Below are 115,343 nucleotides of genomic sequence, written 5' to 3'. Positions count from 1 at the left end.
GTAAATTCTTTTGTCTTAAGCTTACCCCACGGGAATTGCATTTCAAGCTGAACTTTATCGCCATTAGAGAACGGGATATAATAGTTGTCAATTACTTTTTCATAACTTGAGACCGCCTTTTTTGTATCCTCGCCGTTTATATAAACTTCTGCGTCTTTAAATTTTTCCCCAACACCAATTTGCAATTTGTCAAAAATGAAATTGGATGATTTTTCTCCTGAGGTGTTGACAGTTTGGCTTAATGACTGAATCAAATTACCGCGATAATACTCTGCCACAAGCCTATGCTTTCCCGGGGTTATAGTTATCGTTCCCTCTTCTTCGATGAGATAGTCTACTAAACTGGTACCTTCATAAATGGATATTGGGCAAAGATTGGTTTTAATCCTGCACTTATATGTTTTTACGCTGATTTTATAGATGTTTAGCCACAGAAAATTCTTTTTTGTCAGTTTAAAATTATCGCCATTATAGTTGCCTAATTTCAGTTCATCAAGTTCATCTAAAATAGAATCGTCGCAGCTGTTTACAAACTCGGACGCCATCTCTTTATCAAGCCCAGTAACTCTTGCGACCATATTCACATTCTTTGATTTTAATGCGCTCTCAAGGCGTTCCGCAGTACCCTTTATACTATACGTGTGATTGATTGCAGCAGAAGCAGCAATGACCACAATAAGAGCTTGCAACGCCGAGGCTACGATGGCTATCTTCTTTCGCTTAGAGTAAACTTTCTTAGATTGGTCCGCCGTTTGAGTTCGATTAAGGTACGAAGCTTTTATTCGCTTTTTTTGTTTTTTACGCCAACTGCGTGGAAGATTGCTCACAGGCTCACCGCAATGCGGACATATAGTACTTCCTTCTCTTATTTCCGCACCGCAATTATTACAATACACTTCAACGCCTCCAACCTTATCTTGGGTCGTAACCAAAACGATAAATAGCATAACCTGTAATATATTATATAAATTATATTATATTAGCATTAATTTAACAACTCATCATAAAGTACATGTATCGTAGTAAAAAGCGAGTAGAATTGTTGCCGGAAAGAAAGTAATCGCAAAAATAATACTCATTTTGTACTCTTAAAATTGTCACATTGAGGCATAAAGTTAATTTTTCAGCGCAATTCGAAAAAATGATAAACCCGCATAAATACTACATTCGTAGTACTTATGCGGGTTTCATTATGGCACGAGTAAGTCTATAAGCCGAGTTCTGTATTTGACAGCCATCTATCTCGACTACACGTTGCCGTGCAGCTCAAGCCACCTTCCCGGAACACGCCGGGCCAGCGTATACGTTCCTCTATGCGGTGTTGCTTCGGATAGGGTTTGCAGGGCCGCACAGTCTCCTGTGCGCCGGTGAGCTCTTACCTCGCCTTTCCACCCTTACCGCTTACGCGGCGGTATATTTCTGTTGCACTTTCCCTGGAGTCGCCTCCGGCGGGCGTTACCCGCTATCCTGCCCTGTGAAGCTCGGACTTTCCTCAGATGCGGCCTTTCGGCACTGCACCCGCGGCTGTCTGACTTGCTCGCGTGTGATATTATATCTTATTAGCGGCCTTAAGTCAATAATTTATCCGCAGCATATTCAGTAATTTTAGTAATTATATGGCATGTGTTGCTGTGAGATTTTTTCGCCGCAGCGCGATATAAGTGACATTTCAGATAAGACATCGATTGCCCTGCGCGCGAATTTCTCAATTTGCGTTTGCCTATGTTGCAAACTCAGCCGCGCAGATATATACTTTTTATAGTACAACATAGAAAAGGGGCTTTCTTATGGACAAATTCGCAAGGGAAAATCTCATGTTGCGTATTCGTAAAACAATAGAAAATCTGAAAAAGAACAAGATGGACGCATATTATGTTGAAACAAAAGAGGACGCACTGAAAAAGGCCGCCGAGTTTATCAAAGACGGTGACACAGTTTCCGTCGGCGGCTCTATGACATTGTTTGAGACCGGCATAATAGATTATCTGCGCTGCGGCCGTTTCAATTTCCTTGACAGGTATAAGGAAGGGCTGACAAAAGAAGAAATTGAAAAAATCTACCGTGACTCGTTTTTTGCGGACGCTTATTTTGTCAGTACCAACGCTATTACTGAGGAAGGCGAGCTATACAACGTCGATGGGCGCGGGAACCGCGTTTCAGCGATGATATTCGGGCCGAAAAGCGTCATCGTTATAGCGGGCTACAACAAGATTGTTTCCAACAGGGAAGCCGCAATAGAACGCGTCAGGAAAATCGCGGCTCCGGCAAATGCGGCACGCCTTAGCTGCGCCACTCCTTGTGCCAAAGTCGGCGAATGTATGGACTGCAGAAGCGACGCCAGAATTTGCTGCAGCTATGTATTCCTCGGACAGCAAAGGGAAAAGGGACGCATAAAGGTAATTATCGTCGGCGAACCGCTGGGGTATTGATTAAACACAGTACATAAGGCAATATCTCGTTTGAAATTAAGAAATGGCCGGTTTTGACCGGCCATTTCTTATTGCCTTATTTACCCTTCTTAAGAGGAAAAACTATTACAACTTAAAATTCTCGCAAAGCCACCGCGCCACACCGTCCTCTGTGTTCGATAAAATCACAGCGTCGGCCACTTCTTTCAGTTCCGGAACGGCGTTTTCGACCGCGTAACATTCATCCGACACTTCAAACATCGGTATATCGTTTGCAGAGTCGCCGAATGTAATAATTTTATCGCAGTTTAACATCTCTTTAAGGCGCTGCAGTGCGGTCGCTTTTGACGCGCCGGCAGGCATGATCTCACACCAATATTCAGGCCGGTATATTTCCTGTTGAAAGACGCACCTGAACCTTTTGTCTTTGGCAAAGTGTTCAAAAACAGGCGCGAGTTCTTCCTTTTCGCCTATACAAGTATAGTAATACACCTCGCCCCGAAACAGCTCATCTGTATTTTCGGCTTGCCTGAACCGCTTGTCCCCTTTTCGCGATGAAAGGTAATGGCGTTTGCCCTCGTTTTCACTGCCTTTAAGGTATGTCACGCGCTCGGCGCCGCCGTCAAAGGCATAGACAATCGGGAATATGCCATGCTTTTTGAACCACTCTTTGGCAAAGGCTCTTTCTTCCTCTGAAAAGGTAACCGCAGACAAGTTTTCACCTGTAATAGGGTCTCTTATAAATACCCCGTTGTTAATAATTACAGGCAAGCGGATATCCAGACGCCCAGTGACCTTGGACGCCGACGAAAGCGACCGGGCTGTCGCGTATGAAAACATCATGCCTTTTTCAATGAGGCGGTTAATCGTTTTAACTGTAAAATCGGAAAGTTGCTCATCTCTCTGCAACAATGTCCCATCCAAATCGGATAAATACAGTGTTTTCACATAAGCACCCTCATGCAATATAATTTAGGAAACAAAAACCGCCATGATGCGGAACGTATCATGGCGGTGATTTTATACTCTTACAGGCTGAGCACCGATTGTAACCTTTTTAGCCGATAAAAGTTTTTCAATCCCGGCAATCTTTACGCACAAGCAAAACAGCTTTGCTGCTACTTTCAGTTCATCAAGCGGCGGGTAGGTCGGCGCAATGCGGATATTGCGGTCGCGCGGGTCAATTCCATAAGGATAAGTTGCGCCCGCGGGGGTCAGTTTTACGCCCGCCTCTTTGCAAAGTTCAACCGTTCTCTTAGCACAGCCGTCAAGCGTATTGACGCTGATGAAATAGCCACCTCTGGGATTCGTCCACTCTGCAAGCCCTGTCCCGCCGAGTTCGCTCTCAAGGGCGTTGATAACTGCGTCGAATTTGGGTTTAATGATCGCCGCATGCTTCTTCATATGCTCTTCAATGCCTTTTAAATTCTTAAAGAAACGCACATGGCGGAGCTGATTCAGTTTATCCGGCCCAATAGTCTGGAAAGCAAGCTGCTTTTTGATTGAAGCGATGTTTTCTTCAGAAGCAGCCATCATTGCGACACCTGAACCCGGGAATGTAATCTTTGACGTCGAGCCGAAAATATACACCATGTTTTCTTTCCCGTTAGCACGCAGCGCTTCAAGTATATTTTTAAGCTTGTCATGTTTGTCGGTGAGATGATGTACGCAGTATGCATTGTCCCAGAAAATGCGGAAATCCTTCGCCGCAGGATTCAGCGCCGCAAACCTGTCAACAACCTCATCGGAATATGTAATTCCTTCGGGGTTGGAATATTTAGGAACGCACCAGATACCCTTTACAGACTCGTCGTTTTCAACATAGAACTGAACTGCGTCCATATCCGGTCCATCCGATTTCATCTCAATCGGTATAAGTTCTATTCCGAAATGCTCAGTGATAGCGAAATGGCGGTCATATCCGGGACACGGGCACAGGAATTTAACCTTGTCGAGCTTGCACCACGGTGTTTCGCCGAGGATACCGTGTGTCATCGCGCGCGCCACCGTATCATACATCATATTTAAACTCGAATTGCCGCCGATAATGATTTCCGAAGGTTTTACCTCCAGCATCTCAGCAAAAAGCCTTTTCGCTTCTGGGATACCGTCAAGAAGCCCGTAGTTGCGACAGTCCACTCCGCCTTCAGCCTTGCAAGACTCGCTGCTGTTTATGCAATCGAGGACTTCAAGCGACAGATTGAGCTGTTCCGCCCCCGGCTTTCCGCGAGACATGTCGAGTTTTAGGTTTTTTGATTTAACGTCTTCATATTCTTTCAGAAGGCTGTCTCTTATTTCACAAAGCTCCTTCCTGCTTAAAGAAGCATACTCAGCCATTTAATTACCCCCGATATATCATGATGGTCAATAAAATCAACCTGCATTTATTTGAATTCATACCTATATATTTTAATATATGCAAATGAAATTTGCAAGTTTAATTTTTCATAAATTCATAAAATAAAAAAGAGCAGAAATTATCTGCTCTTTTTTCACAGATAGATAAGTTTAATTTTTTCAACCTGCTTTATTATTTCGGCATAAATCTTATCCGGCGAAACACCGTATTTCTTAGCGGATTTTTGGACATTTTCTGCTTCTGCCTTATATTTTTTAACACCGCCGAATGACGAAAATTTCACTGGAATTTCGCCATATTTTGTTTTTATATGCTTTATCTCTCTCTGCATGATTATGCGCCTTGACGTCCGGACTCTCAGCCCAATGGAGCCCGTCAGCTCAAAAATTATCTCTGCGGCGCGCTTTGTAAAGCTTTTGTCGCACAGCACCGTCAGCATGTAGGCAGGCCTCTGCTTTTTCATATATATCGGCGTAAAATATGCGTCAGCAGCCCCCTCTTCCATTAGCACTTCAAGGCAGCGGCCGAGCGCTTCTCCTGTTGTGTCATCGACATTGGTTTCAATGACGTCGACAGTATCCCCCGGGGAGTCCTCACGCAGGCTTCCCAAAAAGGCCCGCAGGACGTTCGGCTGGGACAACTCTCTTTCACCCGCGCCGAGCCCTATCTTTTCAACCGTCATCTCCGGCATCTCGCCGAACCCAGAGCAAACGACGGCAAGTATCGCCGCTCCCGTCGGGGTAACAAGCTCGCCGTTGTCAGGAGACGTTATTTTAAACGGTATACCGGCGCTTCTCAAGATTTCGGCTGTTGCCGGCGCCGGAACGGGCAGTGTGCCGTGCATGCATTTAACAGTGCCGCCGCCGACGTTGAGCGGTGAGCAGATTATCCGTTCGGCTCCCAGACTGTCGATGCAAAAAGCGGCGGACACTATGTCCGCAATGGAATCCGCCGCACCCACCTCGTGAAAGTGGACTTCCTCCGGCGGTATGCCATGGACTTTGCCCTCAGCCTGCGCCATCGTCATAAAAATCTTTTTTGCACGGGCTTTGACTGAATCTTTAAGGGTGCTTTTATCAATTATCTCCTCAATATCGGAAAGGTGCCTGTGAATATGCACATCTTTACGGACAGCTACGTTGAATTTTGTAGCAGTAAAACCGTTCTTTAATGTTTTCCCAGCCGATATTTCAAAGTCGCTGAGTCCAAGCGAATTCAGGGCGTCTTTAAGTTCTTGCAAGCCAACCCCGAGGTCAAGCATAGCGCCTGTAAACATATCGCCGCTGACCCCTGAAGAACAGTCTAAGTAAATTGTCTTGCCGTCTATGTCAGACACCCCTTTCCGTCATCTTGTCGTGTAAAAGCCTATTTATCTGTCCGGCGAGATAGCCCGCACCGAAGCCGTTATCGATGTTGACGACGCCGACCCCCGCCGAACAGGAGTTGAGCATGGTCAGCAGTGCCGAGAGCCCGCCGAAATTCGCGCCGTACCCTATACTGGTTGGGACGGCAATAACCGGACGCTCGACAAGGCCTCCGATGACGCTCGCGAGAGCCCCCTCCATGCCGGCTACCGCTATAACGACGTTTGCTTTTCTTATGGTGTCGAGCTTGTCAAAAAGCCGGTGGATACCGGCGACGCCGACGTCAAAAATCCGGGTAACATCGCACCCGAAAGCCTCCGCTGTCACCGCCGCCTCTTCCGCTACTGGAATATCGGACGTGCCGGCCGTACAAACAGCGACTGTGCCTATCTTTTCCGGCGGTGTTTGCTCTATATAAACGGTTCGCGCTGCCTCATTATACACTGCTCCGCTGAGTACGCCCTTTATGGCGTCATAATGCTCCGGCTCGGCCCTCGTCGCCAGCACATTTCCGCCGCCGCGGGCCAAGTTCTTGGCAATCGCTGCCGCCTGAGCGGGGGTTTTGCCTTGGCAGAAAATCACCTCGGCAAAACCGGTCCGCAGTTTTCTGTGATTATCCACCATGGCAAAACCCATATCGTCATACGGCAGCCCTTTGAGCATTTCCTCCGCCTGTGCGACGGAGATTTGACCGTTTTTGACCGCCTCTAAAAGAGCTTTTACGTCCATATTTCCTCCGGGATTAAAATTCCGCACTTCCCGCTGTTCTCGGGAACGGAATAACGTCACGAATATTTGATATGCCCGTAATATACATGATAAGCCGTTCAAATCCAAGCCCGAATCCGCAGTGGCGTGTGCCGCCAAAACGGCGCAGGTCAAGATACCAAGCGTAATCTTCCTTACGCATGCCAAGCTCGTCTATGCGTTTTGACAGTATATCGAGCCGTTCCTCACGCTGTGAACCGCCGATTATCTCGCCTACCCCCGGAACCAGCAAGTCCATCGCCGCGACAGTCTTGCCGTCGTCGTTGAGGCGCATATAGAACGCCTTTATCTCTTTCGGGTAATCGGTGACAAATACCGGCTTTTTGCAAACCTGCTCCGTCAGGAAGCGTTCGTGCTCGGTCTGAAGGTCACAGCCCCAGAATACCGGATATTCAAACTTATCCTTATGCTTTTCGAGTATCTTAATGGCTTCCGTATAGGTGAGATGGTCAAATTCAGAGTTGACAACGCCGTTCAATCGCTCGAGAAGTCCCTTGTCAATGAATTTATTGAAAAACTCCAGCTCGTCCGGGCAGTTATCCATAACATATTTAAGGACATATTTAATCATGTCCCGGGCAAGCTCCATATCGTCGTTTAAATCCGCAAAGGCGATTTCAGGCTCTATCATCCAGAATTCAGCCGCATGGCGCGGTGTATTTGAATTTTCCGCGCGGAAAGTCGGGCCGAATGTATAGATTTGACCGAAGGCCATCGCCATCGCTTCGCCCTCAAGCTGCCCTGAAACAGTGAGGTTCACGCTCTTGCCGAAAAAGTCCTTTGAGAAATCTATTGAGCCGTCCTCAAGGCGGGGCGGATTTTGAAGGTCAAGCGTTGTGAGCCTGAACATCTCACCGGCGCCCTCTGCGTCGCTGCCTGTGATTATCGGCGTGTGAACATACACAAATCCGCGCTCTTGGAAAAACTTGTGTATTGCATATGCCGCAACAGAGCGCACGCGCAGGGCCGCTCCTATAGTATTTGTCCTCGGCCTTAAGTGAGCGATAGTACGCAGATATTCCAACGTATGCCGTTTCTTCTGCAAAGGATAGGTCGGGAGTGATGCACCCTCAACTCTGATTGTTTGCGCATGAACCTCGAGAGGCTGGCGCGCTTCGGGAGTCAGCACGACCTTTCCTGTTACGGAAATGGATGAGCCGACGCCCAGCTTTGCTATCTCAGTGAAATTCTCAAGTTCTGTGTCGAAAACAATCTGAAGGTTTTTGAAAGAGCTTCCGTCGTTTAACTCAATAAAACCAATGCTTTTTGAATCGCGTACAGTCCTGACCCAGCCACAAACGGTAATTTCTTGTCCGCCGGTCCCAGGATTATTAAATAGATCTTTTATAAGTGTTCTTTCCATTTTATTACCCCTTTACGGAAATATTATAACCCTTTGTTTTTGCCGTTACAATACTGCTGGTTTCTTTAATATATAAAGGTTTCAATTATGCTTGCCAAATACTACAGAAAATGTTACATTAATATAAAAGCATACATTTTTGCTTTCAATATTACAAATTTCCGCATGATTTTTATTGGAGATGGCCTTTGTTGGACACAAAAAAGTTCACTCTGATAGTAAGTCTGCTTACGGCTGCAGTATGCGTTATGACGATTGTATATAACTTTGCCTCTATGCCCGCCTACGGCGACGGGAACGCTATAGCTCAGCCCCTATATGCTGTAAACTCTCAGCCGAGCTCAGAACCTGCGTCTTCATCAGTAACTTCGTCAGAACCGGGCCTTAACAGTTCAAGCACTCCGTCCGGTTCCTCAAAAAGTACATCCCGCGCCGCGTCAGAATCAAAAGGAAAAACTGCGGGAGTCATCAATATAAATACTGCGACGCTCAGCGAACTCGACTCGCTGCCGGGTATCGGGCCGACAAAGGCACAGGCGATAATCGATTACAGGAACGCCCACGGTAGCTTTAAAAGCGTCGACGAGCTTATAAATGTCAAGGGAATCGGAGAAGCGACGCTCAATAAGATAAAACCGTATGTTACAACATAATTGCTTGAAAGCGGATGAGCCATAGCCAAAGGGCCGCTGCAATAGCGGCGGCTTTTAATCCGGCGGAGAGGGCATTTAAGCCTTCCCCGCCGGGCGCTTTTTTGCCCTTATGTTTTTAAACCGCTCCCGGGCTGTCATTAAGCCTTTTAAATAGCAAAACACAATTCACTTTTCGGTTTAAGTATAACCTTAGCTGTTCCTATGTCAACCCCAAATTATGTTGCACTGCGGCGGTCATTGCCGATTTTATCGAGCAAGGTTTATTATTCTGAGTTGTTTGAATATTATATAAACGTATCCAATAAAAGCAGACCACTGTTTTTGAATAACGCTACTGAATGATCTCTTTATATTTTCCATCACAGTGCCGGCCGCCTTTTTGCTTTACTTATTGTTGATTTTGATATAAAATATAAACTGTATTACTCTATTCGATAAAGCTGTATTATTTAAGATTACTTCGGAATTTTAAAGGAGTTTAAACTATGCTCTCGCGAATAAAAGCGGCTGCCATTTGCCTTTTGGCATCTGCGGTAGCTGCGCTGACGTCCGGCTGCACGGTTATTCCCGCCGATATATCGGAACTGGAAACTCCCCCGAAGCTTTCGGCAGACCAGCAGGCCATAGTAAAAGCCCTTGAGGCCCATATCGGCGACAAGCCGAATTTTAAATTCCCGCTGGAAGGGGATTACCGCAGCGCTTTTATAATGAAGGACCTTGACCATGACGGCACAACTAACGTGATAGCTTTTTACAGTGCATCCGGCAGCAGCGCATCTTCACCTCATATTGCGGTGCTCGACAAAGTTGGAGACAGTTGGCAAGCTACCTGTGATATCAGCAGTGAAGGCAATGAAATCGACAGTATTGAATTCGGGGATTTTAACGGCGACGGGCACGACGATATGGCAGTCGGATGGCGGACTTTCAACAGTACAGATTTGACACTGATAGTCTATACAAGAACCGGAAAAGCATTTACAAAAACAAAACTCGGAACCTTTACCAAGATGAAGACCCTCGACATGGACGGCAACGGCAAGACTGATATCCTCCTTCTCAAGCTGGACAGCGATATAAAACAGGCAGCAGCACGCCTTATCAGCTTTAGAAACGGGAAACTCACGGCTGTGTCAAGTTCGCCCCTTGACAGCACCGTTACAAGCTATAGCGGCGTTTATATTACAAAGCTCAAGGGCGGAGACAACGCCGTATTGATTGACGGCGTAAAAAGCGAAAACAAATTTATAACTGAAATTATAGGCTATAAAAACGGACAGCTTATTTCACCTCTTTATGACAATGACAAGCACACAGTTAATTCGACAATGCGGTTTGTCGATTACAGATGTACTGATATTGACAAAGACGGTTACGTCGAAGTGCCTATGCCTGTCGAGCTGCCTTATGTGCGCAACAAAGATGATACAAATAAAGTTTGGCTCGTCAGGTGGAACATATTTGACAGCGCAAGCAATACCTGGACGCCAAAGCTGTCCTGCTTAATGAATTACAACGAGGGCTATTATTTTAAGTATCCGAAAAAATGGGACAGCAATGTAACGGTATCGCGGCAGGACGGCGACAGTACTTGGGTTTTTTGTGAATGGGACGCTAAAAACAATAAGTATGGCAAGACCTTATTCTCCATTAATGTTTACTCTGAAAGCATTTGGAATACAATTTCAGTCAATGAACCGATTTATAAAATTGCCGAAAAAAACGGAACGGTTTATGCCGTAAAGTTTGACCAGCATAAATCAGATAGCGAATATGCTCTTACTTTGGACGAAATAAGCAGTAATTTCAGGCTGCTTTATTAAACCGAATTATACGTTAGGTGTCCTACTGCAGAACGGGGGGCTATGATGAAAAGTATATTGGTAGTTGAAGATGAAGAAGCAATCCGCGAATTTATAATAATCAATCTCAAAAGATCGGGCTATGATGTGTTTGAAGCTGGAACCGGCGAGGACGCGCTCCGCATTTATGATGAAAATGCGTCAAAAATCAGCATCGTCCTTCTCGACATAATGTTGCCCGGCATAGACGGTTTTGCCGTCTGCAGAAAGCTCAGAGAAAAGAGCCGGACCGTCGGTATCATTATGCTTACTGCACGCACGCAGGAGCTTGACAAGGTCGGAGGACTTATGATCGGCGCCGACGACTATGTCACGAAGCCGTTCAGCCCGTCTGAGCTTGTCGCGCGCATTGACGCGCTCTACAGAAGGCTCGAAATAGACCGCGAAAGCCGTCAGCCTGAAGAAATTGTCTCCGGCATATTCACCCTGAATTTAAAAAGCCGTACACTTAAAAAAGGTGACAAACCAGTTGAACTGACTCAGGTTGAATATCAAATTATGAAATACTTCATGGAAAACCCCGACACGGCGCTTTCGCGCAGCGATATTCTCAATCACGTCTGGGGTGAAGATTATTTCGGAGAACTCAAGATTGTTGACGTTAATGTGCGGCGCTTGAGAATGAAAATTGAGGATGAGCCGTCGAATCCGACGCACATTCTCACTGTATGGGGATATGGGTACAAGTGGAACGCAAAATAAACTCTTTTTTTAGACTGCGCGACAAGCAGAACCGCAAGCTGTTAAAAGGTATTACGCGGCGCTGGCTCCTCAATATCATGTGCGTAATCTTTGCAATTCTCGTTGTGATCTGGTTGTTTTTTGCTTTTTCTATTCACAGCTATTTTTACAATACTCTCAGCCAGACACTGCAAAACACCGCTCACAACAACAGTGTCAGCTTCTCAAACCTTATGGGCACTGTGTCGACGGATTTCTACTCAGTAGCGAGACGGAGCGTTGAGGGATTTGTCGACAAAGATAAGATGGAGCTTATATTTCTTGACCGCAACGGTTATCCCATCTTAACTTCAAGCGGTTTTATGCCGTCCAATACGGTTCCCCGCGATTTTATTATTGCCCGCAGCTCCTCCTCCGGCATTGGCGAATGGGACGGTGTCGACCCTTCAACCGGCGAAAAGATAATGGCTGTCACTGCCCTCCTCAGGGGCAAAGATAACAATGTTGTCGGAGCCGCGCGTTATGTTGTTTCGCTTTCAAGAATTGATATGCAGATAGCCATATACATCCTTATCAGCGGTATCATCTGCATTGCAATAATCTTTTTTGTTATAATGTCCGGTATCTATTTCATAAATTCGATTGTAATCCCGGTGCGTGAAGTCAGCTCGACAGCGCGCCGCATTGCGTCCGGCGATTTCGACGCGCGCATAGACAAGCAATATGACGATGAAATCGGTGAGCTTTGCGATACAATCAACTACATGGCCAGCGAACTCGGCGCAGCCGAACGGATGAAGAACGATTTCATCTCTTCCGTTTCCCACGAACTCCGGACACCTCTTACCGCTATAAAAGGTTGGGGCGAAACTATACTTTCCGCCGGGTCTACTGAAAAAGACACCTTTAATAAAGGCATGAATGTTATAATCAAAGAAACTGAGCGCCTTTCCAGCATGGTTGAAGAGCTTTTGGACTTTTCGCGCATGCAAAACGGCAAATTCAAGCTCAAGGTCGACAAAGTCGATATCCTGGCGGAGCTTGGCGAAGCGGTCCTTATGTTCTCAGACCGTGCGCACCGCGAAGGGCTTACACTTATCTATAACGAGCCTGAAAGCTTGCCCACAGTTATGGGAGACCGCAACAGGCTAAGGCAGGTTTTTGTCAACATTCTCGACAACGCATTCAAGTATTCTGATCCAGGCGGTATTGTCACAATATCGACATCAAGCGGCCAGGGATTTGTAAAGATAGCTATTTCAGATACAGGCTGCGGCATTCCCGCTTCCGACCTGCCCCGCGTCAAGGAAAAGTTCTTCAAGGGTAATTCCACAAGGCGCGGTTCCGGAATAGGCCTTGCTGTCGCCGATGAAATCGTATGTCTTCACGGCGGAACTCTTGAAATTGAAAGCGAAGATTCCAAAGGAACTACCGTAACAATTACCCTGCCCTCAATCTGAGCATAAAGGTCGTGAAGCTATGAAAAATAATGATAATAAAAAAATCCACCGCACTATGATCGGCGGTCAAGCCGTCATAGAAGGCGTTATGATGCGCGGAGTAGATAAAACGGCCCTCGCAGTCAGAAAACCTGACGGGGATATCAGCCTTGAAGTCTGGAACACGTCGCGTCACGACCGAAATTCTATTCTCCGGCTTCCTATCATACGCGGTGTCATCAACTTCGTCGAAATGCTCGTCTTTGGGTATAAAACTATCTCTAAATCCGCCGAGATAGCCGAGCTTGCTCCTGCGGAGGGCAATCCGGGGAAGTTGAGCGATACATCAAGTTCTGTGCCCGAAGCCGCTTCTGCGGAGAGCAAATCAGTAGTAGAGGGTACTACTGCGGAGGGCAATCCGGGAAAGCCGAGTGAGACGGCAAGTTCTGTGCCCGAAGCCGCTCCTGCGGAGGGCAAATCAGTAGTAGAGGGTACTACTGCGGAGGGCAATCCGGGAAAGCCGAGTGAGACGGCAAGTTCTGTGTCCGAAGCCGCTCCTGCGGAGGGCAAGGCAGATGGTACTACTGCGGAGGGCAAGCCAGCAGAGGGTACTAATACGGAAGAAAATCCGGAAAAATCGAGTGATACAGACAAGAATGAGTCCGGCGGCGATAAAGGGATGAGCGTTGCGACCGCCTTATCTATGATAGCTGGACTTGTTATTGCAATACTGCTCTTTGCCGTACTCCCGACCCTTATTATCGGGAAAACGGACAGATTTGTTCACTGGGGTTCTATGAGCACTATCGCCGAAGGTGTAATAAAAATCGCCATCTTTATCGGATATCTTGCGCTCATTGCCCGTATGAAGGACATCCAAAGGGTTTACCAGTACCACGGCGCCGAGCACAAGACCATTTACTGCTATGAACACGGCGACGAACTCACCCCTGAGAACGCCAGAAAATATACGCGCTTCCACCCTCGCTGCGGTACAAGTTTCCTGCTCATCGTCCTTATTATCAGCATTATTGTTTTCTCTTTTGTCACATGGAAAACGCTTTGGCTCAGAATACTGCTCAAACTGCTGCTGCTCCCGCTTGTCGTCGGCATTTCTTATGAGATAATAAAATTCGCGGGCCGTCACGACAACTCCGTTATGCGTTTTCTGCTCGCCCCCGGTCTTTGGCTACAGCGCCTTACAACCCGCGAGCCTGATGATTCCCAGCTTGAGGTCGCCATTAAAGCGCTTAAAGCTGTAATTCCGGACAACCCAGAGGACGACCTTTGGTAATAAACCGGCGGTTCTAAAAAGGTTTTAAGTACGTGAAGCCGGATACAATTATGAAGTTCAACAGCCTTTATCAGAGTGGCACTGACCACAGATTTATAAAGGCTGTTTTTTGTTAAATAACTAAATCATTGAGGTTGTTGATGTATACAATACATGAAGCATTTTTGAAAGCGAAAAAGAGGCTTGCTGACGCAGGTATCGCTGACGCTGGTTTTGACGCTGCGAAAATAATAGAAAAACATACGGGCTACAAGCGCCATGAAATTCTGCTGTACGGCGAAAAGCCTTTGTGCTGCCCCGACGATGAATTCTGGTCAGACGTGGAGCGCAGGGCGAAACACGAACCATTGCAGTACATCTTCGGGAAATGGCCCTTCTTTGGACTGGACTTCTTTGTCGGAAAAGGGGTTCTTATCCCCCGTCCCGATACAGAGGTTTTATGCGAAGTCGCCATATCCTATCTTTCCGAAAAACCTTCTCCTAAAATTCTCGATTTATGCGCCGGCAGCGGGTGTATATCAACAGCTATATTAAAAAATGTTGAAAATAGCACCGCTGTCTGCGTTGAGCTATCCGATGACGCGCTGTATTATTTGAAGAAAAATATTGACTTTCACGGGCTGAAAGAACGCGCTGAGATTGTCAAAGGCGATGTGCTGGCAAACGAAACCTTAGATTCACTTGCTTTTGACTTTGACGCTATTGTCTGCAATCCCCCATATATAAACAGCGGTGATATTCCCGCCCTCGAGCCAGAGGTGGCGGAATATGAACCCATTACAGCGCTTGACGGCGGAGAGGACGGCCTTTTGTTCTACAGGTCCGCAGGCCGATTCCTGCCTCATTTAAAAAGCGGCGGCTTTGCTGCCTTTGAAGTTGGCGCCGAACAGTCAGATGACGTATCGCGAATTTTAGAAAACTCAGGATACCGTGACATATTTATAAAGAAAGACTACGCCGGGATTGAGCGTGTGGTCGGAGGCTTTTCAAAATAAGCTTCCTTAATCAACACTTGCATTTTGTAATCAAATTTATCGGGTTATATTAACATCCGCGCACTATTTCCATTTATAAATAAATATTTAAATCAGGAGAAAATGCTATGGTAGAAAAGTACAAACCGATTTCGCCAAAATACCCTCATATTCTACACGGTGGCGACTACAATCCTGACCAATGGCTTGAAACACCTGAAATCATTGACGAGGATATACGCTTAATGAAAAAAGCGCACGTTAATGTTGTTTCTTTAGGTATCTTTGCCTGGTCAAAGTTGGAACCCGAAGAAGGGAAATTTGATTTCTCATGGCTCGACAATATTATGGACAAACTCGCCAAAAACGGTATCTACGTCATACTGGCCACTCCGAGTGGTGCTCGCCCGATTTGGCTTGCTAAAAAATACCCTGAAGTCCTGCGCGTTGACGATGAAAGGCAGAGACAGCTTTACGGCGGACGTCACAACCACTGCTTGACATCACCCATTTACCGCGAAAAGGTAAGGATAATAAATACTAAGCTGGCTGAGAGATACAAAGATCATCCAGCTCTTATCGCATGGCACATCTCCAACGAATACTCCGGCGAATGCCATTGTCCGCTGTGTCAGGAAGCTTTCAGACAATTTTTAAAGAACAAATATGGAACTCTCGAAAAACTCAATCACGAATGGTGGACTTCTTTCTGGAGTCACAGCATTACCGACTGGTCACAGATTGAATCACCGAGCAAAAAAGGCGAATTTAATCTCCATGGGCTAAAGCTCGACTGGAAGCGTTTTATCACCCATCAAACAGTAGATTTCTTTAAGAATGAAATTGGGCCTATCCGCAGGATTACACCAAATATACCCGTCACCACCAACTTCATGGGCCTATGCCCAGAATACGACCAATGGGAAATGGCAAAGGTGGAGGATATAGTTTCTTGGGACAATTATCCTGAGTGGCACAACGACTATCAGAAAACCTGGGAAACCGCGGCGGCAACGGCATTTTCCCATGACCTCAACCGCTCACTCAAGGGCGGGCGCCCATTCATGATGATGGAAAGTGCCCCAGGGAATATCAACTGGAGAAATATCAATAAGCTACAGCGCCCTGGTATAATCGAACTTCAATCAATGCAGGCTGTTGCACATGGTTCAGACACAGTCCAGTATTTCCAATGGCGCAAAGGCCGCGGCGGTTTCGAAAAATTCCATGGGGCGGTTGTCGGTCATTCCGGCAGTGAAAATACCCGTATTTTCTCGGAAGTATCGAAGGTCGGTGAAGACCTTGAAAAACTTGACGCGGTCGTCGGCACTACGGTTAAACCCGAGGTTGCAGTTGTTTTTGACTACCAGAATTTGTGGGCTATTGAAGATGCACGAATCAGCAATTGTGAATCAATGAATTACACGAAAACTTGCATAGAGCATTACACCCCGTTCTGGAAAAAAGGCGTCCCTGTCGATGTAATCAATGAAATGGCGGATCTTTCGGGATATAAGCTTGTCATTGCACCTATGGCTTATATGCTGCGTGAAGGCTTTGCCGAAAGGATAGATAAGTTTGTTAAAGGCGGCGGAACGTTTGTTACAACATACCTTAGCGGCTTTGTCAACGACAACGACCTATGCTGGCTCGGCGGCTTCCCTGGCCCGCTGCGCAAAATCCTGGGAATCTGGGATGAAGAGCAGGATGCGCTATATCCCAGCGACAAAAACAGCATTGTTCTGAATGAAGGCAACGAGCTTGGATTTAAAGGCAGTTTTGATATAAAAGACATGTGCGATATAATACACGCAGAGAAGGCTCAGGTGCTGGCAATATATAAATCTGATTTTTACAAAGGCAAACCCGCTTTGACTGTCAATAACTATGGAAAAGGCCACGCTTATTATATTGCTGCGCGGACTGGCACAGACTTCCTCGACAAATTTTATTCGAGCATCATCGAAAAATTCGGCATAAAGAAAACAATTGACTCAGAGCTTCCCGAAGGCGTTTCCGCCGAGTACCGCACTGACGGAGAAAATGATTTCGTATTTATTATGAATTTTACAGAAGAAACCAAAACCGTCAAAATCACCGATCAGTACAAAAATATGCTTGACGGAAATCCCGAAAGCGAGACTATACAGATTCCTGCATACGGTTTTAAACTGCTTCAACGCAACGCAAAATAAAAAACGTGACCCAAAGCCCCATGCTATAGAATTTAGGCAGCATGGGGCTTTATCTATGTTTTTTTGCTTTGTTCAACTTTAACTTATATTTAACGCATATACGCTATATTTTCTATTAAAATTTGACAACTTAACATTAAGTGCTATAATATTTTGTAAATAAATATCAATATAAATATTATCCTGAAGCCTTCTGTATATAAAACGGTTATTATGCACTAACATTTATATATACTTAAATTTTTAAAATTCGGCTTTCCGGTTCAAAAAGGAGGGGGAATTAAAAACCGGAACCACATAAAAACCAGATGAAAATTAAATTTTAAGTGAAAGAAGTTTTCTGCAATGAGTCATCAAAAGAAAAATGGGGCCGCGCTGCGAATAAAAACATTTTTTTTGCTTTTTGGCACCGCTTTATTGATTTGTATACTCGGTGCAATAGGTAAAGCACTGAATTTAAGTACGGAGGCCACATATATTTATTTTGGCGCAATACTTATTGCCTTTTTAGTGTTATCACTTGTGGTTTCCTACTGGTTCACAATACCCTTTTCCAAGATTCAAGAAGTTATTTCTGAACTCAGAAAAGGGCATATCCATGCCCGCTGCAATATTAAAAACAGTCAAATTGCGAAGGAAATTGACGATTTTGCCGATTATTATGCACGAAATGTTGTAGGGGCCCTTCAGGATATTGCAAACGGCAAGGTTCCCTCAAATGAGGCTTACGACAGCAACGATATTACGGCAAATGCAGTTAACAACGCCGCTTCGGTAGTATATTCGCTGTTCAGCGACGTGCAGACAATGCTCAACGGTATTTCCCATGGCCGCTTTGACATACGCTGCAACATAGGCAAATACAGCGGCAAATGGCGCGAGCTTGCCGAAAATATCAACAGCAGTTGTGATGCGGCCGCAAAGCCAATCGAAGAATTAAACGGCATCTTACAGAACTTCACAGTCAATGATTTCTCACACGGCATGGAAGGCGAATATGAGGGCCAGTATAGGATAATGGCCGAGTCATTAAACGACCATGTAAGGCTTGTTAACCAGTTCCAGGATATCATAACCCAAATATCAAACGGCGACCTGCAGACCCTTGACCAGCTTGAAATCGCGGGCAAGCTCAGTGAAAATGACTGCTTAACTCCCGCTCTCATAAAGCTGATGAAATCATTCGACGACCTTGTAAGCGAGGTCGAAAAGATATCGAATGAGGCGACAAATGGCAATATTAACGCCCGTCCAGACAGTTCTAAGTTTGAAGGCGGATTCAAATTCATATTGGACGGCTTCAGTGACACACTGGACTCTATGTCTGCTCCTATATCTGAAACAATAACAGTCTTAAATAATATGGCTGTCTGTGATTTTTCTGCAAGATGCGAAGGCAATTACAACGGCGATTTTAAGAAACTTACCGAGTCCGTAAATGCAGTGCTTGACGCGTTTAATAAAATCCTAACAATCGTTAATGAGCTGTCCGAAGGCAACATCAGTTCTCTCGACAATCTTAAAGCAACTGGCAAGTTAAGCGAAAACGACCAACTGATCCCTTCATTTATCAAATTGATGGAGACAATCAAGGCAACAATTGATGAATCAATTAAGATTTCTAATGCTGCCGCAGAAGGCAAACTTGATATCCGCGGTGATTCGTCCAAGTTTAACGGCGAGTTCATGCACATCATCGAATCCTTTAACAATGCACTTGATTCAATTCAAGAACCTACTGTGCAGATTAATAACTTGATGAAGGAAATCGCTAACGGCAGCGTTGGCGGCACTATTGAAGGTGAATTCAAAGGCGAATACAAAGAGCTTGTTGACTCTGTGAATATGACTTCGCTCGAATTCCAGCGTGTAATTCAGGAAATTTCCAGCAGGCTGCTTCAGATGTCACAGGGCAACTTCAATATTGAAGAGACAATAAGTTTTGACGGCGACCTTAAAGCTATATCCGACGCTATGAACGCAATCACTGCCAAATTCAACGAGTTTTTGAGCAGCGTAAGTGAAGCCGCGGCACAGGTTGCCTCAGACTCTGCACAGGTGTCGCACGGAAGCCAGCTTCTCTCCCAGGGCGCAACGGAACAAGCCAGCGTCGTTGAAGAGCTCACAGCTTCAATTACGGAAATCAAGGAAAGGACAAACAAAAACGCGATTAACGCCAACAAAGCCAATGAACTTGTAGAACAAGTCAAAATAGACGCCGAAAGCGGAAATGTCCAAATGGCGGAAATGTTAAAATCAATGAACGATATAAATGAATCGTCGATTAATATTTCAAAGATAATCAAAGTGATCGACGATATCGCTTTCCAGACAAACATCTTGTCCCTTAATGCGGCTGTTGAAGCGGCACGCGCGGGCCAATACGGAAAGGGCTTTGCCGTCGTCGCGGAAGAGGTGAGAAACCTCGCTGCTAAAAGCGCCGAAGCAGCCAAGAATACTGCGTCGCTTATCGAATCTTCTCTGCAAAAAGTAAATATCGGCACAAAAATCGCAAAGGATACAGCAGAAGCATTCAAAGGCATTGCTAACGGGGTTGAAAAAGCGCTGTCCCTGGTTTCTGAAATTGCCGATTCCTCAGCCGAACAGGCAACAGGTATTTCGCAAATCGACAAAGGCCTCAGTCAGGTTTCACAGGTTATCCAAACCAATTCTGCAATAGCCGAGGAAAGCGCAGCTTCAAGTGAGGAATTGTCTAACCAATCTGCTGCCCTAAACGACATGTTGGCCCAATTCAAGCTGCGCAGCAATACCGATTGGAATGTTTCCAACGAAAACGCTGAGGACGCTGTTACTGAAGCCGCTTCTGAAGAACAGGAAAATGAAGTAGAAACAGAAACAGTTGGCAACGATGATTTCGGCAAGTACTGATTAAATTGTATATTTTTATCCCCCGGTCTTGAAAACCGGGGGATTTTCAGTCTTGCCGACATTTTTATATAATTATTTAGTAAAATTATATAAATTTTTTAAACTTACTGGTATTTGATTGCATTATTTAATGAATTATGTCATAATATAATCTATCAAGCATCATATGGTGTTTTATCATATTTTAGTCATATGTTGTATATTTCAGTAGCCAGTTCATAATTTTGATAATTGCCATATTAAGTTTTTCGGGCAATTTAAAGCCTCACAGATTTTAACAGAAGAGGAGGTGCAAAGATGAAATCAACCGGCATAGTCAGGAAAATCGACCTGCTTGGAAGGATTGTCATACCCAGAGAAACCCGGCAAAATCTGAATATTGAGTCAGGCGATCCCATCGAATTCTTCTGTGATGAAAACAGCATTTACTTAAAGAAATACATACGCGGATGTTTATTCTGCAATTCTATGGAAAACCTCATCAATTACAAAGGTCAATATATCTGTGAAAGCTGCAAAAATGAAATTGTTGAGAAATGCAAATCAGTTTGATGAGATTGTTTTGCCTCTCCCATACGGCTGCTAAAAATACTTCTTTATTAAACTACAAAACGACATAAACGTTAAATTACATCTTTAAAAAAACAATATCTTAAAAGGCGCAGCAAAAATAAAAATACTGAAGGCCGCCGGTAAAAGCCGGCGGCCCTTTTTTGCGCTTGTAAAAATTATTTGCACAGCGTCTTTCCGACAGAATTGAGGTCCTGGCAGGCTTCAATAACACGCTGTGCCATGCCCTTTTCAGCAGCCTTGAGATATGAGCGCGGATCATAAACCTTCTTGTTGCCGACCTCGCCCTCAACCTTAAGCACGCCGTCATAATTCTTAAACATATGGTCGACAATAGGCCTTGTAAACGCATACTGCGTGTCTGTATCTATGTTCATCTTGACGCAGCCGTAATTCAGAGTTTCGGCGATATCTTCCTTCGGAGAACCCGAACCGCCGTGGAACACGAACAGGAAATGTGCGTCGTCGCCGTATTTCGCTTTCAGCGCTTCCTGGCCTTCTTTTAATACTTTCGGACGAAGCTTTACATTGCCCGGCTTGTAAACGCCATGGACGTTTCCGAATGTTGCAGCGAGCATATATGTCGCATCCGGAATCTTGCCGAGAGCTTCATAGAAACGCAGCATATCTTCGGGTGTGGAATAAAGCTTATCGTTTGGTACTCCGGAATTGTCCATACCGTCTTCCTCACCGCCGACTACACCGGCCTCGACTTCGAGGATAATCTTGTTCTTTGCGCAGCGCTTGAACAAATCCGTTGCGATCTCGATATTTTTGTCAAGGGGGATGTCGCTGCCATCGAACATGTGGCTGTTGAACAGATTGCTTTCGCCTCTTGCGCGACGTTTTTCAGTCTCTTCAATAAGAGGCAAAACAAATGACGGCAGTTTTGAAGCTTTGCAATGGTCCGTATGAAGAGCAACAAAAATATTATATTTCTTTGCTACAAGGTGCACGTGCTGTGCAAGGGTCATTGCACCGATTGCACTGTCCTTGATATAATTTCCGGAAGCGAATTCTCCGCCACCAATTGAAATTTGAATAATACCGTCTGACTCGGCTTCTGCAAGACCTTCAAGAACAGCGTTGGCAGTCTCTATAGAAGAAACATTGAATGCTGGATAAGCATATTTGTTCTTATAAGCGGTCTCGAGCATTGTCTTATACTGATCATAATCTACTACCGGCATTTTAACACCTCATCATATTGTTAATAATTATTTAATAATTTTATTATAACATATAGACAGCCCTTTTGCCAGTGTTGGCACATATCTGTGTTAAAATTTAAACGAAAAATATTTTTTACTTTTTATTAACGTTTAGTTAATAATTACAAACTATATTATAGGTGTAATCTTTATTACCCTCCTTTCTCCCCAAATTTCTTTTGCCGCGAAGCTGCGGTCCAAGTCCCTTTTTACGCCCCTTCCGGCGATAAAGCCGAGGGGTTTTTTGCTGCATAATAAGGCACCACTTAAGTTCTGCCGGGTACATATCCTACGCGAATCTGTTTACAGCCGCGCGAAAAGCGCGGCTGTTTTTATTTGAATTTTACCGGCTGAACCTTTCCGGCATAGTAGTCTGCCTTTTTAATATAGGCATAGGTGCCGTTTTGAGCCTGACCCCCATTTCCTGTTCCCCAGCATATTATAATGAACAGGTCGTTCGACTCGCCGACTATATAGAAATTCTGATTAGAGCCATATTTTACCGGCACAGATTTTGTCACCTTTTTCTTTAGGTCGTAATAGTAACCCTCAGACGTGTTCGTTTTCCCGACACGGTAAAACACCTTGCCATCAAAACACTGTATGCTGTTGATAATATTTTTACCGGAGGCTATTTTTTCATCCGCACCAGTATCGAGATGATGCCGGCAGAGCGTAACTTGCTCAGTATCTGGGTCCGTCAGCATATAGTATGCGCTGTCGCCATAGAATTTAAGGGCTGTCATCGTTCCAAGCTGGCCCAGTATTGCCTTTTCGGCGCCTGTCTTGAGGTTAAGTTCATATATCGCGTGCTTGTTCTTTACTGTTTCTTCGCCCGAAACTTCGCTTTGTGAGCTGTATATGTAATAGAGATTGTCTTTATAACACCCAAGAAGGGATATGCTTGCGTTTTTGCCGGTATGCCGCGGGGACACCGTTGAAAGCTTTTTGGTCTTTAAATCGACACTATTTATCGAAACCGTTGTTTCATCCGTTGCCGTCAGGTTTTCAACCTTGTGCACCGTATTCTCGAAATACAGTTTGCCGCTCATTATTATCATTCTTCCGCCTGCGTCGGAGTCGGCCTCAATTAAAGTCTCTTTTTGTTTGCCCTCTCTATCGGCTTTATATATAAATGATTTGTTCGCCCCGTAGGGTGCAATCGCGTAGATATTGCCGCCGTACTTAGCGATGACCGTCGGGTATTTGTCGAACGAGGACGCCGCTGCGCCGCCCCACAGATACCCGTTTTCTTTTTTCTTGTAATCAAAAAACATAAAAGCGCTGTTCTGCCCCGGCTGCTGATGGATAAACCCGTCCGGTCCGGAAAAATTGCAGCCGTCTGAATAGACTGCATCGTGGGATAGGCTCCTCATCCCCCTGACGATAAAAAAGGTAGCTGCGCCGGCTACCAGTACAAAAGCGCAGGCGGCGGCGACAACAATTTTCATATGTTTCTTTAACATTTCTGCCTCCCCTTCCGTTTTTATATATTTTCGCCTGTATAAATGCAAATTTTCTGTGAGTCTACCGCTTTGGTCAATATGTATCACCTATTATTTTGCACTATTTTATAAATTATTACAAGTAAAATTACAGCATTGAACAAGAATTTACACAATATTGCTATTGACGTACTGTTGTTACCTGTTGCGACAACTACAAGGTTATTCTATTGCAGGAAGCTATGTCTCTTTGTTCTATTATTTAGCTTTTATCCTTGAAGTTTTTTTAACAATACCTTATAATATTAGGCGGGTTATTTACCCGTTACATAGATATACAAAATACGGTGTAAAAACTACCGTATATAGTATAAAAATTTAACCGGGCGCAAGGGCCTCCCTTACAGCGCCGCGGTAAAATGTTGCTGTGAAAGGAGTTACCGCTATGACTTATTCCCAGGAAGTAGAGAAAATGTGTCCCGTAAAAAAAGGTCCGAATCACGGTCCGGCCCCCATTCCTGAAGAAGGCAAATGGGTCAAAGCCTATGAGATAAAAGATATTTCTGGGCTGACGCACGGCATTGGCTGGTGCGCTCCGCAGCAGGGCTGCTGCAAACTGACGCTCAATGTTAAAAACGGTATTATCGAGGAGGCTCTTGTCGAGACTATCGGCTGCTCTGGCATGACCCATTCGGCTGCTATGGCTGCTGAGATCCTTCAGGGCAAGACCATTCTCGAAGCTCTGAATACTGACCTCGTCTGCGATGCTATCAACGTCGCAATGCGCGAGCTCTTCAAGCAGATTGTTTACGGCCGTTCACAGACTGCGTTCTCCGAAGGCGGTCTGCCAATCGGTGCTTCACTTGAGGACTTGGGCAAAGGCCTGTATTCTCAGGTTGGCACGATGTTCGGCACAAACGCGAAGGGCGTCCGCTATCTGTCAATAGCAGAAGGCTATGTTCTCAGCCTCGGCCTTGACGAGAACAACGAGGTCATCGGCTATAAGTTTGTCAACATCGGCAAAATGATGCAGGCTATCCGCCATGGCACTGACCCGAAGGAAGCCTTTGAGAAAAACGTGGGTACATACGGCCGCTATGCTGAGGCTGTAAAGTACATCGATCCGCGTGAAGAGTAAGGGAGGGGCAAAACAATGGTACAGTTTGAAGGTTATGAGAGAAGAATTGGCAAGATCAATAAATGCCTTGCCGAATATGGCATGAAATCACTCGAAGAGGCCCGCGACCTTTGCCTTTCAAAGGGCGTGGACGTTGAAAAGATAGTTAAAGGCGTACAGCCTATCGCTTTTGAGAACGCTGTCTGGGCCTATACACTCGGTGCAGCTATTGCATTAAAGAAAGGCGTAAAGGACGCTGCATCCGCTGCCGAGGCAATCGGTATCGGTCTTCAGGCTTTCACTGTTCCGGGTTCAGTCGCAGAACAGCGTAAGGTTGGCTTAGGCCACGGCAATCTCGGCGCTATGCTGCTCCGCGAGGAAACAAAATGCTTCTGCTTCCTTGCCGGACACGAATCATTCGCTGCTGCTGAAGGTGCTATCGGTATCGCACGCACAGCTAACAAGGTTAGAAAAGAGCCGCTCCGCGTCATACTCAACGGCCTTGGCAAAGACGCTGCTTACATCATCAGCCGTATCAATGGCTTTACATATGTAAAGACTCAGTTCGATTATTTCACCTCCGAACTGAAGGTTATTGAGGAGCACGCTTATTCCAAGGGCGAGCGCGCAGCAATCAAATGCTATGGCGCTGACGACGTCAGAGAAGGCGTTGCAATCATGCAGAAAGAGAGCGTTGACGTTTCCATCACCGGTAACTCAACCAACCCCGTCAGGTTCCAGCACCTTGTCGCCGGCACATACAAGAAATGGTGCCAGGAAAACGGCAAGAAGTACTTCTCAGTTGCTTCCGGCGGCGGCACAGGCCGTACGCTCCATCCGGACAACATGGGGGCCGGCCCTGCTTCCTATGGCCTGACCGACAGCCTCGGCCGTCTGCACGGTGATGCCCAGTTCGCTGGTTCATCGTCTGTTCCGGCTCATGTTGAAATGATGGGCCTTATCGGTATGGGCAACAACCCGATGGTCGGTGCGACCGTTGCTTGCGCTGTTGCTGTTTCACAGGCAAAGTAATTTAATTGTTGCATATAAAATCCCCTTGCCTCGCGGCAAGGGGATTTTTCTACGTATTATTAACTATGCAAAAACGGCCTGAAGTTAGTTTCCTTCAGACCGTTTTCATGTTTTATTTTATATCCTTATAATGCAGCCGATATCCTTCGCATGTTCTAACACATACTGCATTCCGCCCATAGTCATCGCGAAAATCCCAAGTGTAATAGTAAGGGCAATGGCGCCGGCGTCATACCGCAGCTTATTTTCATCGTTGATGACGTAAGAAATTATGATTTCAAATCCAAGAAGTATCAGAATAACAGGCCAGAGCGAAAAGATGAAATTGTAATCAAAAAATGGGAAGAACGTATGGAGCAAAAACATGACGCCGAAAACAACCAATACAATGCCGGCAGTAAACGTGCCAACCCTTCTCCCTTTAAACATCTTTGTCGACACTCCTTTTCTTTCCGACTATGAGATAAATGCCGGCAATGATGATTATTAAACTGACGGCTATCTTAGGTATAAAGTCGGCCACTCTTATTATTGTATTCAAAACCTCAGCCGAAATATAATAACTGAGACTATCCACCCCAGTCTTATAAAGCATATACAGACCGAGCAAAAGTATAAGTATGCCTATAAATAGTCTTCCCTTTCCCTTTAAGTATCTGCTTTCTAAAATCCTGTCAGCCGAAAGCAAATAATGGTCTTCAAACTGGCTGAATATTTCATCGCTTGAAAAGCACTTATTGATCGCATCAAAAAACGAGTAGAAGCAGAGTATCGGTATAATATACATCAACGGCCCTAAATCAAGCCATGAGGATAAAAATATTATCAAAAAAAACGGAATCATCAGTGAAAGGCCCATTTTCATAAAGCCCATGAACATATGCCCCGCACCAGGCAGGCATGAAAAGACAACCGTCAGAAACTTATTTCTTTTTTGCGGCATTTATCCATACCTCCATATTTAAAATATTCTGTGAGAAATCTTTAAGCTGCTGATTTATCGTATTTACAAAACTCAAATCCGGCGCTTTTATTTTACTTCCGATTTTAGGCTTACCGGACAATTGATTTAACGTACCCGAAAATGTGATTGCAATTGCGGCGCAGGCAGCTATCGCTACACGCAACACATACAAAGTAAAACCACGCTTTTTGTCTGTCTCAATCTGCTTAATTTTGTCCTGTAGTTCTGTTTCAAAATCGTGCGGCACTTCCAATAATTCCTCTTCAGTGAAGTCGGAGGCAAAAGCCTCGGCACATGCTTCACAGCTTCCGATATGGGAAAGTGCCATCGCCATCTCCTCATCGCTGAGCCTGCCCTCTTTTAACAAGGCGAGCGCTTTGGGTGTCAGGTGGCCATCTTTGCCAAATAAGCCGAAATCAACAACTTTACTTCCATTCATATTTCTTCCTCCCTCCACATGGCACGAAGCAGCTTTTTTGCCCTGTAAAGCTGCGTTTCAAGTGTTTTTTGATTTCGGCCGCTCTCGCGTGACATTTCCGATAGCTTTTTCCCCTTGCAAAAATAATCTGTCGCGATGGTTCTGTAAGGCTCTTTTAGTCGGATGCATAGCCTATGTAATCGTTCGTTTGTGTCTCTTTGGATAAGTTCCTCCTCCGGCGAGGGGCTACAGTCTTCTATTAAGCTGAGTTCCTCATCTGTCAGACTGTCGGTTTTTCGCGATGGACTTTTGAGAAAGTCCCGGCACTTGTTCGCCGCGATTGCCGTCAAATAGGCTTTGGGATTATCGTTACTTAAGGACGCAAGGTGTTTGTAGGCAGATAAGAAGGTTTCTTGAGCAAGATCTTCGGCGTCAAAATAATTTTTAGTAAAGGAATAGCAGATTGTGTAGATTAGTTTTTCATATTTTGAAACTAATTCTCTAAACTCTTCTTCTCTGATCTTTCTCACTCCCTTGTGTCCCTACACTTATATAACGAGCCAAAAGAAAAAAACACTTCAAAAATTATAACATTTTATAAAATAAATTTATACATACCCTCAGGCGTACGGAAACGTGCGCTATTTTTTGTAAGCAACCCAAAAAATTACCCTTGTTCACCGAGTCTTCAGTGAACAAGGGCTAAGTACTCTATCCGTGATAAAAACTTGTTCTCTTCATCTCAATATCAGGTGGATAATTGCTAAACTCTTTATTCTCGGATTCAGGTGCTTCAACTGATACATCATCATCTTCTGGCTTGTTGCTGTAATAATGCTGTTCGCGGAATTTAATCATTCTAAGCTGGTCTTCGAGCGCTTCCCTATATGTCATCGGAATTCTCACCTCCTTTTATCAGCTTATGCTAAAATCAGGACAACTGCGACAAGCCGTCTTACATTGACAAAGAATACACAAACGGGTTAAAATATTAAGGTATCTTCTTTTAACCTTAACCCATTTTCGGAGGACATAATGTTCAAAGACAAGTTTAAAATATACTTAACTCCGCTGCTGATAGTGCTTACATTATCCGTAGTGCTCTTTGGCTGCAAGGCAAACGGCAGTTCAGCCGTTTCTTCAAGCAGCTCAAAGGTTCAAGCCACGTCATCCGCAGTTGTCTCATCCCCAAGCAGCAGCAATTCTACTTCTTCTGCTCCCAGCTCATCGTCTTCAAACGGCGGTTCTGTCTCTTCCGCTCCCGCCAGCTCAACGCCTTCAAAAGACACATCCGGCGGCAAAGACAGCTCCGACAAAAAATTCGTCTATTTGACAATCGACGCGACAAAAGGTGACGAGGGTATTGTTGCCAATAAAGTAAAAGTCGAATTCAAATCAGGCGACACTGCATACACTATTCTCAAAAGATACTGCGACAAAAAGCATATAGACTATAAAGCCAAAAACTCTTCCGGCTCTGTATATATATCGATGATAGACAATCTTGCAGAATTTAATCGCGGGGCGAGCAGCGGCTGGATATACAGTATCAACGGCAAATTTGATTCCCAGCCCTGCAACAAAGCGACGGTCAAACCCGGTGACACCGTCAGATGGGTTTATACGATTGATCTCGGAAAATCAGAAGGAGCGACGCGATGAAGTCAAGGGCGGCTGATTATTTTCACCCGGCGGTATTGTTCGTTTATACAATATCTCTTGCCGTAATGTCCATGCTGTTCTTCAACCCGATTTTCATAGCGATTGGTCTTGTTTTTGCCGCTGTTCAAAATATAATGCTACTCGGGGCAAGACATCTGCTGCGCCAGCTTGCATGGTCGCTGCCGCTGTGCATAGCTGTCGCCCTGTTTAACCCGCTCGTTAACTCGGGCGGCAAAACCGTTCTTTTCTATCTTTTCGGCAATCCGGTGACCATGGAAGCCACATTCTACGGCGCGTGTTCCGGCGGCATGCTGCTGCTTATCTTTCTCTGGTTTTCGGTTTACAACGTACTTGTCACGCCGGACAAGTTCATGTACCTGTTTTCCGGGATTGCACCGGCTGCGTCAATGGTATTGGTTATGACACAGCGCATGATACCGATGTTTGCCCGCAGGCTCAAAGCCATTTCAGCCGCGCAGAAAACGCTTTTCCCCGCCTCTGACGGCAATAGAAAATCCCGATTCAAGAGGGCGCTCCGGGAGATATCAATCCTGCTGAGCTGGTCAATGGAGGATGGGCTTGATACGGCCGATTCGATGAAAGCAAGGGGTTACGGCGGGCAAAAGCGTACCTCTTTTTCAATCTACAGCTTTACAGCTACAGACGCGGCAGCAATTATCGCTGAAATAGTGCTCGCAATTATCAGCGTTGTTTGCTATTATAAATATACTTCCATCAGATTTTTCCCGCGAATCCGTTTGAATTTCGGCGCGGGAGCATATATCGGGGCGTCCGCATTTGCCATTCTCGGCGCGGCGCTGCCTATAATCGAAACGCAGTTTATTTTAATGTGGAAAAAGATATATAAGATAGAGGGCGGCAGTCAAACTTAAAGCCGCTTCGCAAAGGGGTGAATTAATATGGCGAAAAATTTTGAAGGCATTAGCTCAATGAGCCGGCAGGAATTATGCGAGCTCATTGATTATTATAAAAATAACGACCCAACAGAGCTTTTTGCCGCGGCTGACGCAGTAAGGCAGCAATATTACGGCAAAAAGGTTTACTTCCGCGGGCTTATTGAATTCAGCAACTACTGCAAAAACGGCTGCTACTACTGCGGTATCAGGAACGGCAACAAAAACGCCGTAAGATACAGATTATCGCCGCAGGAAATCTTGGAGTGCTGTGAAAAAGGGCATAAACTGGGCTTCAGAACCTTTGTTCTGCAAAGCGGCGAGGATTTATATTACACAGACGACATCATGTGCAAAATCATCACTGAAATAAAAAGCCGTTTTCCAGACAGCGCCGTGACATTATCGATAGGCGAAAAATCAAAGGAAACTTATGAACGCTATTTCGAGGCCGGCGCAGACAGGTATCTTTTAAGGCATGAAACCGCTCTCGACGACCATTACGCAAAGCTGCACCCGGAAAATTTGAGCCTTGAAAACCGCAAGCAGTGCCTTTTTAACCTCAAGGAAATAGGATTTCAAGTGGGCGCGGGTTTCATGGTGGGTTCGCCCTATCAGACAACGGAAAACCTTGCCGCAGACCTTGAGTTCCTCCGCGAGCTTCAGCCCCATATGGTAGGCATCGGGCCTTTTATTCCTCACAAAGACACTATTTTTGCCCATGAAAAAGCGGGAAGCGTAAAGCTCACGCTTATAATGCTTGCACTTGTGCGCCTTATGCTCCCTCAGGCTCTGATTCCTGCCACGACGGCACTTGGAACGGCCGACCCTCTCGGCCGCGAAAAGGGGCTTAAAGCCGGAGCAAACGTCGTCATGCCGAACCTTTCGCCTGTAGAGCACCGCAGTGATTATGCCCTTTATGACAACAAAATTTGCACCGGCGAGGAAGCGGCAGAATGTCTTGCCTGCCTTTCGAGGCGCATCGCCTCCGCAGGATATGAGCCTGACTTCTCCCGCGGCGACCACTGTTCGATTAAGTTTGAATACTGCTTCAGTCGAACCGGTACCAATTAATAATCTGTATTATTTCAAAGTGGTGCTGCAAATCGCAGCACCACTTTTTATGTCTTTAAGGCATATAAAAATAAGCTTCCTTCCGGTTGATTTCAGAAGGAAGCTTTAGTTTTATAGTACTGAAAGCTCATTGAGATTCTCGCAAAGGCTTTCAAACCCTTTGGACAGGTATGCGTCAATACCAAGCTTTTTAGCCGCTTCGATATTTTCTTCCTTGTCGTCAAAAAATGCTATGGCAGAAGGCTCAACCTTAAGCTGCTTTATTACATATGTAAATGCATCTGCGTTCGGCTTTATTTTATGTATCAGATGGGAAGGATAACATCTCTTGAAATATTTTTGAACAGAGTCAACATCACATAGTTTGTTCCAGTGAACTTCGTTTGTATTCGACAGAGCAACTGTCATGTACTTTTTTGAAAGCTGCTTTAATACGACCTTTGCGCCTTTATAGAACCCTTTCGGCAGTAAACGAAATTCCTTAATGAAGCGCGCCGCGCTGACATTTAAGGCAAATTCGGAGACAATTTGGTCGTAGAATTCCTTAGTACCGATACTGCCGAGCTCATAGAGTTTGACAGTTTCAGTCTCCCGCCATTTCTTCTCAAGCTCTTCCGCATCATCGGTCCAGTTTTGCCATTCAAGTAGTTTTTTAAATTTGTCGCAGTCAATGAGCACTCCGCCCAAATCGAATAATAGAACGCTGTATTTCCTGTTAATAGTAAAACGCCTCCTGAAATTAAAACGCAAGTTTATGTAGTGCAAGCAAGCATGGCGGTTAAAAAAGGCAGGTACGGCAATGCCTCAGCATAGCCAATACCGCCGTCATTAAAACCGTTCCTGAATATAATATATGATAAAAAAGCAGGCCGCAAGACTTTTGCAGCCTGCCGTTTTTACTTTAATTCAGTCGTCCCTGCCACAACACTTTTTATACTTTTTGCCGCTTCCACATGGGCATGGGTCGTTTCGGCCAGGCTTTTTACCTACCCTTACAGGTTTCTTTTTCTCTTCGCTGCCGTCTCCGTGGCTTGCCATCATAGGTCTCGCCACCTGCTCTCTGCGCGGTTCTTCCTCGCGGCGGATCTGCACGGTCAGAATAAGGCGCACCGTATCCTCTCGGATAGCCTCGACCATCTCTTCAAACATATCGTAACCTTCACGGCGATACTCGACAACAGGGTCCTGCTGTCCATAAGCGCGCAGATATATACCCTGACGGAGTTCATCCATAGCGTCGATGTGATCCATCCATTTCTGGTCAACGACGCGCAGAAGTATTACACGCTCAAGTTCGCGCATAATTTCTTCTCCGAACATCTTCTCACGCTGTTCATACAGCTTATGAGCACGCTCGAGAAGCACTTCCTTTATATCTTCAACTGGATTCAATTCCTGAAGCTCTTCGCGGCTAAAGTTGAAATCATCCTCGGTGGTCAGCCACCCAAGATAATAGTTGCGGAGTCCAGCAATATTCCAGTTGTCAGGCGTCGGGTCATTGCCGATAAACTGCTCATAAGAGCGGTTTATACTGTCGTCTATCATCTTAAGGATGTATTCCTTCATGCTCTCGCCGTTAAGCACCTGCTGGCGCTGACTGTAAATGACCTCACGCTGGCGGTTCATTACGTCATCGAACTGAAGGACATTTTTACGGATGGCAAAGTTGCGTCCCTCTACCTTGCGCTGTGCGTTCTCAATAGAGTTCGTAAGCCATTTGTTCTCAATCGGCTCGTTTTCATCAATACCCAGCGTCTCCATAAGGCTCTGGATACGCTCGCCGCCGAACAAACGCATCAAATCGTCTTCAAGAGAAATGAAAAACCTTGATTCGCCGGGGTCACCCTGACGCCCTGCACGTCCGCGGAGCTGGTTGTCGATACGGCGTGCTTCATGGCGTTCTGTGCCAACTATGAACAGTCCGCCCACCGCTTTGACTTCTTCAGCCTCTTTGTCGACAATGACTTTGTGCTTTTCGTAAAGCTCGCGGAACTTCTTTCGGGCCTCAAGGACTTCTGGGTCATCTGTCTCGGCGTAGCTTGTAGCCTCATTTATAAGCTCTTCAGACATGCCGGCTTTGCGCATATCCGCCTTTGCAAGCCACTCCGCGTTGCCGCCCAGCATAATATCGGTGCCTCGTCCGGCCATATTTGTCGCAATAGTTACAGCGCCTTTTTTGCCTGCCTGTGCGATTATTTCGGCTTCTTTCTCATGATATTTAGCGTTCAGCACTTCATGCTTTATGCCATGCTTTTTAAGCATTTTGCTCAGAAGCTCTGATTTTTCAATAGAAATAGTACCCACCAGCACAGGCTGTCCTTTTTTATGGCACTCGATAATCTGATTGATTACGGCATTAAATTTAGCCTTTTCTGTCTTATAAATCACATCAGGATGGTCAATCCTGATCATCGGCTTGTTGGTGGGAATCTCGATAACGTCAAGCTTATAGATCTGACGGAACTCTTCTTCTTCGGTCAGAGCCGTACCAGTCATACCTGAAAGCTTCTTATACATGCGGAAGAAGTTCTGGAAGGTTATTGTCGCAAGGGTTTTTGACTCGCGCTCGACCTTTACATGCTCCTTGGCCTCTATTGCCTGATGAAGCCCCTCGTTATACCGGCGGCCGTACATGAGCCTTCCGGTAAACTCATCGACAATAATAACCTGGCCGTCTTTGACAACATAGTCGATATCCTTCCTCATAACACCGTGGGCGCGAAGCGCCTGGTTGATATGGTGAAGAAGCGTTAAGTTCTCAGGATCAGACAGGTTTTCGACATTGAAGTATTTTTCGGCCTTTTTTATACCGGAGGGATTGAGTGTCGCGGTCTTGGCCTTTTCGTCGACAACATAGTCCCCTTCGATATCTTCGTTCAGTTCCTTGTCGTCAAGCTCTCTTACCTTAGTCATCGACAAGGTTCTTACAAATTTGTCCACTGCCTCATACAGATCCGTCGATTTTTCGCCCTCGCCGGAAATTATGAGCGGCGTACGCGCTTCATCAATAAGTATCGAGTCGACCTCGTCAACTATTGCAAAATTGAATCCGCGCTGGACCATTTGCTCTTTGTAAATCACCATGTTGTCGCGCAGGTAGTCGAAACCAAACTCGTTGTTCGTGCCGTACGTTATGTCGGCATTGTATGCCTCACGCCTTGCGTCAGTATCCATATCATGGACAATAAGGCCGACCTTCAGCCCAAGATAACGGTAAACCTTGCCCATCCATTCACTGCCGTAACGCGCAAGGTAATCGTTGACGGTTACAATGTGCACGCCTTTGCCCGTCAAAGCGTTGAGGTATGCAGGCATTGTAGCGACCAGCGTTTTACCTTCACCGGTCTTCATTTCAGCGATACGCCCCTGATGAAGAACAATACCGCCTGTTACCTGAACTGGAAACGGCCTCATTCCGAGAACCCTGTCGGCAGCCTCCCTGACCGCTGCAAAAGCATCCGGAAGAATATCATCAAGGCTTGCTCCGTTATGCAGCTTTTCTTTAAGCGCCGGTGTAACCGCTTTCAGTTCAGCCTCCGACATAGCTTTGTATTTATCTTCAAGCTCCAGCACTCTGTTGGTAATCGGATATATGCGCTTCAGTTCGCGCTTGCTGTGAGAACCTATTATTTTCTCAATCAGTCCCATATTTGCACCTCTCGATGTTACAACTTAAATAATATTATAACATCAATTTGGATGAAAAGGAACAAGAAATAATTTTAGAATGTAATTCTATCGAAAAATTTGCTTTATTTGCGGTAATACCGGCAGATTATAGATTACAGTGTAAAGGCGTGCAGGCCTTAACTTATTCTTTCAGCCAGTTTCAGTGCCTCAGCGACAGCCGCATCCATGTTGAAATATCTGTATTGCGCAAGTCTGCCGCAGAGGTAGAGGTTCCCTATCTTTCCGGCGAGTTCTGCGTATTTGTCATAAAGCGCCTGATTCTCCTGCCCGACTATCGGATAATAAGGTATATTGCCCTTTTCAGCGTTCGGGTCGTACTGCATAGGGTATTCTTTCATAATTGTCGTCTTGCCTTCTATTCTCTGGCCGGTCAGATATTTGAATTCGGTAATTCTCGTGAAATCTTCCTCATTCGGGTAATTGACGACGGCCGCCGGCTGGAACCAGGTTTTGTTGATATGTTCTATCTTAAGATAAAGCGAGCGGTAAGGCAGCCTTCCGAAAACGCAGCCGAACAGTTCATCGGCCGGAGCTGTCCAGATTATCGGCTTTTCATAGACTTCATCGCCTATGGTGACTTTACCGCTCTGCGCATCAGCATGGATAAGGCTTAATGCGTCAACATTGGTTTTAACGGTTATATTTTCATGCCTGAGCATGTTTTCAAACAGCTTTGTATAGCCGTCTTTCGGCATATACTGATATGTGTCTTGGAAATACCTGTCGTCATAGCCCAAAACGACCGGCACGCGGCTCAGGACAGACTTGTCTACTTTTTCCGGGGGCATTCCCCACTGTTTTGCGGTATAATGGAGAAAGACTTTTTCAAATACAAATTCGCCAATTTTGCGTATTTCCCCTTGCCCTTCAAGAAGCTCGTTTACAGTGACCTTTTCCCTGTCACCATATTCTTTTTTCAGCGCTTCCTTAATCTTTGCTGATTTTTCCTTCCCAAACAGGCGGTCCGCGGATTCAAAATTGAACGGAATGGGTACATACTGGCCGTCGATTCTTCCGATAACGCGGTGTTCGTACGGCATAAAATCAGTAAAGCGTTTCAAAAACTCAAATACGGTTTTATTGTTCGTATGGAAGATATGCGGGCCGTATTTATGCGTCAAAATGCCGTTTTCATCTATGAAGTCATACATATTGCCGGCGATATGATCTCGTTTCTCAAGAATAAGGACTTTCTTTCCTTTTTCAGCGAGGCATCTTGCAGCAGTAGCCCCTGAAAAACCACAACCAATTACTATGGCGTCAAAATTTTCGTACATAATTTTCCTCCATTAAGATAAATAATAATTTACTTTTTGTCGGATTAAATTTTTTGAGCAAATAAAATAAAAAAAGCACAAAGATTGTTCCTGTTTGACTATTATAAAACAAAAAATATAATAAAAGCAAATAAATGTGTTGTTAATAAATTAATTCTGGATTATAATAAAAAAAGCAATCACAAAAATCAAGGATATATGCTTCGTTTTGCCGAAGCATAACGTGCAAAGAATGGAAAAACTAAGCAGTATGTTGAAAGGGGCAGTTTAAATTATGTTTTCCCGTGATATCGGAATAGATTTAGGAACTGCAAATACACTAATTTATATGAAAGGCAAAGGTATTGTCCTGCGTGAGCCTTCAGTTGTTGCAGTTGACGTCAAAAACGACTGCGTTCTGGCTGTCGGCAACGAAGCAAAACAGATGATAGGACGCACACCGGGTTCAATTAAGGCGATCCGTCCTCTTAAAGACGGTGTTATCGCCGATTTTGATATAACATCTAATATGCTCAAACAGTTCATCCGCAAGGTGGTTAGCGGCGGCGTATTTTCAAAACCGCGTATCATTATCTGCATACCTTCAGGCGTAACTGAGGTCGAAAAGCGTGCGGTTGATGAGGCAGCTTTTCAGGCAGGTTCAAAGGATACTTATCTTATAGAAGAGCCGATGGCTGCAGCTATCGGTGCCGGACTTCCTGTCGAGGAAGCTACAGGTTCAATGGTTGTCGATATCGGCGGCGGCACTGCTGAAGTTGCCGTTATTTCGCTTGGCGGTATCGTCACCTCTCGTTCTGTCCGCGTGGCTGGCGATGAATTTGATGATGCTATCATTAACTATATAAAGAAAAAGTACAACCTTCTTATCGGTGAGCGCACAGCCGAAGAAATCAAAATCAGTATCGGCTCTGCTTACCCCTATCCCGATGAAGGTGAAATGGAAATTAAAGGCCGCAATCTGCTTGACGGCCTGCCCAGCAATATAAAAATTACTTCTGAAGAAATTCGTGAAGCTCTGTCAGACCCAGTTGCTGCAATAGTAGACGCAATCCGCAGCACATTGGAATTAACACCCCCCGAACTTTCTGCCGATATAATTGACCGGGGCATTATGCTTACCGGCGGCGGGGCGCTGCTTCGCGGTCTTGACCAGCTTATAGCCAATGAAACCGGTATCCCTGTCAATGTAGCAGAAAGCCCGCTCGACTGCGTCGTTGAAGGTACCGGTAAACTGCTCGACGATATGACCGGTAAACTGGCAAGTGTGCTTTTCAACACAAGACGCAAATAATTTAAAAAGGGAATAAAAGGGGGGAATGGCATGCTTACTTTTGTAGGCATGCTTTCCGCCCTATTTTTATTTTGAGGCATGTTCCTACTTTTTTAGAACATAACGGATTTTATTACATATAGTTTGTATGTTTTGTAATTTTAAGCGCAATTAATGATTGGAGGTTAACCCGTGCGTGAATTTTTCAAAAGCCTAAAATTTAAAATCTTCGCAGCAGTCGCCTGCCTGCTGATCGGACTTATGCTACGCACGGCGGCTACAGGCGGTTTGCCTACTATTACACAAAATATAATCAGTACCATAATCAGCCCGTTTCAAACCGCCTCATCATATATTTCCAGTGGATTTTCCGGATTTATCAACGATTTATTAAATATCCACTCCCTTAAATCAGAAAATGCCAAACTGAAGAAGGAAATCAGCGAACTGCAAAGCAAAATGGTTGACTATAATAAACTGAAAAGCGAAAACGAGCGGTTAACTACTATGATAAACATAACAACTGAAAAAGACGACCGCGTTTACACACCCGCAATGGTGATATCACGTGACCCGGGTCAATGGTTCTCTTCATTCACGATAAATAAGGGAACGCTTGCAGGCATTGAGAAAGACGATCCGGTAATTACATCCGAGGGGCTTGTCGGGATAGTCGTTTCCCCGTCCCTGACCTCTTCCGTTGTCAGCACAATACTCGACCCGTCGGTTCATGTCGGGTCTATTATCAGCCAGACCGGCGATACTGGCATAACTCATGGAAAAAGAGACCTCGCAGCAAAAGGCGAATTTCAACTAAATTATCTGCCAAAAAACAGCAGCGCCGCTGTCGGAGACATTGTAATTACGACCGGTATCGGCGGTATTTTCCCAAAAGATTTGAAGGTCGGCATAATTCAGAAATTGGAGCAGGACGAATCTGGCAATTCGCTGAATGCGATTTTAAAACCCATGACCGACATGACATCCGTTAAAAATGTTTTTGTCATCACCGATTTTTCAGGCAAAGCGGATTCCAGTTCCGGTTCCTCAAGCAGCACATCAAGCAATAGCTCGTCCGCTGCCAAGTCAACAGGGACATCGTCCAAGGGAGGCAAATAATGCGCCGATTCAACATATTGAAATGGTGCGTCTATGCGCTTGCAATACTTATTTTGACCGTTATACAGATGCAGGCCGCATTCTATCCACGTATTATGGATTGCACGCCTCTTTTCGCCATTCCCGCCGTCCTTGCCATCGCCATGTTTGAGAATGAAACAGCCGCCGGCATCTACGGCATATTCGCAGGACTGATTTGGGACTCGGGTACCGGCAGGGTATTCGGTTTCAATGCGCTGTTTTTGATGTGTTTCGCTATAGCTGCGTCGCTGTTGTTTGAATATCTTCTCAATAACACGCCTCTTTCAGCCATGCTGCTTACAGCAATAATTACGATTATCCATGAAATCATTACATGGTTCTTTTTTTACTTTATGACTGGAGACAGGGACTTTTTATTTGCTTTTCTCCATATAATACTGCCAACTACCGCCCTGACTCTTATTTTTACACTGCCTATATATTACGGAGTGCGCTTTATAAACCAGAAAATTTCCGATTCCGACAATGATTCGTCTGTCTGACACTTGTCTTCACATATCCTTAAACCCTGAGATTTTAAGAAGGAGTACTTAGATGTTAAAACGGTCAAGAATTGCCATCATTGTTGTATTTGTTTTTGCTGTTTTTGGCTTCTATGTTTTTGAACTGATGCAATATCAGGTTACAAACGGAGAAACTTACAGACAGCAAAATTCAAAATCTGTTGTCAACACCGTGGACGTAATCGCTCCGCGCGGTGATATCCTTGACCGCTATGGAAGGGTGCTGGCCACAAGCAAAGTCGGTTACAACATCATTCTTGAGAGCGCTTTCTTCCCTTCCTCAAAAGAGCGCGACAAACAAGACGCCGAATTGCTGGCACTTGTGGATATACTAAAGCAGGCCGGTGAAACATGGGAAGATTCCCTGCCCATCAGCACCACCGCTCCTTATACATTTACGGGAACGGATAAAGACAAAAGGAAGCTTATTACGTTTATCAACCAAAAGGACAAGAAAAAGACGCTTTTAAGAGATGACGCCACTGCAGATGAAGTAATGGAAGTGCTGAACAAGCTCTATAAAACCGAGGGGCATGGCGAAAACGAGAAAAGGATATTGTGCGGCATCAGGTATGAAATGGACAAGAAATCCTTCAGCTATACAAATGTCTATACGTTTGCCCAGAATGTCAGCATAGAGACGGTTACAAAGATAGAAGAACGCTCCTCCGTTCTCCCCGGAGCAGTTGTGCAGCAGGTTCCTCAGCGTTATTACCCAGATGGCACGATAGCTCCCCATATTATCGGGCTGACCGGCCCCATATATGCTGAAGAATACGAGGAATACAAGCAAAAAGGCTATTCAGCAGACGATATGATTGGCAAATTCGGCATTGAGCAGTCAATGGAAAGCGAACTGCATGGCACCAACGGCCAATCACAGGTAGAACTCAGCAACAACGGCAATATTGCAAACACGCTGGTTCTGAAAAAGGCCCAGCCCGGAAACAATGTGATCCTGACCATTGACAAAGATTTGCAGGTAACTTTGCAGAACGCACTGCCGGCTGTATTGCAGCAGATAAAAATTGATTCTAAGGGCAATCCGAAATACGGCGCTGATGTAAGGGGCGCTGCGGCAGTCGTTATGAATGTAAAAACCGGCGAAGTGCTCGCCATGGCAACCTACCCTTCATATGACCTCAACACTTATAAGAAGAATTATTCCTCCCTTTCAAAAGACAAGCTTACCCCACTTTTGAACAGATGTATATCCGGTGCATACCGCCCCGGTTCAACATTCAAGCCGCTGACCGCCGCGGCCCTGATGATGAACGGCGTCTTGACGCCCCAGACAAAATGGTATACGCCGGCTAAATTTTCTAAATATGAAAACCGTGGTTATGTCGGTAGCGACGACGAAGGAATAGCAAGAGGCCTGATTAATGTCGAGGAAGCTCTTGAGGTTTCATCAAACGTATTTTTCAACTATTTTGGTGATATCCTCGGCATGCAAAAACTCGAAAAAACCGCTATAAATGTATTCGGCATAGGAAAGAAAACCGGGATTGAACTTAACGAAGAGGTATCCGGCTCAATGTCAGGATATCAATACGACAATGAACACGGATTCAACCACAACCCCGCTGACGCTGCTCAGGCAGCGATCGGGCAGCTTTACACAGCGCTCACCCCGCTGCAGATGACCAACTACCTCTCAACACTACTAAACGGCGGCAAGATGTACCAGGCCCATATAGTAAAGCAGGTCAACAGCTATGACAACTCAAAGGTAATCATCGATAAAAACACGCCGACGGTAAAATCAAACACCAAGATTGACCAGACGATTGTTGACACGATAAAGAAAGGGATGCTCGCCGTTACAGAGGGAAACAAAGGTACAGCCGCCCAGAAATTCAAAGATTTCAATATGAAGATCGGCGGCAAAACGGGTACAGCCCAGCTTAAATCCCTTAAAGCCTCCGACCTGCGGTTTAACGGCGTTTTCATCTGTTTCGCCCCCTATGACGATCCGGAAATTGCGGTCTCCGTGGTTGTCGAGCATGGACACTGGGGAAACCAGACAACGCCTGTCGCAAGAGAAGCAATTGCTAAATATTTCAATCTCGATTCAAACGGCAACCCGTTGCCTTCAAGTGCTTCCACCAATTCTGTAGGTACATTGCTGAAATAAATTTACACAGTTTTTAAAGCAATTTTTTGTATAAGATACATCTGACATTTTAAATAAAACCGGGCTTTTTTCTTTGACATAATTTTATGCTTATGATAAAATAAAAATATAAATGTGATTTTGGCTATCGGGTAAAATTCGAGTATATTTGGTTTTAGCAAGGGTGCATGCAAATGGGGCAGTTGGGCCGTATCCTGCTCGTGGCGTCCGGCAAGGGCGGCGCAGGCAAATCAACTTTTTCGGTTAACTGCGGCACTGAACTTTCAAGAAGAGGACGCAAGGTACTTCTCATTGACGGCGACGCCGGACTGAGATCGCTTGATTTGATGCTTGCAGTCTCCGATAAGGCACTTTTTGATATCGGGGACATTTTTGCGTCCCGGTGTGAAACGGAAAAAGCCATAATACAAACAAATCGCCCCAACTTATTTCTTCTGCCCGCTCCGCAGAGCAATTGTGAATATTTGGCCGACAGCGAAGCTGTCGGGAGGCTCTGCAGCGAGCTTGCACGAACCTTTGATTATATTATTATTGATTCTCCTGCCGGAGTCGGCGATTACGTAACGGCACCAGCGCCGGTCGCTGACTGCGTCATTGTTGTTGCCAATACGGAGCCTGTCTCCATAAGAAGCGCTGAGCGGCTGGCTCAGATTATGAGAATGAAGGGTGCAAAAAATCTGCGCCTTGTTTTGAACCGCGTTGACGCTAAACTTATCAGAAAGAACAACCTGCCTGATCTCGACGCGGCCATTGACGGAACGACGGTTCAACTTATTGGCATTGTACCGGAAGATAAACGCGTTACAGCAGCAACGGCTACCGGTGAACCTCTGACGAAGGGCCGTGCTGCCACTGCATTTAAGAACATTGCAGCCAGATTAGAAGGTGAATATGTCCCTCTGATGAAACTTTGACGATTACACTACGCATGGAGGTTTATATATATGAATATTGCACTTATAGCACATGATTCAAAAAAAGAACTGCTTGTGCAGTTTTGCATAGCATATTGTGGCATTCTAAGCCGACACTCCCTGTGTGCAACAGGCACTACAGGCAAGCTCATCGCCGAGGCAACAGGCCTCGAAATACAAAGGTTCCTGAGCGGGCGTCAGGGCGGCGACCAGCAAATTGCCGCAAGAATTGCCTGCAACGAAATAGATTTGCTGTTATTCTTCAGAGACCCGCTGTCGCGCAAGCCTCATGAACCGAACGAGACCAATATGTTCAAGCTCTGTGACGTTCACAACATTCCGTTTGCTACAAATGTCGCAACGGGCGAGGTTTTGGTACGCGCACTTGACAGAGGAGACTTTGATTGGCGCAACATTGTCAATCCAAAATCCAGATAAGTAAAGGGCGTTGACCGGAAGGAGTAACTGCAGCACAACGGACAGAAAAGCGCGTCACGGCTGAGAGCGCGCAACGTAAATCGGCTACAGTGAAGACATCCGTAAGCCTTTTTGTCTTTCCCCACATTACGGGGGCTTGAGTGAAGCGCTTTTAGCGCTTAACAAGGGTGGCACCGCGAGGATTACCTCGTCCCTTGATGAGGGACGAGGTAAATTTGTGTTTTATTAAATTTTTATCTATTTTGTAATATAACCCATTACCAAGCAAAACAATTTTAAGGAAAAGGTGAAACTATGGCGAACATTCTTAAGGCACCGCGCGGCACAATGGATGTGCTCCCGGATAAAATTGATAAATGGACCTACATTGAATATACGGCGCGCGAAACCGCTAATCTTTTTGGCTTTAAAGAAATAAGATTCCCAACGTTTGAAAGCATTGACCTCTTCCGTCGCGGAGTAGGTGAAACCACTGATGTGGTTCAAAAAGAGATGTTCACCTTTACGCATGGCAACAGCAATTTCGCACTAAGGCCCGAAGGCACTGCTTCAACAGTGCGGCTGGTGCTCTCTAACGGGCTTTATAACGACCCAATGCCTCTTAAGCTCTTTTATATAACCTCCTGCTTCCGCGGAGAACGTCCCCAGGCCGGAAGGCTTAGGGAATTTCATCAGTTCGGCGTTGAGCTTTTCGGGACTGCAGAGCCGTCTGCTGACGCCGAGATAATCCTGCTTGCAAAAACAATGTTTAATAATCTGGGAATCAAGGGGCTTCGCCTTGAAATCAACTCCATCGGCTGCCCCAACTGCCGCAAGGATTATCAAAACGCCTTAAGGGAGTATTTCACTTCAAAACAGGACGGGCTTTGCGATACCTGCAAGAGCCGTCTTGGGCGCAATCCCATGCGTATTCTCGACTGCAAAAGCCCCGAATGTCAAAAAATCGCTGAAGCAGCGCCGAAAGTAACCGACTATATCTGCGACGACTGCCGCACCCACTTTGAAGCGGTTCAAAACCAGCTTAAAAATCTGAATGTCGATTTTATTGTCAACACATCCATCGTGCGCGGGCTCGACTACTATACCAGAACAGTATTTGAATTCATCGACGAAAAACGCGGGCTGACACTCTGCGGCGGCGGACGCTACGACGGCCTGGTTAGCCAGCTCGGCGGGCCTGAATTGCCGGCGCTCGGCTTTGCGATGGGACTTGAGCGTCTTATCATGACAATGGATGAGCAGGGCTGTTCATATGAGACCGAGCAGAACAAAACCGTCTATTTCGCAACTATCGGCGATGCGGCGTCAAAAAAGGCGGCGGAACTTGCCCTCAAACTCAGAACCGAGGGCATCAGTGCCGAATACGACCTTGTAGGGCGCAGCATGAAAGCGCAGATGAAGTATGCAAACAGAAAAGGTTTCGCTTTTACCGTCGCAATCGGCGACAACGAGCTTAATTCAAATACCGCCGAACTCAAGAATATGCAAACCGGTGAAACTATACCTGTGACGCTTGATGACAAAATTATCGAAGCTATAGACAACGCCATTGTAAAAGAAACGATGAAAGAACTTGAAGAGACCATAGAAAAGGATAAAATCTTTAACTCTTAACGGTGTCTGAGTTTTTTCGCATTTACGCAACAGTTTAATCCCAGTAATACAATCGCTAAACGCGGCTGAGGGCAGCGGAAATTATTCGGACATGCTCAACTTTTAAGCTGCTGAAGCCGGTTGCCCTATTTGCCGCCAAAGTGAAATAATATAACTATAATATATGCAATTTCTGGAGGTAAAAATAGATGTCTGAATCATTGCGGGGCTTTACCCGTACATGCTACTGCGGAGAGCTTTCCTCAAAAAATATTGGGCAAGAGGTATCGGTCTGCGGATGGGTTCAGAGGCAGCGTGACCTCGGAAGCCTTATCTTTATTGACCTGCGCGACAGGACAGGTATTGTGCAGCTTGCATTTGACGATAACACCGAAAAGTCAGTTTTCGGCAAAGCCTTCTCTGTCCGTTCAGAGTTCGTCATTGCGGCAAAAGGCACTGTACGCCGCCGCGCAAGCATAAACGACAAGATTCCGACAGGTGAAATCGAAATCGCTGTAACTGAGCTTAGAATATTAGGCGAAGCCGAAACACCTCCATTTGAAATCATTGAAAATTCCCCTGTAAAAGAAGAACTGCGTCTTAAATACCGTTATCTCGACCTGCGCCGTCCGGAAATGCAGAGAAATATCATTGCGCGCCACCGAATCGTAAAATGTGCGCGTGACTTTTTCGACGAGAACGGCTTTATAGAAATCGAAACACCTATGCTCATTAAGAGCACCCCTGAGGGCGCGCGCGATTATCTCGTGCCAAGCCGCCTGCATGCCGGCAAATTCTATGCCCTGCCCCAGTCCCCCCAGCTTTACAAGCAATTGCTCATGCTTTCCGGTTTTGACCGGTATATGCAGATTGTCCGCTGTTTCCGCGACGAGGACCTGCGGGCCGACCGACAGCCGGAATTTACACAGATTGACCTTGAGATGTCCTTTGCTGACGAGGATACTGTCATAAGTGTCAACGAAGGTTTCATTAAAAAGGTATTTAAAGACGTGCTTGGCGTTGAAGTAGAAACGCCGTTCACCCGCCTGCCGTATGCAAAGGCGATGGAGCTTTACGGCAGCGACAAGCCGGACACCCGTTTTGACATGACGCTTTGCGATTTGACTGACCTTGCGCGCGGCTGCGGGTTTAAGGTATTTACAGGTGCTATAGAGGCTGGCGGCAGCGTACGCGCGATATGCGCCAAAGATGCCTTTGACAAGCTTACCCGCAAAGAACTCGACAAACTCGCCGCTTTCGTCAAGGATTACGGGGCAAAGGGACTGGCGTGGACCAGACTTAACGGTGAAAACACCTCGTCGTCTTTTGCAAAATTCGTCCCTGAGGAAACACTGAAGGCTATGTACTCAAGGCTCGGCGCCAAAGACGGCGACGTCGTGATGATTATTGCTGACGCAGATAATCAGGTTGTTTTCGACGCGCTGGGCGCTCTGCGTTTAGAGGTCGCCAACAGGCTCGGAATAATTCCTAAAGACAAGTTCAATTTCCTGTGGGTGACAGAATTCCCGCTGTTTGAATACAGCAAAGAGGAAGGCCGCTATGTGGCAAAGCACCATCCGTTCACAATGCCCGCCGAAGAGGATCTGGACAAGATTGAAAGCGATCCCGGCGCCTGCCGAGCAAGGGCTTACGATATAGTCCTCAACGGTGTCGAACTCGGCGGAGGAAGCGTCCGCATAAACGACCCAAAACTTCAAAACCGCATGTTTGCCGCTCTCGGATTCACTCAAGAGCGGGCACAGGAGCAGTTCGGGTTCCTGATGGACGCCTATAAGTATGGAGCTCCTCCCCACGCCGGCATGGCCTACGGGCTCGATAGGCTCTGCATGCTGATGCTTGGCTGCGACTCAATACGGGATGTTATCGCTTTCCCGAAAGTTCAGAACGCCTCAGAGTTGATGTCGTCAGCTCCCAGCACAGTTGATGAAAAACAGCTCAAGGAACTGCATATTTCCGTTTCTGACTAAATTTGTGCTTAAATTGTTTAGAATTTAAAAAAATATTAACAAATACATTGTTCATCAATGTTAAGATATATTGTAAATTAACTATGTAGATTCATAATGCAATGAAAATGCAGGAGGGAACAATAAATGATAGAGGTAAGCCACCTCACCAAACGGTATGGGGACAAGTATGCCGTCAACGACATCAGTTTTACCGTAAATGACGGCGAAATCCTGGGCTTCCTCGGGCCTAACGGCGCGGGAAAATCCACTACCATGAATATGTTGACAGGCTATCTGTCATCAAATGAAGGCAGCATTAAAATAGCAGGCATCGATATTCTTGAAGATCCTAACGCCGCCAAGAAACATATAGGTTACCTGCCAGAACTTCCGCCACTCTATCTTGACATGACCGTCAAGGAGTACCTGAATTTTATCTATGATCTCAAGGGCTGCAAACTCAACAGGAAAGCCCACATCATGGAAATCTGCAATCTCGTTAAAATCACCAACGTCTACAAGAGGGTCATCAAAAACCTGTCAAAAGGATATCGGCAGCGTGTCGGTTTAGCTCAGGCTTTGATCGGAAACCCTGACGTGCTCATCCTTGACGAGCCGACTGTCGGCCTTGACCCGAAACAGATTATTGAAATCCGCTCGCTTATAAAGCATCTCGGCAAAAAGCACACCGTTATCCTGAGTTCACACATTCTGTCTGAAGTTCAGAGCGTCTGTGAACGCGTTATAATTATCAACAACGGCAAGATAGTTGCAGACGATACAGAAGTCAACCTTTCTCACAATATCCAAAAACAGCACCGTATTATCGTGCGCGTTGCCGGCCCTGAGGAGCCGGTCATGAATGCGCTGTCCGGACTCACAGGCGTCAAAAAGATTACTCCACTCGGCCAGAAAGAGCCCAACAGCTATGATTTCCAGATTGAATGTGAACAAGGCAAAGATATCCGCCGTGGCATGTTTACAGTTTTGAGCGACCGCAAATGGCCTATTCTCTCCCTCGACAGCGGCGAAATGACCCTTGAAGATATCTTCCTTAAACTCACAAGCGAAGATTCCGTACAGTTCCAGAAAAAAAAGAAAAAAACTGTGACGGCCGCAAACGCCGATGAGGAGGGTGAAAAATAATGTGGGCCATCTATAAACGTGAAATAAGAAGCTATTTTAATTCGGCGATAGGATATGTGTTTATCGCTGCATTCGTATTTTTTGCCTCATGGTTTTTCTGCGCCTACAGCATTTCGTATGACAATTCAAATATGTCAGGTACATTCGGAAGCATGCTCCTGATTTATGTTTTCATAATCCCCATCTTAACGATGCGTACTTTCAGTGACGAAAAGCGTCAAAAGACCGATCAGGCACTGCTGACCGCGCCGGTAAGCCTTTTGGGCATCGTCATGGGGAAATTCCTCGCAGCATTGACCATCTATGCGATTGGACTTTCATCCTTTGTTGTTTTTGCTTTGATTATAGCCGGTTCCGGAACCCTCGATACCTGGTCCGTTGTCGGCAACATTGTGGCAATGCTTCTCGTAGGATCGGCGTTTATCGCCATCGGAGAATTTATTTCAAACCTGACTGAGAGCCAGGTTATTGCAGCCGTCGCAGGCATTTTCGTCCTGCTAATCCTCTTCTTGCTCGATAACATTGGAAGCGTTGTTAACGTACCATTCATTCAAAACATTATTTCTGCTATTTCAATCAGCAACCGCTATCAGAATTTCTCAGCAGGTATTTTCAGTTTGCCGGATGCAGTCTTCTATCTCAGCATTGCCGTCTCGTTTATTTTCCTGACGGTTCGTATGCTTGAGAAGAGAAGATGGAGCTAAGGAGGGAAGAAAAATGATTAATAACAATAACAATAATCCTGAAAAGGATAAAAATATCAGTGCGGAAAACAGCAACTCATCCAGTGCTAATGCAGAAAATCAGGCCGATATCATTCAAAAATCCGAGACTGAAAAAGTAAAGGCCAGCACTGAAAACAATAATACTAAAAAAACAAAGGAGAAAAATAAGATTGCGTTCTATAAAAGGCGCAGTTTTAAATATGGCAGTATGGCTACTGCCTTTACGGCAATTTTCATAGCGATTATAATTCTCATCAACGTCGGGCTTACGGTTGCTTCGGAGAGGGTCCAACTGAGCGTCGACCTTACAAACTCCAAAAGTTATGAACTTTCTTCTGAAACTCTGAACTTCCTTAAAAAGCTCAAACAGCCAATAACTATCAAGTTTTTTGCAACAAGGTCCCAGATGGAAAATGCTGACGATCAGTATTTCTCCGGTGCCGTTAAACTGATTCAGCAATATCCAAAATACAGCTCGAATATTTCAATCGAATATATCGACTATGAAAAAAACCCAACTGCCGTTGCGGCTTATCAGAATGAAAACGTCAACCAATACGACATCGTTGTTTCTGCCAAAGACAACAGCGGCAAAGAAATCTATAAAGTGATTAATTATTCAGATTTGGTGGTCACTCAGACCAATTCCACAACATATTCGCAGTCTATTATCGGAAACCAGGCCGAACAGCAAATCGACTCTGCTATCGATTACGTTACAAGTGACTACCATCCGACAGTAATATTTACTCAAGGACATGACGAAGACGACGCCTCAGCCTACCAAAGCCTCCTCAAAAGCGCCAACTATGAAGTATCACAATCGAACATAGCGTCCAAAGATATAGACAAAAAAGCATCTGCCATCGCTATCGTCAATCCTAAGACTGACTTTTCAGAAGCTGAAATTGACAGAATTGATGCTTTCCTCAAAAACGACGGCAATTACGGCAAGAGCGTATTCATTTATCTTGACCCGAGAATCCAAAGCCTTCCGAAACTTGAAGAGTATATCGCCGAATGGGGCGTAAAGGTTGAAAAAGGCGCTATCTACGACAGCACAAACAGCTTCAACAACGCCTTTGACCCCATTGCTTCGGATGTGGACAGCGAAATAACTGGTATCCCCTCAACAACAAATATCGGAACAGACGTGCGTATTTCAAAACCGCTTACCATACTTTATGAGCAAAAGAACGAGCGTAAAGTTAAAAGTATCATCAAAACGGGCGATTCTTCTAAGCTTCTCGCCGATATTACTAAATCAGCAGCCGACTCTGACAAAGACGGCCCGTTCACAGCTATGGCCCTTTCAACTTGGACGAGTGGAAGCAACAAATCTAATATGGTCATATCCGGTTCGTTCCAGATATTAGATTCTGACGTCTTAAATTCGACAAACAAGAACAATAAAAATCTAATTTTAGGTATGACAAACAAATTGTTAGGCAAGCAGACCTCTATTTCCGTACCGTCAAAATACAACTCTTCATCTTCCCTTAGCCTTACAATCGGACAGCGCTACCTGACATGGATCCTTCTGGTCGTTATTATCCCTGTAGCTATACTTCTGATCGGATTTGTCAAGTGGTTACGGAGGCGGCATCTATGAAAAAACAGCTTCGGAACATCATTATATCTTTATGTGTAGTCGTCGTTCTTGTAGCCGGAGTTGTTTCAGTAAATTTGCTAATGCCTAAGAAAAACTCGTCAAGTTCAAGTGCTTCCTCAAGTACGCCTGAAATCTCCGTCTATAAAACTGACGTGAAAAATATAACTATGGTGCACATAAAGACCGAAAAAGACGATGTCATAGTACGTCAGTCAAATGGCAAGTATTCTGTAGACGGTCTCGATCAGAAATTGCTGAATGAGGATTCTGCATCCACTATATTCTCAACTGCTTCAAACATCACTGCAGAAAAGGTCATCGACGAAAATGCCTCAGACCTTTCTCAGTATGGGCTTGACAAACCCAGTGTAACCGTCGATATAGTCAGCAGTGATAAAACTGTAACTGTGGAAATCGGCAAAGAGACGCTGACCAAAGACGGCAATTACATGAAACTCAAAGACAGCAGCAAGGTTTACAAGATTACTGCGGCTGAGACAAACTCGCTCGACTATGTAAAAACCGACCTTGTCAAACTGTCCATTTGTGGCTTCGATTCCGCCAATGCGGCGAAGCTTACGGATATCACATTGGGAGGTTCGGCAAGACCTCAGCCAATAGTATTGAAGATTGACCCGAGCTCTGTCAGCTCGTCTTCTGGTTCATCTTCAGTCTCCTACCTGATGAAGTCTCCGGCGACATATCCCCTTAACGACGAGAATATTTCAACGATTACTTCCGCTTTGCAGTCGCTTTCAGCAAACGCAGTTGTATCCCTCGACGTTTCGGACGCAAACCTTGAAAAATACGGGCTCAAGAATCCGAAGTACACCCTTACCGCGGTATATAACGGCAATAAGATGGTGCTCCGCTTCGGAACTCCCTACAAGGAAGACAGTTCAACACTGATTCCGATTTACCTTGAGGGTACTCCTGCAATCTACAATATCGCTGATTCAACTGTGTCTTTCTATGACTGGCAGCTTGATGATGTTACCGACTCATTGCTTTACACCGAGTTTATCGACAATATAAAGTCAATTACAGTCTCCAAAGGCAGTGAGAACTACACCATCAATCTCTCCGGCACAGGTACCGATCTCAAAGGCACTTACAATTCAAAGGAGCTCAACACAGACAACCTGAGGAAATTCTATGAGAAATTCCTCGAGATTAAGAAATATGGAACTGCAACACGCCCAGCTAACGCCTCAACGTATGCAAAGGTCGTTGTAACCTACCGTGAGGCCTCACGCAAGGCGACTACAATAGAGTTTATCACCATTGATAATCGGAAATGCTTATACTCGCTGGACGGGCAGGCTCATTTCTACACCTATACTTCCGATGTGGATAAGATGCTCAACGCGATACGCGATCTTATCGCAGGAAAAACCATTTCCGATTAATGAAAATCACGCCTGAAAATAGCCGCAGCATTGCCTGCGGCTGTTTTTTTGCATTGAATCCGCCTGTAACTTCGCCCTTTTGTGTCTCATATAATTAAGTGTAGGTATTTAGGGCCGTCTTAACCTTTTTGCGCATGAAAAGTGGACGGCTCTCAATTCGTACAATAACAAAAAAGGTGGATCTCAATGAGCGTTTATAAGTCTGAATATTCAAACAGAGGATCTATATGGAACCCGCCCGCGGATTATTTCACTTATCCGCAACACCTTTCAGATCCGGAATGCTACCCGCCGAAGCCTCACTGTTTCAAATGCCCATATTACCCCTATCCTCCCCGCAAACCATGTCCACCGCGCATGCCACATTTCCCACAACCATACTGCTATCCTATTCCGTACCCCTATCCGGTGCCATATCCGGACAAACCTAAGCACTGCCCCGATCCGTATCCCAAAAAGCATCGTGACAAATTCAGGGCCTTTGGCTATTTTGCTTCTGTTACCACGGGCGGTGCTTTCGCAGGAGGAGTTATCCCGCTGACATTTGCCGACCCGCTTAACAGGAATATAAGGCTCATCGCCCCCGCTAACACTCAGGTTGAAATTCAGATTCCTGGGGTTTACAGGATAGTCTACTCGGTTACAACCACATCGGCGTCGTCGGGCGTATTCTTACAGCTTCTCAGAAACGGACAGGTTGTATCCGCAAGCCCAATCCCGATTCAGGAAGGTGTAAACCAAAACGAGATATTCCTGTTCCTGAACAGAGGCGATACGCTATCGCTCAATCTCACTGGTGCTGTTACACTTGCAAACGGCAAAAACGCTTCTATCCTGCTTCAGCTTATTTCAAGAAATTAAGCTTTACCGGGCGGGTTTTCCCCGCCCTTTTATTTTTTATTGATGTTCGATATTTAACTAAAATTCGACATTATTAATCTTGAATGAGCTAAGACACCTGACTATAATAAGATTAACATATTATCGATATTATTTGGTTTGAGGGGGGACAACTATGGATCTGAATGACACGATTAAAAATGTCTGTGATGAAATAGTTAAAAACTTTAATCCTGAGAAGGTTATCCTTTATAATGTAAAACGAAGTGTCGACGGCGAAATCAGAGGCTTCAAAATCTGTGTCATCGTCGATACTAAAAATAAATTTGATACCGAAAAACATATCTACCTTGATATCGACAGCGATATACCGTTCGACGTTCTGGTTTATACTCCCGCCGAGTGGGCAGAACTGATTTCAGAAAAAAGCAGCTTTGCCTGCCGCATTATCAAGGAGGGAACTTATATACATGGGGAGACGACGTGACCGAAGCGGTGACAGCCGCAGATATTACGACTGGCTCGCAAATGCAAAAGAAGACCTCGACGCCGCCGAAATACTTCTCGATTCCGACTCTACACTTAACGCGTGTGCTTTTCACTGCCAACAATGCGCCGAAAAAGCGCTTAAAGGATATGTTCTGTTTAAAACTCATCAGCACCTCGATGGGCATAACCTCGCATGGCTCTGCCGTCAAGCAATGAAAATCGATCGCCGTTTCAGCGAATGGCTTGATGAAAGCGTTATACTCAACCGGTACTACATAGAAACACGGTACCCGGCTGACATTCCGCTTAACCTGGATTATAAAACCGTAAACCGAGCCTACGATATGGCCCGTTCCATGTACCGCTTCATCTGTGATGAGGTTTATGAAAACTCAGATACAGAGGATTAAGCTTTCTTTAAAATATTTTCTGACGGTGTGAATGTAGGCTTCTTTTTTATACAGACTTTGTTTAAAATTTTAATAAAGTACCCATTTTAATATAGCCGAGCAAGGAGCAAAACAATATGAATATTAAAGAACTTAAAGAAAAAATTGCACGCGGGGCCTTTGACAGCAAATTCAAAGAACTATACGGCAATGATATCGCGGCACAGCGGCAGCGCTATCTTGAGGCAGCCGACGGTTTTATCCGCAATTTCGGTGAAGCCGGCGATGTTTTTCTTTTGAGCGTCCCGGGACGCAGTGAGGTCGGCGGCAACCACACTGACCATAACAACGGCAGAGTGCTTGCATGCGCTGTCAACCTCGATATAATAGCGGTCGTATCCCCCACCGGCACAAACACCATCCGCATTAAGTCCAAAGGCTTTGAACTGGACGTTGTTGATATCCGCGAAAAATCGCCGGTTAAATCTGAAAAAGGCAGTTCATCCGCCCTCATCAGGGGCGTCGCGGTACGCCTTGAAGAGCTTGGGTATAAAATCGGGGGCTTTGACGCATATACAATGTCGGACGTTTTAAAAGGGTCCGGCCTATCCTCGTCGGCGGCTTTTGAGGTTATGACCGCCAGTATAATAAGCCTGCTGTTTAACGGCGGTAATATCAACCCGCTCGTCATGGCGCAAGCCGGGCAATATGCCGAATGTAATTACTTCGGAAAGCCATGCGGGCTTATGGACCAGACCGCCTGCGCCGTCGGCGGATTCATCTCGATTGATTTTAAGGATACACAGAAACCGATTATTGAAAAACTTGATTTTAATTTCTCTGAAACGGGTTACGCCATGTGTATAGTGGATACCGGCGGCAATCATGCGGATTTAAGCGACGACTATGCGGCGATTCGCAGCGAGATGACTTCTGTGGCAAAGTTTTTGGGTCACAACAACCTGCGCGAATGTGACGAGGATAAATTTTATGCAAACCTTACGGATATCCGCACAAAACTGGGTGACCGCGCCGCACTGCGGGCCATTCACTTTTTCAATGACAACGCCCGGGTTCTTGACGAGGCTGCCGCGCTGAAATCCGGCAATTTCCGAGAATTTTTAAGGCTTGTCAATGAATCTGGCAGGTCGTCTTTTATGTACCTTCAGAATATCTATTCAATTAAAAACCCGCGCTCACAGGGCCTTTCCCTTGCTCTTTCACTCTCTGAAAAATTGCTCAAAGGCTGTGGCGCTTGGCGTGTTCATGGCGGCGGCTTTGCCGGAACAATTCAGGCCTTTGTCCCCCTTGAAAAATTGGACGAGTTTTCGGCAGCTATGGAAAATGTTTTCGGAAAAGGTGCTTGTCACAAGCTCATGATTAGACCAAAAGGAGCATATTTTTTCGAATAATACTGCGCACTTTACGATATTCTGCAGCCCGAAAAGAGTCCTTTTCGGGCTGTTTTATTATGCCCGAATTTCCGGCACTTTGGCAAGCAAATAATTCTGACGACATATTCTCAAAGTACCAATAAATAAAACCGCGGGCATCATTTTTAATCAGTGCCCGCGGTTTTTATGCTGTGCAACGTTTTTTCTATTCCAATGAAGAAAAAATTAGAGGGTTGCCGCAAATCAATTAGGCAACCCTCTTAATTGTTTTTTATACTAAAATAACTATATTAGCCGCATTTTGAGTATCCGCAGTTGCGGCATGTCACACATCCGCCCTCATGCTCCAGCTTTTGTCCGCACTCTGGGCAGTACTTCATACTCACGTCCACATGCTCAACATAATCAGATTTTTTTGTTTCAGGAACTATCGGTATCTTGCCGTTTGAATTGTCCTGATACTTCTTAACCTTTTCTATAACACGTGCTATCGCGTCCGGGCAAGAAGTAACCTTCATGCCTTGTTGCCTTATCGTAGACGGGCAGCGGATACCCTTGAGCTGCTCAATAATAACGTCTATATCAATGCCGGAACGCAGAGCAATCGATACAAGCCGTGCCGTAGCCTCACTCTGGGACGGACAGCCTCCCGCCCTGCCGGTATTCGTGAATACTTCGCAGATGCCGTTCTCATCGTAATTGACAGTGATGTAAAGGTTGCCGCAGCCGATTTTCACCTTTTCGGTAAATCCGGTTGTAATATCCGGCCTTGGGCGCGGCTGACTGGGCTTCTGCACGGTACCAGAATTCACCTTTCCGATGTTCAGTACCTGTGAATCGCGGCTGCCGTCGCGGTATATCGTCACACCTTTGCAGCCCAGTTCGTAAGCAAGCATGTAAACCTTCCTGACGTCGTCCCGCGTTGCAGAACTTGCAAAGTTGACTGTCTTTGAAACGGCGTTATCAGTGTAATTCTGGAACGCCGCCTGCATTCTGATATGGTATTCCGGCGAAATGTCGTGTGCGCAGACAAATACCCTGCGGATATCTTCCGGAATTTCAGGGATATGAGCAAGAGTGCCTTCTTTGGCAATCTTTTTCATAAGCTCATCAGAATAGAGCCCGCGCTCCTTAAGCTTACGCTTGAGAACCGGGTTGACCTCAATAAGTTCAGTGCCGTCCATGACGTTACGGATAAAGACATAGGCAAAAACCGGCTCAATGCCGCTTGAACAGCCCGCTATTATTGAAAGGGTTCCTGTCGGGGCGATCGTGGTTACGGTGGCATTGCGCATGGCTGGCCCGTCTTTAAGCGTGCTTTCCTCAAACAGCGGGAAGGCGCCGCGTGTCACAGCGAGTTCTGCACTCTCTTCCCTTGCCGACTCGGTGATAAATTTCATCAATTTTCCTGCCAATTCGACAGCCTCGTCGGAGTTATAAGGAATGCCGAGTTCAAGCAGCATATCTGCCCAACCCATAATGCCAAGTCCAACCTTGCGCGTCTTTTTTGTCATCGTGTCAATTTCGGGAAGAGGATATTTATTTGCATCAATAACATTATCAAGAAAGTGTATGGAGATTTTAACGGTCTTTTTGAGTTTGTCCCAGTCAATGCCGGTCTTGTCGGCCTTTAACATCTTGCACAAGTTGATTGAACCGAGATTGCATGATTCAAACGGAAGAAGCGGCTGCTCACCGCAGGGGTTGGTAGACTCGATCTCACCGCATGTGGGAACCACATTGTCGCGGTTGAGTCTGTCCAGGAAAATAATACCCGGTTCGCCGTTTCTCCACGCCGCGTCGACTATCTTATTAAATACGTCAAGAGCGCGAAGCCTTGAAACAGCCTTTTTTGTCGACGGGTCGATAAGGTCATATTCTTCGTTGTTGATAACCGCCTTCATAAAATTCTCGGTTATTCCAACTGATATATTAAAGTTTGTAATATCAGCATTATTCTTCTTGCAGTCAATAAAATCAAGTATATCCGGATGGTCGACACGAAGAATACCCATATTCGCGCCGCGCCTTGTTCCGCCCTGTTTAACCGCCTCAGTCGCCATGTTGAAAACGCGCATGAAGCTGATGGGGCCAGAAGCGACGCCGCCGGTAGTGTTGACTGTGCTGCCGTTTGGCCTCAAACGCGAAAACGAAAATCCTGTTCCGCCGCCGCTCTTGTGTATGAGTGCAGCCCTTTTTATTGCCTCAAAAATATCCTCCATGCTGTCCTCAACAGGCAGGACAAAACAAGCCGAAAGCTGACCCAATGGTCTGCCGGCATTCATTAATGTTGGAGAATTCGGTAGGAATTCGAGATTTTTCATTAAAGAGAGAAATTTCTCTTCGGACTCTTTCCGCTCTTCTTCCCCGCCGTATTTGAGATCAGGCTGAGCAACCGCTTTCGCTACGCGCTCAAACAGCTCATCGACCGTTTCAATAGGGTTTCCGTGCTCATCACGCCTTAAATAACGCTTTTCAAGAACCACCCGCGCATTGTTACTAAGCTCCATTTTTACACTTCCTTGTGCCATTTGTTGTGCTTTTGCGGACTTAATACACAATATATAGTATTTGTCGCTGGATATATAATATCAGCATGAAAGTACTATGTCAAGGCAAATTTTAAAGTTTCTGCACGGCAAAGGCAAAAATTTGATATTTTTACATTTTATTACAGTTAGAAATTATTTCTTCTCTTCGCAGTGAGGCTCTTTTTGAAAATAAAAACACCGGCCGTAACAGTAATTATGCCGGCCAAAACTGTTATGATAACAGATTGAACCTGCCCAAGCTTGAATACATCAACCAACGATTGCCATACACCGAAGAGACCGAAGAAAATAAACAATGCGGCAGAAATGATTTTGAGCGCGTTTTCAGGGAGTCTGCGGTTTGCAACGGCACCAAGAAAAATACCGATTCCGTCGGCAATCAACATTCCAAGCGAAGTGCCTATCAAAATCGCTACAGGGACTTTGGGATAACTTGCCGCTAATGAAATTGTGACCAACTGCGTCTTATCGCCCATCTCTGATAAAAAGAATGAGGCAAAAACAACCGCCACGTCGCCGTAAGAGCGTTTTTTCTTCACTACCTCATTATTAGACTCCTCATTTTCGCCCTTCAGCGTCCAAAGGCCGAAAACCAGAAACAGCAGCGACGCTAAGAACTGAACTGTACTCCGCCATCCCGGCACGCTTGCAAGCAAAGCACCTACAGCTACAGCGATAGCGTTTAAAGCAAATACCGCCAGCGTAATACCTATAAGCACTTTTGAAAGCTTCATCCTTGCTGCAAACGCCATAGCGAGAAACTGCGACTTGTCCCCCATCTCATTGAGCGCTATAAGACCAGTGCTCAGAATAAGCGGCCAAATAAATTCCCAAACAGACCCCATGTTATGTCCTCCTGATTTACAATACCTTATATTATCATAACAGCCTTTTCTTCTACATAAACCTTTATCCGTTTGCCAATATAAATCGACCTTGATTACATTGACGTTTTGTTCTATCGACCGGACATTAATTTAATATTGCACAAAAAAGACTCTTAACACAGCCAAAAACTAATTACCACAGCAACTCGGTTAATACGTTACTATGATTGCTTTTTTGGGCCGTGTTAAAAGTCTCGTTACTCAAAAAGAGCCGTGCCGCCAGGCGCTGTGCGCCGGTATGTTGGCGGAACGTAATTAACTACTCCCTTTTAACAATATTAGAAATTATATCACCGTTTATTTGAAGAGTCAACAAAACGCCAGCACATTCCAACCACCACCCTGCCCCGCGTTAAATATTGATACTTTTATCCTGCGCCCGCCGTCTCTATATTCTGAAATATGCCGCGGCAACGTCCACATAATTGTTGAATTTATTATTTTTTTGTATAAATTTATATATCATTTGTTACAGCTTGGGTTGTCCCGAGTGGATTTTGTTGTTTTTTTGTTACAATCTTCGAATAAGCTGTTCAGCTTGTTTATTGTGCATGTTGCACATATTTTTATAACCGAACAAGCTATAAATACACAAAAATTGCTGCGAATTTGCTTTTATTCATATATTAGCTTGCAATTTAACCAATTGTGTGTATAATTATATTGTAACTACTTTGTAATAATTAACGAAACTATTGAAAGGAGGTGGCGTCTTGGCTCAACGACGGAAACAAAAAAATTCGTTTTCAATTCATTCTGCCATGGCTAAACCTCCTTTAATAAGAATACTGCGGTTTTTGTACAAGACATCATATTTAACCGGAAAAGCAGCAATAAGGCTATTCAAAAGGATAGAAAGCGGCTTTAATGCTGTTTTTGAAATTGTTTTAGCTGAATTATTCAGCGGTATTAAGGATTTATTAAGAAATATTAGCGAGTTTAAACGTACTCGGGCTGTCCGCGGTGACATTTCAGTCACCAGAGGCATTATTAATTTCGGCAGAAATTTCCGTAGCTTATTCCGTATTTGCCGTGAAGCTATTATCCGCGGCGGACTAATAAATGGACTTGTTGTTGCCGGCAGATTTATTAAGCGCGGAATTTCAAAATCATTTGCAAGTAAAAAATCAGCGCTTAATTATATTGCTCCGGCCGCAGCAATATTTGTCCTTATCTTAACCATTAACTTCTGGTCTAACGCGACATTTGCGCTTTCCATTTCTTATAATGGCAAAGAACTCGGCGTTGTCGCTTCTGAACAGACTTTCCGTAACGCTGCCGATGAAGTTGAAAAGGATGTATCCGATGCTTCTGGAAGCAGCTTCGCGCTTGACGGCAAAGTTACGATGAAGCTTGTTTTGGCCAAGAAAAGCGATTTGCTCAATGAAGAGCAGATGTATAACAATATTATATTGAAGTCATGTGAAGGCGTTAAAAACGGCTATGGGCTGTATGTCGACAACAGGCTTGCAGGAGCGAACACAGAAAGCGGCGCGATTGAAGCCATGCTCAACGACATGACGAAAGAATACAAGAAGGATCCTGACGTACAGAGCGTGGAATTCAATCAGGATGTGCAAATCAAAAGCGGCCTGTTCCCTGACAGTGTATTCAAGTCCATAGACGAGATTAAAAAGACAGTAACAGGCGGCGATGATACGAGCAGTGTATCAGACAGTACTGCTCCCATCAAAGCTGATTCTGGCGTGTTTAGAATTTCTCTTGATCCGCTTTATGCTATGAACTTGTCTGATGGAAATGGTATTAGCGATTCAGATGCAATTGTTACTGGTAGCTCCTCTCCGATATTGACTATAAAAGTAGTCAAAACTGAGGTATATGAGCGTCAGATTCCGTATCAGACCGAACAAACTACATCAGACAAAGTAAAGAGCGGAAAAACTATCATAAAGACATACGGACAAAATGGCATTGAGCGGATTGTTGCCGCAGTTTCTTATGTTGACGGCGTAAAAGTAGGCGAAGAAATCATTTCAACAACCGTTACAAAACAGCCCGTTAACCAGAAAGTCGTTGTGGGAACAAAGAAGAAAAGCAGTAGCTCGTATTACGGCGGCTCATATTCATATGACGACGACGGTTCGGTTTCATCATCTGTGAGCAAGGTTTTAAAATATGCCCGCTCCGCGCTGGGAATTCCGTATGTATTCGGCGGAACAACACGTTCAGGATTTGACTGCTCCGGTTTTACTGCTTATGTTTATTCTAAAGTGGGGAAGAGATTACCTCACTCAGCAGCAGCCCAGTCGGCATATGGTTCATATGTAAGCCGTTCCAATCTGAGGGCTGGTGATTTGGTTTTCTTCGATACAAACGGAGGACACAACAATATTACACATGTCGGCATATATATGGGCGGCGGGAAGTTCATTGACGCATCATCATCGCGTCCCCGCGCTGTTACAATAGATAGCTTAAACAGTTCTTACTATTCCTCAAGATACATGACAGCACGAAGAATTTTAAAATAAGATGAAATGCGCTAAAGGCATTGCAAAACATCAGTTTTGCAATGCCTTTTATTTTTCCGCCCAACCGGGGTAGCCTCAAGTAATACAAATACACTTGTGCACGCGAAAACATCCCTTATCACAAATTATCACAAATTTAAAGCCCGCAGAAGATATCCTCCGCGGGCACATAGAAACTTATTTGTGCAAAGGTAAACTCGTGCCTTGCCTCCGGCGCAGCTGGTTAGTCGACGATGATTTCGCCCTCGGTAACACCGGAAATAGCGTTAACCTCATCGAAATCAATATGCATGAAGGTCGCATATTTAGGGCTTACACGCGCGACAACCTCATCGAAAATAAGGGCGCGTTCGCCGCCGACCTTAACTTTAACTATCTGTTTGTCCTTAATGCCCATCTTTTCGGCATCTTCGGGAGTCATATGGATGTGGCGCTTTGCAACAATAACGCCTTCACTGATATCGATTTCACCCTTTGGCCCGACAATGTGAATTGGTGCGCTGCCTTTAATATCGCCGGACTCTCTTACGGGTGGTGTAATGCCGAGTGTGCGTGCATCTGTAAAAGATATTTCAACTTGTGTAGCAGGTCTTACAGGCCCCAGGACGCTGACAGAAGGGAATGAACCCTTAGGTCCAACAATCTTAACACGTTCCTCAGACGCGAACTGTCCCGGCTGTGAGAGCCACTTTTTAGGGGTAAGCTGATAGCCTTTTCCAAAAAGAGTTTCAAGATCCTCTATGGAAAGATGTACATGACGCCCTGAGCCTTCAATTGTAATCTTAGGTAATTCCATTAGCAACACTCCTGAATAGTTATAATATAATAAAGTCTCTTATTCGCAGTTAACGAAAAAAAGACTTATTTACATATTTATACATGCCAATATACATATGTTTAAACGAGTTTCAGCAGCATCACAGACGGGTTCCCTCTGTAATGCTGCTGAAATATGCAGACTTAACTCTGTTGAACAACGCGGTAAAGTGACGAGGCACCCTCTTTGGTCACATGTTCATTGACCTCGAGCACCTCTACATCAAGTGTATGAGCGCCAAGGGACAGACTAATCCTATCTCCCGGCTTTACCTCATATGATGCCCGCGCTGGTTTTCCATTTACGGTGACACGACCAGCGTCGCACGCCTCATTTGCGACCGTGCGACGCTTAATAAGCCGCGAGACCTTAAGATATTTATCAAGCCTCATAATTTTACCATTGAAATCGGATAGGTTATGCTGTAATTATTTCGCCACAGCGTCCTTAAAGGATTTGCCGGCCTTGAATACAGGATAATCTGTAGCCGGGATCTTGATTTCTTCCTTTGTACGCGGATTGTGGCCTATGCGCTCCGAACGATGATGGACTTCAAATGTCCCAAACCCAACGAGCTGCACTTTATCGCCGCCCGAGAGAGCTTCGACGACGGAGTCGATAAATGCCGCAGTTGCCTTCTCGGCATCCTTCTTTGTAAGTCCAGCTTTTTCAGCTACCTTTGCTACTAATTCTGATTTTGTCATAATAATTCCCTCCATTTTTGGGTTTCTTATTGAAATCCTTCTACGGTCATTCCGTTTCGGATTGCAATACACTTTTGGCTTTTTCCCAAAGCACATCCATTTCTTTTTCACTCATGCTCTGGAAATCAGAACCGCTTTCAGCCGCTAATTTCTCGCACAGAGCAAAACGCTTTATGAATTTATCACAGGAAAAAGTCAGCGCCTCTTCTGGCTCAATTTCTAGCATCCGTGCAATATTAACGGCCGCGAAAAGAAAATCACCGAGCTCATCAAGACATGCTTGCTTATCGCCCTTTTCTATTTCCGCCTCAAGCTCTGATAATTCCTCACGAGCTTTTGATAAGGCTCCGTAAACATCCGGCCAGTCAAAACCGGCACGGGACGCTCTTTTCTGAACCTTGTAGCTGCGCATCAAAGCTGGCAGCGCACGTGACACGCTTTCAAGCGTTTCAGTGTCTGATTTTTGATTTTTAGTCCGTTTTTTTATCGCATCCCAGTTTTTCAGCACCTCATTTGAGTTATCGGCTTTTACATCGCCGAAAACATGGGGATGGCGAACAATAAGTTTTTTGCAAACACCATCGGCCACATCATCAATATTAAAACGACCTGCTTCACTTTCCATCTGGGCATGCAGCGCAACCTGAAGCAATACATCACCCAGTTCCTCTTTTAAAAGCTCAGGGTCGTCATTGTCAATGGCCTCGATAGCTTCATATGTTTCCTCAATAAAATTCGCTCTGATTGATTTATGAGTTTGTTCTCTGTCCCACGGGCACCCGCCCGGGCTTCTTAATATTGAGACAATTTCTATAAGATCATCAAAATTGTATTTGTTTTTGAACTCAAATCCTTCAACCATAAACTTGCTCCCTGTATTTCATTATATTATATTAAACCTAAATTTTCAAATTATCAATACTGGGAGCAATTTTTTAGCGAATTTTTGCTGTTTTTATAACTTTGCGCCACATTTATTGCAGTAATTTGCATCAAATTGATTTTCATGGGAACATTCGGGACATTTTTTTACTTTGCGAAGGGCATTTACCTTTTCTTCCAAATCCCTGCGCTTTTTTAACAATAAGTCAATCGCAGTTGCCTTTTCCTGAACATAGTCAGTGCAGTCAGTATGCTCTCTGGACGCTTTATAAACCATTTTGCCAAGCTCTAAATATTCTGCTTCAATTTTTTTATCAACTTCAGCAATTGAAATGCGAAGTTTTGAAAGTTCAACGAATTCTCCGGTTTTCCTGCCAGCAAAATCTGCAGCACCCTTCGCCTTGATTACAGCATCCTCTAAAACACCCACTATAATCACTCCCCTGCAAATCACTTCCTAAAGTATACCACCTATTTTAGCTAAACACAAGATATTCTGCGGGTTTGAGGGCGTTTTTTTATATATATTTTTTGCAGAAGAGCGCATTTTTATATTGCTATTAATATTAATGTAATTTATCTATTAGTAATAAGTGCTTCCGCCCATAAATTCCCTGAGCATACAGTCGCCCGGCAATAGCGATTCAGGCATTGGTTCTATCTCATTGAGCCCGGTGAGGATATGCCTTGCACGCTCGATGTGGGGGCTGTCTTCGGGTATAGTGCTGAATAGTTCTATGGCCTTTTGTTTAAAAATACACGGCTCGCAGTTAAAGGCAGAATTGACGGTAATATCCGCGTATCTTTTGAACGGGCGGACATAAAGGTCTTCACCGCGGCATACCGCGTCCCACATGTCAAGGGTATTGCTTACGCTCGCGCCGCGGAAATTGAAGTCGCGAACCGTTCTGCGTATCAGCCTCATGTCCCTCGCAGACAAGATATTTTTGCCCTCATCGTCGACGAAATCAGAGCTTACGCTGACATATATTTTGAGTATATACTCGGCCGGCAGCAGCCCTGTTATTGCGGTGTCGAGCGCGTGAAGCCCTTCAACAACAGCGACATCTTCTTTATCAAGCACTACAGGCCGCTCTTTCTCCAACCTATGGCCCGTCTTGAAATCGAATATCGGTATATTGGCACGGCCATTAAAGATAAGCTTACCGAGTCTTTCTTTCAACAAATCGGTATCAAGGGCCGCTGACGATTCATAATCCCTTGTTCCGTCCGGCAGCAAGGGCGCATCTTCCCTGTTCTTGAAGAAATCGTCCATGGAAATCGTGACAGCGCCGCAGCCCCGTTTTTTCAACTTCTCTTGAATCTTCAGCGATGTAGTGGTTTTCCCCGAAGCGGAAGGCCCTGAAAGCATGATAAGCCGCGCCTTCGACGGATCCGCGGCTATTCTGTCCGCGATACTGTCGAGCTTCTTTTCGTATCTCCCATTGCAGAAATCAAAAAAGGCCTTTGCATCTTTTTTCGCTAATAAGTTGACTTCGCTGACTTTGATTTTGGCCCTGCCTATTGTCTTAATTGTAGCTGGCATAGAACTCTTTCACCTTTTTCTTTCGGTCTAGAATTTCTGAAAATCTGCCTATATATTCATAGGGGTACTTAAAGTTGAAAACACGTTCGATTTTATCGCCGTGGGGCTGCCTTAATTTTGTCACTGCACCTGCGCCTACGGCCAGAATCGTGTGTGTCTCATCCATAATAAATATATTGTAAAGCCCTTCGAAACCTGGTTTTGCAAAACCTACGTTTTCAAGTCCACCGAGCGTATTTTTCTGGCGATATAAATAATATGGCCGGTAACCTGCGGTTTTAAAACGGCTTCTTGCTTCCGACAGCATTAAGTTCACGTCCCGAGCCTCAGCGTCGTAGTATCCGCCGCCGGAGGTGACAAGCCTTGAAGACCGCTTCATTGCGAGTGTATGAACCGTTATGGCCTCCGGATCCAGTGAAAGCACGCCGTCAAGCGTTTTGCTGAATCCTTGAGGCGTGTCACCCGGCAGCCCCGCAATCAAATCCATGTTGATGGATTTGAAGCCTGCCTGCCTTGCCTGCGCAAACGCCTCAAATACCTGAGCCGACGTGTGATTTCGCCCTATCGCCCTTAATATATCATCGTTCAGCGTCTGCGGATTTATACTAATACGGGTGGCGCCGCCCTCGATAATCGCGTCGAGCTTTTCACGGGTGATTGTATCCGGCCGGCCAGCTTCTACAGTATATTCACGAAGCCAATCCAGTTTGAATGATTTTTTGACGCAGGACATAATATCCGAAAGCTGCCGCGCGCTGAGGGAGGTGGGTGTGCCTCCTCCGATATAAATTGTCTCTAACCTCAGCCCGAGTTCGGTTGCCAATTCCCCGGTTTTTTCTATCTCCTCGCACATCAGCCTCACATATTCCGGCAACAGTTTTGCCATTTTTTCGACATCGTGCGAAATAAAAGAACAATAGAGGCAACGCGAAGGGCAAAAGGGTATGGAGATATAAAGGCTCGCAGAGTTCGGTTGGGATAAGGATATTATTTGCTCCTCCAATATCCCCGCCTCTACACAAAGCTCTGCCTTTTCCTTTGATGTATAGAACTGCTTCTGCAGGTCCTTCGCCGCCATATCCGGAGCCATTCCTGCGGATAACCGCGCACGCGCGAGTTTGACCGGCCTTATCCCCGTCAGTATACCCCACGGGTGGCGGAAACCGGTAATTTTCGCTACCGCCCTATACATAGCCCTGCCAAGCGCAAATTCACACTGTATGTCAAACTCATGCCCGCGTTCATTCGGTTTGACCCTTACCCGTTCCGCAGCGCATTTTCTAACGCCGCCTTTTGAAACACAGACTAACGCAGAAATCTTATTGTCTGCATGACGCTTTATTTTAGTATAAACAAAATCGTCGTCGGGACAACCTCCGGCGGCGGTATTCTGACATTCGACTGGTTCTCCAGGAAAGAAAGCAAAGCAAAGGGCCCTCATCTCATATTCAAGGTCGTGCCCGTCAAGAAATAATTTCATATCAAGGTCCCCATAAACGGGTTATTTTTCCTTTCATAATCAAGGGTAGTGAAATCGCCGTGTCCCGGCAATACTTGCAGGTCGCCTTCAAGCGAGAAAATCCGCTTTAAAGATTCCTCAAGCTCCTGCATGTTTCCAGTGGGCAGGTCAGTACGCCCCGCACTTTCTTTAAACAGGGTATCGCCGCTGAATAATGTGTCCTGCGTCATATAGCAGCAGGAACCGTGCGTATGCCCCGGTGTGTGGATTACCTGCATACTCACGCCGCCGAACGTCACCGTATCGCCGTCGTGAAACAGGATATCTGGGGTAAAAGGCTCAAAATTATCTAACCCCATTGCATTGTAAACATTTAAGTCAGGATTATTTAAAAGCTCAAGCTCATCGGCAAACACCCCGAGCTTAGCACCGGTTTTTGAAAGCACCTCGTGGGCCGCGAGCATATGGTCTGCATGCCCATGTGTAAGCAGCACATACTTTGCTTTGCAGCCTGTCTCTTCAAGCGCAGTAACAATGCGGGAAGCATCGGCGCCGGGGTCGATTATCACCGCGGAATTTGTTACCTTATCACATACAATATAACAGTTTGTCTCAATCATGCCAACTTTCAGGCATTTTATAAACATAACAGCCCTCCTTCTTAGGCCATCAAAGCGTATCCGTGTCGATGACAATCGTCACTGGTCCGTCAAGTTCAGCAGATATCTTCATGTCCGCGCCGAATTTCCCCGACGCGCTGTTCTTTACGCCTGACCGTTCAACTGCGTCTATAAAATGAAGATACAGCCGTTTGGCTTCTTCGGCTTTCGCGGCGGCGGTAAAATCCGGTCTGTTGCCGCGAGAACAGTTGCCGCAAAGCGTGAAATTTGAAACTGTCAATATGCCACCGTCAATATCTGTCACCGACTTTGAAAGCTTTCCGTTTTCATCGCTGAAAATCCTAAGCTTTGCCACCTTTGACGCCAGCTTCTCGGCATCGGCATCTGTATCGCCTTCGGCAACACCTAACAAAACCAAAAGGCCGCTTTCTATTTTCCCGACAGTTTCACTGCCGACGCTTACAGCGGCGCGTGTAACCCTTTGTATAACTGCTTTCATAAAACCTCCGGTGTCCTATATTAGTAATTCTGTGTAGAAAAATGATATCTTAATCTGTAAATTAAAGTATTTCGTGTAATTATTTGGCGCCAGACCTGGTAACCTCCAAAACACCGCTTATCTTGCTGAGTCTGGATATTACATTCTGCAGGTGTTCTGTGCTTGTTACATCAACCGTAAGGTTTATAACCGCGTTGCCGTTTTTCATCTCCCGCGCATTTACGGCGTGGATCATCACCCTCATTGCTGAAAGAGTTGATGAAACATCCGCCAGCAGGCCAAACCTGTCAGAAGATATAATCTGAAGCGACGCCTTGAACGGCGCGTTAATATTGCGGGCCCAGCTTACATTGACCCAGCGTCCTGCGTATTCTTCGCGCGATATGTTCTGTCTTACGTTTACGCAATCGGTTTTGTGAACCGAGACACCAAAGCCGCGGGTTATAAAACCTATTATCTTGTCACCGGGCACAGGGTTGCAGCAGCGTGCCATCTTGACAAGGCAGTTGTTCAGCCCTTCAACGATGACGCCGCCGACTGTATGCCGATGAGTGATGTTTTCAGGAATCTGCAGTTTCTGAGGCTTTATAGCCTTGAGATAATCGTCTTTGACGCGCGGCATAATTTTTGAAAGGACAATGCCGCCGTAGCCTATCGCCGCCAAGAACTCGTCTGCAGTATTGAAATGCTGGCGCTTTGCCACTTCAAGAACAAAATCGTCATACTGGTCTTCGTCGAGTATAATCCCGTTGCGCCGGAATTCGCGTTCAAGCTCCGCTTTGCCCTGGGCGATATTCTCCTCACGCCGCTCCTTTTTGAACCATGAACGTATCTTGTTTCTGGCTTCGCTTGTGCGGGCTATCTTGAGCCAGTCGCGGCTCGGGCCGTGCCCTGGGGCTGAGGTGGTCAGTATTTCTACGATTTCGCCCGTCTGGAGTTTATAGTCGAGCGGCACAATCTTCCCGTCGACTTTGGCGCCGGTCATGCGGTTGCCGACGGCGCTGTGAATCGCATAGGCAAAGTCAATGGGCGTAGAATTAAGCGGCAGGTTTATTACGTCGCCGCGGGGAGTGAATACAAAAACCTCGTCTGGTGAAAGGTCGGTCTTGAGCGACCTTATGAAGTCCTCCGCGTCCTTCGACTCCTGCTGCATTTCAAGCAGTTGGCGCACCCAGGTCAGACGCTCGTCGAGCGCCTTGTTGCCTCCGGATATGCCGAGCTTATATTTCCAATGCGCAGCGATACCGTATTCGGCCGTATAGTGCATCTCCCATGTGCGGATTTGCACCTCGAAAGGAATACCCTCCTTGCCTATTACAGTCGTGTGGAGCGACTGGTACATATTCGGCTTTGGCGTGGAGATATAGTCCTTGAAGCGGCCCGGAATAGGCTTCATCATGTCATGAATAATACCGAGTACATTATAGCAGTCGTTGACCGTATCGACAATAATGCGTATGGCGTAAATGTCGTATATTTCGTCAAAGGATTTACCGCGGAGGTATGTTTTGCGGTAAATGCCGTATATGCTTTTGACACGTCCGTCAATATGCACGTTGAGATTAAGCTTCTGAAGGCGTTCGGCAATCCGCTCTTTGATACTGTCGAGCAGGGCCTCGCGCTGGTCCTTTCTGCCGGCAAGCATGGATTCAATCTCATTGTAGGCAAAAGGGTCCAGCAGCCGCAGGGAGATATCCTCAAGTTCGTCCTTAATTGTACGTATGCCGAGCCTGTGGGCAATCGGCGCATAAATCTCCATTGTCTCAAAAGCCTTTAAAAGCTGCTTCTCCGGCGGCAGAAAACGGGCAGTCCTCATATTGTGGAGCCGGTCGGCAAGTTTTATAAGTATGACCCGTATGTCCTTCGCCATGGCGAGCAGCATTTTGCGAATATTCTCCGCCTGCTGCTCTTCGCGGGACGAATATGGTATGCGTCCGAGCTTTGTAACGCCGTCGACAAGAAGGGCCACGTCGCTCCCGAACTGTTTTTCTATAGCCGACAGTTCCACCGGCGTGTCTTCGACAACATCATGCAGCAGCCCGCCGATTACTGAATCCGTATCAAGCCCCAAATCGATTAAAATAGCCGCTACCGCTGCAGGATGTGTCACATACGGTTCGCCTGAACGGCGCTTTTGCCCCTCATGTGCCGCTGCAGCAAATTCATACGCCTCGGTTATCTTATCAATATCGTATGCAACGCCGCTCTGTTTTATTTTTTCTATGATATTCTCAAGTATAGAGTCCATTATTACCCTCCATCTGCTAAGGCCCGTCTGATGTTTGTGCCGTCTACAACCTTTTCAAAAGTGCAGATGCCGCAAGGTCGATTTTGACTCCGCTGCGCAGGCGGTATGTAATATTCTCGCCATCATCCTGACCATCGCTGACGATAAGGCCTGTTTCAGTGAAAATATCCTTTATCAGGAGCAGCTTAAAATAATTAAAACGCGGTTTAACGCGGCAAATATCCTTGCATGCCTTTTCAAGCGAAATCTTGCCCTCATGCCGGGTCAACAGCCGGAAAACGGCGGCGAATTCTTCGCGGTCGGGTTTCAGCCTGGCCCTTAATGCGTCAGAAGCAATGGGGGTACCTGACAAAAAGGATTTATAAAGTTCAGTATAATATTCGAAACACGCTGATTTTCTTATATCTCTTACAATCACGCCGAGTGACTCGGTGTTTTTATAAAGATTTACCTCAAGCGATACGGCAAGGTCTACTATATCCCAAACCTCAAAATCAAAACCTCGCCTTGCCGTATTGAACATGACAGCCGTAAATTCAAAGCCGTCGCAGTTAAACGAAATACGGGTATGGCCATCGCCAACCGGGGAAAGAGCTGTAATCTGAGCAGCGGGCACATAGAAAAGCGGTGCAGGGTTTCCGCTGCCAAAAGGTTCGAGGCGTCTGACTTCACGCGCCGTCGACAGGGATATTTCATAGCCGTGCAGTTTCATATCCATGCAGACGCGCAGGGTGGGCAGCTCCGGTTGAATACTCGCCAGATGGTTTAAAGCGGCGTAAAGAGCGTCATAATTTTCCCGTTTTACAGTAAACCCTGCCGCCAGTTCGTGGCCGCCGAAACGCTCAAGGTATTGTGAACATGACTTCAGCGCGGCATGGATATTGAATCCCGGTACGCTGCGGCAAGAGGCGCGCCCGATATCGCCGTCAAACGATACGACTATGGCCGGCTTTCCATAAAGCTCAACCAGCCTCGATGCTACAATCCCAATTACACCGTTGTGCCACTTTTCTCCTGAAACAATTAATAATGGGCTCAGGCGCAGCGATTCATTCTCGTCGATATTCTTTACGGTCTCCTTCAATATCTCCGCTTCTATGCGGCGGCGCTCGCTGTTATTATCATTAAGCTTTTGTGCAAGCTGTTTTGCCTTATCGGTATCTCTCGTTGTCAAAAGCTCAAAGGCGTCGCCGGCTGTCGCTATACGCCCGCAGGCATTTATGCGCGGTGCAACGGTAAAACCCAAAAGTGTGGACGTTAATCTGCGGCGCACTCCTGCCGCTTCGAGCAAGGCTGATATGCCGATATTTTTGCCCTCTGAAATGAGCTTGAGGCCGCGGCATACTATAAGCCTGTTTTCGCCGAGAAGGGGCACCACATCCGCCACTGTGCCGACACAGACAAGCTCCCCGTATTTCTTAAACAAAGCGTCTTCTGAAAGTCCTTCAGGTTTGCTCTTTTCAATTGCGCAGACAAGCTTGAAGGCTGTGCCGACGCCGGCAAGCTCTTTGAACGGATATTTGCAGTCCTGCCGCTTCGGGTTTACTATGGCATATGCCTCGGGCAGGGTATCATACGGGTTGTGGTGGTCGGTGATTATCAGACAGACGCCGAGCTCGTTGAGCAGTTTTGCCTCGTCGAAGGCGGATATGCCGGTGTCAACCGTAATGATAAGCGTCGTGCCGCTGTCTGCAATTCTTTTGCAGGCAGCGCTGTTTAGCCCATAGCCCTCGCTTTCCCTGTCCGGTATATAATAATCCACGTCTGCGCCGTTTTCTTTAAGATAAGAATATAAAAGCGCGGCGGAGGTTACACCGTCAGCGTCATAATCACCATAAACCGTTATTTTCTCATGGCCCTCTATTGCTTTTAAGATTCGAGCCGCTGCCTTTTCAACATCCGCTAAAAGCATTGGGTCATGGAATTTTCCATCTCCGGAGAGAAAACTTTTGGCTTCTTCCGGGTCTTTCAATCCGCGCAGCGCCAAAAGTGTAGCGGTAACCCGCGGGTATCCCGCTTTGCGCAAATTTGCTATAGCCTCCTTGTCAGGCTGCAAAACGCGCCACTCCCTGCGAACCAAAAGCATCCCCCCTTTTAATATTTTGAGTGCAAAATTATTTGCATAATATTTAATTTTATCATTTTGTGATTAAATCTGCAAATTTATATTTCCGGAATGTTTTATAGCACGTTTTAATAGAAAAATAAGGATTTTTAGTCAATTTATTTGCTATCCTTGTATATCCATTGATACTATTGGATTTATTTTATGTTATAATATAAATATAGGTTATCAATAGTCATAAAAATCTAAAGGGACGGCATTTGCCGACCCTTTAGATTTGGCGGTAACTGTAAATCGTATCGCCGGTGCCGCTTCAGAAAATTCTTCTGCGCCTTCTTTGTTCTATCTGTTCATGCAAAACGAAACGGTAGATGTTGTCCGCATCTTTTTCACTGATGTCCACAAAGCGGCAGCCATACTTATTTCCCCTGTTAGAATAAACACATCTAACAACCTCTGCTGTAAGGCACATCGGCATGCCTGCTTCTCTGAAAACGAACGGAAACCTATGCCATTTTTCAAACTTTTCATCACATTTTATGTACATACCGTTAGCGCTTATATTGATTATTGTTATATCTATGGGTTTTTCGAGTTTTTCAATGTTGCCATCTGCCCCGAATTTATGAGTGATTTTATAATGCAAAAGTATTTCAGCCCGAGTGCTGTTGCGCTTTTGCCTTGAACTTATAAATTTTAAATTTTCAAGCACGAGTTCATTTCCGTCAATGCTTTCAACATCCGCTAAATACACACATTCGCCCTTTACGCTGTTATAGATAAATAGGTTCACGTCTTCGGCAACACGCAGCGAATAATCGCCAATGATGTTAACCCGAGCTTTGCTGCCATCAAAAGCGTCTATTTCCCCTCTCGCAAGCTCTTCGCCACTTTTTGAAGTTATTACACACCTGTCGAATTCATGCAAGATAATCACTGCTCCCAAGGCGCATCAGTTTAAACGTCTCTTATTACTCTTACTAATAATAATACATAATTTGATCAAAAATTGCAATCGTTAAAGGTATATACTCTTTGAGTTGAACGCTGAGTCGAACGCTTGCCCGGGCTGGTTCTGAAAGCGTGGTGTATCATATGCCTTTACATATGTTATATGGCATCTTTACGGTGCTTTTGGGCCTTGTTTTCGGCAGTTTTTTAAACGTTTGCATATATCGCATACCAAAAAAAGAGCCCATCGTATTTGGCCGCTCTCACTGCATGTCATGCGGCACAACCCTCAAACCAATTGACCTTGTACCGGTGTTCAGCTTTATTTTTCTCGGTGGAAAATGCAGACACTGCAAAGCCAAAATTAGTATACGATATCCGTTAGTTGAGCTTCTGAATACGGGGCTGTGGATAAGCGCTTTTTATATATTCGGGTATTCATTTAAAACGCTCACAGCATTTGCTTTTATCTCCGGCCTTATCGTTTTATCGTTTATCGATATTGATACAAAAACAATACCGAATGGCCTTGTCATATACCTTTTGGTGGTCGGTGCGCTCAACTGCATAGCCGACAATTCTTCCCCGCTTTATGGCAAACTCATAGGCATATTCGCCTGCGGGCTGCCTTTGTTAGTTATTGCCCTTGTCAGCCGCGGCGGCATGGGCGGAGGCGACGTGAAATTTGCCTTTGCCGCCGGCCTCTTTCTCGGATGGCAACATTCCCTTCTCGCCCTTTTTATCGCGTTTGTAACTGGCGCTGTTTTTGGCCTTGTTTATATGCTTATTACGAAAAAGGACGGCAAGTCCCCTATTCCTTTTGCACCGTTCCTATCCCTCGGCATGGTCATTTCAATGTTCTTTGGCGACTCATTGATTAGGTTTTATTTATCTTTATTCAGTTAATACTGTGGGGGTGATAAATGTATGGCCGTTAAGAACATACCGCTTGGACAAGCTCTGCTCGATTCGGGGCTGATAACTCAAGAGCAGCTCGAGGATGCACTCAGCCTGCAAAAGCAAAACGGCAAAAAACTCGGCGACATCCTCGTCGAATCCGGCATTATAGACGAAAATGAACTGATGAAGGCGCTCGAAACGCGCTTTAAAGTCCCCTTCATCGACCTCAGCGAGACACGTATTGATAACGCCGCTCCCGCCTTGATATCAGAAGAGCTTGCAAGAAAATATAACGTCATACCAATCGCCTCAGATGATAAAACACTCACTGTCGCCACCAGTGACCCAATGAACTTTTACGCACTTGATGACCTAAAGCTCGCAACCAACTTGGAGATAAAGGCCGTCCTCGCCGCCCCGTCGGCCATAAAAAACGCTATCGGGAGATACTATAGCAAAAAACAAGCCGAAGACGCGGCCGAGGTGTTGAACCGCGAATTCACGGTTGAAAATACCGGCGGCAGTTTTAGAGAAATTGATGAAAGAATCGACAATGCCCCTGTCGTCATGCTGGTCAATTCCATCATTCAGCAGGCGGTAAAGCTCGGGGCAAGCGATATACATATCGAGCCTATGGAAAAGACTACCCGCGTGCGCGTCAGGGTCGACGGCGTTTTACAGAACCAGATGACGCTTGCCGGCGGTGCCCACAATGCAGTCATTACAAGATTCAAAATTATGAGCGGAATGAATATTGCGGAGCGCAGACTGCCCCAAGACGGCAGGATTGAAACCGTAGTTGACGGCCGCCCTGTAGATTTAAGGCTTTCCATAATGCCAACGGTCAACGGCGAAAAACTTGTTATCCGCATTCTCGGCGGCACTGGCGTTCTGTTTTCCAAAAGCCAGCTCGGACTTAGCGAAAAAAACGCTGAAATATTTGAACGCTTAATAAAAAGCCCAAACGGCATTATCCTTGTCTCCGGCCCCACCGGCAGCGGTAAAACCACCACCCTTTATTCCATACTCAAGGAGTTCAATCAGCCCGGCGTAAATATTATAACAGTCGAGGACCCTGTAGAATATAAGTTGCCTGGAATCAATCAGGTTCAGGTAAACGCAAAGGCGGGGCTTACATTTGCCTCTGGCATGCGTTCAATCCTGAGACAAGACCCCGATATCATAATGGTTGGCGAAATACGCGACACCGAGACCGCCAGAATGGCTGTCAGAGCCGCTATAACCGGACATCTTGTGCTTTCAACGATTCATACCAACGACGCGCCCTCGACCATGACAAGGCTTATCGACATGGGAATAGAGCCTTATCTTGTTTCTTCCGCTGTCGTCGGCGTTATCGCCCAGCGCCTTGTGCGCAATATCTGCCCGCGGTGCAAAACCGCTTATGATCCGTCACCTCACGAGGCGGAGATTTTGGGACTCAACCCCGGCGAAAAGTTATGGAAAGGGCGGGGTTGTGCTTTCTGCAACTACATGGGATACAAGGGGCGCACAGCCATACATGAAATAATGCCCGTTGACAAAAATGCCCGCATACTCATAAGCTATGGCGCGACATCGGACGAGCTTCGCGAGTATGCTGTGCAAAAAGGCATGACCACCCTCCGCCAAAACTGTGCAGAACTTGTCAAAAATGGTACGACGACAATTGAGGAAATGCTGAAAGTTACCTATAACATAGCCGATGAATAATTAGATTTAAGGAGATGTTTTAAATGTCAAGTCTTGAAGATTTTTTGCTCAAAGCAATGGCTATGAATGCATCTGATTTGCATATAACCGTAGCCGTTCCTCCGATGGTGCGCATAAACGGCCAGCTTCAGCCGCTTGAAGGCGTGCCGCCGCTCACGCCCGAGCAAACCCGTGATATTGTTCTTTCGATGATGACACCCGCCCAAGCAAAGGTTCTCGAGACAAAGGGACAGGTTGATTTCTCATATGTAATTCCCAAAAAAGGGCGTTTCCGTGTTAATGTTTTTAAACAGCGCCGCAGCTATTCTGCCGCTGTGCGCATACTCGTTCAGGAGATGCCGACGATTGACGACCTCGGTCTTCCCTCAATGCTCAAGGAATTCGTCCTAAAGCCCCACGGGCTCATTCTTATCACCGGGCCGACTGGCAGTGGCAAATCCACAACCCTCGCCGCCATGGTAGACTATTTAAACCGCAGCAAACGCTGTCATGTGCTGACGATTGAGGACCCGATTGAATACCTCCACAAACACAACAAAAGCATTATAAACCAGCGGGAGGTCGGCGACGATACGTCAAGCTTTTCCGATGCGCTGCGCAGCGCATTGCGTGAGGACCCCGACGTAATCCTTGTCGGTGAGATGCGTGACCTTGAGACCATTTCGACGGCTCTTTCTGCCGCAGAAACCGGACATCTTGTACTTTCAACCCTCCACACTATGGGCGCAGCACAAACCGTTGACCGCATAGTCGACATGTTTCCGCCCCATCAGCAGCAACAGATACGTATGCAGCTTGCTTCAGTTCTGCAAGGTATCTTAACACAGCAGCTCATATTGAACAAATCAAGAACAGGGCGGGTCGCAGCATTTGAGCTGCTGATTGTCAATGACGCAGTGCGCAATCTGATACGCGAAAACAAATGTTACCAGATTGCAACGGTCATGCAGAACGGCATAAAGGACGGCATGATACCTATGGATTATTGCCTCAGCCGTCTTGTAATGGACGGCAAGATTTCTACCAGTGAGGCGCTAAACCACTGCAGTGATGCAGAAACACTAAAGCATTATCTGAGCAATAAAGGCAGTCTCAGACAAAATTACACACTTTCCTTTTGATTGCAATTTAGCCACCTATAATATATAATTAATTATGATAACCATGGACACAAAGCACTGCGCGTTTTATATATTTTAAAGCCGTCTGAAACGGCATGGAGGGTAAAAATGAACGACAAAAAAAAGCTTGATGACAAGAAATTATCTGACAAGCAAAAGGCAATTGAAACCGCTATCGCAAATATTGAAAAACAGTTTGGAAAGGGCGCAGTGATGAAACTCGGCCAAAATGCGGCAATGAATGTTGAGGCCATTTCAACAGGTTCACTGTCGCTGGATCTTGCTCTCGGCATAGGCGGCGTACCGAAAGGCCGTATCGTCGAAATATACGGCCCGGAATCTTCGGGTAAAACAACCGTTGCACTGCATATAATCGCAGAAGCACAGAAACAAGGCGGTGAAGCGGCATTCATTGACGCGGAGCATGCCCTTGACCCCGTTTATGCCAAGAACCTCGGGGTTGATGTTGACTCACTGCTGGTATCACAGCCGGATACCGGAGAACAGGCGCTTGAAATCGCCGAAGCGCTCGTCCGGAGCAATGCCATTGACGTTATCGTAATCGACTCGGTCGCGGCACTTGTCCCCCGCGCTGAGATTCAAGGCGAAATGGGCGACTCCCACGTGGGGCTTCAGGCAAGGCTCATGTCCCAGGCGCTGCGCAAACTCGCCGGCGTCCTCGCACAGTCAAAGTGCGTCGCGATTTTCATAAACCAGCTCCGTGAAAAGGTTGGCGTTGTTTACGGCAATCCCGAAGTTACAACCGGCGGACGCGCACTGAAATTTTACGCCTCAGTCCGCATAGACGTGAGACGTCAGGAAGCTATAAAGGTTGGGTCCGAGGTAATCGGGTCCCATACACGTGCCCGTGTAGTTAAGAACAAGGTTGCGCCTCCTTTCAAGGAAGCTGAATTCGATATTTTGTATGGTACAGGTATTTCAAAAGAAGGCGAAATACTTGACCTGGCTGTAAAGCTCGATATCGTGCAAAAGAGCGGCTCATGGTTCTCTTATGGCGAGAACAGGCTTGGACAGGGCCGTGAAAACGTCATTCAACTGCTCAGAAACGACGAAAAGCTTAGGAATGAACTTGAAGCAAAAGTCCGCAGCAACGCCGACAAACTTAATTCTGCTTTTAAAAACATCAAATTTAAAGCTGCCACTGAACCCGCTCCGCTGAAAGTGCAGGAATCAAAAGCAGCAACATCAAAAAGCATAGATATTGAGGCCGACGACATTTGATTTGAAAGATGATTATAACAAACATAAAGCTCCAGAAAAACAAGCGATATGCCGTTTACATAGACGGTAAATATGCTCTTTCAGTTGACGCGCGCACGCTTGCGGAATCTTGTCTTTCAGAAGGCGACGAGATAACGCAGAGCCAGCTCGAAAAACTTGCCAGCATAGCTGGCGACAGGGCCGCCAACGACAGGGCCATGAACATCCTGTCATACCGCGACCATTCAAAGGAAGAACTGCGCCGGAAACTCATCCGCACAGTCGGTGAAGAACGGGCCGAAAAGGCCGTTGAACATATGGAAGAGCTTGGCCTTATTGATGATACCAAATACGCTGAAAAGTTAGCCCATGAGTTGCTCGACAGGCGGCTCATGGGCGAAGCTCGTGCGCTTTTTGAAATGACCAAGCGCGGCATCGACCGCGAAACGGCCCTCTGCGCCATAGAAAACGCAGAATCGGACCCAGTTGATAGGATTATCAAGTTTTTGTCGAAAAAATACCCGCAGTGGAAAGAAGACGAAAAGGTTCGCCGCCGCGCCATGGCGGCGCTTTCACGCAACGGGTTTAAGTGGGAAGATATCAGCAAGGCAATCGACGAGTTTTAACGTTAAATTTTCCCTTTTCTAAGGAGTACATAAATGGCGGAAAGCAAGAGCATTCCTCAAATCTTCGTCAAGGCAGCACCGAAAGGTGAAACAGCAGAGATTCTCAACAATACAAAGATTCTCGAGATGTCGATCTCCCGCGAGGACAGGCAGATAGACGTTACCGCAGAGTTTGACAAAATAATCCCTTTTTCGCTCCTCCATCAATATGAAATTGATGTGGCAAAGGCCTATGGCCTTAATGCAATAAAAATATATCCGCGATATGACAGCTCGCTTTTCTGTGAACGGAGCTTTTTTGAAGTTATCGAACAGCTTAAAGCGTCTATCGCCACAATAAACGGTTTCTTCAACGGCAGCGAATGTGAAGCTGACGGCGATATCTTGCGCATAAAATTAAAAAACGGCGGCGCCGATATACTGAAATCGTCCCACTGTGACAGCGAGATATCGCGTCTTATTGCGGAACAGTACGGACTGAAATTTAATATAGAATTTATTGAGCTGGAAAAAGAGCAACTGCCACCGTGGGAGGAGCCGCTGCCCCAACAGCAGGTTTCCGCCCCAGAAAAACCGGCGCCGAAAAAGGAAAGCAAACCAGAAAAGAAGGAAACAGCGCCGAAAAAAGCGAAAACCTATACTGCGCAGCCACCTGAGTGGCTCAAGTTCGACCCTTCAAGCGCGGTATGCGTTTTGGGGCGCGAAATCAAAAAGCCTCCTGTAAGGCTCGACAGTGTAACGCTTGAGTCAGGGCGGGTGGTCGTCTGCGGTGATGTTTTTACATTTGATTCAAGAGAAACACGCGACGGCTCAAAATACATAATCACTTTCAATATAACCGATTACACCTCTTCAAATACGGTAAAAGTTATACAGGATAAGAAAAAGGCCGAACCGCTGCTCGAGGCGGTAAAGAACGGCGTTACTGTACTTGTCTGCGGCGACGTTTCCTATGACAAGTACGACCGCGAAATAGCGATCCGTGCGCTGGATATTTCCACTGTCAAAAAGATCGATGACAGAACCGATAACGCACCTCAAAAGCGTGTCGAACTCCACCTGCATACTACAATGTCTTCTATGGACGCTGTAACCCCAGCGGCAGAGTATATTAAACGTGCGGCTGCATGGGGTCACAAGGCTATTGCCATAACAGACCACGGCGTGGCGCAGGCGTTCCCGGATGCCATGAATGCCCGGGAAGAACTCGAAAAGTCCGGCAAGGAAATCAAAGTCATTTACGGGATTGAGAATTATTTTGTCGATGACATGGCGCCGGCTGTATTTGGTGAGGACGACACGCCGTTCGATGGAGAATTCATAGCTTTTGACCTTGAGACGACAGGGCTTTCCCGTGAGAAAGACCGCATAACCGAAATAGGCGCAGTCCGCATAAAAGGCGGGGAAATTGTTGAGGAATTCGACACCTTCGTAAATCCCGGCCGCCATATACCTGAAAACATAACACAACTCACCGGCATTGACGACGAGATGGTAAAAGACGCCCCCTCTGACAAAGAGGCGGTCGAAAAATTTTTCGAGTTCTGCGGCAACGCGCCTTTGGTGGCACACAATGCGGCATTTGACGCAGGATTTATCCGCGCGGCCCTCGAAAGAAACGGCATAAAGCGTGATTTTACCTATATAGATTCAATCCCGATATGCCGCACGCTCTATCCAGAACTGAAAAGCTACAGGCTCAATATAGTCGCAAAATACTTAAAACTGCCGCCGTTCAATCATCACAGAGCCTGTGACGACGCAAGGGAACTCGGCGAGATTTTCAAAATTCTGCTCACTGAACTTGAACAAAAGCGCGGCGTAAAATCAGTAAAGGATATAAACGGGGCATTATGCGGCGAAGATGTCAAAAAAATGCGCTCATATCATCAGATTCTGCTGGTGAAAAACGCCGTCGGGCTTAAAAACCTTTACAAGCTTATCTCAAAAAGCCATCTCGACTATTTTTATAAAAAGCCTAAGATTCCGCGCAGCCTGCTTATGCAGTACCGCGAGGGACTGCTGGTCGGCAGCGCCTGCGAAGCGGGCGAAGTCTTCCGCGCCATACTGGACGGAAAGCCTGAAAACGAGCTGCGCAAAATCGCCTCTTTCTATGATTTTCTTGAAATACAGCCCCTCGGAAACAATGCCTTTTTGCTCCGTGAGGGCAGGGTCAAAGACGAAAAGGCGCTTCAAGATATAAACCGCACGATTGTAAGGCTCGGCGAAGAGCTGGGCAAGCCTGTCGTAGCGACGGGCGACGTTCACTTTATTGATGAAAAGGACAAGGTATTCCGCGAAATTCTGATGACGGGCCAGGGTTATACTGACGCGGACAATCAGCCTCCCCTTTATTTCCGCACCACAGAGGAAATGCTCAAGGAATTTGAGTACCTCGGGCCGGAAAAGGCATATGAGGTTGTTGTTACAAACCCGAACAAAATCGCTGATATGATAGAACAGGTGCGCCCGATACCAAAGGGCAACTATCCTCCGTCCCTTGAAGGGGCTGACGAAGAGCTTCAGCGGATAACATGGAACAAGGCAAAGGAAATCTACGGCGACCCGCTTCCGGATATCGTGAAAAACCGGCTCCAAAGAGAGCTTGACTCCATCATCAAGCATGGCTTCGCTGTACTTTACATGATTGCGCAGAAACTTGTCGCAAAATCCGAGAGCGACGGATATCTTGTCGGCTCCCGTGGTTCCGTCGGTTCCTCCTTTGTCGCGACCATGTCCGGCATAACGGAGGTCAATCCCCTGCCGCCGCACTATGTATGCCCAAAATGCAAATACAGCGAATTCATCACGGACGGCAGCGTCGGCAGCGGCTTCGACCTGCCGGAAAAGATGTGCCCTAAATGCGGCGAAAAGCTGGAGGGCAACGGGCACGATATACCTTTTGAGACCTTCCTCGGGTTCGACGGCGACAAGTCCCCTGATATCGACCTTAACTTCTCCGGTGAGGAACAGCCAACTGCTCACAAATACACCGAAGTGCTTTTCGGCAAGGGGCATGTTTTCCGCGCCGGAACAATAGCTTCTGTTGCTGAAAAAACCGCCTATGGCTTCGTCCTGAAGTTCCTTGAACAGAAGGGCAAAGTGCTTCACAAGGCGGAGGAGCTGCGGCTTGCAAAAGGCTGCACCGGCGTCAAGCGGACTACTGGCCAGCACCCGGGCGGCATGATTGTCGTGCCGCGGGATTACGAGATTTATGACTTTACACCTGTCCAGCACCCCGCTGACGACCCGGATTCCGATATTATTACAACGCATTTTGACTTCAACTCTCTGCATGACACTATCCTGAAGCTCGATATTCTCGGCCATGATGTGCCGACGCTTTACAAGCACCTTGAGGATTTGACAGGCATTGACGTTATGTCTGTTCCTATGAACGACCCCAAGGTAATGAAGCTGTTTACCTCAACAGAGCCCCTCGGGGTAACCCCGGAGGAAATAGGCAGCGAGACCGGCACGCTTTCGCTGCCGGAGATGGGCACAAAATTCGTGCGCCAGATGCTTATTGAATCACAGCCCAAGACCTTCTCCGACTTGCTTCAGATATCAGGACTTTCGCACGGCACAGATGTATGGATCGGCAACGCGCAGGAGCTTATCAAAAACGGTATCTGCACAATATCCGAAGTTGTCGGAACGCGTGACAGCATAATGACATATCTGATGCACAAAGGCGTTGAGCCAAAGCACGCATTTAAAATTATGGAGATAGTGCGTAAGGGCCGCGCGCCGAAACTGCTGACCGAGGAATATATCAATGAAATGAAGGAACACAATGTACCCCAGTGGTATATCGACTCCTGCATGAAGATAAAATATATGTTCCCGAAGGCACACGCTGCCGCTTATGTCATCGCGGCCATACGGCTCGGCTGGTACAAAGTCTATCGCCCCCTCGAATACTATGCCGCGTATTTCACCGTCCGCGGTGGCGATTTTGACGCAAGTATTGTGCTGGGCGGCAAAGAACAGGTCAAGGCCAAGATGAACGAGATTATAAACAAGGGCAAAGAAGCAACGGCGAAGGAGCTTGACCTCTTCACCACCCTCGAAATTGTAAACGAGGCTTATGCCCGCGGCATAAGTTTCCTGCCCGTCGATATATACAAGTCTGACGCGACAAAATTCCTTGTGGAGGACGGAAAAATCCGCGTACCGCTCAATTCGCTCAAAGGGCTGGGTGACAGCGTCGCAAAAAGTATTGCGGCGGCACGCGAAAAAGGCCCGTTTATCTCACAGGACGACTTGTCAGCCCGCGGCGGGGCGTCAAAGAGCGTCATCGAAATGCTGGAACAGGCAGGCGCCCTCGGAGATTTGCCCAAAACAAGCCAGATTACGTTTTTCTGATATTAATTGTCCCCTTTAGGGAGTCTAAATAGGTTCCCTAAAGGGGATTTTTATGCCCTTATAATTCGCAAACGGGCCTTATAATACCATTTGGCTGACGCCGATTGATTTATTATCATACTTTAAGTTTTATGTTAGGCAAAAAAATCCCCTTTCCCGGCTGTAACCGGAAAAGGGGGTTATTCTATAAAGGATTATGGGAGAAGAGAAATTAAAGTATGTCTATAGTATAGTGCCAATTTGTTAAGATTTTGTTAATCAGCTATTAATTAATTGAAAAACTTCATTTAGTGATTGAATACATTACACAGTCGTACAGACTTCCGTCGCTGCCTTCCCCATATTTTCGCAAGATACCCTCCTGCACCATACCTGCTTTCTCCATAACGCGTCCCGATGCCACATTATCAATTTTATGATAAGCCTGTATCCTTTCAAAACCGATTCTGTTAAATCCGAAATCTATTACGGCTTTCAGAGATTCGGTCATTATGCCTTTATTCCAGTACTTTCTTGACAGGCAGTAACCTACCTCGCCGCAACTTTTGATATGGGCAGTGTGGATATTAATGCACCCAACAGGGCTTTCTGTACCCTTAACAGTAATAGCCCACTGATAAAAATCAGGATTCTTATATAACTTTAGCCAGTTGTTGAGAACCTTTTTTGTGGTGCGAATATTTTTGTGCGTTTTCCAGGACAAATGCTTAGTTACCTCCGGGTCTGATGCCCAATTATTGAAAATGTCCTTTGCATCGCTTTCCACGAACCGACGAAGCAGAAGATGCTCCGTTTCTATTGGTTCTGTCCCTACATGGCTTATTGGCACTTCAATCACCGTCTTAAACAGCACAACTGCAAATTAATCTTAATACGCCTTACCCCAATATACCATATGCTTAGCCGGCTTTCCGCAGCAAACGCAGGTATCGGACAAATGTTCCTGTTCAAAAGGTATATTGCGGGAAGTTACGCCCGCCAGCTCTTTGAGCTTGTTTTCACATTCCACGTCGCCGCACCACATTGCCTTGATAAAACCGGGCTTGTTTTGCGCCGTCTCAATAAACGTATTCAAATCGGTGCAGGTATATGTCATATTATCACGGCGTTCTTTCGCTTTATCGAACAGAGACTGCTGAACATCGTCAAGCGTTTCTCTTACCTTCGCTTCAAGCTCGTCCAGCGATACCTCGATTTTCTCGCGGTTATCGCGGCGGACAAGAATGCAGCGGTTGTTCTCTATATCGCGCGGACCGATTTCAAGGCGCAGCGGAACACCTTTCATCTCATACTCGGCATACTTCCAGCCGGGCGAGTTGTCGGAATAATCCGCTTTTACCCTGAATTCCTTTTTCAGCCTTGCTTCAAGCTCTTTTGCCTTATCGACAACGCCGGGCTTATGAGCTGCAACTGGAATGATGATGAGCTGTGTGGGTGCTATCTTCGGCGGCAGGACAAGGCCGCTGTCGTCGCCGTGAACCATTATTATAGCGCCTATCAGGCGTGTTGTGACGCCCCATGATGTCTGATAAGGATACTGGAGGGTGTTGTCGCGGCCGGTAAACTGGATGCCGAACGCCCGGGCAAAGCCGTCGCCGAAATAGTGGGAAGTTCCGCTCTGAAGTGCCTTGCCGTCATGCATGAGAGCCTCTATTGAATAAGTCGCCTCCGCGCCCGCAAACTTCTCCTTATCCGTCTTGCGCCCTTTAATGACAGGAATGGCAAGATACTTTTCGCAGAATTCAGCATATATGTTGAGCATGCGCTCTGTTTCTTCCTTGGCCTCTTCTGCTGTCTCGTGCATTGTGTGCCCTTCCTGCCACAGGAATTCGAGCGTCCTTAAGAACGGGCGGGTCGTTTTCTCCCACCTTACGACCGAGCACCACTGATTATACAGTTTCGGCAGGTCGCGATAGCTGTGTATGATATGAGAATAGAGCTCACAGAAGAGTGTTTCAGAGGTTGGACGGACGCACAGGCGCTCCTCAAGTTTCTCCGAGCCGCCCATGGTTACCCATGCGACCTCAGGTGCAAACCCTTCGACGTGCTCCTTTTCCTTATTCAAAAGGCTCTCCGGAATAAGCATCGGCAAATATACGTTTTCGTGTCCGGTCTCCTTAAACATGCCGTCGAGTATGCGCTGGATATTTTCCCAGATGGCATACCCATATGGGCGTATATACATACAGCCGCGGACACTTGAATAATCAATAAGTTCCGCCTTTTTTACAATATCGGTGTACCACTTTGCAAAATCCTCATCCATCGGGGTTATGGCTTCCACCAATCTCTTTTTTCCGCTATCAGCCATTGTTTTTCCGCCTTTCAACCTTGCAAATTATATATAAAATTGATTTGGCAAATATAAGAGTGCACATATATTATATTATAATTGCATACCAACTCAAATTCAATAACATTCCGGGACTTGACGTATATTAATTCATTTCACAAACGCCTGTGCCTATGAGTCTGCTGTTCTGTAAACGGCATATCTTACTTTTTATCGGCAACAAGCATTGTTTTATATGTCTTGATAAACATGCGTCCGTTTATTTTACTTATACTTAATACAAAAAGCCGTCCAGCTAAGCTGCTGAACGGCTCTTTATTTATTATAATCTCAAACCAGTTCGATGATTGCCATCTCGGCAGCATCACCGCGGCGCGGGCCGGTTTTGATAATGCGTGTATAACCGCCGTTCTTGTCGGCGTATTTCGGCGCAATCTCATCAAACAGCTTTTTTGCCACAGCTTCTTTAGTGACAAAAGCAAAAACTTGACGCTTTGAATGAAGAGTATTCTCTTTACCCAAAGTGATCATTTTTTCAGCCATCGCCCTGACTTCTTTGGCTCTTGCGACGGTAGTCTCGATCCTGCCTTTTTCGAGGAGGAAAGTAACGAGCGCCCTCAGCATTGCCAGCCTTTGGTCTGTAGGTTTCCCGAGCTTCCTGGTTCCGGGCATCTGAATTCACTCCTTTGACTGCATGTTGCAGGCGGAATTAATCTTCTTCCTTTTTGAGTTCAAAACCAAGTGAATGTAGCTTGTTGACAACTTCTTCAAGCGACTTTCTTCCCAGGTTCCGAACTTTCATCATTTCTTCTTCCGTTTTGTTGATAAGATCTTCAACCGTATTAATGCCGGCGCGCTTTAAGCAGTTAAATGAACGCACCGACAGGTCAAGCTCCTCAATAGTCATCTCGAGGACCTTTTCCTTGCTCTTATCGTCCTTCTCCACCATAATCTCAGCCGACTGTGTCTCAGCACATAGGCCGATAAACAGGTTGAGATGCTCATTGAGAATCTTGGCTCCGATAGATACCGCTTCCTTAGCGGAAAGCGTGCCGTCGGTCCAGACTTCCAGCGTGAGCTTATCATAATCGGTAATCTGGCCGACACGCGTATTTTCTACGGTGTAGTTGACCTTTAAAACCGGGGTATAAATAGAATCAACTGGAATAACTCCGATGGCAGGCTGCATGTTTTGCTTGTTCTTTTCCGCGGCTACATAACCGCGTCCCTTGTCGAGGGTTATTTCCATATAAAGTTTCGCGCCGGAGCCTAAAGTCGCTATATGCATATTCGGGTTAAGTATCTCAACTTCCGAGTCTGCTTTGATATCTCCTGCGGTAACCTTGCATTCACCCTCGGCGTCGATATAAACCACTTTCGGGCCGTCGCTGTGAAGCTTTGCCGTTAATCCTTTAAGGTTAAGGATTATTTCAGTAACGTCTTCTTTAACGCCGGGAACAGTTGAAAATTCATGCTGTACGCCGTCAATTTTCACCTGTGTTACCGCAACGCCGGGAAGTGAAGACAAAAGCACTCTGCGAAGACTGTTGCCGAGTGTCGTACCGTATCCGCGTTCAAGAGGCTCGACAACAAATCTGCCATATGACCCATCTGGTGAAAGCTCCGCTGTTTCTATTTTTGGCTTTTCAATCTCAATCACTAAACAACCCTCCTGACGGTCAGGCGGCTAATCCGCCTGCATCGGTGTTGACTTCCCCATAGGTTGGGAATTGCGAGAGTTTGCCGGACAAATTACTTAGAGTACAACTCAACAATAAGATGCTCTTCGACAGGAAGGTCAATATCCTCACGATTCGGAATACTTAAAACCTTTCCGCTGAAGTTCTCATGGTTAGCTTCGAGCCACTTCGGGACAGGACGTGAAGCATTCGCTTCAACGATTGCCTTTATAGCCTCGTTTGAGCGGCTCTTCTCTTTGTACTCAATTACATCTCCGGCCTTCAGGCTATATGACGGAATGTCCGTCTTGCGGCCGTTCACCGTAAAATGTCCATGCAGGACAAGTTGTCTTGCCTGAGCGTGTGAAGAAGCAAAACCGAGTCTATAAACAACATTATCGAGTCTCAGCTCCAAGAGGCGAAGCAGGTTTTCACCTGTAATGCCTGGCTTTGACTCAGCTTTTTCAAAATAATTTCTGAACTGGCTTTCAAGCACGCCATAAAAACGGCGGGCCTTCTGCTTTGCACGAAGCTGGAGCCCATATTCGGACATTTTCTTGCGATCCTGACCATGCTGGCCCGGAGCATAGCTGCGGCGGGCTATTGCGCACTTGTCAGTATAGCACCTTTCGCCCTTCAGGAACAGCTTCTGGCCTTCACGCCTGCAAAGCTTGCAGGCTGCGCCTGTATATCTTGCCATCAGTGTAACACCTCCGTTAGCGTTATACGCGTCTTCTCTTCGGCGGGCGGCAGCCGTTGTGAGGAATCGGGGTAACATCTTTAATCATGTTGACCTCAAGACCTGCTGACTGCAGCGCGCGTATTGCCGCCTCACGGCCCGCACCTGGGCCTTTGACATAAACCTCAACAGTTTTCATTCCATGTTCCATTGCGGCCTTTGCTGCTGTTTCAGCCGCCATCTGAGCCGCAAAAGGAGTCGATTTCTTAGAACCGCGGAAACCGAGGCCTCCTGCGCTGGCCCAAGAAATGGAATTGCCCTGCACATCGGTTATAGTGACAATAGTATTGTTAAAGGTGGACTGGATATGAGCCGCTCCACGTTCGATGTTCTTGCGCTCACGGCGCTTTCTTGAAGCGGTAGTTTTCTTTGCTTGTGCTTTCGTGGCCATCCATCAACCCCTCCTTACTTATTTCTTCTTGTTGGCTATAGTCTTCTTAGGACCTTTGCGGGTACGGGCATTGGTCTTCGTCCTCTGCCCTCTGACCGGCAGTCCCTTGCGGTGACGGACGCCCCTATAGCAGCCAATCTCTATAAGACGCTTAATGTTGAGGGCATTTCTGCGTCTCAAATCACCCTCGATGGTATAGTTCTTGTCTATATATTCACGAAGCGCTGATACTTGCTCTTCAGTTAAATCCTTGACACGGATGTCGGGATTTATGCCGGTAGCTGCAAGAATCTCGTTTGCTGTATGACGGCCTATACCGTAGATGTAGGTTAAACCGATTTCAACCCTTTTTTCTTTTGGCAGGTCAACACCGGAAATACGCGCCATCTTTCTTTGCACCTCCAGATTTTAAGGTAAACGCCATCAGCCTTGGCGCTGTTTATGCTTTGGGTTATCACAAATAACCATTATACGCCCCTTGCGCTTAATGACTTTGCATTTCTCGCAAATAGGCTTAACGGAAGGTCTGACTTTCATACGAAAACCCCCTTTACGGCTGTGCCGTAACATAGAAATGCGATCGTAACACGGCTTATTTTGAACGCCATGTAATGCGACCTCTTGTCAAATCATAAGGCGACATCTCAACTGTAACCTTATCGCCCGGCAGGATGCGTATATAATTCATACGCAGCTTGCCTGAAATATGCGCGAGTATGGTGTGCCCGTTTGGCAGTTCTACCTGAAACATTGCGTTTGGCAGTGCCTCTACAACGGTACCCTCTAATTCAATTACATCTTCTTTAGACAAGCAATATTACCTCCCATGGCCGCCCCGTGCGTTAAATTCCATTAACGCTTTTTTGAGCTGCCTATTCGTCTGCGTCGGAATATTCTGCTCCAATATGCCTAACGGCTTAAGATGCTTAAGCTTTTTCTTCTTCGGTTTTTCAAGCTTTCTTCTTTTCCCATCGGCAATTAGTGCGATATCTCCGTCCGTAAAACCGATGACAGCAAAAACTCCGCCCTTATCGTGCCCAGCGGTTGATAGAACCACCGTGCCTACTTTTATTTCCACTTACTATTTCTCCTGTGACGGTGTTGTCAAAATTACGGGTCCGTCCTCAGTAATGGCGATTGTGTGCTCAAAATGAGCCGATAACTTGCCATCGCAGGTTTTTACTGTCCAACCGTCCGGCATGGTTCTGACAGCGGGGCCACCTGCGTTTACCATTGGCTCAATTGCAATCGTCATACCGGGTATCAGTCTCAGTCCGTGGCCGGGTCTGCCGTAATTCGGGACATCCGGCTCCTCGTGCATGTTCCTTCCGACTCCATGCCCGATATATTGTCTGACAACTGAATATCCACGGTCCTCGGCATATTGCTGAATTGCATGGCCGATATCACCAAGCCTTGCTCCGGCCTGCGCCGCTGCGATGCCTTTATAAAGGCACTCTCGGGTCGTGTCAATAAGGCGCTGGGCCTCTTCAGACACTTGGCCGCATGGAAATGTCGCAGCGTTGTCTCCGTGGAATCCTTCATAAAATGCTCCCACATCGACACTGACAATATCGCCACTTTTCAGTTTATATTTTCCCGGAATCCCGTGAATAACCACGTTGTTTACGGAAATACATGCGGACGCTGGATAACCGTTATAATTCAGAAACGACGGTTTTGCGCCCTGTTTCAATATAAACTCCCTCAGGATATTGTCGATCTCCGCCGTAGTAATGCCTGGCTCAATCAGGCTGCCAGCCAGCTGGAGAGCGTCTGCCGAAATAGCACCGGCTTCCTTCATCCTTGCCAGCTGATGTGAATTTTTGAGCACAATCATTGCTGTTGCCTTCTTTAGCTTTCCAGGACTTCAATTGTATAACGCGTCGTGTCGGAGATTTTATCCTGGCCTTCAACGATATACAATTTGCCCTGTTTCTCATAATAATCCTTTAAGGGCTCGGTCTGCTCATGGTAAACACGCAGCCTCTCCTTAACGGTTTCGGGCTCATCGTCCTTGCGCCTGACGAGCTTGCCCCCGTCATAATCGCATGTCACGCCATTTTTTGGAGGTTTAAATTCTACATGATAGGATGCGCCGCAGATTTCACATACTCTGCGTCCTGACATACGTTCCATAATCTTCTCATCGGAAACGTAAATTTCAATAACTTTGTCGATGACTACGCCCATTTTATCGAGTGCTTCAGCCTGAGGCACTGTGCGGGGAAAACCGTCCAATATGAAGCCATTTTTACAGTCATCTTGTTTTAAGCGTTCTCTGATGATGTCGATTACAATTTCGTCGGGAACCAACTTTCCGGCATCCATATATGACTTAGCTTTTTTGCCAAGTTCCGTGCCATTGCGCAGGGCTTCACGGATTATGTTTCCTGTGGATATGGAAACTATTCCAAGGTGCTTGCAGATTCTTTCAGCCTGCGTACCTTTACCGGCGCCGGGCGCTCCAAGAAATATAAGATTCATAAATTGCGCCCCTCCATTTTCTTATTCAAGAAAACCTTTGTAATGTCTCATCATCATCTGCGATTCAAGTTGCTTCGCCGTATCAAGCGCAACACCGACAATAATCAACAGCGTTGTACCGCCGAGTGAAATGTCCATGCCTGCGGTTGTGGCGAGGATTATCGGCGCAATGGCGACAATGCCGAGGAAAATAGCACCGATAAACGAAATCCTTGAAAGACAGCGCTGAATATAATCGGAAGTCGGTTTTCCAGGTCTGATACCCGGAATGCCACCGTTGTTCTTTTTCAGGTTATTCGCCATCTCATGAGGATTGTACTGAATCGAGACATAGAAAAAGTTAAATAAGATGATAAGAATAAAATAGGATATAGCATATATTGCAGAAGTTGAGCTGAGCCATGTTGTATAGAATTTATACCACCATGAATTCGGCGGCGTCCACATTGTAATCATCTGTGGAAGACTCACTATTGATACCGCAAAGATTATCGGCATAACGCCGGACATGATAACCTTTATCGGAATAAATGTGCTTTGACCGCCGTACATTTTTCTACCTACTACACGCTTTGCGTACTGTACCGGAATTCTGCGCTCCGCGGCGTTCATAAATACGATAGCCGCGATAACTACAATGCAAAGTATCGCCACGACAGGTACCAACACATAGTATTTTCCGCCTAACGTCCAATACCTCTGCATTGTGCCGGCAATAGCCGGTCCGCGGCTTATGATACCCGCAAAAAGAAGAATTGATATACCATTACCGACGCCGTTATCATTGATGCGTTCACCAAGCCACATCATAAGCGTTGCACCAGCGGTGAATGACGCTACGATAACAATGGCCGCCCAAACACCAGCAAAGCCGCTGTCATATACAAGTACACCACTGGTTCTGAGGTAGAAGTAGTAGGCAAAGCCTTGCAAAAGGCCAAGGCCCAAGGTGGTATATCTTGTTATCTGTGCAACTTTCCTGCGTCCCACTTCTCCCTCTTTCATCAGCCTCTCAAGCGGCGGAATTGCAACCGCGAGAAGCTGAATGATAATAGAGGCGTTAATGTAAGGCGTTACTGACATTGCAAACAGCGTCGCGCGTGAAAGCGCTCCACCGGTCAGGGTATCCAAAAGACCCATAAGCGTATTGGATGAGCCTTGCATAACTGTTTTTAGTTTTGCTAAATCCAGAAATGGCACAGGTATTGCTGCACCTATTCTGAAAGCTATGATGACAAGCAGAGTGTAGAGCATCTTTTTCCGCAAATCCGGTATCTTGAGCGCATTACGGAAAGTCTCAAACATCTCAGATCACCTCTGCCTTTCCGCCGGCGGCTTCAATTTTCTGCTTTGCGGCAGCGGAGAAGGCATTTGCCTTAACGGTGAGTTTCTTTTTGAGATCGCCATTGCCAAGAATTTTTACACCGTCAAGTGTCTTCTTGATAAGGCCTGCTTTAATGAGTGCTTCGGTGTCAATAACCGCTCCGTCGTCGAATTTATTAAGTGCTTCAACATTTACATTTGAATATGTTTTGCCAAAGATATTGACAAAACCGCGCTTCGGTATGCGCCTTGCAAGCGGCATCTGGCCGCCTTCAAAACCGGGACGTACACCACCGCCGCTTCTCGCGTTCTGGCCCTTATGGCCCTTGCCGGCGGTCTTGCCGTTGCCGGAACCTATGCCGCGTCCCTTGCGGAAAGCTGCTTTTCTTGAGCCGGCCGCAGGTGCGAGTTCATAGAGCTTCATTTTGCGCACCTCCTTGTTTTAAGCTTCCGTGACTTCAATAAGATAAGAAATCTCTTTAATCTTGCCTCTCGTCTGAGCGTTGTCGGGCTGCGTAACCTCATCGCGGATTTTATGCAAGCCGAGTGAATGCGCGGTATCGACGTGCTTCTTAATCCTGCCGTTCAAGCTCTTGACGAGCTTTATATTAAGCTGTGCCATAATATAAGCCCTCCTTAACCCAGGATCTCTTTAACAGTCTTTCCGCGGATCGCGGCAACTTGGCTCGCACTGCGCAGAGACTTCAGTCCCTCCATGGTAGCACGGACGACGTTGCACGGATTGTTGGAACGCAGCGCTTTTGTACGAATATCCTTAATGCCTGCCGCCTCAACAACTGCACGAACCGGGCCGCCGGCGATAACACCAGTACCAGGAGCTGCCGGCTTCATCAAAACCCTGCCCGCACCATAACTTCCTATAACTTCGTGCGGGATTGTTGTGCCCTTCAATGCAACTTTTATGAGGTTTTTCTTGGCATCTTCTATACCTTTACGGATGGCGTCCGGAACTTCGCTTGCTTTGCCTATTCCAAAGCCTACGGTGCCTTTGCCGTCACCCACGACTATAAGAGCAGCAAACTTGAATATGCGTCCGCCCTTAACAGTTTTTGAAACACGGTTTATGGCAACGACTTTCTCGGTCATTTCCGGTGTTGTTGATTCATAACGAGCCAAAGCTATCCCTCCTCAATCAGAACTTGAGGCCGCCCTCGCGGGCACCTTCAGCAAGTTCTTTAATGCGGCCGTGATATAGATAACCACCGCGGTCAAAGACAACGGTTGTTATACCTTTATCTGCAGCCTTTTTCGCAATTGCAAGACCGACTTTCTTCGCGGCCTCTTTGTTTCCGCCGTAACCGTTTATATCCTTGTCCAAAGTGGAAGCGGCAGCCAGCGTTACGCCCTTTTCATCATCAATTATCTGGGCGTAAATATGATTGAGGGAGCGGAATACATTCAGCCTCGGGCGTTCGGCAGTACCTTTGATCTTAGCGCGCACTCTCTTGTGGCGCTTAAGCCTTGCCTTATTGCCGTCAGGTTTTACTATCATGCTTATTCAACTCCTTAAATTACTTGGAACCTTTAGCGCCCTTGCCGGCTTTTCCTTCCTTGCGGTGGATAATCTCGTCGACATACTTGATGCCTTTGCCCTTATAAGGCTCCGGCGGGCGTTTCTCACGCAGCTCTGCGGCAAACTGGCCGACCTGCTGCTTGTCAGGGCCTGAAATTATAATCTTGTTCGGTGCTGGAACATCTATCTTGATTCCCGGCACTTCAGCAACTTCAACCTGGTGCGAAAAGCCGAGGTTCATGACAACCTTATTGCCCTGCTTAACGGCTCTGTAACCGACGCCGTTAATCTCGAGCTCCTTTGAGAAGCCCTTTGTAACGCCTTCGACCATGTTGTTGATAAGTGTTCTTGTCAGGCCGTGCAGTGATTTATGAAACTTCTCGTCACTCGGACGGGAAACAGTAATCACGCCGCCTTCTGACTTTATAATCATGTCCTTGTGGAATTCCTTAGTCAGTGTGCCTTTCGGACCTTTTATGGTAACAACATTCCCGTCGACCTTTACATCAACACCATCAGGAATCTTAACGGGAATCTTTCCTATTCTTGACATCTCTCTCTGCCCCCCTTACCACACAAAAGCGAGAATCTCGCCGCCAACATGCTCTTTGCGGGCCTGACGGTCTGTCATAATGCCCTTAGGTGTGGAGACGATTGCAATACCGAGGCCCCTCATGACCTTCGGCATATCCTCACAGTTTGCATATATACGGAGGCCGGGCTTTGAAACCCTGCGCAGCCCCGTTATTACCTGCGATTTATTGGGGCCGTACTTCAGTGTAATCCTGATAATGCCCTGCTTGTTGTCTTCAATAACTTGATAATCTTTGATATATCCCTCGTCAAGAAGAATCTGCGCAATGGCTTTCTTCATGTTGGACGCGGGCACATCGACAGTATCATGCTTAGCCGAATTAGCATTACGAATTCTTGTCAGAAAATCGGCGATTGTATCAGTTATTTGCATGACGTCGAACCTCCTTTGCTGTGTATTACCAGCTAGCCTTCTTCACTCCAGGTATTTGGCCTTTGTAAGCAAGCTCACGGAAACATATACGGCAGATCCCGAACTTACGGAGATAGGCGTGCGGCCTACCGCAAATCTTGCAGCGGTTATATCTACGTGTTGAATATTTCGGGGTTCTCTGCTGCTTTACTATCATAGAAGTCTTGGCCACAACATTCACTCCTTACTTCGCGAACGGCGCGCCCATCAAAGTGAGCAGCTCGCGGGCTTCCTCATCGGTCTTTGCGGTTGTGACAATTGAAATGTCCATACCGCGGACCTTATCGATTTTATCATAATCTATTTCAGGGAAAATGAGTTGTTCCTTAAGGCCCAATGAGTAGTTTCCTCTGCCATCAAATGAGTTCGGGTTGATACCCCTGAAGTCTCTGACTCGCGGAAGAGCTACATTGAACAATTTTTCAAGGAAATCATACATTTTATCCCGTCTCAGCGTTACTTTAACGCCGATGTTCATGCCTTGGCGAACTTTGAAGTTTGCCACGGACTTTTTGGCTTTTGTAACGACCGGCTTTTGACCTGTGATAGCAGCTAAATCGCTCATCACGGAATCGATAACCTTAGCGTTGTCACGCGCTTCGCCACAGCCTACGTTAATAACGACTTTTTCAAGCTTTGGTATCTGCATGACGCTCTTATAACCGAACTTCTTCATCAAGGCTGGTGAAACTTCGGTTTTATAATAATCCCTTAGCCTGGCCATCAGCTATCCTCCTTATTGCATTAGAGAGTGTCGCCGCAGCGGCGGCAAACTCTTGCCTTTGTACCGTCGCCGAACACTTTGTGACCGACACGGGTAGGCTTGCCGCATTTAGGGCAGACAAGCATGACCTTGCATGCGTATAACGGGCCCTCAGCCTTTACAATGCCGCCTTCCTGGCCCATCTTGCGGGGCTTTACATGCTTTGTTACCATGTTGCGCCCTTCAACAATGATCTTGCCTTCAGACGGGCTGACTTCGAGCACCTTGCCCTTCTTGCCCCTGTCTTTGCCAGATATAATCATTACGGTATCGCCCTTTTTGACGTGCACCTTATTTACCTTCTTCATCGTGGTTTGCACCTCCAATCAGAGCACTTCGGGAGCCAGGCTCAGAATCTTGAGATAATCTTTTTCTCTAAGCTCCCTTGCAACCGGCCCGAAAATGCGGGTGCCCCTCGGGGTCTTATCTTCTCTTATTATAACCGCAGCGTTTTCATCAAAGCGAATATACGTTCCGTCGGGACGGCCAATGCCTTTTACCGAGCGTACGATAACCGCTTTAACAACATCGCCTTTTTTAACAACGCCGCCGGGTGTTGCCTTTTTTACAGAACAAACCACAACGTCGCCTATATTTGCATATTTCCTGCGTGAACCACCCAGAACGCGAATGCACATAAGCTCTTTCGCTCCGGTGTTGTCCGCGACCTTAAGATAAGTCTGCTGTTGTATCACGGTGCTTCCTCCTTCCCTGTGTAAAAAGCCTTATTTGGCCCTCTCGAGAATCTTTACAAGACGCCACCTTTTATCTTTCGACAGCGGACGGGTCTCCATAATCAGCACCCTGTCTCCAGTTTTGCACTCGTTATTTTCGTCATGAACTTTAAACCTTTGGGTGTGCTTGACAACCTTTTTGTAAAGGGGGTGCTTGACGTTGTCTTCTATCGCAACGACAATGGTCTTATCCATTTTGTCGCTTACAACATTACCGACACGAGTTTTTCTAAGGTTTCTTTCCACCTGTAATCCTCCCTTCCGTTACGGCTGCGCTTTCTCTTGAAGCTCCAATTCACGGATTATTGTTTTAACACGGGCGATATCCTTCTTCACTGCCGCAATCCGCATCGGGTTGTCGAGCTGGTTTATGGCATGCTGGAAGCGAAGGTTGAAAAGCTCGGCTTTCAACTCCTTGAGCTTATCATTAAGCTCAACAGCCGACAGTTCTCTTATCTCCTTTGCCTTCATTACTGCTCACCACCCGTTTCTTCCTTTTTGATAAACTTGCACTTTATAGGCAGTTTATGCATCGCAAGGCGCATTGCTTCGCGAGCGTCTTCCTCTGAAATTCCGCCCATCTCAAACAAAACCCTGCCTGGTTTTACAACCGCGACCCAGTATTCGGGAGAACCTTTACCGGAACCCATTCGGGTTTCAGCCGGTTTCTCTGTTATCGGCTTATCCGGGAATATCTTTATCCAAACCTGGCCGCCACGCTTTGTGAAACGTGACATCGCAACACGAGCTGCCTCAATCTGGTTGGCTGTAATCCACGCCGGTTCCAGAGCGACAAGGCCGTACTCACCATAATTTATCTCAGTACCGCGGGTTGCGCGGCCGGTCAAACGGCCCCTTTGCACACGGCGATACTTAACTCTTTTGGGCATCAGCATTATTGCGCTCCTCCTTCCCTGCGGGTCGTCTTTTTGACCTCGGGCAGGACTTCGCCCTTATAGATCCAAACCTTTACGCCTATGCGGCCGTAGGTCGTCTTTGCTTCGGCAAATCCATAATCGATATCCGCACGAAGCGTCTGAAGGGGAATTGTCCCTTCATGGTAATGCTCTGTACGAGCAATTTCGGCGCCGCCCAAACGACCCGATACAGCGACTTTTATACCTTTAGCACCAAGCTTCATTGCGCGGCCGATTGCCTGTTTCATAGCACGGCGGAATGAAATGCGCTTTTCAAGCTGTGCTGCAATATTCTCGGCGACCAGCTGTGCATCGGTATCAGGTGTTTTAACTTCAACGATGTTGATAGACACCGGTTTCTTGAGCATAGCTTCGCATTGCGCGCGGAGCTTGTCAATCTCGGCGCCACCTTTGCCGATAACCATGCCGGGCTTCGCGCAGTGGATGAAAAGGCGTACGCGGGATGCGTCACGCTCAATCTCTATGCGCGGTACACCAGCCGAGTAAAGTGTATTCTTGAGGAACTTTCTCAGATTATAATCTTCAACGAGTGTATCGCCGAAGTTGCTATCTTTAACAAACCATCTGGAGTCCCAGTTCTTTATAACACCCACTCTCAGCCCGTGGGGATTAACTTTCTGGCCCATACTGTACCTCCTCTTATGAGTTTTCCCTTTCCTCAAGCACGAGAGTAATATGGGAAGTACGCTTCAATATTTGGAACGCGCGTCCATGGTCTCTCGGCCGGATTCTTTTAAGCGTCGGGCCGGGACAAACAAAGCACTTGGAAACGTAGCAGTTTGCAACGTCCATGCCGTGATTATTCTCGGCGTTAGCCATTGCCGATTTCAAAAGCTTTAGAAGCGGCTCGCTGGCAGCCTTGCGAGTATGTTGCAAAATTGCTGCTGCGACATTGGCCGGTTTATTTCTAATAAGGTCAAGAACAACTTGAACCTTGCGCGGAGATATGCGTGCATATCTTAAATGTGCCGCTGCTTGCATCGATTATCCTCCTTTCGGTCACTTAGTTGCCCGTATTAGAGACTTTTGAACCCGAGTGACCTTTGAACGTCCTTGTCGGGGCAAATTCTCCAAGCTTGTGGCCAACCATATCCTCGGTAATGTAGACCGGGACATGCTTGCGGCCGTCGTGAACGGCTATCGTATGACCCACAAATTCCGGATATATAGTCGAAGCGCGGCTCCAAGTTTTCAGAACGCGTTTTTCGCCGGTTTTGTTGAGGGCCTGAATCCTCTTCATCAGAGCTTCTTCAACATAAGGGGCTTTTTTAAGGCTTCTGCTCATTGATTTGTGGTTCCTCCTTTCAACCGCCTTATTGGGCTATTCCGCTGGCTTATTTACCGTTACGGCGCTTAACAATAAACTTATCAGACGGCAGGGAATGCTTGCGGGTTTTGTAACCCAGTGTCGGCTTGCCCCAAGGGGTAACAGGTCCCGGACGTCCGATAGGAGCTTTACCTTCACCACCGCCGTGCGGATGGTCATTCGGGTTCATAACAGAACCGCGAACCGTCGGTCTCCAGCCCATATGACGTTTTCTTCCCGCCTTACCGATCTTGACATTCTCGTGGTCGATATTGCTGACCTGACCGATTGTCGCTTTGCATTCCGGCAGGAAGTTGCGAAGTTCACCTGAAGGCATGCGGACAAGCGCGTATCCGTTTTCCTTTGCCATAAGCTGAGCCATGATTCCTGCTGCACGGGCAATCTGTCCGCCGCGGCCGGGATAAAGCTCGATGTTGTGGATAAAAGTACCGACCGGAATATCTTTCAGCGGGAGGCAGTTGCCCGGCCTTATGTCGGCGCTTTCACCAGAAACAATCGTATCGCCTGCTTTAATTCCCAAAGGCGCGAGAATGTAACGCTTCTCGCCGTCCTCGTACTGAACAAGTGAAATATATGCGGTGCGGTTCGGATCATATTCAATCGAAAGAACCTTAGCCGGCATATCTGTCTTGTTGCGTTTAAAATCGATGATTCTATATTTGACACGGTTGCCGCCGCCGCGATGGCGTACGGTAATTCTTCCGTAATTATTCCGACCCGACTTTTTGGAAAGGCTGACAAGCAGACTCTTTTCCGGTTTTGTCTTCGTAAGCTCCTCGAAGGTAGGAACTGACATGTTCCGCCTTGATGGAGTGGTCGGTTTATAGTACTTTATAGCCATTTGGTATCACTCCTTTTTTTAGGCCTTCATCATGCCATGCCTTCAAAGAACTCAATGCTCTTTGAGTCGGGCTTGAGAGTAACAATAGCTTTTTTCCACTTTGGCGTATAACCAGTAAATCTGCCAACTCTCCTGGCCTTGCCTCTGACATTGATGGTGTTAACCTTTGCTACCTTGACACCAAAGAGTTCTTCAACTGCTTTTGCAATCTCGATCTTATTGGCATCCGTGGCAACGCGGAAAGTGTACTTTTTATTTGCGACTCCGGCCATACTCTTTTCTGTGATGATCGGGCGAATGATTATATCCTGTGCTGTTCTTTCCATTATGCGTACACCTCCTCGATGGCGGTTACGGCATCCTTAAGAACGACAAAAGTATCGCAGTTGAGTATGTCGTAAACATTGAGGCTACCTACTATTGTAGTCTTAACACCAGGAATGTTGCGCGCGCTGACAACGACCTTTTCATCAACTTCAGGCAGAACAATAAGAACCTTTTTGCCTGAATCGATGGCGTTCAGCATATCGACAATCTTCTTGGTCTTGTACTCATCAAGCTCTATTTTATCGAGAACTTTAATCTCGTTATCAGCAACCTTTGAGGACAGAGCTGACTTGAGAGCGAGCCTCTTGAGCTTTCTGTTGATAGTATAGCTGTAATCACGCGGCTTAGGACCGAGGGCTACACCGCCATGTCTCCATTGCGGGGCACGAGTTGAGCCTTGTCTTGCATGACCAGTTCCCTTCTGTCTCCACGGCTTGCGTCCGCCGCCAGATACTTCGGCGCGAGTAAGAGTGGATTGGGTTCCCTGCCTCTGGTTGGCAAGGTAGTTGACTACTGCCGCGTGCATAGCAGATGTGTTTGGTTCTATGCCGAATACTGCATCGGAGAGTGTAATCTCGCCGACGTTTTCACCGGCCATATTTAAAACTGCCACTTTAGGCATTGTGCATCCTCCTTCCCTTAGGCCTTTTTAACGCTGTCGGTTATAGTCACGATTCCGCCCTTTGGCCCAGGAATGGCACCCTTGACCGCAATAAGGTTATTTTCCGCGTCAACCTTGACAACATCAAGATTCTGGATTGTGACCCTCTCGGCTCCGAGATGGCCAGCCATTTTCTTGCCTTTAAATACTCTGGACGGGTCGCTGTTGGCTCCCATTGAGCCGACTTCACGGTGAACAGGGCCGGTACCGTGAGTCATCTTTAACCTGTGTTGATTCCAGCGCTTTATTACGCCTGCAAATCCTTTACCTTTGCTGATTCCTACAACGTCGACACGATCGCCTACGGCGAATACGTCGGCCTTGATAATATCCTTGACATTCAGTGAATCAACATCGTCAAGGCGGAACTCCCTGAGAACCCTCTTCGGAGCAACTCCGGCTTTATCAAAGTGCCCTTTAAGAGGTTTCGTAACATGCTTTTCGGAGACATCCCCGAATCCCAACTGCACCGCGTTGTAGCCGTCAGTTTCAACGGTTTTCTTTTGGACAACCGTGCAGGGGCCGGCTTCTATAACGGTGACAGGCACGACGTTGCCATTATCATCGAAAAGCTGGGTCATGCCGATCTTTCTTCCAATGATTCCTTTTTTCAATTTTCCTACCTCCTCTGGTTATTGGTTGACTTTTTCAAGCCAACTTGACCTGCCGAGAAATTAGAGCTTTATCTCTATTTCTACTCCGGCGGGTAGCTCGAGGCCCATGAGCGCCTCAACAGTCTTGTTCGACGGCCTTAAGATATCGATAAGCCTCTTATGTGTGCGCATCTCAAACTGCTCACGGCTGTCTTTGTACTTGTGAACAGCGCGGAGAATTGTAACGACCTCTTTTTTGGTCGGAAGCGGTATGGGTCCCGAAACCCTCGCGCCAGTGCGCTTGGCTGTCTCGACAATCTTTTCTGCCGACTGATCAACAAGCTGATGATCGTAGCTCTTAAGCCTGATTCTGATCTTTTCTTTTACTGCCATCTTGGATCGCCTCCTCGGAATTTGCTCAGGCGGGGCAGGCTCCGTTTAAAAACCTAACACACATCCGGGTGTTTCTTCACCGGACATTTAAAAAACCGGACAGTCTGTCGGGGCAAACTTATCCGGGGAAAGGCAAACGTCGCCACACAATGCCTGCGCAATAAAGCGCAGTAGCACTATGCCCAATATGGTGTCGCCCGGTTTAAAATCGGACATACTCTACGGAAATTACCCGCTCAAGGCGGCAACCTCCCGCTTCATCGCATCTCTGCGCACTTAGAAGAGCGCGCTTATATATCATATCATAATATTCTTCCTATTGCAACAGTTTTTTTAATTTTTATAAATATTTTTTTAGTGGCGCAAACCATGATATTCTCAGCAGCCGCCATGATTTACGCATATAAATTAAGAGGCACGGACAGCCCCATTCGCGGGCAGTCAAATGCCTCTTAAATTATTTCTCTGTTCTGTACTTTTCAATAAGCAGGGTAACAAACATATTATAGGTGATAACGCCCTGCTGCCCTTGTGATTTTAAATAAGTATCGTTTACCTTGTTTGATATTTCCGAGGCAGTCGACTCATGCGCGGTTACATAGTTGCTATAATACTCAAAGTCGCTGACAGCGCGCTTGTCAATCAATGGGGCGACTTTTTTTAGTGCCTCAACATCTGTTTCAAAAAGTGCATTTGAAAGATATATATATGCTTCCATATGGGCTGAATACTGAAAATAAGGGTCGGGACTGCTGATTCCGGCCAAATATGCGACGAAATTGGCCTCCTGTTCCCTCGCGAAGCCCTTTAGGTGCGCGCTTTCATGAGCGGCGTCAAAGGGCAGTACAAATGCCGGCAGGTCAGTATCCACATTCGGCTCACAGGTGAAAGGTATAAATATACCCTCGATGCCGGTGTATGAAAGGAGCTTTGAGGCCAAAATCCCCTTCGGCCTCGGTATCGCCCCGGAAAAGAGCTTTCTATAGTTTTCGCCCGACTTCTGCAAGGCCAAATAAGCATCGTTTACGTTGGCGGATATCTTCTTAAAACCGCCCGGGTAATATGAGTGGCCGTTGCTGTCGTAATTTACTTTGTCGCAGAGCGAGTTGATGGCGTCAGTTTCTTTTAACAGAGCGTCCGCAAGTTCGCTGGCCGTTGGTTTTCCGGTTTTATAATGGAGGCTCTCTTCAAGAGGCAGTCTGTTATAGTTTAGCCCCCACATTACCGTAAACAGAAAATACATGGATGAAAGCACAAACAGCATAAAAGCTGCAATTCTCAGCGCGGCGCGGCGGTCCCCCACAACCAGCCTTTTTATAATGACGGCTATAAGAAACACAGCTAAGATTATCAGCTCATAAAGCATGATTTCGGCACAGGAAAAGGGAAACAGCCTAAAGTAACTCGATACGGCGGAAGAGATTGTTCTGTAAACGCCCAGACTGTAATAGTTTTCAACCTTTTCCGGGTGAAATGTTGAAAAATATTTCAGAGCATAAGCCGCCGGCACCAGCAGGACAAAAAAGACGAATAGCATAGGCCTCACGGGGAAGGCGCTTTTGGGACGGTTTCTGTTAATAAATCCCGCCTCTCGGCTGTTCTTAGTCATAGCCCAGCGCAGCCCTTATCAGATTCATTACAGTATCGACCCCAGCTACAACAAGGGCAGCCAGAATTAAAAACAATATAACAGCTATAAATGTTTTTTTCGGGTCTTCAGGTTTTTGAACCTCTTCGCTGATTGGATGAGGAACATCTTCATCCGTATTTTCCACGCTTTCACCGGAAGCGCCCGCCTGTATGGCCAAATCGGGAGGCAAAGCCTGCTTTGCCTTTTCGAGCAGCTTTGACGGGACATAAAAATCTGCGCCGAGGCTTTCATAATCTGTATCGTACCTTACAAAACCCTCAGGACCACCGTGGGTTTTAATCATAAAAGGAATACCGGCGCTTCGAAGGCAGCCCTCAACTATTTTTGATTCAAAATCACGGTTTACGGAAATAAGGAACGCTTCCTTGTCCCCAGTTCCGGTTTCTTTGTTTAGCACCGCGCCGCATGCAGGGCATACAGCGTCATCTTTCTTTACTTTGGCCGAACATGAAGGGCATCTGGGCATATTTTCACCTTCTGCTTAATTTCAAGATTGTCTGTTTCAAATAATTATATCAGAAATATTATAAAACAGCCATGCTGCGGAACAATATTCTAAGGATTATTTTCGGAGGTGAGAAAATGAGCAATACCGACAACGTACTTAAAACATCCCTTGATGAAAATATAAACCTGTTCAATTCAATTTTTAAAGACGACGAAACATTGATAATAAGATATGTAGAAAACCGCCGTAATCCTAAAATAAGAATGTGCTTTCTTTATATCGACGGCATGGTTGACAACAAAATTATAAATCAGGACATGATAAAGCCCGTTGAAGAATACGCATATGACTTCATGCCTAACGGCATCCTCGACAAAACGGCAAAAAGCGTAGTCACCTCAGGAAGCGTCAATAGAACCAACAATATGGAAGAAATACTCGAAAGCTTATTATACGGCAGCACAATTCTGATTGCCGACGGCGAGAACGAGGCCCTTATCCTCGAGACGAAAGGCTGGAAAACGCGGTCAATTGTGGAACCGGAATCGGAAAAGGTCCTGCGCGGCCCGCGGGAAGGTTTTGTCGAGTCGATAATGATGAATATTTCGATGGTACGGCGCCGCATTAAAACCCCCGACTTAAAATTTAATTTCTTAACCCTCGGGACGAGGACCAAAACAAAAGTATGTATATGTTACCTTGAATCTCTTGTCAATAAAAATGTGCTGGATGAACTCAACCGACGGCTGAACAGCTTTGAAATAGACGGCGTACTTGACGCCAACTATATCTCCGAGATGATATCGGACGCACCGTATTCGCCGGTGAAAACCATCGGCAGCACTGAAAAACCTGATGTCGTCGCGGCAAAACTGCTTGAAGGGCGGGTTGCCATGTTTGTCGACGGGACGCCGATGGTATTGACCTGTCCCTGCCTTTTTATAGAAAACTTCCAAAGTGACGAGGATTACTATATCAACTACTATTTCTCCTCAATCGGCAGGTTTATAAGAATATCTGCTTTTTTCATATCTATTATGACGCCGGCTATATATGTGGCTGTAACCACGTTCCACCAAGAATTCCTGCCGACGAAGCTACTGCTGAGTATCTCGGCTGCGCGGCAGGGCGTGCCTTTCCCGACAGTGTTTGAAACGCTGTTGCTGCTTGTGGTATTTGAAATATTGCGGGAAGCCGGAGCAAGGATGCCGCAGTCAATCGGTCAGACGCTCAGTATTGTCGGCGTGCTTGTCCTCGGCCAGGCGGCTGTCGAGGCTAAAATTGTCAGCGCGCCGATTATCATTGTTGTAGCGATAACCGGCCTTACAGGTATCATGGTGCCACGCATAAAGGGCTTAGACATTATTGTCAGGTTCGGCCTGCTCGTCGTTGTGTCAATTGCCGGCCTTTATGGATTCTTATTCGCCATGCTGGGACTGCTGATTCATCTGTATAATTTGAATTCTTTCGGCGTACCGATATTGGACGGCATGCGCTTAGGGCCGCAAAATAACAAGGATACTTTTATGAGGGCGCCGTGGTGGCATATGAAAAACCGTCCTCAGGGGCTTACTTCTAATATCAAAAGAGAATCAGTTGGGAAAATAAAATGAAAAAGCTGAAAGTGATTGTTATATTTCTTCTTACGATTTCAACGATATTCACAACCGGGTGCTGGAACTATCGCGAAGTCGAATCTCTGTCAATCGTGGCCGGAGTCGGTATCGACAAAAGTGAGAGGCAGAAATATCACCTGACCTTTGACCTTGTCGATATGACTGGCGGAGGCACCAGCAGCGGAAGCGAGAGCGCCAACCCCGCGACAACAACTATTGAAACAGACGGAAGGACAATCTTTGAAGCAATAAGAAATGCCACCAAAGAATGCGGAAAAAGGCTGTACTTCAGCGACTGCAAGGTAATCGTAATAAGTTCAGAATTGGCGAAAGAGGGCATCTCGCCCATTGTTGATTTTTTCAGCCGAGATGCGGAAATACGCCGAAACATCAGGATCTTTGTTGCAAAAGAGCAGACGGCTAAGGAACTGTTTAAAACCAAACCAGTAGCCAACACGATAGTCGGCTATGAGATCGAAACCATGATTGAAGCCGACCAGAAATACCTTTCAAAAAATGTACCCAGAAGGCTTTTCGAAGTAAACAATATTATAAAGAGCGATGGCATTTCCCTTACCGTCCCGATTGTAAAAAGGTCAGCCGCAAACCCAGAAACTACTCAAATCGGCGGAACTGCAATATTTAAAAAGGACAAGCTGGTCGGCTATGTCGACAATGATGAGACACAATACATCTATATTATTAAAGATGAAGCAAAAGCCGGGCCGCTTGTGCTGGACAAAAAGATAAACGGCAATAGTATAACGCTTGAACTCTTTTCGAGCAAAACCTGGATAAAGCCCGTCATTTCAAACGGGGAAATAAAAATGGAGATTAATGTCACCGCCAAAGCCGCTCTCGCTGAAAATGAAACCAACAAGGATTATTGCTCCGAAGATGGAATTGCAAAAGTCCAGAAGCTGGGGGAAGAAACAATAAAAAATCACTGCAGCCGGATAATAAAGACAGTTCAGGAGCAATACGGCTCTGATATTTTCGGATTCGGACTGCTTGTCAAATATAGATATAAAAGTGCTTGGGATGAGTTAAAAGCCAATTGGGATGAGAAATTTAAGACTGTTAAATACGATATTAATGCCAAGATTAACATCACCAATTCAGCTACACTCAAGAGCAAAACAAAGGTGGGGGACTAAATGCAGGAGTTTGCAGTATGCATTGTGCTTTATGCTATCCTTTTCACCTTTGATGTTGTGCCTCAAATAAAGAGTCAAAAGTGGAAACCCCTGTGGTTTGTATTCCTGGTTTATATTTCCACGTTCGTTTTAATTGCACTAATAATTTTTGATATTATTCCAAGACATCTTAATATGTACTTGGTAGAAGCAATCAAGTTTATTTTTAGAATAAAATGAAAGCGGTGATAGGTTGAATAATAACCGCATTGCTTCAAGCCAAATGATAAGCATACTGGTTATTTTTATGTTCGGCAGCTTGGTTTTGGCGGGCTCCTTTGAAAGCGATCCGAATATCTGGTATTCCCCGCTGACCGCCGCAGTAATAGCTTTACCGCTGTTTCTCTGTTATGCGCGGATACTCAGCCTTTTCCCAGGTTCCAATCTTTTTGATATAGCTGTGACCCTCTTCGGCAAATTCTTCGGGAAGGCTGTTGTACTGCTTTACACATTGTATGCTATCTTCCTCGGAGGAGTTGTGATAAGGACTTTTTCAGAATTCATAAGGATTGTCGCCATGCCCGAAACCCCGCAAATAGTTATTCAGTCATTTCTCATACTCTTATCTGTCTACCTCGCCAAAAGCGGTGTCGAGAATATCGGCAGGATATCCCGGTTTGTTCTGCCTATAATTTTAGCCATAATTATTTTCTCAGTTATTATTGCGAGCACAAGTGTTAACTTTGAAAATCTGCTGCCGGCCTTTAATGCAGATTTATCAACCATATTCAAAGTATCTGTGTTCAAAACGACATTACCTCTTGGCGAAATAATTTTAATCGCTTCAATGTTTTCCTCTACCGAGCCCTGGAAGAAAACTTCGAAGATATTTATAATCGCGCTCTTAATCGAAGTCGCTACGCTGCTTACTGTGAGTATGCGGAACTCACTGGTCTTAGGCTCGCCGTCAATCAGCATGTATTATTTCCCATCTTACGAGGCCGTAAGTATCAGCGCGCTCGGTGAGATATTTACGAGAACCGAATTGTTGGTCGGTATAAACTACACGCTTGCCGGAACCATTAAAATGGGGATCTGCGTTTATATTGCGTCAATGGGTATCTCTAAAATTTCAAACTATGAGGATATGCGCGCTTTCGTTGCCCCGTCAGCTCTCATAATGTTATTTTTAGCCGTGGTGGCAGCAGAAAATGCAGCCGAGTTCTTCAATTTAACGAATTATTTTCCCTATATTGCCTTATTGTTTCAGCTCATACTGCCGCTGATTATGTTAATTGCGGCTGAGATAAAAGTAAGGTTAAACAAGCCCGCTGAAGCAGCCCCGCAGGGCACGAATAACCAGGGAACGGGCAGCTAAGCCCGCTTTATATAACACAAAGGGAAACAATGCTCTTAGAATTTAGCAAAGCCATGAGATTGAATCTCATGGCTTTGCTGTTAAACCATAACAGTGACTAATGATAATTTGGAATGGTCAATATCTACCCATTTTGCAGTAAATTCTTTCAGATGAACGGGTTTTCCGACTAAACGGATTGTATTTTCGCCTTTGAAAAACGGCACCTCCACCGTTGTGCCGCTTTTTTGTTTTTCGCTGTCAAAAAGAGTAACTACTTCACCTTTTTCCGATACGAGAATCAGTTTGCATGCACCCTGTATAGATGAATAAGTGCATTTTAGTTTTCCTGTTATATTTTCATCCGCATTGAAATGGGCTATATTTTCAATGCCCTTTAATTTTATATCATGTATATAAAGCAATGAATCGCTGTCTTCAGGCCCAGTGACGAATATTTTTGCAGTATAGGTTGATTTTGGCGGGTTGGATGAGCCCAATACGGCGTCATTGTTATAATCTGCAAAAGTATTAATTTTTAGCTTTAAAAACAGAGCTGCCAGTACAACTACAACAAGGGTAGCTGACGCAGAAATAATAATGGCGGTTTTCTTCATATTATAAATGGCCCCTTTCTTGACGTATATTTTAAAATGTCCTACAGATGGCTGCGAGATAATCGTAAATGCTTACAGCTAAATCACCGCACACAGACGGATATAATTCTTATTTCAGATAGTACCATTATACAACAATTTACAAATTAATGCAAAAGCAGCTCCCTGCAAAGTGGGAGCCGCTTTTTGTGAGTATCAGGCGTAGCCTGTTATAACGCGGCGGCATTGAATGGATTGCCGTGACCTGGATAAATTGTTTTTATATTCATCGTTTTTAATCTTTTTATGCTGCTTCTCAATTCTTTAAAATCATAGGCATTAGGTGCAATTGCCGGCTTATTTATATTTGCAAAGGTATCGCCTGCAATCAGATCGCCCTGCGCCGTTAGAATACTGATAGAACCTTTGGTATGGCCGGGAGTATGGACAACCTTCGCTTCAAATCCGTAAGGAGAGAGGTCGAAACCATCGTCAAGCAAAATATCCGGCCTGAAACTTTCAAAATCCTCAAGCGTTTTTGTAGCAATTTTTTTAATGGAGTTTTTCATCGCCGAAAATACCAACTTATACACAGGGGAATGATAGTGGCAGTTTTCCAATAGCTTTTCAATAGTTGGGCAATTGACTAAATCCAAATCGTTTGTGTGCAGGGCTATTTTCGTATTGTATGTTTTTCTGATATATGCCGCATTTGCGACATGGTCATTGTCACCATGTGTCAATACAACAAGTTTTAAATTTGTCGCGTCGCATCCATATGAATTCAGTTCTTTTTCAAGAAGCTCGCGCCGATTGTTACACTGCTTATCTAAAAAGATATGCCCGCCGGTGTCAAACAAGACAAAACTATCACCCTGCTTGCCTAAATAACAATTAACGCCACCCAAATCAATCCTAATAATTTCCTGCGCCATAATCCAATCCCCTCAAAACTTTTTATTTATGCCTTTCATGATATCCACCATGAATTTCCCCATATATTTTTCCGTACAGCTGGTCGAACCGTTTTCTGTCAACGCCAAAATACTGCGTCCATGAATCTGCGAAACAAATGTAAGCATAATTGGGAATAAGGCTGGTAAAGAATTCTGCAATTCTTCTTTCTTGGATATCATAGTCTGTATCGGAATCATTTTTGATATCTTTGGCAATTAAGGCATCCAGTACCTTATAAAGAATAGGTTTCTCGTTTGACTTTTTAAGTGAATCAATAAACATCACCCTGACTAAGTCCGCGTTCCTCTGGCCAAATTCATAATATACATTCTTCATCCGCTCAGTCAGTCCCTGCGCCTTTTCCTGATGTGTCTCATTCGAGCTTGCTGATAAAAGACGCTCATATTCTTCGATGAATCTTGCACTCAACACCTCTAAAATCTCATTTTTACTTTTAAAATGGTAATAGATAAGTGACTTTGGCACATTCGCTTCACGGGCGATTTCGTCAATGCGGGAACCTTCAAAACTCTTCTCGGCAAATACTTTTAACGCTGCCTGCAAAATTCTTTCGCGTGCATTTTGTTCACCCATATTAATCCCCTTTTGTACTGAATATTCAGTACTAATAGTTTAACATATTTATTCTGAAAGTCAACTGCCGTCATATAAGGCGATAATAAAAAAGTCCGGACGCTAATATGCGTCCGGACTTCAATTTGGCGGAAGAGGTGGGATTCGAACCCACGAGCCCCGTTAGGAGCTACCGCATTTCGAGTGCGGCCCGTTATGACCACTTCGATACTCTTCCATGCATTTTATATTAAGCCGCCCATAAAGGCAGTGACTATTTTAATATAAAATGCCCTAAAAGTCAATAGGATTATTGCCCCATCAGGCGCTTGAGAATACCGCTCTCTTTGCTGTAATAAAGTTTAAGTCTGTGGAGCGGACGGGTGCAGGCTATATATAATAGCCTGTTTGAAAACTCCCCGCCGTAATTGTCATCATCAAGATAAGGCACAAAAACGCAGTCAAACTCGAGGCCTTTTGAAAGATAGGCGGGCATAATAAGCGCACCGTTCTTTACCTCACCCGATTTTTCAAGCAATGTCACAGGTATCTTCTTTGAGAGGCGCTCATAAAGTTCCCTTGTCTGCCGCTTTGTCGGGCATATTACCGCCGCAGTGCCAAACCCCTCATCGAGCGCCGCTTTTATATCCGCGGCAATGCGTTCGTCCAGCTTCTCATCCTCGCAGAAAATCAGTTCCGGCTCCTTTTCATGCCGCTCAAACGCCGAAATCTCAGGCTTCTCCTGCGGGATTTTCAGCGAGAAATTCGTAATCTCATACGAGCTGCGGTAGCTCTTATTAAGAGTCATCAGCCCAGGGCGCTTTTTATTCAAAATCTCTGTAATTTCCTTATAAAGCCCCATCGTCGCGCCGGTTTCAACGGACTGCCCGATGTCGCCGAGAATGGTGTAGGAAGCGCGGGGGAACAGCTTCGCGAGAACTGCGTAATGGAGTGGCAGATAATCCTGCGCCTCATCGACGACGACATGCCTTATGTCGTCAAATCCGGCCGGTTTGTCTATAAGCAGCGCCAGATAACAGAGCGCCGCCATATCGTCATAGCCTGCCCCGTTTTTCAGCGATTCTTTTGTATACTCAAAAATCTCTTCAATATTATCCGGCAGTCCAAGACCTTTGCAGATCCTTTTGAAGCGTCCGAAATCTGAAAACAGCGCTTTATAAACATCCATCGCGCTGAACCTCGTAAATTCCATAATCTGTTTCAGCGCCTTGTTTGTCCTCTTTATTGATATTAAGCGAGCGACACTTTTATAGTCAAACTGATGTTCCGGCATGGCCTTAAACTTATCCTGCAGCCTCTTGTGCATCTCCTTTTGACGAATATCTATTCGGCTTTTTAGGATAGTCTCTATTCTGCGCATGCGGCTGAGCGGCGGCGTGCCGGTCTTGTCCCGCAGGAAGATATTCTTTATCTCCTCGCGGTTCGCAATAATCTTCCCGTCATAGCTTATATCGGTAAATTCAATCAGCCTGTGGGTGTAATAACGCAGGAAGCGCTCCAGAATAACTGCAAACTCTCTCGACCCCTTAAAAGTGAGCGCACTCTTGAGCAGTTTGTCCGAGCCGTTTCTTTCGTTTGACAGCAGCTTGTCCACAAATTCAACGCGGTCAAAATCCGCTGATATGCCAATACTGTCCGCCAGCTCATCGAAAGTTATCTCTTTTACGTTTTCTTCGCCGAGAGATGGGAGAACAGAGGCTATATATTTGCTAAATACGCGGCTTAAGGACAAAATGATGATGTTTTTGCTCGTAAGTCCCTTAGCGGCGCTGTGATAAAGCAGATATGCAATGCGGTGAAGCGCTATGGTGGTTTTACCGCTGCCGGCTGAGCCTTGCGCTATAAGCAAGTCGCTTTCCGAATTGCGGATTATCAAATCCTGCTCACTCTGGATGGTCCGGACTATGTCCCGCATCTGGGGCGAGGCATTATGCGCCAAGGTTTCTTGAAGCACCTCGTCGTTTATGACAAGGCTGGAATCGAAAAAGTATTTGAGCTTTGAATTCTCTATGCGGTACTGCCTTTTTAAAGTGATTTCGCCGCTGATTTCTCCGCCCGGCGCCGTATAACTTGCCCGTCCCAGTTCATTTCTGTAAAACATGCTGCATATGGGGGCGCGCCAGTCATAGACATAGATAGTTCCGTCGCCGCCCGTATCATAGACGTTGTGCAGCCCAATATAGAATTTTTCCGGTCCGCTTTCGCCGTCCTCTATAAAATCAAAGCGTCCAAAATACGGCGACGCAAGCAGCTTTTTATCGCGGTCAAGCAGTTTCGCCATCATATTTATCGCGTTCAATTGGCGCCGGTCTTCGGCAATACTCTGTGAAATATCGGCCGACAGACCGGAGCTGCGGTTCTCACTGACTAAAATACCCAGTTCCCGCCTTTCGCGGTGGAGAATACGTTTTCTTATATCAAGTGCTTCCCTGATATCATAAATTTCCCGCTTCAGAAAACTCAGCACAGACTCGAGATATCTTTTTTCATAGGCAAATTCCTTGCTATTTTCGTCCATTTTGACCTCCTGAATCAGGAAATTATATAGTTATATCCCCGACAGGTTGACGCTGCCGGGGTTACTTTTTCCTTATTTATTGTAATTGCGTAACTTCTATTATAATCCCAAGATATCAATTAAGTCAATAATCAACTAAGCATCGAATTTTAGCCGTTGAGTATGACAAGGGCGAGGTTGAGCACAGTGGCGAATAAAATCCAAAGGAGATACAGTATCATCAACACCCCCGCTGCTTTGTCGATTCTGAAAAACTTGACCGTCGTGATTGTGGCATAGACTAAAAGGATTATTATATCGACTAATGCCGCGGCCCGCAGGTTTAATGTGAAAAACAATGCGCTCCAGAGTATATTGAACGCCAGTTGGATACAATAATATAATAGCGCGTTTTTTACATTGGGCTGTTTCATCCCTTTTTTTAACACAAGGTAAAGCGCAACAGCTATAAGAATATACAAAACAGCCCAAACAGGCCCAAATACCCATGCCGGAGGCGCAAAAACCGGCTTCTTCAACGCTCCATATATTTCGCTCGCATTCATCGAGAAAAGAAACGCTGCCCCTCCGGTAACTAAAGACAATCCAAACGACAAAATGAGCTTCGGGATATTGCCTATCTCTTTTTTACCCTCCATAAAAGCCACCTTCCTTTAGCGAACACCGCAAGGCTTTTATAATATATGAAAAAAATATGGGGATAATGCAAAATAAACTGAAATTGCATCAATTTGTCAGCATGGCCTGTCTCACTATTTCACTGTAAAGTTGTCCCATTTTTGTGTGCCGCTGAATATTATGTAATGAAGCGATAGTTTGAACCCAATTAGCAAAAATTTTGATTACAAATTTTTGTAAATTTATGATTTATATGATTATCACACGTGAATCGTGGCAAAATAAAAGTGTAAAAAGTCAACTGCCATTAATACCCGGCGGATGTTGAAGACATCGCCCTATTGCAGTTGGCTTTTACAACGACGAATCCCTAAACGGAGAGTGGAGAGTTTATGACTGTACACAGAGGAGACATTTATTATGCTGATTTAAGCCCTGTTGTTGGTTCTGAACAGGGCGGTGTGCGGCCAGTACTCATTGTTCAAAACGATATAGGGAACAAATACAGTCCGACAGTTATCGCTGCTGCGATTACAAGTCAGACTTCCAAAACTAAGCTGCCGACGCATATTAATATAAATGCAGATAAATGCGGACTGGCAAAAGACTCGGTCGTACTTTTGGAACAGATAAGAACTCTTGACAAAAGAAGACTAAAAGAGAGGATGGGCGCCCTTGACTATACTTCTATGCAAAAAGTAGACATGGCGCTGTCAATCAGCTTTGGTCTTGGTACTTCCTGCGCCGACAGAAACGCGGGCAATACATAAAGCAGCGTTTCTGAATTTGGCGTTTCCTCAATGCCTGCCCCTTTTTCGGCAGGCACTTTTTTTATCCTTTATTGTTGTTTGTTTCTTATTATAATTGCGCAGCATTTGGGGCAAACTATTATCGCGGCAAATCGTTTTTGCACCGCTATACCTTAACGTAAAAGGAGTGTCCTTATGGCAAATATAACATCAAAAGAGCTGTCCGCCCTTGAGGACCAGCTTAACTACGAACAGATGCTCGTCAAAAAATACCGCACCTTTGCTAATGCCTGCAGCGACCCTCAGCTTCGCCAGAAATGCGAGCAGGTTGCGTCAAGGCACCAAGACCATTTTAACCGTTTGATGAGTCATCTTAGCTAAAGGGGGAACCATATAATGCAGTTTAGTACTAACATTCAAGGCTCAAATACAATGGGCGATCAGGAAATGATTAACGATTCCATAGCCTCACAGAAACTTATCTCTTACGCATACAACACTTACGCCAACGAATGTGCAACGCCAAACCTTCGCGATGAATTCATGAATATACTGAAAGACGAGCATCAGATTCAGGCCGAGCTTTTCAACGAGGCACAAAAACGCGGCTGGTATCAGGTAAAGCCCGCAGAAGAGCAGCAGATTCAGCAGGCTAAGCAGAAATATCAGAATATGCTCGGCTGATTTGGGCGGACATCAGTTCGCCCCCTACATAGAATATGCAAATTGACGCCGGTCATTTTCAAGATATATAATTGGAATCAAGCAGGCCCGCGTTTTGTCTGCAAAAACATTAAATTAAGCGCCCGTCAAGGAGCTTTGTATGAAACAAACCGTTATTGAGAAGGTTATAGCGTTTGCCGCAGTCGCGCTGATAACAGCAGCGGGGCTGACCTCCTGCGCCTCAAAGCCAACCCAATCCGGCAAGGCTGTATCTGTGAGCACACGCCCCTCGACCGCCACTACTACCCGTATTCCAGTGCTCATGTATCATTCAATACTCTATGAAAAGGGCAACATTCTCCGCATACCGAAAGAAAAATTTGAAACGCAGATGAAGTGGCTGTATGACAACGGTTATCATACCCTTTCCCTCGACGAGCTTTATGACGCGGTTTCCGGCAAAAGGCCGGTCCCTGAAAAATCGGTGGTTCTGACGTTTGATGACGGCTACGGCGACAATTATACAAATGCTTTCCCCATACTCAAAAAGTACCATTTCAAGGCTACAGTGTTTATGATTACATCAAAAATAGGCGACGCGCGGGACAACTATCTCACCGCCGAACAGATAAAGGAAATGGACGCGAACGGCATGCGCGTGGAATGTCACACCTTAAGCCACCCAAACCTCGACAAGCTCTCATACCAAGAACAATACAAAGAGCTATCGGAGTCCAAAGCCGCGCTTGAACGGCTGCTCGACAGAAAGGTAAATTACATAGCGTATCCGTCGGGAAAATATAACAAAGATACAATTAAAGCCGCGCAGCAGTTGGGCTTTAAAATCTGCTTTAAGATGAACGGCGGGGCCGGCAGCGTAACCGACAGCAGGTATGAATTCCCGCGGGCTTTTGTCGGAGAAAACCTGCATGACGTCATAAAAATAGTACAGCCCCAATAAAAATTTACCTTCGGCCGTTTTAAGCGGCCGCTTTTTTATTTACTAATTTAATGGTATAATTTAAACTGACAATACTCTATAAGGAAGTGATGACAATGCTTTACCCTCTCAAATTCCGACCTGTATATAAAGAAATCATATGGGGCGGGAAAAATATATCAAAATACTTTGACCGAAAAACCCCCTATGAAAAAACTGCTGAGAGCTGGGAACTCTGCTGCAGACCAGACGGTATGAGCGTTGTCGATAACGGGCCGCTTGCCGGTTCTTCATTGTCTGACCTTATAGAACAATACGGGGAAAAACTGCTCGGCACGGAATGTGTTAAAAAATACGGCAGCAGGTTTCCGCTGCTTATAAAGTACATTGACGCGAACGACAGACTCTCCGTCCAGGTTCATCCTGATGACGCTTACGCCAGAAAAACAGGCGAAGAAAACGGGAAAAATGAGCTTTGGTATATAGTTGACGCGAAACCGGGCGCAAAGCTCATATATGGCCTTAAAAAGGACATTACTAAAGACGAATTTATTTCAGCGGTAAAAAACGGCACTGTTGCCGATACCCTGCGCGTTGTCCCTGTCAAGCCCCACGACTCGCTCTTTATCCCTGCCGGGACAGTGCATGCGATTCTCGACGGTATCCTCATAGCCGAGATCCAGCAAAACAGCAATACCACCTACCGCATTTACGACTGGGGACGTCTCGGCAAAGACGGCAAACCGCGGGAGCTTCACATAGACAAAGCGCTCGACGTTATCAACTTTGGAGGCGCAGCAGCGGAACCGCAGCAGGACAGCGGGGAAACGCAAAGGGAAATACTGCGCAGTGAATTTTTCAATATTGACGAGGTAAAGCTGTCCGGAAAACTTGAAAGAAATGCAGAGGGAAAAACACTTATGGTAATTATGAATCTATCCGGAGATATCGTGATAAGCTATGACGGCGGCGAAACCCCGCTTAAAAAGGGTGATACGGCTCTAATACCCGCAAGTCTCGGAAAATATACCCTTAATGGGCAGTCAAGGCTGCTGATGTCATGGATTTAAGGGGTATTGAGGCGGCGATTTTCGACTTAGACGGAACTATCGCCGACTCCATGGAGATGTGGGACAGAGTCGACGACATATTCTTTGAAGCACACGGGCTTGACATGCCGGATGATTACAAAGACGCCATCAAGGCCATGGATTTTAATAAGGCGGCGGAATATACGAAGCGCCGCTTTAACCTGAGCCTTTCCATTAATGAGATAATCTGCGAGTGGTATCAGTTGTGCGAAAACGAGTATGCCAATAACATTGAGCTGAAGCCCCACGCCGCGGAATTCATAAAGAAGCTCAGCGGGGCAGGGCTCAAAATAGGGCTTGCTACAGCGACCGACGCAGACCTTTTTATTCCCCTGCTCAAAAAGTTTGATATTTTCAACTGCTTTGACGCATATGTGACAACAGATCAGGCAGGAAAAGACAAAAACTCCCCCGACGTGTACCTGCTATGCGCGGAAAAGCTCAAGACCCCGCCTGAACGCTGTATCGTGTTTGAGGATATTCTCGCCGGCATAAAATCCGCAAAATCCGTCGGAATGAAAGTAGCAGGTGTCTTTGATAACCGTTCGGCTTGTGAAAAAGAGCAGATATTGAAAACGGCGGACTATTATATACACGACTTCGGCGAGGTTGCAGACAATCTGATATTTTAACTTTTTAAACAAAACAACAACTCCCGCGCCGCGGGTTTTTCTGCGGCACGGGAGTTGTTTTATCCCTAAACGCTTATTTTATCATTTCCCTGACACGGAATTTAACGCCTATATCCTCCGCTATTTTGCGGCACTTCTCAATATCTTCTTTGTCCATTACGTCGACGACGGAAAAAACGACATTCGGTATGTATTTTTTGCAGTCGGCGGCGTACTTGAGGATGGCGTCAAACGCCTTTTCTCCGTAATCGCTGTGGCAAAGCGCCTCGTATTCTTTAGCGTTCGGAGCATTAAGGCTGATCGACACCGTATCGACAAGCCCCGCAAGTTCCTTCGCGGTCTGCCGGCCGTGGATAAGGTCGGCTTGGCCGTTAGTATTTATCCTCACAGGAATACCGATTTTCGGTTTAACCGCCTTTATAACGGCGATAACGTCGTCAAGGCGCATCAAAGGCTCGCCGTAT

Annotated in this window: 120 protein-coding genes, 1 tRNA gene, 1 other RNA gene and 1 pseudogene (2 of these 123 cut by a window edge); 47 read left to right on the top strand and 76 right to left on the bottom strand. The window is 46.0% G+C overall.

Going from position 1 to position 115,343, the window contains the following annotated elements; all coding sequences use genetic code 11:
* The 3 genes and pseudogenes from V6C21_RS03155 to rnpB all read right to left on the bottom strand — a co-directional run.
* On the bottom strand, positions 1-689 hold the 5' portion of the coding sequence (locus V6C21_RS03155) for a TcaA 3rd/4th domain-containing protein (RefSeq protein WP_479268300.1). Its footprint begins 496 nt before the window's first position; the window shows 689 of its 1,185 coding nt (coding positions 1-689); its start codon is at positions 687-689; its stop codon lies off the left edge, out of view.
* 141 nt (positions 690-830) lie between these two features.
* Positions 831-947 (bottom strand): annotated as a pseudogene (locus V6C21_RS03150) (zinc-ribbon domain-containing protein); the annotation flags it as partial.
* Positions 948-1,194: 247 nt separating this feature from the next.
* Positions 1,195-1,540: RNase P RNA component class A (gene rnpB / locus V6C21_RS03145), an RNA gene on the bottom strand.
* A gap of 247 nt (positions 1,541-1,787) precedes the next feature.
* On the opposite strand from rnpB, the gene V6C21_RS03140 reads away from it, so the two are divergent.
* On the top strand, positions 1,788-2,429 hold the full coding sequence (locus V6C21_RS03140; RefSeq protein WP_034841432.1) for a lactate utilization protein: 642 nt from the start codon (positions 1,788-1,790) through the stop codon (positions 2,427-2,429).
* Positions 2,430-2,534: 105 nt separating this feature from the next.
* Here V6C21_RS03140 and V6C21_RS03135 read toward each other — a convergent pair whose 3' ends face one another.
* From V6C21_RS03135 to asnS, 5 genes are all read right to left on the bottom strand, one after another.
* Positions 2,535-3,356, bottom strand: coding sequence for an HAD family hydrolase (locus tag V6C21_RS03135; RefSeq protein WP_479268297.1), 822 nt, complete (start codon positions 3,354-3,356; stop codon positions 2,535-2,537).
* Positions 3,357-3,428: 72 nt separating this feature from the next.
* On the bottom strand, positions 3,429-4,745 hold the full coding sequence (locus V6C21_RS03130) for an aspartate aminotransferase type Ic (RefSeq protein ID WP_045085169.1): 1,317 nt from the start codon (positions 4,743-4,745) through the stop codon (positions 3,429-3,431).
* A gap of 155 nt (positions 4,746-4,900) precedes the next feature.
* Positions 4,901-6,103: a nickel pincer cofactor biosynthesis protein LarC gene (gene larC / locus V6C21_RS03125; protein ID WP_479268296.1), complete on the bottom strand. Its 1,203-nt coding sequence runs from the start codon at positions 6,101-6,103 to the stop codon at positions 4,901-4,903.
* Positions 6,096-6,860 carry a nickel pincer cofactor biosynthesis protein LarB gene (gene larB, locus V6C21_RS03120; protein WP_045085168.1) on the bottom strand — a complete coding sequence of 255 codons (765 nt, stop codon included), beginning with the start codon at positions 6,858-6,860 and terminating at the stop codon, positions 6,096-6,098. The genes larC and larB overlap by 8 nt, the downstream gene beginning before the upstream one ends.
* Before the next feature lie 13 nt (positions 6,861-6,873).
* A complete protein-coding gene (gene asnS / locus V6C21_RS03115) occupies positions 6,874-8,262 on the bottom strand; it encodes an asparagine--tRNA ligase (protein ID WP_045085167.1) in 1,389 nt (462 codons plus the stop codon).
* A 248-nt stretch (positions 8,263-8,510) separates the two neighbouring features.
* Between asnS and V6C21_RS03110 the strand changes: the two genes are divergently transcribed.
* The 9 genes from V6C21_RS03110 to V6C21_RS03070 all read left to right on the top strand — a co-directional run bounded on the left by V6C21_RS03110 (position 8,511) and on the right by V6C21_RS03070 (position 20,801).
* Complete coding sequence (locus tag V6C21_RS03110; RefSeq protein WP_479268295.1) at positions 8,511-8,915, top strand: ComEA family DNA-binding protein; 405 nt, start codon at positions 8,511-8,513, stop codon at positions 8,913-8,915.
* Positions 8,916-9,400: 485 nt separating this feature from the next.
* The gene (locus V6C21_RS03105) at positions 9,401-10,738 is read left to right on the top strand and encodes an FG-GAP repeat domain-containing protein (RefSeq protein WP_479268294.1); all 1,338 of its coding nucleotides are present in this window, start codon (positions 9,401-9,403) and stop codon (positions 10,736-10,738) included.
* A 45-nt stretch (positions 10,739-10,783) separates the two neighbouring features.
* Complete coding sequence (locus tag V6C21_RS03100; protein ID WP_034841410.1) at positions 10,784-11,479, top strand: response regulator transcription factor; 696 nt, start codon at positions 10,784-10,786, stop codon at positions 11,477-11,479.
* A complete protein-coding gene (locus V6C21_RS03095; protein ID WP_479268293.1) occupies positions 11,464-12,918 on the top strand; it encodes a HAMP domain-containing sensor histidine kinase in 1,455 nt (484 codons plus the stop codon). The genes V6C21_RS03100 and V6C21_RS03095 overlap by 16 nt, the downstream gene beginning before the upstream one ends.
* A 19-nt stretch (positions 12,919-12,937) precedes the next feature.
* Positions 12,938-14,191: a DUF1385 domain-containing protein gene (locus tag V6C21_RS03090; RefSeq protein ID WP_479268292.1), complete on the top strand. Its 1,254-nt coding sequence runs from the start codon at positions 12,938-12,940 to the stop codon at positions 14,189-14,191.
* Between the two features lie 140 nt (positions 14,192-14,331).
* A complete protein-coding gene (gene prmC, locus V6C21_RS03085) occupies positions 14,332-15,186 on the top strand; it encodes a peptide chain release factor N(5)-glutamine methyltransferase (RefSeq protein WP_479268291.1) in 855 nt (284 codons plus the stop codon).
* A 107-nt stretch (positions 15,187-15,293) separates the two neighbouring features.
* Positions 15,294-17,360: a beta-galactosidase gene (locus tag V6C21_RS03080; protein WP_034841405.1), complete on the top strand. Its 2,067-nt coding sequence runs from the start codon at positions 15,294-15,296 to the stop codon at positions 17,358-17,360.
* A gap of 510 nt (positions 17,361-17,870) precedes the next feature.
* Positions 17,871-20,249 carry a methyl-accepting chemotaxis protein gene (locus V6C21_RS03075; protein WP_479268290.1) on the top strand — a complete coding sequence of 793 codons (2,379 nt, stop codon included), beginning with the start codon at positions 17,871-17,873 and terminating at the stop codon, positions 20,247-20,249.
* 297 nt (positions 20,250-20,546) lie between these two features.
* Positions 20,547-20,801 carry an AbrB/MazE/SpoVT family DNA-binding domain-containing protein gene (locus V6C21_RS03070; RefSeq protein WP_034841404.1) on the top strand — a complete coding sequence of 85 codons (255 nt, stop codon included), beginning with the start codon at positions 20,547-20,549 and terminating at the stop codon, positions 20,799-20,801.
* 176 nt (positions 20,802-20,977) lie between these two features.
* On the opposite strand, the gene fbaA is transcribed toward V6C21_RS03070, so the two are convergent.
* Both fbaA and V6C21_RS03060 read right to left on the bottom strand, forming a co-directional pair.
* On the bottom strand, positions 20,978-22,009 hold the full coding sequence (gene fbaA, locus V6C21_RS03065; protein ID WP_045085165.1) for a class II fructose-bisphosphate aldolase: 1,032 nt from the start codon (positions 22,007-22,009) through the stop codon (positions 20,978-20,980).
* A gap of 353 nt (positions 22,010-22,362) precedes the next feature.
* Complete coding sequence (locus tag V6C21_RS03060; protein WP_479268289.1) at positions 22,363-23,496, bottom strand: hypothetical protein; 1,134 nt, start codon at positions 23,494-23,496, stop codon at positions 22,363-22,365.
* A 424-nt stretch (positions 23,497-23,920) separates the two neighbouring features.
* Here V6C21_RS03060 and V6C21_RS03055 point away from each other — a divergent pair, with 424 nt between their 5' ends.
* Both V6C21_RS03055 and V6C21_RS03050 read left to right on the top strand, forming a co-directional pair.
* Positions 23,921-24,613 (top strand): iron-sulfur cluster assembly scaffold protein, encoded by a 693-nt coding sequence (locus V6C21_RS03055; RefSeq protein WP_034841394.1) that lies wholly within the window; start codon positions 23,921-23,923, stop codon positions 24,611-24,613.
* 15 nt (positions 24,614-24,628) lie between these two features.
* Entirely contained in the window at positions 24,629-25,624 is a 996-nt protein-coding gene (locus V6C21_RS03050; protein ID WP_045085163.1) for a GGGtGRT protein, read from the top strand.
* A gap of 117 nt (positions 25,625-25,741) precedes the next feature.
* Here V6C21_RS03050 and V6C21_RS03045 read toward each other — a convergent pair whose 3' ends face one another.
* The 5 genes from V6C21_RS03045 to V6C21_RS03025 all read right to left on the bottom strand — a co-directional run bounded on the left by V6C21_RS03045 (position 25,742) and on the right by V6C21_RS03025 (position 27,900).
* Complete coding sequence (locus V6C21_RS03045) at positions 25,742-26,053, bottom strand: LiaI-LiaF-like domain-containing protein (RefSeq protein ID WP_479268288.1); 312 nt, start codon at positions 26,051-26,053, stop codon at positions 25,742-25,744.
* Positions 26,046-26,567, bottom strand: coding sequence for a hypothetical protein (locus tag V6C21_RS03040; protein WP_034841385.1), 522 nt, complete (start codon positions 26,565-26,567; stop codon positions 26,046-26,048). Before V6C21_RS03040 ends, V6C21_RS03045 begins: the two co-directional genes overlap by 8 nt.
* Entirely contained in the window at positions 26,548-27,027 is a 480-nt protein-coding gene (locus V6C21_RS03035; RefSeq protein ID WP_034841383.1) for an anti-sigma factor, read from the bottom strand. The genes V6C21_RS03040 and V6C21_RS03035 overlap by 20 nt, the downstream gene beginning before the upstream one ends.
* Positions 27,024-27,536 carry an RNA polymerase sigma factor gene (locus tag V6C21_RS03030; protein WP_045085162.1) on the bottom strand — a complete coding sequence of 171 codons (513 nt, stop codon included), beginning with the start codon at positions 27,534-27,536 and terminating at the stop codon, positions 27,024-27,026. The genes V6C21_RS03035 and V6C21_RS03030 overlap by 4 nt, the downstream gene beginning before the upstream one ends.
* Before the next feature lie 181 nt (positions 27,537-27,717).
* Positions 27,718-27,900, bottom strand: coding sequence for a hypothetical protein (locus tag V6C21_RS03025; protein ID WP_045085161.1), 183 nt, complete (start codon positions 27,898-27,900; stop codon positions 27,718-27,720).
* Between the two features lie 141 nt (positions 27,901-28,041).
* Between V6C21_RS03025 and V6C21_RS03020 the strand changes: the two genes are divergently transcribed.
* Genes V6C21_RS03020 through hydE form a run of 3 tightly spaced genes read left to right on the top strand, consistent with a single transcriptional unit; the run spans position 28,042 to position 30,656 of the window.
* The gene (locus V6C21_RS03020) at positions 28,042-28,668 is read left to right on the top strand and encodes a DUF4430 domain-containing protein (RefSeq protein ID WP_479268287.1); all 627 of its coding nucleotides are present in this window, start codon (positions 28,042-28,044) and stop codon (positions 28,666-28,668) included.
* Positions 28,665-29,561 (top strand): energy-coupling factor transporter transmembrane component T, encoded by an 897-nt coding sequence (locus tag V6C21_RS03015; RefSeq protein ID WP_479268286.1) that lies wholly within the window; start codon positions 28,665-28,667, stop codon positions 29,559-29,561. Before V6C21_RS03020 ends, V6C21_RS03015 begins: the two co-directional genes overlap by 4 nt.
* Positions 29,562-29,588: 27 nt before the next feature.
* Positions 29,589-30,656: a [FeFe] hydrogenase H-cluster radical SAM maturase HydE gene (gene hydE / locus V6C21_RS03010; protein WP_479268285.1), complete on the top strand. Its 1,068-nt coding sequence runs from the start codon at positions 29,589-29,591 to the stop codon at positions 30,654-30,656.
* Between the two features lie 111 nt (positions 30,657-30,767).
* Here the strand turns inward: hydE and V6C21_RS03005 are convergent, their stop codons facing one another.
* From V6C21_RS03005 to glf, 3 genes are all read right to left on the bottom strand, one after another.
* Positions 30,768-31,406: an HAD family hydrolase gene (locus V6C21_RS03005; protein ID WP_479268299.1), complete on the bottom strand. Its 639-nt coding sequence runs from the start codon at positions 31,404-31,406 to the stop codon at positions 30,768-30,770.
* Positions 31,407-31,562: 156 nt separating this feature from the next.
* Entirely contained in the window at positions 31,563-34,304 is a 2,742-nt protein-coding gene (secA, locus tag V6C21_RS03000; RefSeq protein WP_479268284.1) for a preprotein translocase subunit SecA, read from the bottom strand.
* Between the two features lie 158 nt (positions 34,305-34,462).
* Complete coding sequence (glf, locus tag V6C21_RS02995; RefSeq protein ID WP_045085157.1) at positions 34,463-35,623, bottom strand: UDP-galactopyranose mutase; 1,161 nt, start codon at positions 35,621-35,623, stop codon at positions 34,463-34,465.
* A gap of 274 nt (positions 35,624-35,897) precedes the next feature.
* On the opposite strand from glf, the gene V6C21_RS02990 reads away from it, so the two are divergent.
* From V6C21_RS02990 to V6C21_RS02915, 16 genes are all read left to right on the top strand, one after another.
* Positions 35,898-36,914: a rod shape-determining protein gene (locus V6C21_RS02990; RefSeq protein ID WP_045085156.1), complete on the top strand. Its 1,017-nt coding sequence runs from the start codon at positions 35,898-35,900 to the stop codon at positions 36,912-36,914.
* Between the two features lie 171 nt (positions 36,915-37,085).
* Positions 37,086-38,012, top strand: coding sequence for a rod shape-determining protein MreC (gene mreC, locus V6C21_RS02985; RefSeq protein WP_034841361.1), 927 nt, complete (start codon positions 37,086-37,088; stop codon positions 38,010-38,012).
* Complete coding sequence (gene mreD / locus V6C21_RS02980) at positions 38,012-38,536, top strand: rod shape-determining protein MreD (RefSeq protein WP_045085155.1); 525 nt, start codon at positions 38,012-38,014, stop codon at positions 38,534-38,536. Before mreC ends, mreD begins: the two co-directional genes overlap by 1 nt.
* Positions 38,537-38,588: 52 nt before the next feature.
* Positions 38,589-40,694 (top strand): penicillin-binding transpeptidase domain-containing protein, encoded by a 2,106-nt coding sequence (locus tag V6C21_RS02975; protein WP_479268283.1) that lies wholly within the window; start codon positions 38,589-38,591, stop codon positions 40,692-40,694.
* Positions 40,695-40,867: 173 nt separating this feature from the next.
* Entirely contained in the window at positions 40,868-41,608 is a 741-nt protein-coding gene (locus V6C21_RS02970; protein ID WP_479268282.1) for an AAA family ATPase, read from the top strand.
* Positions 41,609-41,638: 30 nt separating this feature from the next.
* Positions 41,639-42,046 carry a methylglyoxal synthase gene (gene mgsA, locus V6C21_RS02965; protein ID WP_034841353.1) on the top strand — a complete coding sequence of 136 codons (408 nt, stop codon included), beginning with the start codon at positions 41,639-41,641 and terminating at the stop codon, positions 42,044-42,046.
* A 294-nt stretch (positions 42,047-42,340) separates the two neighbouring features.
* Positions 42,341-43,660 (top strand): histidine--tRNA ligase, encoded by a 1,320-nt coding sequence (hisS, locus tag V6C21_RS02960; protein ID WP_045085154.1) that lies wholly within the window; start codon positions 42,341-42,343, stop codon positions 43,658-43,660.
* Between the two features lie 188 nt (positions 43,661-43,848).
* On the top strand, positions 43,849-45,627 hold the full coding sequence (gene aspS / locus V6C21_RS02955) for an aspartate--tRNA ligase (protein WP_479268281.1): 1,779 nt from the start codon (positions 43,849-43,851) through the stop codon (positions 45,625-45,627).
* 126 nt (positions 45,628-45,753) lie between these two features.
* On the top strand, positions 45,754-46,755 hold the full coding sequence (locus V6C21_RS02950) for an ABC transporter ATP-binding protein (RefSeq protein ID WP_479268280.1): 1,002 nt from the start codon (positions 45,754-45,756) through the stop codon (positions 46,753-46,755).
* Complete coding sequence (locus V6C21_RS02945) at positions 46,755-47,459, top strand: ABC transporter permease (protein ID WP_034841345.1); 705 nt, start codon at positions 46,755-46,757, stop codon at positions 47,457-47,459. The genes V6C21_RS02950 and V6C21_RS02945 overlap by 1 nt, the downstream gene beginning before the upstream one ends.
* Positions 47,460-47,472: 13 nt before the next feature.
* Complete coding sequence (locus tag V6C21_RS02940) at positions 47,473-49,092, top strand: DUF7088 domain-containing protein (protein ID WP_479268279.1); 1,620 nt, start codon at positions 47,473-47,475, stop codon at positions 49,090-49,092.
* Complete coding sequence (locus V6C21_RS02935; RefSeq protein WP_034841340.1) at positions 49,089-50,501, top strand: DUF4340 domain-containing protein; 1,413 nt, start codon at positions 49,089-49,091, stop codon at positions 50,499-50,501. Before V6C21_RS02940 ends, V6C21_RS02935 begins: the two co-directional genes overlap by 4 nt.
* Positions 50,502-50,909: 408 nt before the next feature.
* Positions 50,910-51,362 carry a BclA C-terminal domain-containing protein gene (locus V6C21_RS02930; protein ID WP_479268278.1) on the top strand — a complete coding sequence of 151 codons (453 nt, stop codon included), beginning with the start codon at positions 50,910-50,912 and terminating at the stop codon, positions 51,360-51,362.
* A 154-nt stretch (positions 51,363-51,516) separates the two neighbouring features.
* Positions 51,517-51,828, top strand: a complete 312-nt coding sequence (locus V6C21_RS02925; protein WP_034841334.1) for a hypothetical protein — start codon at positions 51,517-51,519, stop codon at positions 51,826-51,828.
* A complete protein-coding gene (locus tag V6C21_RS02920) occupies positions 51,812-52,240 on the top strand; it encodes a HEPN domain-containing protein (RefSeq protein WP_034841331.1) in 429 nt (142 codons plus the stop codon). Before V6C21_RS02925 ends, V6C21_RS02920 begins: the two co-directional genes overlap by 17 nt.
* A gap of 116 nt (positions 52,241-52,356) precedes the next feature.
* Entirely contained in the window at positions 52,357-53,631 is a 1,275-nt protein-coding gene (locus V6C21_RS02915) for a galactokinase (protein ID WP_479268277.1), read from the top strand.
* Between the two features lie 272 nt (positions 53,632-53,903).
* On the opposite strand, the gene V6C21_RS02910 is transcribed toward V6C21_RS02915, so the two are convergent.
* Positions 53,904-56,123: a vitamin B12-dependent ribonucleotide reductase gene (locus V6C21_RS02910; RefSeq protein WP_034841326.1), complete on the bottom strand. Its 2,220-nt coding sequence runs from the start codon at positions 56,121-56,123 to the stop codon at positions 53,904-53,906.
* A gap of 167 nt (positions 56,124-56,290) precedes the next feature.
* Entirely contained in the window at positions 56,291-57,010 is a 720-nt protein-coding gene (locus tag V6C21_RS02905; protein ID WP_034841323.1) for a TMEM165/GDT1 family protein, read from the bottom strand.
* An 839-nt stretch (positions 57,011-57,849) separates the two neighbouring features.
* Here V6C21_RS02905 and V6C21_RS02900 point away from each other — a divergent pair.
* Positions 57,850-59,544, top strand: a complete 1,695-nt coding sequence (locus V6C21_RS02900; protein WP_479268276.1) for an NlpC/P60 family protein — start codon at positions 57,850-57,852, stop codon at positions 59,542-59,544.
* A 223-nt stretch (positions 59,545-59,767) separates the two neighbouring features.
* Here the strand turns inward: V6C21_RS02900 and pduL are convergent, their stop codons facing one another.
* The 12 genes from pduL to V6C21_RS02840 all read right to left on the bottom strand — a co-directional run bounded on the left by pduL (position 59,768) and on the right by V6C21_RS02840 (position 71,321).
* A complete protein-coding gene (gene pduL, locus V6C21_RS02895) occupies positions 59,768-60,340 on the bottom strand; it encodes a phosphate propanoyltransferase (protein WP_034841321.1) in 573 nt (190 codons plus the stop codon).
* A 164-nt stretch (positions 60,341-60,504) separates the two neighbouring features.
* Positions 60,505-60,753, bottom strand: a complete 249-nt coding sequence (locus V6C21_RS02890) for an RNA-binding S4 domain-containing protein (RefSeq protein ID WP_034841319.1) — start codon at positions 60,751-60,753, stop codon at positions 60,505-60,507.
* 36 nt (positions 60,754-60,789) lie between these two features.
* The gene (locus V6C21_RS02885; RefSeq protein WP_034841316.1) at positions 60,790-61,065 is read right to left on the bottom strand and encodes an HU family DNA-binding protein; all 276 of its coding nucleotides are present in this window, start codon (positions 61,063-61,065) and stop codon (positions 60,790-60,792) included.
* Positions 61,066-61,111: 46 nt separating this feature from the next.
* Positions 61,112-61,927 carry a nucleoside triphosphate pyrophosphohydrolase gene (gene mazG / locus V6C21_RS02880; protein ID WP_479268275.1) on the bottom strand — a complete coding sequence of 272 codons (816 nt, stop codon included), beginning with the start codon at positions 61,925-61,927 and terminating at the stop codon, positions 61,112-61,114.
* A gap of 93 nt (positions 61,928-62,020) precedes the next feature.
* A complete protein-coding gene (locus tag V6C21_RS02875; RefSeq protein WP_045085147.1) occupies positions 62,021-62,377 on the bottom strand; it encodes a zinc ribbon domain-containing protein in 357 nt (118 codons plus the stop codon).
* A 153-nt stretch (positions 62,378-62,530) separates the two neighbouring features.
* Positions 62,531-63,493 (bottom strand): uridine kinase family protein, encoded by a 963-nt coding sequence (locus V6C21_RS02870; protein ID WP_051492507.1) that lies wholly within the window; start codon positions 63,491-63,493, stop codon positions 62,531-62,533.
* Complete coding sequence (gene hemZ, locus V6C21_RS02865) at positions 63,477-64,973, bottom strand: coproporphyrinogen dehydrogenase HemZ (protein ID WP_479268274.1); 1,497 nt, start codon at positions 64,971-64,973, stop codon at positions 63,477-63,479. The genes V6C21_RS02870 and hemZ overlap by 17 nt, the downstream gene beginning before the upstream one ends.
* Positions 64,970-65,599, bottom strand: coding sequence for an MBL fold metallo-hydrolase (locus V6C21_RS02860; protein WP_034841309.1), 630 nt, complete (start codon positions 65,597-65,599; stop codon positions 64,970-64,972). The genes hemZ and V6C21_RS02860 overlap by 4 nt, the downstream gene beginning before the upstream one ends.
* 22 nt (positions 65,600-65,621) lie before the next feature.
* Positions 65,622-66,071, bottom strand: a complete 450-nt coding sequence (dtd, locus tag V6C21_RS02855) for a D-aminoacyl-tRNA deacylase (protein ID WP_479268273.1) — start codon at positions 66,069-66,071, stop codon at positions 65,622-65,624.
* Between the two features lie 79 nt (positions 66,072-66,150).
* The gene (locus V6C21_RS02850; protein ID WP_479268272.1) at positions 66,151-68,319 is read right to left on the bottom strand and encodes a RelA/SpoT family protein; all 2,169 of its coding nucleotides are present in this window, start codon (positions 68,317-68,319) and stop codon (positions 66,151-66,153) included.
* Between the two features lie 43 nt (positions 68,320-68,362).
* Positions 68,363-70,399 carry a single-stranded-DNA-specific exonuclease RecJ gene (gene recJ, locus V6C21_RS02845; protein ID WP_051492506.1) on the bottom strand — a complete coding sequence of 679 codons (2,037 nt, stop codon included), beginning with the start codon at positions 70,397-70,399 and terminating at the stop codon, positions 68,363-68,365.
* 298 nt (positions 70,400-70,697) lie between these two features.
* The gene (locus V6C21_RS02840; protein ID WP_479268271.1) at positions 70,698-71,321 is read right to left on the bottom strand and encodes a PilZ domain-containing protein; all 624 of its coding nucleotides are present in this window, start codon (positions 71,319-71,321) and stop codon (positions 70,698-70,700) included.
* A gap of 158 nt (positions 71,322-71,479) precedes the next feature.
* Here V6C21_RS02840 and V6C21_RS02835 point away from each other — a divergent pair, with 158 nt between their 5' ends.
* From V6C21_RS02835 to V6C21_RS02810, 6 genes are all read left to right on the top strand, one after another.
* A complete protein-coding gene (locus tag V6C21_RS02835) occupies positions 71,480-72,241 on the top strand; it encodes a prepilin peptidase (RefSeq protein ID WP_045085143.1) in 762 nt (253 codons plus the stop codon).
* Between the two features lie 21 nt (positions 72,242-72,262).
* The gene (locus V6C21_RS02830) at positions 72,263-73,948 is read left to right on the top strand and encodes a GspE/PulE family protein (protein WP_045085142.1); all 1,686 of its coding nucleotides are present in this window, start codon (positions 72,263-72,265) and stop codon (positions 73,946-73,948) included.
* 23 nt (positions 73,949-73,971) lie between these two features.
* A complete protein-coding gene (locus tag V6C21_RS02825; protein WP_045085141.1) occupies positions 73,972-75,069 on the top strand; it encodes a type IV pilus twitching motility protein PilT in 1,098 nt (365 codons plus the stop codon).
* A gap of 108 nt (positions 75,070-75,177) precedes the next feature.
* The gene (gene recA / locus V6C21_RS02820) at positions 75,178-76,311 is read left to right on the top strand and encodes a recombinase RecA (protein WP_479268270.1); all 1,134 of its coding nucleotides are present in this window, start codon (positions 75,178-75,180) and stop codon (positions 76,309-76,311) included.
* An 8-nt stretch (positions 76,312-76,319) separates the two neighbouring features.
* On the top strand, positions 76,320-76,916 hold the full coding sequence (locus V6C21_RS02815; protein ID WP_034841291.1) for a regulatory protein RecX: 597 nt from the start codon (positions 76,320-76,322) through the stop codon (positions 76,914-76,916).
* 33 nt (positions 76,917-76,949) lie between these two features.
* Positions 76,950-81,284 (top strand): PolC-type DNA polymerase III, encoded by a 4,335-nt coding sequence (locus V6C21_RS02810; protein WP_052659808.1) that lies wholly within the window; start codon positions 76,950-76,952, stop codon positions 81,282-81,284.
* A 283-nt stretch (positions 81,285-81,567) separates the two neighbouring features.
* Here V6C21_RS02810 and V6C21_RS02805 read toward each other — a convergent pair whose 3' ends face one another.
* The 37 genes from V6C21_RS02805 to V6C21_RS02625 form a co-directional block, all read right to left on the bottom strand.
* Positions 81,568-82,137 carry a GNAT family N-acetyltransferase gene (locus V6C21_RS02805; RefSeq protein WP_479268269.1) on the bottom strand — a complete coding sequence of 190 codons (570 nt, stop codon included), beginning with the start codon at positions 82,135-82,137 and terminating at the stop codon, positions 81,568-81,570.
* Positions 82,138-82,152: 15 nt separating this feature from the next.
* On the bottom strand, positions 82,153-83,595 hold the full coding sequence (proS, locus tag V6C21_RS02800; protein WP_034841284.1) for a proline--tRNA ligase: 1,443 nt from the start codon (positions 83,593-83,595) through the stop codon (positions 82,153-82,155).
* Positions 83,596-83,907: 312 nt separating this feature from the next.
* The gene (gene rplQ / locus V6C21_RS02795) at positions 83,908-84,249 is read right to left on the bottom strand and encodes a 50S ribosomal protein L17 (protein ID WP_034841283.1); all 342 of its coding nucleotides are present in this window, start codon (positions 84,247-84,249) and stop codon (positions 83,908-83,910) included.
* 37 nt (positions 84,250-84,286) lie between these two features.
* Positions 84,287-85,237: a DNA-directed RNA polymerase subunit alpha gene (locus tag V6C21_RS02790; RefSeq protein ID WP_034841281.1), complete on the bottom strand. Its 951-nt coding sequence runs from the start codon at positions 85,235-85,237 to the stop codon at positions 84,287-84,289.
* A gap of 92 nt (positions 85,238-85,329) precedes the next feature.
* Positions 85,330-85,956: a 30S ribosomal protein S4 gene (rpsD, locus tag V6C21_RS02785; protein ID WP_034841278.1), complete on the bottom strand. Its 627-nt coding sequence runs from the start codon at positions 85,954-85,956 to the stop codon at positions 85,330-85,332.
* Positions 85,957-85,978: 22 nt separating this feature from the next.
* Positions 85,979-86,386 carry a 30S ribosomal protein S11 gene (gene rpsK / locus V6C21_RS02780; protein WP_034841276.1) on the bottom strand — a complete coding sequence of 136 codons (408 nt, stop codon included), beginning with the start codon at positions 86,384-86,386 and terminating at the stop codon, positions 85,979-85,981.
* An 18-nt stretch (positions 86,387-86,404) separates the two neighbouring features.
* A complete protein-coding gene (gene rpsM, locus V6C21_RS02775) occupies positions 86,405-86,773 on the bottom strand; it encodes a 30S ribosomal protein S13 (protein WP_034841273.1) in 369 nt (122 codons plus the stop codon).
* Between the two features lie 36 nt (positions 86,774-86,809).
* The gene (rpmJ, locus tag V6C21_RS02770) at positions 86,810-86,923 is read right to left on the bottom strand and encodes a 50S ribosomal protein L36 (RefSeq protein ID WP_034841271.1); all 114 of its coding nucleotides are present in this window, start codon (positions 86,921-86,923) and stop codon (positions 86,810-86,812) included.
* A 55-nt stretch (positions 86,924-86,978) separates the two neighbouring features.
* On the bottom strand, positions 86,979-87,197 hold the full coding sequence (gene infA, locus V6C21_RS02765) for a translation initiation factor IF-1 (RefSeq protein WP_034841268.1): 219 nt from the start codon (positions 87,195-87,197) through the stop codon (positions 86,979-86,981).
* A gap of 6 nt (positions 87,198-87,203) precedes the next feature.
* Positions 87,204-87,464: a hypothetical protein gene (locus V6C21_RS02760; RefSeq protein ID WP_034841265.1), complete on the bottom strand. Its 261-nt coding sequence runs from the start codon at positions 87,462-87,464 to the stop codon at positions 87,204-87,206.
* A gap of 3 nt (positions 87,465-87,467) precedes the next feature.
* The gene (gene map / locus V6C21_RS02755) at positions 87,468-88,226 is read right to left on the bottom strand and encodes a type I methionyl aminopeptidase (RefSeq protein WP_034841263.1); all 759 of its coding nucleotides are present in this window, start codon (positions 88,224-88,226) and stop codon (positions 87,468-87,470) included.
* A 14-nt stretch (positions 88,227-88,240) separates the two neighbouring features.
* On the bottom strand, positions 88,241-88,873 hold the full coding sequence (locus V6C21_RS02750; RefSeq protein WP_034841260.1) for an adenylate kinase: 633 nt from the start codon (positions 88,871-88,873) through the stop codon (positions 88,241-88,243).
* Between the two features lie 21 nt (positions 88,874-88,894).
* Positions 88,895-90,178 carry a preprotein translocase subunit SecY gene (gene secY, locus V6C21_RS02745; protein WP_479268268.1) on the bottom strand — a complete coding sequence of 428 codons (1,284 nt, stop codon included), beginning with the start codon at positions 90,176-90,178 and terminating at the stop codon, positions 88,895-88,897.
* A 1-nt stretch (position 90,179) separates the two neighbouring features.
* Positions 90,180-90,620: a 50S ribosomal protein L15 gene (rplO, locus tag V6C21_RS02740; RefSeq protein ID WP_034841255.1), complete on the bottom strand. Its 441-nt coding sequence runs from the start codon at positions 90,618-90,620 to the stop codon at positions 90,180-90,182.
* Positions 90,621-90,638: 18 nt separating this feature from the next.
* Complete coding sequence (gene rpmD / locus V6C21_RS02735; protein WP_034841253.1) at positions 90,639-90,818, bottom strand: 50S ribosomal protein L30; 180 nt, start codon at positions 90,816-90,818, stop codon at positions 90,639-90,641.
* 14 nt (positions 90,819-90,832) lie between these two features.
* Positions 90,833-91,303, bottom strand: a complete 471-nt coding sequence (gene rpsE, locus V6C21_RS02730) for a 30S ribosomal protein S5 (protein ID WP_045085898.1) — start codon at positions 91,301-91,303, stop codon at positions 90,833-90,835.
* A gap of 46 nt (positions 91,304-91,349) precedes the next feature.
* On the bottom strand, positions 91,350-91,709 hold the full coding sequence (gene rplR, locus V6C21_RS02725) for a 50S ribosomal protein L18 (protein WP_034841248.1): 360 nt from the start codon (positions 91,707-91,709) through the stop codon (positions 91,350-91,352).
* Positions 91,710-91,728: 19 nt separating this feature from the next.
* On the bottom strand, positions 91,729-92,283 hold the full coding sequence (gene rplF / locus V6C21_RS02720) for a 50S ribosomal protein L6 (RefSeq protein WP_034841245.1): 555 nt from the start codon (positions 92,281-92,283) through the stop codon (positions 91,729-91,731).
* Between the two features lie 15 nt (positions 92,284-92,298).
* Positions 92,299-92,697, bottom strand: a complete 399-nt coding sequence (rpsH, locus tag V6C21_RS02715; RefSeq protein WP_034841243.1) for a 30S ribosomal protein S8 — start codon at positions 92,695-92,697, stop codon at positions 92,299-92,301.
* Positions 92,698-92,722: 25 nt separating this feature from the next.
* Positions 92,723-92,908, bottom strand: coding sequence for a type Z 30S ribosomal protein S14 (locus V6C21_RS02710; RefSeq protein ID WP_084228589.1), 186 nt, complete (start codon positions 92,906-92,908; stop codon positions 92,723-92,725).
* Between the two features lie 12 nt (positions 92,909-92,920).
* Positions 92,921-93,460 (bottom strand): 50S ribosomal protein L5, encoded by a 540-nt coding sequence (gene rplE, locus V6C21_RS02705; protein WP_034841241.1) that lies wholly within the window; start codon positions 93,458-93,460, stop codon positions 92,921-92,923.
* Between the two features lie 20 nt (positions 93,461-93,480).
* Positions 93,481-93,807, bottom strand: a complete 327-nt coding sequence (rplX, locus tag V6C21_RS02700; RefSeq protein WP_034841239.1) for a 50S ribosomal protein L24 — start codon at positions 93,805-93,807, stop codon at positions 93,481-93,483.
* 18 nt (positions 93,808-93,825) lie between these two features.
* On the bottom strand, positions 93,826-94,194 hold the full coding sequence (gene rplN, locus V6C21_RS02695; protein WP_034841236.1) for a 50S ribosomal protein L14: 369 nt from the start codon (positions 94,192-94,194) through the stop codon (positions 93,826-93,828).
* Positions 94,195-94,224: 30 nt separating this feature from the next.
* Entirely contained in the window at positions 94,225-94,479 is a 255-nt protein-coding gene (gene rpsQ, locus V6C21_RS02690) for a 30S ribosomal protein S17 (RefSeq protein WP_034841234.1), read from the bottom strand.
* Positions 94,480-94,497: 18 nt separating this feature from the next.
* Complete coding sequence (gene rpmC / locus V6C21_RS02685; protein ID WP_034841231.1) at positions 94,498-94,704, bottom strand: 50S ribosomal protein L29; 207 nt, start codon at positions 94,702-94,704, stop codon at positions 94,498-94,500.
* Positions 94,704-95,129, bottom strand: coding sequence for a 50S ribosomal protein L16 (rplP, locus tag V6C21_RS02680; protein ID WP_034841229.1), 426 nt, complete (start codon positions 95,127-95,129; stop codon positions 94,704-94,706). The genes rpmC and rplP overlap by 1 nt, the downstream gene beginning before the upstream one ends.
* Complete coding sequence (gene rpsC, locus V6C21_RS02675) at positions 95,129-95,797, bottom strand: 30S ribosomal protein S3 (RefSeq protein WP_034841226.1); 669 nt, start codon at positions 95,795-95,797, stop codon at positions 95,129-95,131. Before rpsC ends, rplP begins: the two co-directional genes overlap by 1 nt.
* A gap of 13 nt (positions 95,798-95,810) precedes the next feature.
* Positions 95,811-96,152 carry a 50S ribosomal protein L22 gene (gene rplV / locus V6C21_RS02670; RefSeq protein WP_479268267.1) on the bottom strand — a complete coding sequence of 114 codons (342 nt, stop codon included), beginning with the start codon at positions 96,150-96,152 and terminating at the stop codon, positions 95,811-95,813.
* Positions 96,153-96,174: 22 nt separating this feature from the next.
* On the bottom strand, positions 96,175-96,456 hold the full coding sequence (rpsS, locus tag V6C21_RS02665) for a 30S ribosomal protein S19 (RefSeq protein WP_034841221.1): 282 nt from the start codon (positions 96,454-96,456) through the stop codon (positions 96,175-96,177).
* Positions 96,457-96,505: 49 nt separating this feature from the next.
* Positions 96,506-97,339, bottom strand: coding sequence for a 50S ribosomal protein L2 (gene rplB / locus V6C21_RS02660; protein ID WP_034841218.1), 834 nt, complete (start codon positions 97,337-97,339; stop codon positions 96,506-96,508).
* A gap of 29 nt (positions 97,340-97,368) precedes the next feature.
* The gene (gene rplW, locus V6C21_RS02655) at positions 97,369-97,665 is read right to left on the bottom strand and encodes a 50S ribosomal protein L23 (protein ID WP_045085139.1); all 297 of its coding nucleotides are present in this window, start codon (positions 97,663-97,665) and stop codon (positions 97,369-97,371) included.
* Positions 97,665-98,288, bottom strand: coding sequence for a 50S ribosomal protein L4 (gene rplD / locus V6C21_RS02650; protein WP_034841187.1), 624 nt, complete (start codon positions 98,286-98,288; stop codon positions 97,665-97,667). Before rplD ends, rplW begins: the two co-directional genes overlap by 1 nt.
* 17 nt (positions 98,289-98,305) lie before the next feature.
* Positions 98,306-98,941 (bottom strand): 50S ribosomal protein L3, encoded by a 636-nt coding sequence (gene rplC / locus V6C21_RS02645; RefSeq protein WP_034841185.1) that lies wholly within the window; start codon positions 98,939-98,941, stop codon positions 98,306-98,308.
* Positions 98,942-99,001: 60 nt separating this feature from the next.
* Positions 99,002-99,313, bottom strand: coding sequence for a 30S ribosomal protein S10 (rpsJ, locus tag V6C21_RS02640; RefSeq protein WP_034841182.1), 312 nt, complete (start codon positions 99,311-99,313; stop codon positions 99,002-99,004).
* A gap of 87 nt (positions 99,314-99,400) precedes the next feature.
* The gene (locus tag V6C21_RS02635; protein WP_479268266.1) at positions 99,401-99,529 is read right to left on the bottom strand and encodes a hypothetical protein; all 129 of its coding nucleotides are present in this window, start codon (positions 99,527-99,529) and stop codon (positions 99,401-99,403) included.
* A gap of 241 nt (positions 99,530-99,770) precedes the next feature.
* Entirely contained in the window at positions 99,771-100,922 is a 1,152-nt protein-coding gene (locus tag V6C21_RS02630; RefSeq protein WP_479268265.1) for a DUF3810 domain-containing protein, read from the bottom strand.
* Complete coding sequence (locus V6C21_RS02625) at positions 100,915-101,430, bottom strand: zinc ribbon domain-containing protein (protein ID WP_034841177.1); 516 nt, start codon at positions 101,428-101,430, stop codon at positions 100,915-100,917. Before V6C21_RS02625 ends, V6C21_RS02630 begins: the two co-directional genes overlap by 8 nt.
* A gap of 116 nt (positions 101,431-101,546) precedes the next feature.
* Here V6C21_RS02625 and V6C21_RS02620 point away from each other — a divergent pair, with 116 nt between their 5' ends.
* The 3 genes from V6C21_RS02620 (at position 101,547) to V6C21_RS02610 (ending at position 105,542) form a co-directional block, all read left to right on the top strand.
* Positions 101,547-103,025 (top strand): spore germination protein, encoded by a 1,479-nt coding sequence (locus V6C21_RS02620; protein ID WP_479268264.1) that lies wholly within the window; start codon positions 101,547-101,549, stop codon positions 103,023-103,025.
* Positions 103,022-104,185 (top strand): Ger(x)C family spore germination protein, encoded by a 1,164-nt coding sequence (locus V6C21_RS02615; RefSeq protein ID WP_479268263.1) that lies wholly within the window; start codon positions 103,022-103,024, stop codon positions 104,183-104,185. Before V6C21_RS02620 ends, V6C21_RS02615 begins: the two co-directional genes overlap by 4 nt.
* A 232-nt stretch (positions 104,186-104,417) precedes the next feature.
* Positions 104,418-105,542: a GerAB/ArcD/ProY family transporter gene (locus tag V6C21_RS02610; RefSeq protein WP_479268262.1), complete on the top strand. Its 1,125-nt coding sequence runs from the start codon at positions 104,418-104,420 to the stop codon at positions 105,540-105,542.
* Between the two features lie 80 nt (positions 105,543-105,622).
* Here the strand turns inward: V6C21_RS02610 and V6C21_RS02605 are convergent, their stop codons facing one another.
* The 6 genes from V6C21_RS02605 to V6C21_RS02580 form a co-directional block, all read right to left on the bottom strand.
* Positions 105,623-106,138 carry a hypothetical protein gene (locus tag V6C21_RS02605; protein ID WP_479268261.1) on the bottom strand — a complete coding sequence of 172 codons (516 nt, stop codon included), beginning with the start codon at positions 106,136-106,138 and terminating at the stop codon, positions 105,623-105,625.
* 209 nt (positions 106,139-106,347) lie between these two features.
* Positions 106,348-107,052 carry an MBL fold metallo-hydrolase gene (locus tag V6C21_RS02600; protein WP_479268260.1) on the bottom strand — a complete coding sequence of 235 codons (705 nt, stop codon included), beginning with the start codon at positions 107,050-107,052 and terminating at the stop codon, positions 106,348-106,350.
* Between the two features lie 22 nt (positions 107,053-107,074).
* Positions 107,075-107,668, bottom strand: a complete 594-nt coding sequence (locus V6C21_RS02595; protein WP_051492501.1) for a helix-turn-helix domain-containing protein — start codon at positions 107,666-107,668, stop codon at positions 107,075-107,077.
* A gap of 126 nt (positions 107,669-107,794) precedes the next feature.
* Positions 107,795-107,885: transfer RNA gene (locus tag V6C21_RS02590), tRNA-Ser, on the bottom strand.
* Between the two features lie 72 nt (positions 107,886-107,957).
* Entirely contained in the window at positions 107,958-110,186 is a 2,229-nt protein-coding gene (locus tag V6C21_RS02585) for a HelD family protein (RefSeq protein WP_479268259.1), read from the bottom strand.
* A gap of 149 nt (positions 110,187-110,335) precedes the next feature.
* Positions 110,336-110,824: a TspO/MBR family protein gene (locus tag V6C21_RS02580; protein ID WP_034841143.1), complete on the bottom strand. Its 489-nt coding sequence runs from the start codon at positions 110,822-110,824 to the stop codon at positions 110,336-110,338.
* Between the two features lie 372 nt (positions 110,825-111,196).
* Here V6C21_RS02580 and V6C21_RS02575 point away from each other — a divergent pair, with 372 nt between their 5' ends.
* The 6 genes from V6C21_RS02575 (at position 111,197) to V6C21_RS02550 (ending at position 114,879) form a co-directional block, all read left to right on the top strand.
* The gene (locus V6C21_RS02575) at positions 111,197-111,574 is read left to right on the top strand and encodes a type II toxin-antitoxin system PemK/MazF family toxin (RefSeq protein ID WP_045085129.1); all 378 of its coding nucleotides are present in this window, start codon (positions 111,197-111,199) and stop codon (positions 111,572-111,574) included.
* Between the two features lie 174 nt (positions 111,575-111,748).
* The gene (locus V6C21_RS02570; RefSeq protein ID WP_034841138.1) at positions 111,749-111,934 is read left to right on the top strand and encodes a ferritin family protein; all 186 of its coding nucleotides are present in this window, start codon (positions 111,749-111,751) and stop codon (positions 111,932-111,934) included.
* A gap of 15 nt (positions 111,935-111,949) precedes the next feature.
* Positions 111,950-112,237, top strand: a complete 288-nt coding sequence (locus V6C21_RS02565) for a spore coat protein (protein WP_034841135.1) — start codon at positions 111,950-111,952, stop codon at positions 112,235-112,237.
* A 139-nt stretch (positions 112,238-112,376) separates the two neighbouring features.
* Positions 112,377-113,177: a polysaccharide deacetylase family protein gene (locus V6C21_RS02560; protein ID WP_479268258.1), complete on the top strand. Its 801-nt coding sequence runs from the start codon at positions 112,377-112,379 to the stop codon at positions 113,175-113,177.
* Positions 113,178-113,272: 95 nt separating this feature from the next.
* On the top strand, positions 113,273-114,226 hold the full coding sequence (locus V6C21_RS02555; protein WP_479268257.1) for a type I phosphomannose isomerase catalytic subunit: 954 nt from the start codon (positions 113,273-113,275) through the stop codon (positions 114,224-114,226).
* The gene (locus tag V6C21_RS02550; RefSeq protein WP_479268256.1) at positions 114,217-114,879 is read left to right on the top strand and encodes an HAD family hydrolase; all 663 of its coding nucleotides are present in this window, start codon (positions 114,217-114,219) and stop codon (positions 114,877-114,879) included. Before V6C21_RS02555 ends, V6C21_RS02550 begins: the two co-directional genes overlap by 10 nt.
* A 73-nt stretch (positions 114,880-114,952) precedes the next feature.
* Here V6C21_RS02550 and V6C21_RS02545 read toward each other — a convergent pair whose 3' ends face one another.
* A protein-coding gene (locus tag V6C21_RS02545; protein ID WP_034841128.1) for a TIGR04100 family radical SAM protein crosses the window boundary here: on the bottom strand, positions 114,953-115,343 show its 3' portion. The gene runs 206 nt beyond the window's last position; the window shows 391 of its 597 coding nt (coding positions 207-597); its start codon lies beyond the right edge, outside the window; the stop codon is at positions 114,953-114,955.

This window comes from [Clostridium] cellulosi (assembly GCF_036762875.1).
GTDB lineage: Bacteria > Bacillota > Clostridia > Oscillospirales > Ethanoligenentaceae > Ruminiclostridium_D > Ruminiclostridium_D cellulosi.
Note: the sequence above shows the minus strand (reverse complement) of the source record. Positions and strands in the feature narration are given on the sequence as shown.

What these genes read in the sequence shown, in the direction of transcription:
- V6C21_RS03140 (WP_034841432.1), top strand. Translation starts at nt 1,788, where the DNA reads ATGGACAAATTCGCAAGGGAAAATCTCATGTTGCGTATTCGTAAAACA.
- V6C21_RS03130 (WP_045085169.1), bottom strand. Translation starts at nt 4,745, where the DNA reads ATGGCTGAGTATGCTTCTTTAAGCAGGAAGGAGCTTTGTGAAATAAGA.
- larB (WP_045085168.1), bottom strand. Translation starts at nt 6,860, where the DNA reads ATGGACGTAAAAGCTCTTTTAGAGGCGGTCAAAAACGGTCAAATCTCC.
- asnS (WP_045085167.1), bottom strand. Translation starts at nt 8,262, where the DNA reads ATGGAAAGAACACTTATAAAAGATCTATTTAATAATCCTGGGACCGGC.
- V6C21_RS03110 (WP_479268295.1), top strand. Translation starts at nt 8,511, where the DNA reads ATGACGATTGTATATAACTTTGCCTCTATGCCCGCCTACGGCGACGGG.
- V6C21_RS03105 (WP_479268294.1), top strand. Translation starts at nt 9,401, where the DNA reads ATGCTCTCGCGAATAAAAGCGGCTGCCATTTGCCTTTTGGCATCTGCG.
- V6C21_RS03100 (WP_034841410.1), top strand. Translation starts at nt 10,784, where the DNA reads ATGAAAAGTATATTGGTAGTTGAAGATGAAGAAGCAATCCGCGAATTT.
- V6C21_RS03090 (WP_479268292.1), top strand. Translation starts at nt 12,938, where the DNA reads ATGAAAAATAATGATAATAAAAAAATCCACCGCACTATGATCGGCGGT.
- prmC (WP_479268291.1), top strand. Translation starts at nt 14,332, where the DNA reads ATGTATACAATACATGAAGCATTTTTGAAAGCGAAAAAGAGGCTTGCT.
- V6C21_RS03080 (WP_034841405.1), top strand. Translation starts at nt 15,294, where the DNA reads ATGGTAGAAAAGTACAAACCGATTTCGCCAAAATACCCTCATATTCTA.
- V6C21_RS03070 (WP_034841404.1), top strand. Translation starts at nt 20,547, where the DNA reads ATGAAATCAACCGGCATAGTCAGGAAAATCGACCTGCTTGGAAGGATT.
- fbaA (WP_045085165.1), bottom strand. Translation starts at nt 22,009, where the DNA reads ATGCCGGTAGTAGATTATGATCAGTATAAGACAATGCTCGAGACCGCT.
- V6C21_RS03060 (WP_479268289.1), bottom strand. Translation starts at nt 23,496, where the DNA reads ATGTTAAAGAAACATATGAAAATTGTTGTCGCCGCCGCCTGCGCTTTT.
- V6C21_RS03055 (WP_034841394.1), top strand. Translation starts at nt 23,921, where the DNA reads ATGACTTATTCCCAGGAAGTAGAGAAAATGTGTCCCGTAAAAAAAGGT.
- V6C21_RS03050 (WP_045085163.1), top strand. Translation starts at nt 24,629, where the DNA reads ATGGTACAGTTTGAAGGTTATGAGAGAAGAATTGGCAAGATCAATAAA.
- V6C21_RS03045 (WP_479268288.1), bottom strand. Translation starts at nt 26,053, where the DNA reads ATGTTTAAAGGGAGAAGGGTTGGCACGTTTACTGCCGGCATTGTATTG.
- V6C21_RS03040 (WP_034841385.1), bottom strand. Translation starts at nt 26,567, where the DNA reads ATGCCGCAAAAAAGAAATAAGTTTCTGACGGTTGTCTTTTCATGCCTG.
- V6C21_RS03035 (WP_034841383.1), bottom strand. Translation starts at nt 27,027, where the DNA reads ATGAATGGAAGTAAAGTTGTTGATTTCGGCTTATTTGGCAAAGATGGC.
- V6C21_RS03025 (WP_045085161.1), bottom strand. Translation starts at nt 27,900, where the DNA reads ATGACATATAGGGAAGCGCTCGAAGACCAGCTTAGAATGATTAAATTC.
- V6C21_RS03020 (WP_479268287.1), top strand. Translation starts at nt 28,042, where the DNA reads ATGTTCAAAGACAAGTTTAAAATATACTTAACTCCGCTGCTGATAGTG.
- V6C21_RS03015 (WP_479268286.1), top strand. Translation starts at nt 28,665, where the DNA reads ATGAAGTCAAGGGCGGCTGATTATTTTCACCCGGCGGTATTGTTCGTT.
- hydE (WP_479268285.1), top strand. Translation starts at nt 29,589, where the DNA reads ATGGCGAAAAATTTTGAAGGCATTAGCTCAATGAGCCGGCAGGAATTA.
- secA (WP_479268284.1), bottom strand. Translation starts at nt 34,304, where the DNA reads ATGGGACTGATTGAGAAAATAATAGGTTCTCACAGCAAGCGCGAACTG.
- glf (WP_045085157.1), bottom strand. Translation starts at nt 35,623, where the DNA reads ATGTACGAAAATTTTGACGCCATAGTAATTGGTTGTGGTTTTTCAGGG.
- V6C21_RS02990 (WP_045085156.1), top strand. Translation starts at nt 35,898, where the DNA reads ATGTTTTCCCGTGATATCGGAATAGATTTAGGAACTGCAAATACACTA.
- mreD (WP_045085155.1), top strand. Translation starts at nt 38,012, where the DNA reads ATGCGCCGATTCAACATATTGAAATGGTGCGTCTATGCGCTTGCAATA.
- V6C21_RS02975 (WP_479268283.1), top strand. Translation starts at nt 38,589, where the DNA reads ATGTTAAAACGGTCAAGAATTGCCATCATTGTTGTATTTGTTTTTGCT.
- V6C21_RS02970 (WP_479268282.1), top strand. Translation starts at nt 40,868, where the DNA reads ATGGGGCAGTTGGGCCGTATCCTGCTCGTGGCGTCCGGCAAGGGCGGC.
- mgsA (WP_034841353.1), top strand. Translation starts at nt 41,639, where the DNA reads ATGAATATTGCACTTATAGCACATGATTCAAAAAAAGAACTGCTTGTG.
- hisS (WP_045085154.1), top strand. Translation starts at nt 42,341, where the DNA reads ATGGCGAACATTCTTAAGGCACCGCGCGGCACAATGGATGTGCTCCCG.
- aspS (WP_479268281.1), top strand. Translation starts at nt 43,849, where the DNA reads ATGTCTGAATCATTGCGGGGCTTTACCCGTACATGCTACTGCGGAGAG.
- V6C21_RS02950 (WP_479268280.1), top strand. Translation starts at nt 45,754, where the DNA reads ATGATAGAGGTAAGCCACCTCACCAAACGGTATGGGGACAAGTATGCC.
- V6C21_RS02945 (WP_034841345.1), top strand. Translation starts at nt 46,755, where the DNA reads ATGTGGGCCATCTATAAACGTGAAATAAGAAGCTATTTTAATTCGGCG.
- V6C21_RS02940 (WP_479268279.1), top strand. Translation starts at nt 47,473, where the DNA reads ATGATTAATAACAATAACAATAATCCTGAAAAGGATAAAAATATCAGT.
- V6C21_RS02935 (WP_034841340.1), top strand. Translation starts at nt 49,089, where the DNA reads ATGAAAAAACAGCTTCGGAACATCATTATATCTTTATGTGTAGTCGTC.
- V6C21_RS02925 (WP_034841334.1), top strand. Translation starts at nt 51,517, where the DNA reads ATGGATCTGAATGACACGATTAAAAATGTCTGTGATGAAATAGTTAAA.
- V6C21_RS02920 (WP_034841331.1), top strand. Translation starts at nt 51,812, where the DNA reads ATGGGGAGACGACGTGACCGAAGCGGTGACAGCCGCAGATATTACGAC.
- V6C21_RS02915 (WP_479268277.1), top strand. Translation starts at nt 52,357, where the DNA reads ATGAATATTAAAGAACTTAAAGAAAAAATTGCACGCGGGGCCTTTGAC.
- V6C21_RS02910 (WP_034841326.1), bottom strand. Translation starts at nt 56,123, where the DNA reads ATGGAGCTTAGTAACAATGCGCGGGTGGTTCTTGAAAAGCGTTATTTA.
- V6C21_RS02905 (WP_034841323.1), bottom strand. Translation starts at nt 57,010, where the DNA reads ATGGGGTCTGTTTGGGAATTTATTTGGCCGCTTATTCTGAGCACTGGT.
- pduL (WP_034841321.1), bottom strand. Translation starts at nt 60,340, where the DNA reads ATGGAATTACCTAAGATTACAATTGAAGGCTCAGGGCGTCATGTACAT.
- V6C21_RS02890 (WP_034841319.1), bottom strand. Translation starts at nt 60,753, where the DNA reads ATGAGGCTTGATAAATATCTTAAGGTCTCGCGGCTTATTAAGCGTCGC.
- V6C21_RS02885 (WP_034841316.1), bottom strand. Translation starts at nt 61,065, where the DNA reads ATGACAAAATCAGAATTAGTAGCAAAGGTAGCTGAAAAAGCTGGACTT.
- mazG (WP_479268275.1), bottom strand. Translation starts at nt 61,927, where the DNA reads ATGGTTGAAGGATTTGAGTTCAAAAACAAATACAATTTTGATGATCTT.
- V6C21_RS02870 (WP_051492507.1), bottom strand. Translation starts at nt 63,493, where the DNA reads ATGCCAGCTACAATTAAGACAATAGGCAGGGCCAAAATCAAAGTCAGC.
- hemZ (WP_479268274.1), bottom strand. Translation starts at nt 64,973, where the DNA reads ATGAAATTATTTCTTGACGGGCACGACCTTGAATATGAGATGAGGGCC.
- V6C21_RS02860 (WP_034841309.1), bottom strand. Translation starts at nt 65,599, where the DNA reads ATGTTTATAAAATGCCTGAAAGTTGGCATGATTGAGACAAACTGTTAT.
- dtd (WP_479268273.1), bottom strand. Translation starts at nt 66,071, where the DNA reads ATGAAAGCAGTTATACAAAGGGTTACACGCGCCGCTGTAAGCGTCGGC.
- V6C21_RS02850 (WP_479268272.1), bottom strand. Translation starts at nt 68,319, where the DNA reads ATGGACTCTATACTTGAGAATATCATAGAAAAAATAAAACAGAGCGGC.
- V6C21_RS02835 (WP_045085143.1), top strand. Translation starts at nt 71,480, where the DNA reads ATGCCTTTACATATGTTATATGGCATCTTTACGGTGCTTTTGGGCCTT.
- V6C21_RS02830 (WP_045085142.1), top strand. Translation starts at nt 72,263, where the DNA reads ATGGCCGTTAAGAACATACCGCTTGGACAAGCTCTGCTCGATTCGGGG.
- V6C21_RS02825 (WP_045085141.1), top strand. Translation starts at nt 73,972, where the DNA reads ATGTCAAGTCTTGAAGATTTTTTGCTCAAAGCAATGGCTATGAATGCA.
- recA (WP_479268270.1), top strand. Translation starts at nt 75,178, where the DNA reads ATGAACGACAAAAAAAAGCTTGATGACAAGAAATTATCTGACAAGCAA.
- V6C21_RS02815 (WP_034841291.1), top strand. Translation starts at nt 76,320, where the DNA reads ATGATTATAACAAACATAAAGCTCCAGAAAAACAAGCGATATGCCGTT.
- V6C21_RS02810 (WP_052659808.1), top strand. Translation starts at nt 76,950, where the DNA reads ATGGCGGAAAGCAAGAGCATTCCTCAAATCTTCGTCAAGGCAGCACCG.
- proS (WP_034841284.1), bottom strand. Translation starts at nt 83,595, where the DNA reads ATGGCTGATAGCGGAAAAAAGAGATTGGTGGAAGCCATAACCCCGATG.
- rplQ (WP_034841283.1), bottom strand. Translation starts at nt 84,249, where the DNA reads ATGCCCGGAACCAGGAAGCTCGGGAAACCTACAGACCAAAGGCTGGCA.
- rpsD (WP_034841278.1), bottom strand. Translation starts at nt 85,956, where the DNA reads ATGGCAAGATATACAGGCGCAGCCTGCAAGCTTTGCAGGCGTGAAGGC.
- rpsK (WP_034841276.1), bottom strand. Translation starts at nt 86,386, where the DNA reads ATGGCCACGAAAGCACAAGCAAAGAAAACTACCGCTTCAAGAAAGCGC.
- rpsM (WP_034841273.1), bottom strand. Translation starts at nt 86,773, where the DNA reads ATGGCGCGTATTTCCGGTGTTGACCTGCCAAAAGAAAAAAGGGTTGAA.
- rpmJ (WP_034841271.1), bottom strand. Translation starts at nt 86,923, where the DNA reads ATGAAAGTCAGACCTTCCGTTAAGCCTATTTGCGAGAAATGCAAAGTC.
- map (WP_034841263.1), bottom strand. Translation starts at nt 88,226, where the DNA reads ATGATTGTGCTCAAAAATTCACATCAGCTGGCAAGGATGAAGGAAGCC.
- V6C21_RS02750 (WP_034841260.1), bottom strand. Translation starts at nt 88,873, where the DNA reads ATGAATCTTATATTTCTTGGAGCGCCCGGCGCCGGTAAAGGTACGCAG.
- secY (WP_479268268.1), bottom strand. Translation starts at nt 90,178, where the DNA reads ATGTTTGAGACTTTCCGTAATGCGCTCAAGATACCGGATTTGCGGAAA.
- rplO (WP_034841255.1), bottom strand. Translation starts at nt 90,620, where the DNA reads ATGAAGCTCTATGAACTCGCACCTGCGGCCGGCTCAAGAAAAGCAGCT.
- rpmD (WP_034841253.1), bottom strand. Translation starts at nt 90,818, where the DNA reads ATGGCACAGCTTAATATAAAGCTCGTCAAGAGCTTGAACGGCAGGATT.
- rpsE (WP_045085898.1), bottom strand. Translation starts at nt 91,303, where the DNA reads ATGACCGAGAAAGTCGTTGCCATAAACCGTGTTTCAAAAACTGTTAAG.
- rplR (WP_034841248.1), bottom strand. Translation starts at nt 91,709, where the DNA reads ATGATAGTAAAACCTGACGGCAATAAGGCAAGGCTTAAGCGCCACAAG.
- rplF (WP_034841245.1), bottom strand. Translation starts at nt 92,283, where the DNA reads ATGTCAAGAATAGGAAAGATTCCCGTTAAGATTCCTGATGGTGTTGAT.
- rpsH (WP_034841243.1), bottom strand. Translation starts at nt 92,697, where the DNA reads ATGCAAATAACTGATACAATCGCCGATTTTCTGACAAGAATTCGTAAT.
- rplE (WP_034841241.1), bottom strand. Translation starts at nt 93,460, where the DNA reads ATGGCCAGGCTAAGGGATTATTATAAAACCGAAGTTTCACCAGCCTTG.
- rplX (WP_034841239.1), bottom strand. Translation starts at nt 93,807, where the DNA reads ATGAAGAAGGTAAATAAGGTGCACGTCAAAAAGGGCGATACCGTAATG.
- rpmC (WP_034841231.1), bottom strand. Translation starts at nt 94,704, where the DNA reads ATGAAGGCAAAGGAGATAAGAGAACTGTCGGCTGTTGAGCTTAATGAT.
- rplP (WP_034841229.1), bottom strand. Translation starts at nt 95,129, where the DNA reads ATGCTGATGCCCAAAAGAGTTAAGTATCGCCGTGTGCAAAGGGGCCGT.
- rpsC (WP_034841226.1), bottom strand. Translation starts at nt 95,797, where the DNA reads ATGGGCCAGAAAGTTAATCCCCACGGGCTGAGAGTGGGTGTTATAAAG.
- rplV (WP_479268267.1), bottom strand. Translation starts at nt 96,152, where the DNA reads ATGCAAGCAGCGGCACATTTAAGATATGCACGCATATCTCCGCGCAAG.
- rpsS (WP_034841221.1), bottom strand. Translation starts at nt 96,456, where the DNA reads ATGAGCAGAAGCCTTAAAAAAGCCCCTTATGTTGAAGAAGCTCTGATG.
- rplB (WP_034841218.1), bottom strand. Translation starts at nt 97,339, where the DNA reads ATGGCTATAAAGTACTATAAACCGACCACTCCATCAAGGCGGAACATG.
- rplW (WP_045085139.1), bottom strand. Translation starts at nt 97,665, where the DNA reads ATGGAAAGAACAGCACAGGATATAATCATTCGCCCGATCATCACAGAA.
- rplD (WP_034841187.1), bottom strand. Translation starts at nt 98,288, where the DNA reads ATGCCTAAAGTGGCAGTTTTAAATATGGCCGGTGAAAACGTCGGCGAG.
- rpsJ (WP_034841182.1), bottom strand. Translation starts at nt 99,313, where the DNA reads ATGGCAGTAAAAGAAAAGATCAGAATCAGGCTTAAGAGCTACGATCAT.
- V6C21_RS02635 (WP_479268266.1), bottom strand. Translation starts at nt 99,529, where the DNA reads ATGTCCGATTTTAAACCGGGCGACACCATATTGGGCATAGTGCTACTG.
- V6C21_RS02630 (WP_479268265.1), bottom strand. Translation starts at nt 100,922, where the DNA reads ATGACTAAGAACAGCCGAGAGGCGGGATTTATTAACAGAAACCGTCCC.
- V6C21_RS02625 (WP_034841177.1), bottom strand. Translation starts at nt 101,430, where the DNA reads ATGCCCAGATGCCCTTCATGTTCGGCCAAAGTAAAGAAAGATGACGCT.
- V6C21_RS02620 (WP_479268264.1), top strand. Translation starts at nt 101,547, where the DNA reads ATGAGCAATACCGACAACGTACTTAAAACATCCCTTGATGAAAATATA.
- V6C21_RS02615 (WP_479268263.1), top strand. Translation starts at nt 103,022, where the DNA reads ATGAAAAAGCTGAAAGTGATTGTTATATTTCTTCTTACGATTTCAACG.
- V6C21_RS02605 (WP_479268261.1), bottom strand. Translation starts at nt 106,138, where the DNA reads ATGAAGAAAACCGCCATTATTATTTCTGCGTCAGCTACCCTTGTTGTA.
- V6C21_RS02600 (WP_479268260.1), bottom strand. Translation starts at nt 107,052, where the DNA reads ATGGCGCAGGAAATTATTAGGATTGATTTGGGTGGCGTTAATTGTTAT.
- V6C21_RS02595 (WP_051492501.1), bottom strand. Translation starts at nt 107,668, where the DNA reads ATGGGTGAACAAAATGCACGCGAAAGAATTTTGCAGGCAGCGTTAAAA.
- V6C21_RS02585 (WP_479268259.1), bottom strand. Translation starts at nt 110,186, where the DNA reads ATGGACGAAAATAGCAAGGAATTTGCCTATGAAAAAAGATATCTCGAG.
- V6C21_RS02580 (WP_034841143.1), bottom strand. Translation starts at nt 110,824, where the DNA reads ATGGAGGGTAAAAAAGAGATAGGCAATATCCCGAAGCTCATTTTGTCG.
- V6C21_RS02575 (WP_045085129.1), top strand. Translation starts at nt 111,197, where the DNA reads ATGACTGTACACAGAGGAGACATTTATTATGCTGATTTAAGCCCTGTT.
- V6C21_RS02570 (WP_034841138.1), top strand. Translation starts at nt 111,749, where the DNA reads ATGGCAAATATAACATCAAAAGAGCTGTCCGCCCTTGAGGACCAGCTT.
- V6C21_RS02565 (WP_034841135.1), top strand. Translation starts at nt 111,950, where the DNA reads ATGCAGTTTAGTACTAACATTCAAGGCTCAAATACAATGGGCGATCAG.
- V6C21_RS02560 (WP_479268258.1), top strand. Translation starts at nt 112,377, where the DNA reads ATGAAACAAACCGTTATTGAGAAGGTTATAGCGTTTGCCGCAGTCGCG.
- V6C21_RS02555 (WP_479268257.1), top strand. Translation starts at nt 113,273, where the DNA reads ATGCTTTACCCTCTCAAATTCCGACCTGTATATAAAGAAATCATATGG.
- V6C21_RS02550 (WP_479268256.1), top strand. Translation starts at nt 114,217, where the DNA reads ATGGATTTAAGGGGTATTGAGGCGGCGATTTTCGACTTAGACGGAACT.